At 71.7% G+C, this 115343-nt stretch carries 100 protein-coding genes (2 of these 100 only partly in view); 41 read left to right on the top strand and 59 right to left on the bottom strand.

What is annotated here, in order from left to right; genetic code table 11:
* Positions 1-35, top strand: the 3' portion of a protein-coding gene (locus AB0I81_RS03810) for an exo-alpha-sialidase (protein ID WP_360650185.1). Its footprint begins 1657 nt before the window's first position; the window shows 35 of its 1692 coding nt (coding positions 1658-1692); its start codon lies off the left edge, out of view; the stop codon is at positions 33-35.
* 173 nt (positions 36-208) lie between these two features.
* Here the strand turns inward: AB0I81_RS03810 and AB0I81_RS03815 are convergent, their stop codons facing one another.
* The 5 genes from AB0I81_RS03815 to AB0I81_RS03835 all read right to left on the bottom strand — a co-directional run bounded on the left by AB0I81_RS03815 (position 209) and on the right by AB0I81_RS03835 (position 4498).
* Positions 209-1036 carry a PRC and DUF2382 domain-containing protein gene (locus AB0I81_RS03815; RefSeq protein WP_360649345.1) on the bottom strand — a complete coding sequence of 276 codons (828 nt, stop codon included), beginning with the start codon at positions 1034-1036 and terminating at the stop codon, positions 209-211.
* A gap of 95 nt (positions 1037-1131) precedes the next feature.
* Entirely contained in the window at positions 1132-1983 is an 852-nt protein-coding gene (locus AB0I81_RS03820) for a hypothetical protein (protein ID WP_360649348.1), read from the bottom strand.
* A gap of 11 nt (positions 1984-1994) precedes the next feature.
* On the bottom strand, positions 1995-2537 hold the full coding sequence (locus AB0I81_RS03825; RefSeq protein ID WP_360649351.1) for a DUF4142 domain-containing protein: 543 nt from the start codon (positions 2535-2537) through the stop codon (positions 1995-1997).
* A 269-nt stretch (positions 2538-2806) separates the two neighbouring features.
* Positions 2807-4189 carry an alpha/beta fold hydrolase gene (locus AB0I81_RS03830; RefSeq protein WP_360649355.1) on the bottom strand — a complete coding sequence of 461 codons (1383 nt, stop codon included), beginning with the start codon at positions 4187-4189 and terminating at the stop codon, positions 2807-2809.
* 33 nt (positions 4190-4222) lie between these two features.
* A complete protein-coding gene (locus AB0I81_RS03835; protein WP_360649358.1) occupies positions 4223-4498 on the bottom strand; it encodes a hypothetical protein in 276 nt (91 codons plus the stop codon).
* Positions 4499-4611: 113 nt separating this feature from the next.
* Between AB0I81_RS03835 and AB0I81_RS03840 the strand changes: the two genes are divergently transcribed.
* On the top strand, positions 4612-5592 hold the full coding sequence (locus tag AB0I81_RS03840) for an acetylxylan esterase (protein ID WP_360649361.1): 981 nt from the start codon (positions 4612-4614) through the stop codon (positions 5590-5592).
* Between the two features lie 54 nt (positions 5593-5646).
* Here AB0I81_RS03840 and AB0I81_RS03845 read toward each other — a convergent pair whose 3' ends face one another.
* Entirely contained in the window at positions 5647-5934 is a 288-nt protein-coding gene (locus AB0I81_RS03845; RefSeq protein ID WP_360649364.1) for a Fe-S cluster assembly protein HesB, read from the bottom strand.
* A 138-nt stretch (positions 5935-6072) separates the two neighbouring features.
* Between AB0I81_RS03845 and AB0I81_RS03850 the strand changes: the two genes are divergently transcribed.
* Positions 6073-7281: a methyltransferase domain-containing protein gene (locus tag AB0I81_RS03850; protein ID WP_360649367.1), complete on the top strand. Its 1209-nt coding sequence runs from the start codon at positions 6073-6075 to the stop codon at positions 7279-7281.
* Here AB0I81_RS03850 and AB0I81_RS03855 read toward each other — a convergent pair.
* From AB0I81_RS03855 to AB0I81_RS03870, 4 genes are all read right to left on the bottom strand, one after another.
* Positions 7250-7711, bottom strand: coding sequence for a pyridoxamine 5'-phosphate oxidase family protein (locus AB0I81_RS03855; protein ID WP_360649370.1), 462 nt, complete (start codon positions 7709-7711; stop codon positions 7250-7252). The two genes, AB0I81_RS03850 and AB0I81_RS03855, sit on opposite strands and share 32 nt — an antisense overlap.
* A gap of 229 nt (positions 7712-7940) precedes the next feature.
* A complete protein-coding gene (locus AB0I81_RS03860; RefSeq protein ID WP_360649373.1) occupies positions 7941-12005 on the bottom strand; it encodes a hypothetical protein in 4065 nt (1354 codons plus the stop codon).
* 128 nt (positions 12006-12133) lie between these two features.
* Positions 12134-12640, bottom strand: a complete 507-nt coding sequence (locus tag AB0I81_RS03865) for an isoprenylcysteine carboxylmethyltransferase family protein (protein WP_360649376.1) — start codon at positions 12638-12640, stop codon at positions 12134-12136.
* Between the two features lie 53 nt (positions 12641-12693).
* Positions 12694-13551, bottom strand: a complete 858-nt coding sequence (locus tag AB0I81_RS03870) for a helix-turn-helix domain-containing protein (protein WP_360649379.1) — start codon at positions 13549-13551, stop codon at positions 12694-12696.
* 135 nt (positions 13552-13686) lie between these two features.
* Between AB0I81_RS03870 and AB0I81_RS03875 the strand changes: the two genes are divergently transcribed.
* Positions 13687-14592 carry an alpha/beta hydrolase gene (locus tag AB0I81_RS03875; protein ID WP_360649382.1) on the top strand — a complete coding sequence of 302 codons (906 nt, stop codon included), beginning with the start codon at positions 13687-13689 and terminating at the stop codon, positions 14590-14592.
* Positions 14593-14720: 128 nt separating this feature from the next.
* Complete coding sequence (locus tag AB0I81_RS03880) at positions 14721-14912, top strand: DUF1918 domain-containing protein (protein WP_360649385.1); 192 nt, start codon at positions 14721-14723, stop codon at positions 14910-14912.
* Here the strand turns inward: AB0I81_RS03880 and AB0I81_RS03885 are convergent, their stop codons facing one another.
* A complete protein-coding gene (locus tag AB0I81_RS03885; RefSeq protein ID WP_360649387.1) occupies positions 14913-15437 on the bottom strand; it encodes a type II toxin-antitoxin system prevent-host-death family antitoxin in 525 nt (174 codons plus the stop codon).
* 112 nt (positions 15438-15549) lie between these two features.
* Here AB0I81_RS03885 and AB0I81_RS03890 point away from each other — a divergent pair, with 112 nt between their 5' ends.
* Entirely contained in the window at positions 15550-16311 is a 762-nt protein-coding gene (locus AB0I81_RS03890; protein ID WP_360649390.1) for an SDR family NAD(P)-dependent oxidoreductase, read from the top strand.
* Between the two features lie 127 nt (positions 16312-16438).
* Here the strand turns inward: AB0I81_RS03890 and AB0I81_RS03895 are convergent, their stop codons facing one another.
* Positions 16439-18448, bottom strand: a complete 2010-nt coding sequence (locus AB0I81_RS03895; RefSeq protein WP_360649393.1) for a hypothetical protein — start codon at positions 18446-18448, stop codon at positions 16439-16441.
* 165 nt (positions 18449-18613) lie between these two features.
* On the opposite strand from AB0I81_RS03895, the gene AB0I81_RS03900 reads away from it, so the two are divergent.
* Complete coding sequence (locus AB0I81_RS03900) at positions 18614-19270, top strand: hypothetical protein (RefSeq protein ID WP_360649396.1); 657 nt, start codon at positions 18614-18616, stop codon at positions 19268-19270.
* Positions 19271-19370: 100 nt separating this feature from the next.
* On the opposite strand, the gene AB0I81_RS03905 is transcribed toward AB0I81_RS03900, so the two are convergent.
* From AB0I81_RS03905 to AB0I81_RS03940, 8 genes are all read right to left on the bottom strand, one after another.
* On the bottom strand, positions 19371-20786 hold the full coding sequence (locus tag AB0I81_RS03905) for an aldehyde dehydrogenase family protein (protein ID WP_360649399.1): 1416 nt from the start codon (positions 20784-20786) through the stop codon (positions 19371-19373).
* 100 nt (positions 20787-20886) lie between these two features.
* Positions 20887-21978 (bottom strand): P1 family peptidase, encoded by a 1092-nt coding sequence (locus AB0I81_RS03910; protein ID WP_360649402.1) that lies wholly within the window; start codon positions 21976-21978, stop codon positions 20887-20889.
* 28 nt (positions 21979-22006) lie between these two features.
* Positions 22007-23185, bottom strand: a complete 1179-nt coding sequence (locus AB0I81_RS03915; RefSeq protein WP_360649405.1) for a M20 family metallopeptidase — start codon at positions 23183-23185, stop codon at positions 22007-22009.
* Positions 23182-23982 carry an ATP-binding cassette domain-containing protein gene (locus tag AB0I81_RS03920; RefSeq protein ID WP_360649408.1) on the bottom strand — a complete coding sequence of 267 codons (801 nt, stop codon included), beginning with the start codon at positions 23980-23982 and terminating at the stop codon, positions 23182-23184. The genes AB0I81_RS03915 and AB0I81_RS03920 overlap by 4 nt, the downstream gene beginning before the upstream one ends.
* A complete protein-coding gene (locus AB0I81_RS03925; protein WP_360649411.1) occupies positions 23951-24865 on the bottom strand; it encodes an ABC transporter ATP-binding protein in 915 nt (304 codons plus the stop codon). The genes AB0I81_RS03920 and AB0I81_RS03925 overlap by 32 nt, the downstream gene beginning before the upstream one ends.
* Positions 24852-25685, bottom strand: a complete 834-nt coding sequence (locus AB0I81_RS03930) for an ABC transporter permease (protein WP_360649414.1) — start codon at positions 25683-25685, stop codon at positions 24852-24854. The genes AB0I81_RS03925 and AB0I81_RS03930 overlap by 14 nt, the downstream gene beginning before the upstream one ends.
* Positions 25682-26620: an ABC transporter permease gene (locus AB0I81_RS03935; protein ID WP_360649417.1), complete on the bottom strand. Its 939-nt coding sequence runs from the start codon at positions 26618-26620 to the stop codon at positions 25682-25684. Before AB0I81_RS03935 ends, AB0I81_RS03930 begins: the two co-directional genes overlap by 4 nt.
* Positions 26617-28113: an ABC transporter substrate-binding protein gene (locus AB0I81_RS03940; RefSeq protein ID WP_360649420.1), complete on the bottom strand. Its 1497-nt coding sequence runs from the start codon at positions 28111-28113 to the stop codon at positions 26617-26619. The genes AB0I81_RS03935 and AB0I81_RS03940 overlap by 4 nt, the downstream gene beginning before the upstream one ends.
* Positions 28114-28200: 87 nt before the next feature.
* Between AB0I81_RS03940 and AB0I81_RS03945 the strand changes: the two genes are divergently transcribed.
* The 6 genes from AB0I81_RS03945 (at position 28201) to AB0I81_RS03970 (ending at position 33346) form a co-directional block, all read left to right on the top strand.
* Positions 28201-28956 (top strand): FCD domain-containing protein, encoded by a 756-nt coding sequence (locus AB0I81_RS03945; protein ID WP_360649423.1) that lies wholly within the window; start codon positions 28201-28203, stop codon positions 28954-28956.
* A 29-nt stretch (positions 28957-28985) separates the two neighbouring features.
* Complete coding sequence (locus tag AB0I81_RS03950) at positions 28986-29957, top strand: adenylate/guanylate cyclase domain-containing protein (protein WP_360649426.1); 972 nt, start codon at positions 28986-28988, stop codon at positions 29955-29957.
* A 74-nt stretch (positions 29958-30031) separates the two neighbouring features.
* The gene (locus tag AB0I81_RS03955) at positions 30032-30511 is read left to right on the top strand and encodes a SigE family RNA polymerase sigma factor (RefSeq protein WP_360649429.1); all 480 of its coding nucleotides are present in this window, start codon (positions 30032-30034) and stop codon (positions 30509-30511) included.
* Positions 30508-31542 (top strand): hypothetical protein, encoded by a 1035-nt coding sequence (locus AB0I81_RS03960; RefSeq protein ID WP_360649432.1) that lies wholly within the window; start codon positions 30508-30510, stop codon positions 31540-31542. Before AB0I81_RS03955 ends, AB0I81_RS03960 begins: the two co-directional genes overlap by 4 nt.
* A 35-nt stretch (positions 31543-31577) precedes the next feature.
* Entirely contained in the window at positions 31578-32339 is a 762-nt protein-coding gene (locus AB0I81_RS03965) for an aminotransferase class IV (RefSeq protein WP_360649435.1), read from the top strand.
* A 14-nt stretch (positions 32340-32353) separates the two neighbouring features.
* Entirely contained in the window at positions 32354-33346 is a 993-nt protein-coding gene (locus AB0I81_RS03970) for an LLM class flavin-dependent oxidoreductase (protein WP_360649438.1), read from the top strand.
* A 41-nt stretch (positions 33347-33387) separates the two neighbouring features.
* On the opposite strand, the gene AB0I81_RS03975 is transcribed toward AB0I81_RS03970, so the two are convergent.
* On the bottom strand, positions 33388-34389 hold the full coding sequence (locus AB0I81_RS03975; protein ID WP_360649442.1) for an RNA-guided endonuclease TnpB family protein: 1002 nt from the start codon (positions 34387-34389) through the stop codon (positions 33388-33390).
* 57 nt (positions 34390-34446) lie between these two features.
* Between AB0I81_RS03975 and AB0I81_RS03980 the strand changes: the two genes are divergently transcribed.
* Entirely contained in the window at positions 34447-34749 is a 303-nt protein-coding gene (locus tag AB0I81_RS03980; protein WP_360649445.1) for a hypothetical protein, read from the top strand.
* A gap of 176 nt (positions 34750-34925) precedes the next feature.
* On the top strand, positions 34926-35495 hold the full coding sequence (locus tag AB0I81_RS03985) for a class I SAM-dependent methyltransferase (protein WP_360649448.1): 570 nt from the start codon (positions 34926-34928) through the stop codon (positions 35493-35495).
* A 7-nt stretch (positions 35496-35502) separates the two neighbouring features.
* On the opposite strand, the gene AB0I81_RS03990 is transcribed toward AB0I81_RS03985, so the two are convergent.
* The 5 genes from AB0I81_RS03990 to AB0I81_RS04010 form a co-directional block, all read right to left on the bottom strand.
* On the bottom strand, positions 35503-37134 hold the full coding sequence (locus AB0I81_RS03990) for a benzoate-CoA ligase family protein (protein WP_360649451.1): 1632 nt from the start codon (positions 37132-37134) through the stop codon (positions 35503-35505).
* 76 nt (positions 37135-37210) lie between these two features.
* Entirely contained in the window at positions 37211-38614 is a 1404-nt protein-coding gene (gene boxB / locus AB0I81_RS03995) for a benzoyl-CoA 2,3-epoxidase subunit BoxB (protein WP_360649454.1), read from the bottom strand.
* Between the two features lie 3 nt (positions 38615-38617).
* Positions 38618-40201, bottom strand: a complete 1584-nt coding sequence (boxC, locus tag AB0I81_RS04000; protein ID WP_360649457.1) for a 2,3-epoxybenzoyl-CoA dihydrolase — start codon at positions 40199-40201, stop codon at positions 38618-38620.
* Positions 40202-40232: 31 nt separating this feature from the next.
* Positions 40233-40583 carry a hypothetical protein gene (locus tag AB0I81_RS04005; protein WP_360649460.1) on the bottom strand — a complete coding sequence of 117 codons (351 nt, stop codon included), beginning with the start codon at positions 40581-40583 and terminating at the stop codon, positions 40233-40235.
* 173 nt (positions 40584-40756) lie between these two features.
* Entirely contained in the window at positions 40757-41707 is a 951-nt protein-coding gene (locus tag AB0I81_RS04010; protein ID WP_360650188.1) for a LysR family transcriptional regulator, read from the bottom strand.
* A 66-nt stretch (positions 41708-41773) separates the two neighbouring features.
* Here AB0I81_RS04010 and AB0I81_RS04015 point away from each other — a divergent pair, with 66 nt between their 5' ends.
* Positions 41774-42979 (top strand): MFS transporter, encoded by a 1206-nt coding sequence (locus tag AB0I81_RS04015; protein WP_360649463.1) that lies wholly within the window; start codon positions 41774-41776, stop codon positions 42977-42979.
* A 9-nt stretch (positions 42980-42988) separates the two neighbouring features.
* On the opposite strand, the gene AB0I81_RS04020 is transcribed toward AB0I81_RS04015, so the two are convergent.
* Both AB0I81_RS04020 and AB0I81_RS04025 read right to left on the bottom strand, forming a co-directional pair.
* Positions 42989-43903, bottom strand: a complete 915-nt coding sequence (locus AB0I81_RS04020) for a MerR family transcriptional regulator (RefSeq protein ID WP_360649466.1) — start codon at positions 43901-43903, stop codon at positions 42989-42991.
* Between the two features lie 347 nt (positions 43904-44250).
* On the bottom strand, positions 44251-44400 hold the full coding sequence (locus AB0I81_RS04025; protein WP_360649469.1) for a hypothetical protein: 150 nt from the start codon (positions 44398-44400) through the stop codon (positions 44251-44253).
* Between the two features lie 115 nt (positions 44401-44515).
* Here AB0I81_RS04025 and AB0I81_RS04030 point away from each other — a divergent pair, with 115 nt between their 5' ends.
* A complete protein-coding gene (locus AB0I81_RS04030) occupies positions 44516-45265 on the top strand; it encodes a maleylpyruvate isomerase family mycothiol-dependent enzyme (RefSeq protein WP_360649472.1) in 750 nt (249 codons plus the stop codon).
* A 68-nt stretch (positions 45266-45333) separates the two neighbouring features.
* On the opposite strand, the gene AB0I81_RS04035 is transcribed toward AB0I81_RS04030, so the two are convergent.
* Together AB0I81_RS04035 and AB0I81_RS04040 are read right to left on the bottom strand one after the other, a co-directional pair.
* The gene (locus AB0I81_RS04035; protein ID WP_360649475.1) at positions 45334-46515 is read right to left on the bottom strand and encodes an acyl-CoA dehydrogenase family protein; all 1182 of its coding nucleotides are present in this window, start codon (positions 46513-46515) and stop codon (positions 45334-45336) included.
* A gap of 114 nt (positions 46516-46629) precedes the next feature.
* Positions 46630-47451 (bottom strand): aldo/keto reductase, encoded by an 822-nt coding sequence (locus AB0I81_RS04040; protein WP_360649478.1) that lies wholly within the window; start codon positions 47449-47451, stop codon positions 46630-46632.
* A gap of 136 nt (positions 47452-47587) precedes the next feature.
* Between AB0I81_RS04040 and AB0I81_RS04045 the strand changes: the two genes are divergently transcribed.
* A complete protein-coding gene (locus AB0I81_RS04045) occupies positions 47588-48298 on the top strand; it encodes a sulfotransferase family protein (protein WP_360649481.1) in 711 nt (236 codons plus the stop codon).
* On the opposite strand, the gene AB0I81_RS04050 is transcribed toward AB0I81_RS04045, so the two are convergent.
* The 5 genes from AB0I81_RS04050 to AB0I81_RS04070 form a co-directional block, all read right to left on the bottom strand.
* Complete coding sequence (locus AB0I81_RS04050; RefSeq protein ID WP_360649484.1) at positions 48295-48939, bottom strand: response regulator transcription factor; 645 nt, start codon at positions 48937-48939, stop codon at positions 48295-48297. The two genes, AB0I81_RS04045 and AB0I81_RS04050, sit on opposite strands and share 4 nt — an antisense overlap.
* Positions 48930-50072, bottom strand: a complete 1143-nt coding sequence (locus AB0I81_RS04055; protein WP_360649487.1) for a histidine kinase — start codon at positions 50070-50072, stop codon at positions 48930-48932. Before AB0I81_RS04055 ends, AB0I81_RS04050 begins: the two co-directional genes overlap by 10 nt.
* An 89-nt stretch (positions 50073-50161) precedes the next feature.
* Positions 50162-50953, bottom strand: coding sequence for an ABC transporter permease (locus AB0I81_RS04060; RefSeq protein ID WP_360649490.1), 792 nt, complete (start codon positions 50951-50953; stop codon positions 50162-50164).
* On the bottom strand, positions 50950-51873 hold the full coding sequence (locus AB0I81_RS04065; protein ID WP_360649493.1) for an ATP-binding cassette domain-containing protein: 924 nt from the start codon (positions 51871-51873) through the stop codon (positions 50950-50952). The genes AB0I81_RS04060 and AB0I81_RS04065 overlap by 4 nt, the downstream gene beginning before the upstream one ends.
* A 56-nt stretch (positions 51874-51929) precedes the next feature.
* The gene (locus AB0I81_RS04070) at positions 51930-54794 is read right to left on the bottom strand and encodes a response regulator (protein WP_360650191.1); all 2865 of its coding nucleotides are present in this window, start codon (positions 54792-54794) and stop codon (positions 51930-51932) included.
* Between the two features lie 163 nt (positions 54795-54957).
* Here AB0I81_RS04070 and AB0I81_RS04075 point away from each other — a divergent pair, with 163 nt between their 5' ends.
* Together AB0I81_RS04075 and AB0I81_RS04080 are read left to right on the top strand one after the other, a co-directional pair.
* The gene (locus tag AB0I81_RS04075) at positions 54958-55644 is read left to right on the top strand and encodes a response regulator (protein ID WP_360649496.1); all 687 of its coding nucleotides are present in this window, start codon (positions 54958-54960) and stop codon (positions 55642-55644) included.
* Between the two features lie 26 nt (positions 55645-55670).
* Positions 55671-56489: a glutamate ABC transporter substrate-binding protein gene (locus AB0I81_RS04080; RefSeq protein ID WP_360649499.1), complete on the top strand. Its 819-nt coding sequence runs from the start codon at positions 55671-55673 to the stop codon at positions 56487-56489.
* On the opposite strand, the gene AB0I81_RS04085 is transcribed toward AB0I81_RS04080, so the two are convergent.
* A complete protein-coding gene (locus tag AB0I81_RS04085) occupies positions 56428-57720 on the bottom strand; it encodes a hypothetical protein (protein WP_360649502.1) in 1293 nt (430 codons plus the stop codon). The two genes, AB0I81_RS04080 and AB0I81_RS04085, sit on opposite strands and share 62 nt — an antisense overlap.
* A gap of 34 nt (positions 57721-57754) precedes the next feature.
* Entirely contained in the window at positions 57755-59800 is a 2046-nt protein-coding gene (locus tag AB0I81_RS04090; protein ID WP_360649505.1) for an ATPase, read from the bottom strand.
* Between the two features lie 281 nt (positions 59801-60081).
* Here AB0I81_RS04090 and AB0I81_RS04095 point away from each other — a divergent pair, with 281 nt between their 5' ends.
* The 5 genes from AB0I81_RS04095 (at position 60082) to AB0I81_RS04115 (ending at position 65934) form a co-directional block, all read left to right on the top strand.
* The gene (locus AB0I81_RS04095) at positions 60082-61161 is read left to right on the top strand and encodes a dihydrodipicolinate reductase (protein WP_360649508.1); all 1080 of its coding nucleotides are present in this window, start codon (positions 60082-60084) and stop codon (positions 61159-61161) included.
* Positions 61158-61829 (top strand): carboxymuconolactone decarboxylase family protein, encoded by a 672-nt coding sequence (locus AB0I81_RS04100; RefSeq protein WP_360649511.1) that lies wholly within the window; start codon positions 61158-61160, stop codon positions 61827-61829. The genes AB0I81_RS04095 and AB0I81_RS04100 overlap by 4 nt, the downstream gene beginning before the upstream one ends.
* On the top strand, positions 61826-63433 hold the full coding sequence (locus AB0I81_RS04105; RefSeq protein WP_360649514.1) for a GMC oxidoreductase: 1608 nt from the start codon (positions 61826-61828) through the stop codon (positions 63431-63433). The genes AB0I81_RS04100 and AB0I81_RS04105 overlap by 4 nt, the downstream gene beginning before the upstream one ends.
* A 316-nt stretch (positions 63434-63749) precedes the next feature.
* Positions 63750-64769, top strand: a complete 1020-nt coding sequence (locus AB0I81_RS04110; protein ID WP_360649517.1) for a methyltransferase — start codon at positions 63750-63752, stop codon at positions 64767-64769.
* Between the two features lie 73 nt (positions 64770-64842).
* Positions 64843-65934, top strand: a complete 1092-nt coding sequence (locus AB0I81_RS04115; RefSeq protein ID WP_360649520.1) for a glycerophosphodiester phosphodiesterase — start codon at positions 64843-64845, stop codon at positions 65932-65934.
* A 112-nt stretch (positions 65935-66046) separates the two neighbouring features.
* On the opposite strand, the gene AB0I81_RS04120 is transcribed toward AB0I81_RS04115, so the two are convergent.
* Positions 66047-66865, bottom strand: a complete 819-nt coding sequence (locus AB0I81_RS04120) for a DUF1206 domain-containing protein (protein ID WP_360649523.1) — start codon at positions 66863-66865, stop codon at positions 66047-66049.
* Between the two features lie 93 nt (positions 66866-66958).
* Between AB0I81_RS04120 and AB0I81_RS04125 the strand changes: the two genes are divergently transcribed.
* Both AB0I81_RS04125 and AB0I81_RS04130 read left to right on the top strand, forming a co-directional pair.
* A complete protein-coding gene (locus AB0I81_RS04125; protein ID WP_360649526.1) occupies positions 66959-68368 on the top strand; it encodes a tetratricopeptide repeat protein in 1410 nt (469 codons plus the stop codon).
* 11 nt (positions 68369-68379) lie between these two features.
* Positions 68380-69207 (top strand): PIG-L family deacetylase, encoded by an 828-nt coding sequence (locus tag AB0I81_RS04130; RefSeq protein WP_360649529.1) that lies wholly within the window; start codon positions 68380-68382, stop codon positions 69205-69207.
* 276 nt (positions 69208-69483) lie between these two features.
* On the opposite strand, the gene AB0I81_RS04135 is transcribed toward AB0I81_RS04130, so the two are convergent.
* Positions 69484-69753, bottom strand: coding sequence for a hypothetical protein (locus AB0I81_RS04135; RefSeq protein ID WP_360649532.1), 270 nt, complete (start codon positions 69751-69753; stop codon positions 69484-69486).
* Positions 69754-69838: 85 nt separating this feature from the next.
* Here AB0I81_RS04135 and AB0I81_RS04140 point away from each other — a divergent pair, with 85 nt between their 5' ends.
* Positions 69839-72415: a hypothetical protein gene (locus AB0I81_RS04140; protein WP_360649535.1), complete on the top strand. Its 2577-nt coding sequence runs from the start codon at positions 69839-69841 to the stop codon at positions 72413-72415.
* 98 nt (positions 72416-72513) lie between these two features.
* On the opposite strand, the gene AB0I81_RS04145 is transcribed toward AB0I81_RS04140, so the two are convergent.
* Positions 72514-73278 carry an SMI1/KNR4 family protein gene (locus tag AB0I81_RS04145; protein WP_360649538.1) on the bottom strand — a complete coding sequence of 255 codons (765 nt, stop codon included), beginning with the start codon at positions 73276-73278 and terminating at the stop codon, positions 72514-72516.
* A 204-nt stretch (positions 73279-73482) separates the two neighbouring features.
* Here AB0I81_RS04145 and AB0I81_RS04150 point away from each other — a divergent pair, with 204 nt between their 5' ends.
* Positions 73483-75165: a PQQ-dependent sugar dehydrogenase gene (locus AB0I81_RS04150; protein WP_360649541.1), complete on the top strand. Its 1683-nt coding sequence runs from the start codon at positions 73483-73485 to the stop codon at positions 75163-75165.
* Positions 75166-75317: 152 nt separating this feature from the next.
* On the opposite strand, the gene AB0I81_RS04155 is transcribed toward AB0I81_RS04150, so the two are convergent.
* From AB0I81_RS04155 to AB0I81_RS04170, 4 genes are read right to left on the bottom strand one after another with little or no spacing between them, the layout of a single operon-like run.
* Positions 75318-76325, bottom strand: coding sequence for a LacI family DNA-binding transcriptional regulator (locus AB0I81_RS04155; RefSeq protein WP_360649544.1), 1008 nt, complete (start codon positions 76323-76325; stop codon positions 75318-75320).
* 34 nt (positions 76326-76359) lie between these two features.
* The gene (locus AB0I81_RS04160; RefSeq protein ID WP_360649547.1) at positions 76360-77190 is read right to left on the bottom strand and encodes an ATP-binding cassette domain-containing protein; all 831 of its coding nucleotides are present in this window, start codon (positions 77188-77190) and stop codon (positions 76360-76362) included.
* The gene (locus AB0I81_RS04165; protein ID WP_360649550.1) at positions 77187-78149 is read right to left on the bottom strand and encodes an ABC transporter permease; all 963 of its coding nucleotides are present in this window, start codon (positions 78147-78149) and stop codon (positions 77187-77189) included. Before AB0I81_RS04165 ends, AB0I81_RS04160 begins: the two co-directional genes overlap by 4 nt.
* 11 nt (positions 78150-78160) lie before the next feature.
* Entirely contained in the window at positions 78161-79147 is a 987-nt protein-coding gene (locus tag AB0I81_RS04170) for a sugar ABC transporter substrate-binding protein (protein ID WP_360649553.1), read from the bottom strand.
* A gap of 151 nt (positions 79148-79298) precedes the next feature.
* Between AB0I81_RS04170 and AB0I81_RS04175 the strand changes: the two genes are divergently transcribed.
* Entirely contained in the window at positions 79299-80219 is a 921-nt protein-coding gene (locus AB0I81_RS04175; protein WP_360649556.1) for a carbohydrate kinase, read from the top strand.
* A gap of 72 nt (positions 80220-80291) precedes the next feature.
* Here the strand turns inward: AB0I81_RS04175 and rhaS are convergent, their stop codons facing one another.
* From rhaS to AB0I81_RS04215, 8 genes are all read right to left on the bottom strand, one after another.
* A complete protein-coding gene (rhaS, locus tag AB0I81_RS04180) occupies positions 80292-81356 on the bottom strand; it encodes a rhamnose ABC transporter substrate-binding protein (RefSeq protein ID WP_360649559.1) in 1065 nt (354 codons plus the stop codon).
* A 9-nt stretch (positions 81357-81365) separates the two neighbouring features.
* Entirely contained in the window at positions 81366-82397 is a 1032-nt protein-coding gene (locus AB0I81_RS04185; protein WP_360649562.1) for an ABC transporter permease, read from the bottom strand.
* A 128-nt stretch (positions 82398-82525) separates the two neighbouring features.
* The gene (locus AB0I81_RS04190; RefSeq protein ID WP_360649565.1) at positions 82526-83551 is read right to left on the bottom strand and encodes an ABC transporter permease; all 1026 of its coding nucleotides are present in this window, start codon (positions 83549-83551) and stop codon (positions 82526-82528) included.
* A gap of 40 nt (positions 83552-83591) precedes the next feature.
* Complete coding sequence (locus tag AB0I81_RS04195) at positions 83592-85097, bottom strand: sugar ABC transporter ATP-binding protein (protein WP_360649568.1); 1506 nt, start codon at positions 85095-85097, stop codon at positions 83592-83594.
* Between the two features lie 188 nt (positions 85098-85285).
* Complete coding sequence (locus tag AB0I81_RS04200) at positions 85286-86728, bottom strand: TIGR02679 family protein (protein WP_360649571.1); 1443 nt, start codon at positions 86726-86728, stop codon at positions 85286-85288.
* Positions 86725-90798, bottom strand: coding sequence for a TIGR02680 family protein (locus AB0I81_RS04205; protein WP_360649574.1), 4074 nt, complete (start codon positions 90796-90798; stop codon positions 86725-86727). The genes AB0I81_RS04200 and AB0I81_RS04205 overlap by 4 nt, the downstream gene beginning before the upstream one ends.
* Positions 90795-92114, bottom strand: coding sequence for a TIGR02678 family protein (locus AB0I81_RS04210; RefSeq protein ID WP_360649577.1), 1320 nt, complete (start codon positions 92112-92114; stop codon positions 90795-90797). The genes AB0I81_RS04205 and AB0I81_RS04210 overlap by 4 nt, the downstream gene beginning before the upstream one ends.
* Positions 92111-93814 (bottom strand): TIGR02677 family protein, encoded by a 1704-nt coding sequence (locus tag AB0I81_RS04215; RefSeq protein WP_360649580.1) that lies wholly within the window; start codon positions 93812-93814, stop codon positions 92111-92113. The genes AB0I81_RS04210 and AB0I81_RS04215 overlap by 4 nt, the downstream gene beginning before the upstream one ends.
* A gap of 135 nt (positions 93815-93949) precedes the next feature.
* Here AB0I81_RS04215 and AB0I81_RS04220 point away from each other — a divergent pair, with 135 nt between their 5' ends.
* Positions 93950-94360, top strand: coding sequence for an SRPBCC family protein (locus AB0I81_RS04220; RefSeq protein ID WP_360649583.1), 411 nt, complete (start codon positions 93950-93952; stop codon positions 94358-94360).
* Positions 94361-94557: 197 nt separating this feature from the next.
* Here AB0I81_RS04220 and katG read toward each other — a convergent pair whose 3' ends face one another.
* Together katG and AB0I81_RS04230 are read right to left on the bottom strand one after the other, a co-directional pair.
* A complete protein-coding gene (gene katG / locus AB0I81_RS04225) occupies positions 94558-96783 on the bottom strand; it encodes a catalase/peroxidase HPI (RefSeq protein ID WP_360649586.1) in 2226 nt (741 codons plus the stop codon).
* 31 nt (positions 96784-96814) lie between these two features.
* Positions 96815-97246, bottom strand: coding sequence for a Fur family transcriptional regulator (locus AB0I81_RS04230; RefSeq protein ID WP_360649589.1), 432 nt, complete (start codon positions 97244-97246; stop codon positions 96815-96817).
* A 411-nt stretch (positions 97247-97657) separates the two neighbouring features.
* Between AB0I81_RS04230 and AB0I81_RS04235 the strand changes: the two genes are divergently transcribed.
* From AB0I81_RS04235 to mnhG, 7 genes are read left to right on the top strand one after another with little or no spacing between them, the layout of a single operon-like run.
* On the top strand, positions 97658-98857 hold the full coding sequence (locus AB0I81_RS04235) for an alpha/beta hydrolase (protein ID WP_360649592.1): 1200 nt from the start codon (positions 97658-97660) through the stop codon (positions 98855-98857).
* A gap of 31 nt (positions 98858-98888) precedes the next feature.
* Entirely contained in the window at positions 98889-101756 is a 2868-nt protein-coding gene (locus AB0I81_RS04240) for a Na+/H+ antiporter subunit A (RefSeq protein WP_360649595.1), read from the top strand.
* On the top strand, positions 101753-102568 hold the full coding sequence (locus AB0I81_RS04245; RefSeq protein ID WP_360649598.1) for a Na(+)/H(+) antiporter subunit C: 816 nt from the start codon (positions 101753-101755) through the stop codon (positions 102566-102568). Before AB0I81_RS04240 ends, AB0I81_RS04245 begins: the two co-directional genes overlap by 4 nt.
* Positions 102565-104142 (top strand): Na+/H+ antiporter subunit D, encoded by a 1578-nt coding sequence (locus AB0I81_RS04250; RefSeq protein ID WP_360649601.1) that lies wholly within the window; start codon positions 102565-102567, stop codon positions 104140-104142. Before AB0I81_RS04245 ends, AB0I81_RS04250 begins: the two co-directional genes overlap by 4 nt.
* On the top strand, positions 104142-104672 hold the full coding sequence (locus AB0I81_RS04255) for a Na+/H+ antiporter subunit E (RefSeq protein ID WP_360649604.1): 531 nt from the start codon (positions 104142-104144) through the stop codon (positions 104670-104672). Before AB0I81_RS04250 ends, AB0I81_RS04255 begins: the two co-directional genes overlap by 1 nt.
* Complete coding sequence (locus AB0I81_RS04260; protein WP_360649607.1) at positions 104669-104929, top strand: monovalent cation/H+ antiporter complex subunit F; 261 nt, start codon at positions 104669-104671, stop codon at positions 104927-104929. The genes AB0I81_RS04255 and AB0I81_RS04260 overlap by 4 nt, the downstream gene beginning before the upstream one ends.
* On the top strand, positions 104926-105276 hold the full coding sequence (mnhG, locus tag AB0I81_RS04265; RefSeq protein ID WP_360649609.1) for a monovalent cation/H(+) antiporter subunit G: 351 nt from the start codon (positions 104926-104928) through the stop codon (positions 105274-105276). The genes AB0I81_RS04260 and mnhG overlap by 4 nt, the downstream gene beginning before the upstream one ends.
* Here mnhG and AB0I81_RS04270 read toward each other — a convergent pair.
* Genes AB0I81_RS04270 through AB0I81_RS04285 form a run of 4 tightly spaced genes read right to left on the bottom strand, consistent with a single transcriptional unit; the run spans position 105192 to position 109287 of the window.
* Positions 105192-105752: a DUF6328 family protein gene (locus AB0I81_RS04270; protein WP_360649612.1), complete on the bottom strand. Its 561-nt coding sequence runs from the start codon at positions 105750-105752 to the stop codon at positions 105192-105194. The genes mnhG and AB0I81_RS04270 overlap by 85 nt on opposite strands.
* Positions 105753-105803: 51 nt before the next feature.
* Positions 105804-107834: a xanthine dehydrogenase family protein molybdopterin-binding subunit gene (locus tag AB0I81_RS04275; protein WP_360649615.1), complete on the bottom strand. Its 2031-nt coding sequence runs from the start codon at positions 107832-107834 to the stop codon at positions 105804-105806.
* Positions 107831-108802 (bottom strand): xanthine dehydrogenase family protein subunit M, encoded by a 972-nt coding sequence (locus AB0I81_RS04280; RefSeq protein ID WP_360649618.1) that lies wholly within the window; start codon positions 108800-108802, stop codon positions 107831-107833. Before AB0I81_RS04280 ends, AB0I81_RS04275 begins: the two co-directional genes overlap by 4 nt.
* Positions 108799-109287: a 2Fe-2S iron-sulfur cluster-binding protein gene (locus AB0I81_RS04285; protein ID WP_360649620.1), complete on the bottom strand. Its 489-nt coding sequence runs from the start codon at positions 109285-109287 to the stop codon at positions 108799-108801. The genes AB0I81_RS04280 and AB0I81_RS04285 overlap by 4 nt, the downstream gene beginning before the upstream one ends.
* Before the next feature lie 86 nt (positions 109288-109373).
* Between AB0I81_RS04285 and AB0I81_RS04290 the strand changes: the two genes are divergently transcribed.
* The 3 genes from AB0I81_RS04290 to AB0I81_RS04300 all read left to right on the top strand — a co-directional run bounded on the left by AB0I81_RS04290 (position 109374) and on the right by AB0I81_RS04300 (position 114387).
* Positions 109374-110507, top strand: coding sequence for an acetate/propionate family kinase (locus AB0I81_RS04290; protein ID WP_360649623.1), 1134 nt, complete (start codon positions 109374-109376; stop codon positions 110505-110507).
* 62 nt (positions 110508-110569) lie between these two features.
* On the top strand, positions 110570-112705 hold the full coding sequence (locus AB0I81_RS04295) for an ATP-dependent RecD-like DNA helicase (RefSeq protein ID WP_360649626.1): 2136 nt from the start codon (positions 110570-110572) through the stop codon (positions 112703-112705).
* A 149-nt stretch (positions 112706-112854) separates the two neighbouring features.
* Positions 112855-114387 (top strand): AAA family ATPase, encoded by a 1533-nt coding sequence (locus AB0I81_RS04300; RefSeq protein ID WP_360649629.1) that lies wholly within the window; start codon positions 112855-112857, stop codon positions 114385-114387.
* 20 nt (positions 114388-114407) lie between these two features.
* Here the strand turns inward: AB0I81_RS04300 and AB0I81_RS04305 are convergent, their stop codons facing one another.
* A protein-coding gene (locus tag AB0I81_RS04305; RefSeq protein WP_360649632.1) for a beta-L-arabinofuranosidase domain-containing protein crosses the window boundary here: on the bottom strand, positions 114408-115343 show its 3' portion. 1230 nt of this gene lie beyond the right edge of the window; the window shows 936 of its 2166 coding nt (coding positions 1231-2166); its start codon lies off the right edge, out of view — the gene reads right to left on this strand; the stop codon is at positions 114408-114410.

Here is a 115343-nt window from a genome sequence, read left to right on the forward strand (position 1 = left end):
GCAGCATGCTGAACGAGGTCGAGCTCTACTCCTGAGCGTCGAGCCCTACTCCTGAGCGTCGAGCCCTACTCCTGAGCGTCAAGCTCTACTCCTGAGCGTCGAGTTCGACTCCTGAGCAGAGGACACGCGCCCGCGGGGGCCCTTCCCGGCCCCCGCGCGACGCTGTCGCCCTACGCGCCGCGGCTGTGCGCCGCTCCGCAGGTGGCCGTCACCGCTCCGGCGGGAGGTCCTCACCACGGTCGAAGCGCGCGTTCTCGTCCCTGGTCATCCCCTCCTCGTCGATCTCCAGCCGTTCCCTGCGGACCTGGCCCTCGACCGTCTCCTCGTGCTGGACGTCCTGCTTGTGGATGTGGATGCGCTCGACCGGCTTGGTCTCCTTGCCGACCACCGCGCGCTCCTCGTGCAGGATCATCTGCCGCTCGTCCTCGCCGATCTCCACCCCGGCCATCTCGCCGTCGCGGATGGGCTCGCGCTCGATCACGACCTCCTCGTGCGAGAGCGGGACCTTCTGGGTGACGTTCTCGGTCTCGACGTACTTGTGCAGGCGTACGCGCCCGGTCTCCCTGCTCTCCTTTCCGATGTGGAGTTGCTCCTCCGACCTGGTGATGTCGATGTCGCGGTCGTCGGCGAGGTCCCCGCGCATGTCGCCGGCCAGGCCGGCCCGCTGCCCCTCCCCGGTGATCGGCCCCCGCGTACGGGTCTCGCCGCCGCGCTGGCGCGGGATGTCGGCGGGCTGCATCCCGTAGTAGCGGTAGAGGTCGGCCTCCTCGTTCAGCGAGAGCCGGCCGTCCACGTCGATGTTGGGCGCGCCCCTGATCATCTCCTTGTCGAAGGGGACCCTGATCTCCTCGCCCGAACGGCGGGCGTTCATCAGCGGCACGAAGGTCTGCTTCATCCCGAAGAATCCCGTGCGTACGGTGACCCATTCCGGTTCACCCGTACCGTCGTTGAGGTAGACCTGCCCCACCTTTCCGATGGATTGCCCGTCCGCCCCCACCACATGGCAGTCGAGTAGGTTACGGATCTCTGTTTGCATAGCCACGACGATCCCCCTATGCGTTCGTCCTGGTTCAAAAAGGACAAATACCCCATATCGCCATAAAGCCACACAAGGGGAGGGCACGTTTGCCCCTAGTTCGTGGAACGACTCTCGGGATCCGCGCCCTTTTCCCGGATGTCCGCGGACGGTTTCCGGCACTCCTCCCCGCAGGCGGACTGCCACAGCCACCACAGGCGGGCGGAGGCGGGATGCAGCGCGGGATCGCTGTTGCGGAAGGGGTCGAAGGACAGCTCACGGCCGGGCAGCGGGGTGTGGGCACGCAGCCTGGCCAGGTAGCGGGCGCCCGCCCACAGGTGGAACAGCAGCGGGCCGCGCCCGAGGGTGGCCGGCAGCAGGGCCGGGTCGGCGGGCACCCGTTCACCCTCGGGCCTGGCCACGAGGCGGTGCCGGCGCGGGCCGCACTGGTAGGAGGCCAGGGTGGAGTACGGGCCCGCGGTGAAGGCCCGCCTTGGCACGGGCAGGGCGGCGTACCCCGTGAACATCACCAGGTCCACACCGGTGGGCAGGCGCACGGCCAGCGTGAGCACGCCGGGCAGGATCGGCCCCCTGGACAGGCGCAGGAGCACCTCATGCGTGCCACGCTCGCCGAGCAGCGCCGACTCCACGGTGATCGTGCCCTGGATGAGCAGTCCGCGCGAGCCCGCCACCCCGGCGCGCACCAGCGGCGCCACGATCCGCCCCAGAGACGGCACGGCCCACTTCTTGGACGGCACGGCGCGCTTTCCGGACGACATGGCGCGCTTTCCGGACGACATGGCGCGCCCGTCGGGCGGCATGGCGTGCTCCCCGGACGGGACGGCGCTCTCCCCGGGCGGCACGGCGCTCTCCCCGGGCGGCACGGCGCTCTCCCCGGGCGGGACGGCGTGCCCGTCGGGCGGCATGGCGTGCTCTCCGGGCGGGACGGCGTGCTCTCCGGACGGCAACGGCTCCGGCCTCAGTCGCCCTGGGCCTTGCGGATGGCCGACAGGTGCCCCTCCAGGGCCGGCAGCGCGGTCTTGGCCAGCTCCTTCGTGGCCGGTGCCGAGCCGCCGGAGATCTCCGCCTTGGTGGCCGCCACCGCCTCCGTGTGCGCCTTGACCATGCCCGACAGGAAGTCCTGGTCGAATTCCTTGCCCGAGGACTCCCGCAGCCGCCGCACCACGGCCCGCTGGTCAGCGTTCGGTGAGGTGGGCAACTGGATGCCGAGTTGCTCGGCGGTCCGGGTGACCTTGTGGCCGAGCTTGGTGTGGTCGTTGAGCAGCATCTCGCCGAGGGACTTGATCTGGTCGGTGGTGCCCTTGCGCATCGCCATCCGGCCCGCCTGGATCTCGGCCAGGTTGCCGCCGTGGCTGTCTCGCAGCCAGCTCCGGTCCTGCTCGGACGGCTGCGCGTCGGTCTGCACGGCCACCGCCGCGTCGTTCGGCGCCGTACCACCGGCGCAACCCGGGAGGGCCGCCAGGGCCACGGCGGCCAGGGACAGGGTGAGACGAGTGCGCATGAGACTTCCTATGACATGGTGACACTTTTCAGTTACAGAGAGTAACTTTTCTGAGGATGGCGGCCCAGCATTCGGGATATCCGGGCGCGTCCCGGCCGACGACCGGCTCAGGAATCCGGAAACAACCATCCGGTTGTCCTGAAAGGGCGTCCGTCACGCCGCACGCTGCGGCCCAGGCACCGGCAAAGGCCCCACACGTCGCGGCCCAGGTGCCCGGCAGGGCCGCCGTCACCCCCCACGTTGCGGCTCGGGTGCCCGGCGAGGGCGGTTCAGCTGTTCTGGACGGGGCCGCGATAGCCGGGCGGCGGGGTGTCGTTCGCCTGGGTATCCACCTGAGCGCCCGTGAGGAACGCGCGCAGCACCTCCAGGTGCGCGTTGTCGCGGCCGAGGGCGGTGGTGGCGCCGCCGACATAGGCGAGCCCGGCGTCCGGCAGCGCCCGCCGGTAGCCGACGGCCTCCGACCAGCTCTGCGTGTCGCAGGCGCCCTTGACGACCAGCACGGGCACGGCCACCCGGGTCAGCTCGGCCCGCAACGACGCGGAGACGACCCGCTCGGTCAGGGCGGCATACCCGCCATAGCCGCCCGCCTCAGCGTCCGCGCCCGCTCCGCCGGAACCGTCCGGCCCGGTGCCCGGCCCATGAGTGCCGGAACCGTCCGGCCCGGCACCCGGCCCAAGAGTGCCGGAAGCGCCCGGCCCGTTGTCCGCCCTTGCGCCGCCCGAACCACCGAGGGGGGCCCGGCAGGGGGCCGGTGGGCGGCGGAGTGCGCGGGTCAGGTGGGCGTCCAGTTCGCGATCGCCCGCGAAGGCGTGCGCGATCACCGGGTCCACCTCCAGCAGCGTGGAGACGGCGAGCGTACGGGGGGCGGGCAGCCCGTCGGGGCCCACCAGGACCGCGGAGGCGACGGGCCGGTTCGCCGCGCGGCCCGGAGAGAGCCCGGCCGGGGAGAGCAGGACCGCCCTGGCGACCCGGTCCGGGTGCTCCGCCAGGTACGCCGCCGCGAGTTGCGCCCCGTGCCCCCTGGCGACGAGGTTCAGCCGCTCGGCCCGTACCGCCAGCCGGATCGCCTCCAGGTCGGCCACGTCCCGGTCCAGGCCGTACCCCCGTGGATCGGCCAGCCGCGCCGACCGGCCCGCCCCGAGCTGGTCGTAGACGTAGACAGGGAAACCGGCGGACGCCAGCCGCCCGTAGAACGCCGAGTCCCCCTCCAGGTCGGCCACGCCGGGACCGCCGTGCAGGAACACCACCGGATCCGGCCGCGTGACCCGCTTCGGCGCGACCCGTACGTACGCCAGCCGCGACCCCGTGGACAGCCGCCACTCCCGCTGCCCGGCCACCTTCGCGGGCCCGTCCGGCGGCGGCGCGGGATCCAGCGTGGCCGCCGAGACGTGCCAGACGACCGCGGCCTCCACCCCCAGCACGACCGCCGCCCGTAACCAGCGCCCCCACGCCACCCCCGGCCTGGGCACGCACAGCAGCAGCCCGAGGAAGAACACCGACGCGAACACCGACAGGCCCGCCACCGCGAACGCCGTCGGCTCGGGCACCACCGTCGCCGTCCCGGCCAGCGCGGCCAGTCCCGCGACCGGCGACAGGGCCAGCACCCCGGCGCCCGTCACCACCCGCCCGGCCAGCCCGGCCAAAGAAGCCACGAAAGGGACGTTAGTGCACACCCACCGCCGGGCTCAGGGAATCGAGCGACCCAGCCGCATGCGAATGCGGTCGCCACGCCTGACGGACTCGCGTACCGTCCACACGCGCTCGTCGATGACCGTGCCCCGGGCCGTCATGTAGCCGCCCATCCTGAGCACCGGCCGACCCGCGGAGTCGCTGAGCAACTGCGCGCGTGACTCGGAGTCGTCGCCGAACAACACGAGGAAGTCGTGGGCGTCCGCGGGGGCGTCGAGGATCAGACCGGGATAGAGGTGGGAGTAGGGGACCTCGATTACATGCTCAGTCACGCGTCACCGTCTACCCAGATCTCACGCTTTCAGCTGAAGCCGACCCCGGGATAGCGCTTTCCACCGGTATGAGGTGAAATGACAGCATCATTTCTACAGGCTGGAGTAGCACTGTGCCACTGTTCGACCTGCCGCTGGAGCAACTGCGCGCCTACCTGCCCGACCGCGACGAGCCGGCGGACTTCGACGCGTTCTGGTCCGCCACCCTGGCCGAGGCCCGCACGTTCGACCTTGCGGCCGAGTACGTCCCGTACGACCTGCCCCTCGCCGGCGTGGACGTGTACGACGTGTCGTTCGCCGGTTGGGGCGGGCACCGCATCAACGGCTGGTTCCTGCTGCCGCGCGGCGCGGACGGCCCGGTGCCCTGCGTGGTGCACTACATCGGCTACAGCGGCGGTCGCGGGTTCCCCAAGGACCACCTGCTGTGGCCGGCGGCGGGCTACGCCGTGTTCGTCATGGAGACGCGCGGCCACGGCGGCGCGAACGTGAACAGCCCCGGCGTCACCGGCGACCCGCACGGCAGCGCGGGGGCGCAGGCGCCCGGCATGATGACGCGCGGCATCCTCGACCCGGCCGACTACTACTACCGGCGCGTGTTCACCGACGCCGTCAGGGCGGTGGACGCGGCGGCCACGCACCCGGCGGTGGACGCGGGGCGCGTCGTGGTCTCGGGCGGCAGCCAGGGCGGCGCCATCGCGCAGGCCGCGGCGGCTCTGCACCAGGGGGTCAAGGCGGCGCTGATCGACGTGCCGTTCCTGTCGCACTTCCGGCGGGCCGTCGAGATCACCGGGCGGGATCCGTACCAGGAGCTGGTCCGTTTCCTCGCCACCCGGCGCGACGCCGCCGAGCAGGTGTTCCGCACGCTGTCCTACTTCGACGGGATGAACTTCGCGGCCCGTGCCACCGTGCCCGCGCTGTACTCGGTGGCGCTGATGGACGACGTCTGCCCGCCGTCCACGGTCTTCGCCGCCCACAACCACTGGCAGGGTCCCAAGGAGATCACCGTGTGGCCCTGGAACAACCACGAGGGCGGTGGCGGCTACCAGTCAGAAGAGCAGGTGCGCTACCTGCACAAACTTCTCTCGCAAGGGTGACCGGCCCGCCGTGCCGCCGCCACGGAAGGGCGGCGGTGGCACGGCGGGGCCGACTCAAGCGGTCTGCTCGGTCACCAGGAAGGACACGCTTCCCTGGTCATCGGCTCCGGCGTCCAGGGACTTGTCCTCCAGCACGGTCGCGGCCACAGGATCCAGGTAGACCCGGGCCCCTTCGGCCTCGACCACCGCGTCCGCCGGTTCGGGGGCGGTGGCCAAGGTCAGGGTCAGCGAGCTGGCGCCCTCTCCCTGGGACGAGATGCGAATCCCGCTCTGGGAAGGCTCGGGCGCGCCGGCGGTCAGGTCACGGATCGCCTGGGCAGCGTTGGCTGTCAGGGTGAGCACTACGGCTCCTCCTCACGGTCGACGTTCAGGAGTTGCCTGCCCTTCCCTCGACTGAGGGCCTCAACCCTTCTTGACTCTTTCTTTACCAACAATTCCCGAAGATCCCGTACGGGATCCGCGCCCGTGGACAATGGCCCCATGGACCTCGCGGCGCGGAGACAGACCATGGTGGCGCAGCTCAGAGCCGCCCAGCACGTCAGCGACCGGGTGGCTGAGGCGATGCTCGCGGTCCCCCGCCACCTCTTCGTGCCCGGCGTCAAACCGGAGGACGCCTATCGCGACGAGCCCATCGTCACCAAGCTCGACGCCGGCGGCCGGCCGATCAGCTCCTCCTCACAGCCGGCCATCATGGCGACCATGCTCGACCAGCTGGACGTGCGGCCGGGGCACCGGGTGCTGGAGATCGGCGCGGGAACCGGCTACAACGCGGCGCTGCTGGCGCATCTGACCGGCCCTGACGGCCGGGTGGTGAGCCTGGACATCGACGAGGACACGGTGGCGCAGGCCAGGGATCACCTGTCGGCGGCCGGGCGGCCGGAGGTCGTGGTGGCCTGCGCGGACGGCGCCGGCGGCTTTCCCGGCCTGGCCCCGTACGACCGGGTGATCGCCACGGTCGGCGTGTGGGACCTGGCGCCCGCCTGGCTGGCCCAGCTGCGGCGGGGCGGACGGCTGGTGGTGCCGCTCGATCTGCGCGGCGTACAGGTCTCCGTGGCCATGGAACGCGCCGAGGAGTCGTCTGAGGAGCTTCTGGAGCCCGGCGGGCGGCTCGGGGGCGGCGGACGCTGGGTCAGCCGGTCCGTGGCCCCGTGCGGCTTCATGCGGATGCGAGGACCGTTCGCGGGAACGGAGACCTCCGTCCTGGTACGGCGGGAGCCCGAGGTGCTGCTGGCGCTGCCCGAGCCGCGCGACATCGGCGACCTCGCCACGGCGCTGGACACGACGCCCGTCGAGATCACGGTCAGGGCGGCGGAGCAGGCGCCGCCGTTCGTGGTCGGCATGGGTGTGGCGTTGTGGCTGGCGCTGCACGAACCCCGCTGGTGCGCCGTGAGCGGCGGCGTCGGCGGCGGGTTCGCCGCCGGCCTGGTCGAGTACGGCGCCATCGCCCTGCTCGCGGTGGACGGCTCCGTGGTGGCGCGCGGCCACGGGGACGGCGGGGCGCGGCTGGCGGCGGAGCTGGCCGCGCACGTCAACGCGTGGTACGAGGCGGGCCGCCCGCAGACGGCCGACCTGCGCATCGAGGCGTCGGCCCCACCCCGCACCGGCCACGGCGGGCCGGTCGTCATCGAGAAGCGTCACACCACCCTCGCGCTGAGCTTCAGTCCACCGTCCACGCGCCGTCACGGATGAGGACCCGCCCGGCCAGCTCGTTCGACTCCCGCCACGCCTGCAGGCGATCCGGCGCGCACCGGAAGTAGTGGTAAGGCGCACTCTCCTCGCGAGGATCGAAGCCGGTCTTCCTGGCGAACGCGTCACCCACCTCGGCCGGAATCTCATCGGCGGGCGTGCCCCGCACGCTGCCCTCGATGAGCACCACGTCGCGCACCAGCCCGACCGCCACCCGCGCCCTGCCGTTGGCCAGCAGGTTGCGCGCCGTCGGGCTGGCGCTGGCCGTGCCGAAGAGCAGGGTGGCGCCGTCCCACAGGAACGACAGCGGCACCATGTAGGGCTCCCCACCGGCGCCGGCCGTGGCCACCCAGGCGTCCACGTCGTGCTCCAGCCGGTGCAGCGTGTCCCGCTTGCGCTGCCCGGGAGTGCGGGGGGTCGGTTGCGGCGTCATGTCTCAGCCCTCTCCGTCACACGTCGGCCCGTCACAAGTGACCGATCACTTTCGTCATTATCGTTGACGGCCCGAAGGCAAGGCGGCGCCTGAGGGCTGGGAGAGACGCCCGGGCGGCTCCACACGGTCAAGATTCGGCCGTGTGGAGAGGCGATCCGCCCGGGCGTGACCGGGGGCGTTCGGCCCGGACGGCTCCAGGTAGCCGTCCGGGCCCGTCCGCGTGGCGCGTTCAGCGGTCATCGGGGCGCGGCGAGCCGCCGTCGCCCGCGCAGGCTCCCGCCTCGGCGCTCGCCACCTTCCACTCCGCTCCCTGGAAGGGGCTCATGAAGTGGGTCAGCAGGTCCACCGCGTAGTCGGGCACCTGACCGCCCGGGTCGAGCAGGGACACCATCTGCGGCCCGTCGGCCCCGCGCAGCGTGATGGAGTTGCGCGCGCCACGGGCGGCGAAGCCGGGTTTGGCGTCCACGGTCACGCAGGCCAGGCTGATCCCGGCCGCCTTGACCTCCTGCTTGGCCCCGATCCGCCGCATCCGCTGGTCGTAGCGGCGCAGCGCGAGGGACGTGGTGGGGCCGATCTTGACCGCTTCGTGGAAGACGTCGTTGCCGATCTCCCGGCTCAGCCTGACGTCCAGCTTGACGTCGGGCCGCAGGTTGATGCCCTTGGCGCCGATCTTGACGGTGCCGTAGTTCCCCTCGAAGGCGGGGGCGACGTACCCGAGTCCCGGCGGCGCCTTCATCCCGAACGGGACCTTGCCCGGCCTGATCCGCAACCACGACATGCGCGCGATGCTCAGCGAGACGGTCTCGATCTCGCTCTTCTGCAACCCGAACTGGCCGCCGATGTTGTAGGTGAGGAATCCGGTGGTGTACGGGACCTCCTTGCTCACCGCGATCTTCTGCCCGGCCACCGCGTCCACCTTCAGCCCGGCGCTCAGCGAGATGCGGCCCGTGGGCACCGGTTTGGAGACCAGGTCGAGCGACTGGTCGCGGTTGAGGCGGACCGTGGTGTCGGAGGCCAGGTCCTTGACCGCGAACGACACGTCCCCGAGCCGTTTCAGCGGGTCCACCAGGCCGCCTTCGACGCCGAGGTAGCCGTCGAGCGTGTTGACACCGCCGTTCGCCTTGTAGGTGACGGCCGGCACGCTCAGCCCGGCGGCCGAGGCGTCGGCGTCCACCCCGAAGACGGCGGGCACGTCGGAGAAGCGCAGCTCGCCGGTGCCCTTCCCGGGCATGGTGACCTTGGCGGACAGCCGCTTGACGGCCGCGGAGTTGTTCACCCTGATGCGGGTCTTGGCGCCGTAGGTGCCCTGGACGGCCACCGCCGCGGGCACCGGGTCGATCGCCACCTGGCCGCGCAGCCCCTCCGCCTCCGCCCGCACGTCGAGCTTGCCCAGCGTGGCAGGAGGATCGATCTTGTACGCGGCCTGCACCACGTTGCCCTTGCCCACCCCGAACGGCCCCAGCGACATGCTGGTGATCTTGGCGGGCAGCCCGGTCAGCGTGGCCCTGGCCTTGATCGGCACCGGCGACAGGACGCTGCTGGACAGGTACACGCCGAGGCTGCGCCGCTTGGGCTGGAACCCGGAGAACGCGAACGTCTTCCCGGTCAGGTCCACCGTCACCTGGTCGGGCAGGCCGGTCACGTCGATGTAGCCCTGCAGCCCGAAGCAGCCGCGCTGCGGCGTGCAGAAGTCGCCCTGCGCGCAGCCCGCCGACCCGGCGGCGCAGGAGCCGTCCACCAGCGACACCCCGCCCGCCACCGCGGGCGCGGCCCGCATGCGGTCGAGCGCGGCGCTCTTGCCGAGCCAGGCGCGGGCGCGCACGTCCAGGCGGGAGCCCGCGTAGGTGACCTTGCCGCCGGCCGCGGAGACCGCCAGCTTGCCGGGCACGGGACCGACCGTGCCGATCAGGCCGAAACGCAGGTCGCCCTGCCTGACGTCGGTGTCCACCGCGAGGGTCTGGGTGGCCGAGCGGAAGTCGGCGTTGAAACCCTGCGCGGCCGGGACGAACTCGACGTGCGAGAGCTTGTTGACCAGCACGCTGGCGTCCAGGTCGCCGGTGGCCTGGTCGTAGTGGGCCGCCAGGTGCGGCCCCGTGGGCGACTTGGCGCCGTCGTGGTTGGTGAAGGCGAGCGCGGCCGTGCCCACCGGCCCCGACAGGCCGCGGAAGCGGTAGGAGGCGGCGTCCCACGAGGCGTCGAACTTGGCCGGTACGCCGGTGACCTCGGCCGCCGCCCTGGCGTACCGGTCGCCGAGCTTGACCCTGGCCAGCGCCGACACCTTGGCGACCGGCCCGTCCGAGGTCCAGGTCAGAGTCCTGGCCTTGGCGTCGGCGACGAGTTCCGCCCGCTTGCGCACGCCCTCGACGGTGGCGCGCACGTCCTCGCCGGTCGGCTTGGTGACGTGCGCTTTATTGGCATAAATCCGCACTTCCTGGAGCTTCGAGGTCGTCGCGACCTCGACCGTCGAGCGCTCGCCCAGCTCCCACGACGCCTTCACGTTCTTGTGCACGCCGCGCACGGTGCCGTCCACCGTGGGGCCCGACTTGAGGTTCGTGTACGCGGCCCGCACCTCGTCGATCACCGCGCTGGCCTGGTAGGCGGCCTCCCTGGCGGCGGGGTCGAGCGAGACGTCCACGCTGGCGGGGGTGTTGGACAGCTCCACCCGGGTCACGTGGGTGCGGTCGATGCTGGCCGCGGCCACGAACGACCGGCCGCTGGCGTCCACCTTGAGCTGGGCGTGCGGCTTGGCCCCGTACGTGACGTCGAATCCGGACAGTCCCGACAGCAGCCCCGACACCCCCACCGCGGCGCCGTCCTTGATCATGGTGACGTGACCACCGCGCGGGGTGGCGATGGCTCCCCCGTTGCGCTGCAGGATCACGGCGAACCTGCCGATGGGCGAGCTGGTCGTGTGCGTGACGCGGTGCGCGTCCGGGTCGTTGACCAGGCGCACCCGGGAGGGCAGCTCGCTGAGGTCGGCCCGGACCACGGTCTTGCCCGCGCCCGCGTCGTACAGGCGCAGGCTCGCGGCGCCGCCGCGCGTGCGGCCCGAGCCCGCGGCCACCGACAGGGTCTGCTTGCCCTTCGCCGAGCCGAACTTGGCGGTGAAGGTGGTGGGCACCCGCTCCAGCTCGGCCTCGATCACCCTGGACAGCCGGCCGCCACGGTAGGCCAGGTCGTGCAGGGTGGCGCGGGAGATGGTGGACGGGCTGGCGAAGTGGATCTGCCCGCCGGACAGCCGCACCTCGGCGCGGGCCGGCATGCGGTCGAGCACGGCCTGGGTGAAACGGTTGCCCGTCACGGCGACCGCCTCCAGCCTGGCGGGGGCCGACGCGGCGATGTCCATGCTGGGCGTGCCGAGCGTGGCGTTCACGGTGAGCTCTTCGGTGGCCGGCGTCTGGCGCAGGCTCACGGCGCTGCGCCCGGTCAGCCCCGCCACCACGGCCGCGCTCTGGCCCGGCTCCTTGCGGTTGACGACGGCCTTGACCCGCTTGCCCGCCAGGTCCACGGTGAACGTGCCCTTGTCGGAGGCCGACAACGACGTGCCGCGGCGCAGCCCGTCGAAGCCGACCGAGACCTTGCCGTCGTACTCGGCCCAGACCTGGGCCTTGAGGTTCTCACTGGACAGCCGCTTGACGGAGAACGTGACCCCGACCGCGCTCTGTCCCGGCTGGGCGGTGGGCATCAGGTGGGCCGCCAGGTCAGGCTTCTTGTCTCCGTCCACGTCGGCCGCCGCCGGCACGCCGACGGGCCGGCTCGTCGAGCAGGAGACCGGCGTCTCGGCGCTCTCCACGCACAGCCGGTACGTCAGCCCGGGCACGGCCTGGCCGAGCCCCTCGAACGTCTTGCCTATCGCGGCCAGCGGCTTGACCAGCGCCAGCGTCTCGGCCTGCGTGGTGTCCGGCAGCACGTCGCCCACCTTGGGCGCCTGCCTGCCGAAGCCCTGCTCGTCCTGCACGGCCGTGGCGCTCGCGGTGATCCCGTTGGCCAGCCCCGGGCCCGCCTGCGTGGTCACCTCCGGCGCGGCCGGGCCGACCCGCTCGTTCCCCGTCTCGTCCCCCGCGCGCTGGAGCGCGAGCGAGGCGCGTTGCGGGACGGTCACGGTGGCGGGCGGCGGCTCCTGGACGGCCGGGACGGGCCGCGCCTTCGCGGGCATCTGGGCAGGCACGGCCTGCGCCTGGGAGGGCCGGGCTTGTGCCGGCAGGGGCTGCGCTCCGGCAGCGGACGGCAGGGCCACGAGGACCATGACGGCGATGGACGTCGAAGCGAGCACGCGCAGAAGGGCGTGCGGCATGTAGCGTTCTCCCCCGGACCTGTCTATTTCATCCCATCAGAAACATAGGTCACGAGACGACCATATTTCCTCACTGGGAGTCAAACAGGATCCGACATGGGACTCCAATTTTCTGTCGGAAGCAGCTGTCATGGCCGGTACGGGCGAACGCGCGGCCACCAGCCGGGAACGTGCTCGCGGTAGGTCTCGTACTCGGCGCCGAACGTCGCCCGCAGATGCGGCTCCTCGTACAGGCGGACGAAGGCGACGACCGGGATCGCCATGACGGCCACGTAGACCAGCAGCCAGGGGTCGCCGAAGATCAGGGCTTGGCCGATGACCGCGGCGAAGACGGCGACGTACATGGGATTGCGGACGTATCGGTAGAACCCCCCGACCACCAGCCGGTCCGGGGGCGCGATCGGGACCGGCGTACCGAATCCCTCCACGACGAATCTGACAAACGCGTTGACGATCACCGCCAGCCCCGCCAGCGCGAGGAGCGCGCCGAGCAGCCTGAGCGGGAGCATGACCGGGGCCGGGAGCGGGTCGCGGACCCGCCAGCCGCTGATCCAGTACGGGACGAGCACCGCGACGACGCCGGGACCGGCGGCGAAGAAGGCGGTGCTGACGACGGCTGCGGGCGTTCTGCGCATGGCTTCGCTCCTAATTCATTATGTGATGAGTTTAGGAAGCGCGCCCAATAGGGTCAATACGGCCGGCGGTCCGGGCCGGGGTCGGTCACCCAGGAGGCGAGGATGCGCAGGCCGTCGTGGGACGGCGAGCCGGGCTCGGCGGTCAGGGTGACCAGTTGCTGATCGGGGTCGGTGGCGCAGGTGAGGGCGGACCAGTCGAGCGTGAGGTCGCCGGCGATCGGGTGGTGCAGCACCTTGGTGCCCACGTCCCGTACGGCGACGTGGTGGCCGCCCCACCACCGCCGGAAGTCCTCATCGCGTACCGACAACTCGCCCACCAGGTCGGCCAGCCGCGGGTCCGCCGGGTCCCGCGCGGCCTCCATGCGCAGTTGCGCCACGCACGACCGGGCCACGTACTCCCATTGCGGATACAGCGTCCTGAAGGCCGGGTCGCCGAATACCAGCCACACGAAATTGCGTTTCCTCTCCGGGGTCCGCGCGAAATCGGTGAACAGCGCGGCGGCCATGGGATTCCAGCCGAGAATGTCCGTGCGCCGGCCCAGGACCACGGCCGGGGTGGCGGTGAGGTCGTCCAGCAGCCGCCGCAGTTGTGGCTGCACCTTCTGCCTGACCCGGCGGCGCGGCCGGGCGGCCTCCTTTCCCGACAACTCGAATATGTAGGCGCGTTCGTCGTCGCTGAGCAGCAGGACGCGGGCGATGGTGTCCAGCACGGGTTCGGAGGCTTGGCGTCGTCCCTGCTCCAGGCGGATGTAGTGGTCGGTGCTGATCGACGCCAGCATGGCCACCTCCTCCCGCCGCAGTCCCTTGACCCGCCGCCGGCCGCCGGGCTCGGGCAGCCCGACCATGGCGGGGCTCAACTCCATTCGCCGGGCCTTGAGAAAGTCGCCCAGCTCGTTCGCATTGCCGCTCATACGACCCAGTCTCACATCGCGCGGAACTCCGTAAGAGGGCCGCGCCTGTCCTGGGACAGGGTTGTCCCAGGACACAAGCCGCCCCTTTTCCGGCGCGCCGGGGCGTGCGAGTGTCGGCCGCATATGAAGACGAACGTGACTTTCCCCAGTAACAACCTCGCCCTCGCCGGGATCCTGTTCACTCCCGACACTCATACCGGCGGCCCGCTGCCCGCCGTCGTCGTCTCGCATCCGGGGGGCGGTGTGAAGGAGCAGACCGCGAGCCTGTACGCCGGGCGCCTGGCCCGCGCCGGTTTCGCCGCGCTCGTCTTCGACGCCGCCCATCAGGGTGAGAGCGAGGGCGAGCCGCGCGGGCTGGAGAACCCCTTCCAGCGCGCGGAGGACATCAGGTCCGCCGTGACGTACCTGACCACCCGCGACGACATCCACCCCGCCCGCATCGGCGCCCTGGGCATCTGCGCCTCCGGCGGCTACGTCCCCTACGCCGCGCAGACCGACCACCGGATCAGGGCCGTGGCCACCGTCAGCGCCGCGGACCTGGGCGCGGTGTTCCGCGAGGGGCTCGGCCGCACGCAGGGCCCGGAGGTGCTCCAGGCCCTGCTCGACCGGGCCGGCGCGCTGCGCACCGCGGAGGCACGCGGCCGGGTCGCGCAGCTGGAGCCCTGGATTCCCGCCAACGCGGAAGAGCTGCTGGAGACCGCTTCCACCCAGTTCAGGGAGACGTGGGAGTACTACTGCACGCCGCGTGGCCGGCATCCCCGGGCGAACCAGGGGTGGGTGCTGCGCGGCATCGACCAGATCGCGCAGTACGACTCGTACGCGATGATCCGGCTCATCTCGCCCCGCCCGCTCCTGATGATTATCGGCTCCGAGGCGGAGACCGCCTACTTCAGCCGCGAGGCGATCTCACGGGCCGCGGAGCCGAAGGAGCTGTTCGTCATCGACGGCGCCACCCATGTGGACCTGTACGACAGGGACGCGTACGTCACCCCGGCCGTCGCCAGGCTCGCCGGCTTCTTCGGCACGCATCTGACCGGCTGACCCGGCTGACCCGGCTGACCCGGCGGGCCTTGCGAGGCCGTGCGGCCTACGGGTGGATGCGGCCGCCGGTCTGGTGCAAGGTGGGAGGGCACCTCAAAGTTGCCAGAGCCCAGCTGAGAGGAACCCCCATGCAGGCGAACGTCGGTGACACGCTGATCTTCCACTCCAACGTCGTCGGCCACGGCGACAGAAAAGCCGAGATCATCGAGGTGCGGGGCGAGGCCGGGTCGCCGCCCTTTGTCGTGCGCTTCGACGACGGTCACGTGCAACTCGTCTTCCCCGGGCCCGACGCCAATGTCATTCCGGCCGAGCTGGAGTAGTCACTCGCTCAGCGACCGCAGGGCGGCCTCAAGGCTGCCGCCGGATCCGGCCGCGATCTCGTTGCCGTCCCGGTCGCGGGCGATGGCGGTGATCCGGTCCACCGGGCCGCGTACCAGCGTGATCGTGTGCCCCCGGGACAGCAGGTCCTCGGCGGACGGGCGGCGGCGGGGGGCGGGCCGTTCGAGCAGGCGCCCGGCCGCGATCAGGGCGGCGACCGGGGTGCGGTGGCGGGTCAGCAGCACGGGACCCTCGTCGTACGGGCCGGCGGTCTGGCGTACGAGGTCGCCCAGCTTGGCGCGGGCCGTGGACAACGACACCACCGGCAGCCCGCTGAGCAGGCCGGGCACCTCCGAGCGCGGGATCAGCGCGGCCCATTCCCACCGCTCGCGGGTGATCAGCGTGGTGGTGCCGTTCCGCGCCGCCCGTACGAGGGAGCCCCACTGGGCGCGCGCCTCCTCCACACCGAGCGGCGCGCCGAAACGGTCCCGCAGCCCTTCAAAGACGGATGGATCCAAGTTGACCATGAACAAATCGTAAGCCGCCTTACAAAATCATGGCAACTCGTGCGGCGGCGCGAAGCCCGGCCGGGGCACGGCACCTGGTGCACTGGTCGGACCAGTGGTTAGGGTGCCTGGTATGGGATATGACGCGCTGTTCCGCCTGGACGGGCGGCGGGCCGTGGTGATCGGGGCGGGCAGCGGGATCGGCAGGGAGTCGGCGCTGGCGCTGGCCGCCCACGGGGCCTCGGTGGTGTGCGCCGACCGCGACCTGGACGCCGTGAAGGAGACCGCCGGCGAGTGCGGCGGCGACGCCCGGCTGCTCGACGTGCTGGACGCCGGAGCGGTGCGCGAACTGGCCGCGCGGGAACCCGCCGACGTGCTGGTCTTCACCCCGGCCACCAACGTGCGCAAGCGGCTGCTCGACTACTCGGGCGAGGAGTTCGACCGCGTGGTGGGGCTGAACCTGCGGGCCTCGTTCGACGTCGTACGCGCGTTCGGGGCGGGCATGATCGAGCGGGGCCGCGGCTCGATCATCGGGTTCGCCTCGATCAGGGCCCAGGTCACCGAGCCGGGGCAGAGCGTCTACTCCGCCACGAAGGCCGGTCTGGTGCAGTTGCTGCGCACGGCCGCCGCCGAGTTCGGGCCGCACGGGGTGCGGGTGAACGCCATCGCGCCTGGCGTGGTCGAGACGCCGCTGACCAGGCAGATCAAGGACGACCGCGCCTGGTACGACGCGTACGCCGCCAAGAGCGCGCTCGGCCGCTGGGCGTCGGCCGGGGAGATGGCCGGGGCGGTGGTCTACCTGGCCGGGGACGCGGCGAGCTTCGTGACGGGCTCGGTGTTGTACGTGGACGGCGGCTGGACCGCCGTGGACGGCCGCTTCGACCCACCGAACTAACCGGCGACCCGCCAATCTGACCCGCCGAACCGACCGGCCGAACCGATCAAGGACCCGCCGAACCGACCGGCCGAACCGATCAAGGACCGGCTGAGCTGACCGGCTGAGCTGACCGGCCGAAGCCCTGTCAGGGGCTGTTGAGCGCGCCGCGCACCCGTGCGAGCGCCGCCACGGCGTCGTGGCCGGGGGCCTCCTCCAAGATCTCCATGGCCCTGACGCGGTCGACCCTGGGCACGGTGTCGTCGCACGCGAGGCTCACGAGGGCCGCGACGAGCCTGGGGTGGGCCTCCCCGGCGTCCCCGAACACCGCTTCCACCGTGTCGAGGGCCCTATCGCGTACCAGGTCGTGTGTCGCGCTTTCCACGACTTCGGCCAGCAGCGAAGGCTCCTCCCGCGCCACGATGTCCAGCGCCGACAGGGCGGAGAGGTGGCTGGCGTCGGGCCCGTACTCGCGGCTGAGCTCCGGCGGTGACGGCGACTGCCGCAACACCTCCCGGATACGATCGAGGACGAGCGCCCTGGCGGGTTCCCGCGCCCGCTCGCCGCCCCGGGCCACCGCGCCGTCCGGGCTCCACCAGTGGTCCAGGGCGATGCCCACGGCGGCCTGGTCACCGCTTTCGAGCAGGGTGCGGAGCGCGTCGTGGTACGACTCGTCCACGGCGGGCTCCCTCAGCCTCCTGTGGGCGCGGTACAGGCCCGGGTCCGCCAGCCGGTGACCGTCCCAGTGCACGCTGTGCGGCTTGCCGAAGATCAGCTCGATGGGGTCCTGGCCCCAGGGGCGCTGCGGCGGCCTGTCGCCCCAGCTCTCGGCCACCTCCACCATGACGGGCCGGTGCCTTTCCAGGCCACCCGTCCTGACCAGGTAGTAGGCCGTGTGCGCCTGCACCTTCGGCTCGCCCTCGCGCAACGCGCGCAGGAGAACCTCATCCGCCTCCCGGCCGAGGCTGTCGGCCAGGACCCGGATCGCCGACTCTTTCGTGAGGTAGAAGCCGACGGCCGGGTCGAAGATCAGGTCGCTCAGCGCCTCGACGAGCCTGCCGTCTTTCACCTCGGCATCGTCGAGGATCCCGTACGCCATCCAGATCGCCTTCTGGCGTACCGTGTCGGAGTCCGTCCGCCGGAGAACCTCCAGCACCAGGTCGGCGTCATCGGGCTCGGCGTGCAGGTTCCCGATCAGGTTCAGCGCGCTCGGCTCGGCGGGGGACATCGGACGCCGGAGCACCTCCCGGGCGCGCGCCAGCACCTCGGGCAGGTACGCCTCGGCCGACTCCTCGTCCTGAAGGACGTACCGCAACCCCTTCCAGGATTCGTAGTGGTCGAGCGCGATGCCGACGGCGACCGGATCGTCGCTGCGAAGCAGCGTGACGAACCCCCGCAGGCACGCCTCGTCGCTGACCGGGAACCTCAGCTCGTCATGGGCGTCGCGGAGTGCCGGATCGTCCAGCCGGGCGTCCTCCCAGTACGTGCTGTGGAAGCCCGAGAGCGCGTCGCGTATCCAGGTCGTCGTCCCGTTCATGTCCTGCGGCCAGGACTCCACGAGCCGCCGGACCCGTTCGCGGTGCACCCGGAGCCGCAGCGGCGTCGCCAGGCACGACGCGGCGAACACCTGGAGCTCAAGGTCGCCCGACTCGCTGAGGCGGACGATGAGGGCCTCCACGTCGGGCGAATCGAGGTCGTCCAGGGCGTTCAGTGCGTCCTTGCGGTCCTCCGTCTCCAGGGTCTCGTCGAGGACCATGGCACTGATCAGCGCCAGCAGCCGCGGGTTCGGTTCCTCGCCGTCGGAGAGGGCGCAGCCGGCCGCGAGCAGCGCCGCCTCCCGTACCTCCGCGTCCGGGGCGCCTTCCAGCGCGTCGGCGATCAGGTCCGCGTCCACGTCCTCGGCGAGATGCATCATCACGAGGAGAGCGCTCGCGTGGGCGCCGCCCCCGGCCCCGGGCGTCTGGGGCCTGCCCAGCAGGTCGCGGGCCGCGAAGAGCACCTCGTTGGCGAGCGGCCAGTACGGATTGTCCCCGCCGAACCTGGTGTGCGCCTGCGCGTCCCGATAGTCGTCCAGGGCCGCGCGTACGACGTCGATGTCGTCACTCCGCAGCCGGGCGCTGAACGTGCCGAGTCGGGACCCGCCGTCGTCGTCCGTCACGAGACCTCCTTCATGATCGCCTCCGTAGACTGGCAGAACCGTCCATGCCGTGTCTCCGCGTTTTGCGACGAGGCCGTCAGGGTGATCAGCGACGACATAGGCTCGCCAGTGACAATCGGTACGACTGGTGTGAAGGATTTCCTAAGCCGTGACGACGTTGCAGGCATGGTAAAACGCAAGCGGTCCGCGCAGCGGATCGACGTGACCCGCCTCCCCGAGGACATCGTGACGCTCCTCGACGCTCTCGAACCCGGCGAGAACCTCGTCCTCACGCGTGACGGCGAGGCGATCGCGACGATCTCCAGCACCATCGAGGTGCTCCAGGGCTCCATCGTCGATCGCGCCGCACCGGAGGAGGCCGACGAGCCTGACGAGGCGGGGGACGAAGGGCCGATCGACTACGACGGGGTGACGGTCGTGGCGACGGCGATGGAGCTGTCGGCGGCGGCCCGGGTGGCGCTGTCCGACCAGCTCGGCGAGGACTACGTGGTGCTCGACCTGCACGCGGCCCCCACCACGGCCGACGTGCTGCTGGTGCCGCCGGGCAGCCCGCAGCTGATCGGCGGGCTCAAATCGATGTACCCGGAGGCCCGCGTCATCATCACCGAGATCGAGGACCCGGAGCTCGGCGTCAACTACCACGGCCCGGTCCGGCGCCTGCTCGAAGCCGGCGCCGACGCGTACCTGCCTCCGGCGACCCTCCCGCGCCTGGCCAGGCAGCTCGACTACACCCTCACGCACGCCGACCAGCTCACCGCGGGCAACACCGCACCACTACAGATCGCACCGGCAGACCCCGACGACGGCCGGCAGGTCAGCTAGGCGTGACCTCCTCGGCGAGGTGATCGTCGAGGGGCGTCTCTCTCCCCCCGGCCGATAGCCGTGTCCGGCGCTCGCGTACGCGGCCGGCGGTGCGTCGTGGTCATGGCCGGATGATGGCCATCCTCGGTACGGTCAGCTCCTCGATGGCGAAGCGTGGGCCCTCGCGGCCGGTGCCCGAGTCCTTGACGCCCCCGTACGGCATGTTGTCGGCCCTGAAGCCCGGCACGTCGTTGACCACCACGCCGCCGGCCTCGATGCGTTCGATCGCCGTGAAGGCCGTGGCCAGCGAGCGGGTGAACACCGCCGCGTGCAGGCCGTACCGTGAGTTGTTGACGGCGGTGAAGGCGGCGTCGAGGCCGGGCACCCGGCGCACGCACACGACGGGGCCGAAGATCTCCTCGTCCCAGGCGGCGGCCCCGTCCGGCACGCCGGCCAGGACCGTCGGAGCGACGGCGCGGCCGTCGCGGTGGCCGCCCGTGACCACCTCGGCCCCCGACGCGGCGATCCACGACAGGACGCGGTCCACGGCGGCCTGATCGATGAGCGGGGCCACCCGGGTGCCGGGCAGGCGGGGGTCACCGACGGCGACGCGCTTGACGCGGTCGGCCAGCAGGGACAGGAACTCCTCCGCCACCGGCTCCTCCACCAGCACCCGCTGCACGGAGATGCAGGCCTGGCCCGAGGCGTAGTAGCCGCCGCGCACGACCGCGTCGGCGGCGGCCGGCAGGTCGGCGTCGGCGGCGACCACGAGGGCCGCGTTCGAGCCGAGCTCCAGCAGCACCTTGGTGGGGGCGGCGGAGCGGGCGACGGCGTGTCCGGCCGCGGCCGAGCCGGTGAAGGAGACCGCGCCGATCCGGCGGTCCTCCACCAGCGTGCGGCCGACCTCGATGTCCCCGGTGACGAGTTGTACGGCGGCGGGCGGCAGAGCGTCGGCGGCGCGCAGGAGCCGTACCAGGGCGAGCGTGGCCAGCGGGGTCGCAGGGGCGGGCTTGACGATCACCGGGCAGCCGGCCGCCAGCGCGGGCGCGATCTTGTGGGCGGCGAGGAGGAGGGGGTAGTTGAAGCCGGTGATGCCGACGACCACGCCGATGGGGCGCCGCGTCCAGAACCCGATCAGGCCCTCGCCGGAGGGCAGCAGGTCGAGCGGCACGGTCTCGCCGTGCAGCCTGGCCACCTCCTCGGCCGCCGTGGTGAGGGTCAGGAGTGTCCTGTCCACCTCGACCCGGCAGTCCACCAGCGGCTTGCCGGTCTCCAGGACCAGGAGCCGCTCGAATTCTTCCCGTTCGTCCCTGAGTGCGTCGTGGGCCGAGGTGAGCGCGGCGCGGCGGGCGTGCGACGGCAGCGCGGCCATGGCGGGCGCCACGGCCAGGGCCTCTTCCACGGCTGTGGCGGCGTGCGCGGGCGTGCCCAGCGGGGCGGCGGCCACCCGGGACCCGTCGTAAGGGAAGATCACGTCGGTGGTGTCCGCCGTCCGCACCCACCCGCCGCCGATGGGCAGACCGAAATCGAGGTTCATGACCGCCTCCGCAAGGCGCTGTTCATGGCCGCCTCCGCAAGGCGCTGTTCACGGTCGCCTCCGCAAGGCGCTGTTCATGGTCGCCTCCGCAGGGCGCTGTTCATGGTCGTCCCCGCAGGGCGCTGGGGAACACGTCGAGGTACGCGGGCGCGCCCTCGCGGCCGGTGGCGGCCAGTACGGCGTGGGCGACGGCTCGGCTGAAGGCGTCGGCGGTGGCCGCCAGCACGTCCTGGAAGGTGTCGTGGGCGGGGACGGGGCGGGCACAGGTGGCCAGGCCGAAGATGGTGTCGCCGTCGGTCATGGTGTGGGCCGGTCTGATCGCCCTGGCCAGGCCGTCGTGGGCGACGGCGGCGAGCTTGCCGCACTGGGCCTTGGTGAGGGTGAGGTCGGTGGCCACGACGCCGATCGTGGTGTTGAAGGCGGGGGTCAGGTCGGGCCGCCAGGCGCGGGCCTGCTCGGGGTCCGGGGGCTGGAGGTGGCCGAACTCGCCGGGGAGGCCGTATCTGGCGCCCGACAGGGTGGCGTCGTGGGGGTCGAGCACCGAGCCGGCGGCGTTGACGATGGCGAGGGCGGCGACGGTGGTGCCGTCGGGCAGGACGGCGCTCGCGCTCCCGGCCCCTCCGGCGAGCCCACCGGCCACGGCCCCGGTCCCCGCCCCGACGGACCCGTTGATCGCTCTCCCGCCGTCCGGAGCTGAGGTCCCGTGGGTGGTGGCGGCGTCGTAGGCGGTGGCGGCGTCGTAGGCGGTGGCGGCGTCGTAGGCGGTGGCGGCGGTGGCGGCGTCGTAGGCGGCGGCACCCAGAGCGGCGTCGGGGGTTGCGCGGAAGGTGCCGCCGCGGCCCAGGTCGAAGATGACCGCCGCCGGCACGATCGGCACCACCCCGCCCGCCACCGGGTAGCCGAGCCCCGCGTCCGCGAGCCGTTCCAGCACCCCGCAGGCCGTCCCCAGCCCGTACGCGCTCCCGCCCGACAACACCACGGCGTTCACCCGCTCCACCAGGTTCCGTGGATCCAGTAACTCGGTCTCGCGCGTCCCGGGGGCGGCCCCGCGCACGTCCACGCCGGCCACGGCCCCTTCCTCCGGCGCGAGCACGACGGTCGTCCCGGTGCGGAACCCGCCCCCGACCCGCTGCGCGTGCCCCACCCGCAGCCCGGCCACGTCCATCAGGGAGTTCGTCGCCCCGGCCCGCATCAAAAACCTCCGCGCCCAGCAACCCGCATCAGAAGTCCCCGTTCAGGAACCGTCTGGCGGCCTCGGCGAACACGCGCGTGCACCGCACGATCTCCGCGACCTCCACGAACTCGTCCGCCTGGTGCGCGATCCACTTGCCGCCCGGCCCGTACACCACCGACGGAATCCCGCCCCAGTGCGTCAGCACGGTTCCGTCCGTAGTCCCCGGCACCCCGCCGTACACCGGCTCCTGCCCGGTCACCGAGCGGTGCGCGGCGGCCAGCGCCGCCACCACCGGGTCGCTGATGGGCACGTCCACCGGCGGCCGGTCCACCAGCGAGGACACCTCCACGGAGATCCCGTCGTGGCGGGCCAGCGCGGCCACCCGGTCGGCGAGTTCCTTGTGGTCGACGCCGGGGATCGTGCGCACGTCCACGAAAACGGAGGCGACCGCGGGGATGACGTTGACCTGCTCCTGCGAGCCGGCCCGCAACACGGTCGGCGTCACGTACACCTCGCCGAGGTGCTCGTGCGCCGGATGCCGCGCCTGCAGTTCCTCCTGCAGCGCGCGCAGGCCCACCAGCAGCGACGCCGCGGCCTGGATGGGGTTGCGGCCGTGTTGCGGCATCGCGCCGTGCGCCATCTTGCCGGTGAGATCGACGCGCAGCCGCAGCGCGCCCTTGGCCACCGCGCAGATCTCGCCCGCCTCGGGCTCGGCGACGATCGCGCCGTCCACGCCGGCGGTCAGGCCGGAGGAGACGAAGTGGTGCGCGCCGAGCATGAGGCCCTCCTCGTCGGCCAGCGCGCACACCTTGATCCGGCCGGGGAACGGGCCCGCGAGCTGCAGGGCGCGGGTGGCGTAGAGGGTGGCGGCCAGGCCGGACTTCATGTCGGCGCTGCCCCTGCCCCACAGCCGGCCGTCGCGGATCTCGCCGCCGAACGGGTCCACGGTCCAGGTGGACAAGTCGCCTTCGGTGACGACGTCCGTGTGGCCCTCGAACATGAGCGTCGGCCCGTCCCCGCCGCCGCCCTCGACGACGGCGACCACGTTCGGCCGGCCGGGCGCGGCCTCGTACACGACCGGTTCCCAGCCCCACTCCCGCATCCTGGCCTCGACGAGTTCGGCGGCGGGCCGCTCGGAGCGGCCCCGCGCCGGGTCGTTGGTGCTGGGGATGCGCACCAGCGCCCGCGTGAACTCCACCACTCCGTCGGCATCGACCTCGATCACAACAACCCCTCCAGAGTCGGTACGGCCCGCAGCAGCTCCCGCGTGTACGGATGCGCTGGCGCGGCCCAGACGTCGTCCACGGGCCCGGTCTCCACGATCCGGCCCCCGCTCATCACCGCCACCGTCTCGCACACGTGCCGTACCACGGACAGGTCGTGCGAGACGAACACGAGCGTGAGCCCGAGCTCGTCCACGAGGTCGGCCAGCAGATTGAGTATCTGCCCCCGTACGGAGACGTCCAGCGCGCTCACCGGCTCGTCGGCGACGAGCACCTTCGGCCGGGGCGCGAGCGCGCGGGCGATGGCGATGCGCTGCCGCTGCCCGCCGGAGAACTGGTGCGGGTAGCGGTCCGCGGCGCCGGCGGGCAGCCCGACCGCCTCCAGCAGCTCCGCCACCCGGTCACCGGCGGGCAGGCCGAGGGCGGTGAGCGGCTCGGCGACGAGGTCGCGCACGCGCATGCGCGGGTCGAGCGAGCTCATCGGGTCCTGGAAGACGATCTGCAGGTTCTCGCGCAGGAAGCGCAGCGCGCGTTCCGGCCTGCCGGTGATCTCCTGTCCGTCGAACCGGATGGAGCCGCTGGTGGGCTGGTCGAGGGCGCAGATCAGGCGCAGGAGGGTGGACTTGCCGGAGCCGGACTCGCCGACGATGCCGTGCCGTTCGCCGCGCCGTACGGTCAGGGAGACGTCGCGCAGGGCGTGGACGGGGGCGCCGGGCCTGGTGAGTGAGGCGCGGGGGCGGCGGTAGACCCGGTTGAGGCCCGCCACCTCAATCAGCGGGGTGCCAGCATGCGAAGGCATGTCCGTCTCCTGTCAGCGCCGGAGTCGTCTCGCAGGTGGGGGTGGCGTGCGGGCAGCGGTTCCTGAACACGCAGCCGCCGGGGAACTGCCCGGCGGCGGGGACGCCGCCCTCGATGACGGGCAGGCGGGTGCCGCGCGGGGTGAGCCGGGAGGCGGCCAGCAGGCCCTGCGTGTAGCGGTGGCGGGGCCGGGTGAAGACCTCGCGCAGAGGTCCCGACTCGACGACGCGGCCGCCGTACATGACCAGGACGCGTTCGCACACCGAGGCCACCACCGCCAGGTCGTGGGTGATGAACAGCAGGGCAGGCGCGACCTCGGCGATCAGCTCCAGCATCTGCTTCTGCACGGTGACGTCGAGCGCGGTGGTGGGTTCGTCGCAGATGAGCAGGTCGGGGCCGTTGGCCAGGGCGATGGCGAGCATGACGCGCTGGCGCTGGCCGCCGGAGAGCTGGTGCGGGTAGGCGCGGGCGATCTGTGCGGGGTCGGGCAGCCGCACCCGTTCCAGCAGTTCGAGGGAGCGGGTACGGGCCTCGTGACCGGGGCGGCCGTGCAGGGTCAGGACCTCGGCGACCTGGCCGCCGATCCGCATGAGCGGGTTGAGCGCGGTCATGGGCTCCTGGAAGACCATGGACATCCGGCCGCCCCGCAGGTCCTTCATGCGGCCCTCCGGCACCCCGACCAGGTCCCTGTCGCCGAGCACGGCCCGGCCGGACGCGGTCACGCCCTCGGGCAGCAGGCCCATGAGTGACAGCGCGGTCAGCGACTTGCCGGAGCCGGACTCGCCGATCAGCCCGACGCGTTCGCCGGGCGCGATGCCGAAGGAGACCTCGTGCACGAGGTCCACGGTGTCCGCGCGTACGGTCAGGTCCTCAACCTTCAGCACGGATCCTCCTGAGCTTGGGGTCAAGGTAGTCGCGCAGGCCGTCGCCGAGCAGGTTGAAGCCCAGCACGGCCAGGGCGATCGCCAGCCCCGGCCACAGGGCCAGGCGCGGGGTGGAGAAGAGCAGTTCCTGCGACTCCTGCAACATCCGGCCCCAGGACGGGATCGGCGGGCGGGTGCCGAAGCCGAGGAACGACAGCGCCGCCTCGGCCAGGATGGCGATGGCGAACGACACCGACGCCTGCACGATCAGCACGGAGGAGATGTTGGGCAGCACGTGCCGTACGGCAATGGCGGGGCGGCGCCGCCCGGCGGCCCTGGCGGCCAGGATGTAGTCGGTGACCATGACCTGGAGCGTGGCGGCGCGGGCCACGCGGGCGAAGGCGGGCACGGTGGCCACCCCGATCGCGATCATCGCGGTGAGCGTGCCGGGGCCGTAGACCGCGCCGAGCATGACGGCCAGCAGCAGCGCGGGGAAGGCGAACACCAGGTCGTTGACCCGCATGAGCAGCTCCGACAACCAGCCGCGCGGCGTCATCCCGGCGACCACGCCGAGCGGGGTGCCGATCACCGCGGCGATGCCGACGGCGACGATGCCGACGTAGAGGGTGGTGCGGGCGCCGACCATGAGCTGGCTGAAGGTGTCGCGGCCGAACTTGTCGGCGCCGAGCAGGTTGCCGCCGCCGGGCTCGCGCAGCCTGCGGGCGGCGTCCACGAGCGTGGGGTCGTGCGGGGTCCAGACGAACGAGGCCAGCGCGGCGAGCACGACGAGCCCGACGAGCGTGCCGCCGATGACGAGCTGGGCGTTCAGCCGGCCGTTCATCGCAACCTCGGGTCGAGCAGGTGGTAGGTCACGTCCACCACGAAGTTGATCAGCAGCACGGCCGCCACCAGCACCATCACCACGCCTTGGACGAGCAGCAGGTCACGCGCCGCGACACCGCCCAGCAGCAGGTCGCCGAGGCCGGGCAGGACGAAGACGCGCTCGATCACGACCGCGCCGATGAGCAGCGTGGCCAGTTGCAGGCCGAGCACGGTGACGACGGGGATGGAGGCGTTGCGCAGCCCGTGCCGCCACAGCGCGCCGGTGCGGCCGCGGCCCTTGGCGCGGGCGGTGCGCAGGTAGTCCTCGCGCATGACGTCGAGCACGGCGCTGCGCACGTAGCGGGTCAGCACCGCGCCCTGCACCAGGCCGAGCGACAACCACGGCAGCAGCAGGCTCCGCAGCCACTCCCCCGGGTCCTCGGCGATCGGCACGTACCCGCCGGACGGCAGCGCTTGGGCCCGCACGGCGAACACGAACACCAGCAGGATCCCGGCCAGGAACGCCGGCACCGCGATGCCGAGCTGGCTGAACGCGCTGATCGTCACGCCGAGCGGGTTGCGGTGGTGCACGGCGGCGAACGTGCCCAGCGGCACCGCCAGCGCCACCGCCACGACCATGCCGCCGCCCACCAGCACGGCCGTGACGCCGAGCCGGTCGCCGATCTGCGGGCCGATGGGCGAGCTGGTCACGTACGAGGTGCCGAAGTCGCCCTGGAGCAGGCCGCCGGACCAGTCGAGGAAGCGCGCCAGGGCCGGCCGGTCGGTGCCGAACTGGCGGCGCAGCTCGGCCACCGCCTCGGGGGTGGCGTTGACGCCCAGCGCGATCTCGGCCGGGTCGCCGGGCAGCAGCGCCATGAACGCGAAGACCGCCACGGCGGCCACGGCGGTGCTCGCGAGCAGCACGGCCAGGCGTTTGAGCAGGTACAGGATCACTGCTTGGTCAGCGCGGTGAAGTCGAAGGACTCCGCGATGGCGTTCTTCGGCAGCCCGGTGACGCCCTTCTTCGCCACGATCAGGTTGGGGAACAGGAACAGCCAGTCGGCCGCGGCGTCGTCGGACAGCAGCTTGGCGGCCTGCTTGAGGTCGTCGGCCTGCTGATCCTCGGTGCCCTGGTCGGCCGACTCGAGCAGCCTGCCGAACTCGGGATTGTCGTAACCGAAGTAGTAGGATTTATCGGCAAATATGCCCATATCCCGGGGTTCGACGTGGTTGATGATGGACAGGTGGTAGTCGCCCTTGGTGAACACCTGGTCCAGCCAGCGGGCGGGGAACTCCAGCGGCTCGATCTCGGCCGTGATGCCGATCTGGGCGAGCTGCGACTTGACGACCTGGGCGCTGTTGACCGCGTAGGGCAGGTTGGGGATGCGCATCTTGACGGAGTAGGTCTTGCCGCCGAGCAACTGCCTGGCCTTGGCCGCGTTGTAGGGGTAGTCGCCCGTGCGGTCCTCGTACCAGGGGTCAGTGGGCGGCACCATCGAGCCGATCAGCTCGCCGCGCCCGGCCCAGGCGGTGTCGAGCAGCACCTTGTGGTCGATGGCGTGCCGGACGGCCTGCCTGACCTGCTTGTCGTCGAAGGGCGGGCGCTTGTTGTTCATCGACAGCACCACCTCGCCGTTCGTGGTGCCCTCGACCGTCTGGAAGCGGCTGGTGTCGGCGAACTGCTGCAGCGACTCGGGCGCCTGCACGCTGGAGATGACGTCGATGCCGCCCGTGAGCAGCGCGTTGTTCATCGCCGTGGCGTCCTTGAAGTATTTCAGGGTGATCGCCGACAGCGGCGGCTTCGTACCCCAGTATGCGGGGTTCGCGCCGAGCTGGATGGAGTCGCCGCGCCGCCAGGAGCCCAGCGTGTACGGCCCGGTGCCGACGGGCTTGTTGGCCAGGTCGGCCACCCCGGTGCGGCTGAACATGGCGCCGAGCCTGGTGGCCATCGAGTACAGGAAGCCGTTGCTGGGCCGCTTGAGCGTGACGACGGCGGTGGCGTCGTCCTTCTTCTCGACCCGGTCGATGACGTCGAACTGGGACTTGATCTTGAGCTTCCAGTCCGTCTTCACCCGGTCGAGCGAGAACACCACGTCGTCGGCCGTGAACGGCGCGCCGCTGCTGAACTTCACGTTCTCGCGCAGCGTGAAGGTGTAGGTCAAGCGGTCGTCCGAGACGTCCCACTTCTCGGCCAGCAGCGGCACGATCTGGCCGTCCTGGTCGAGCTTGACCAGGCCCTCGTAGACGTTGACGAGCAGCGCCTGCGGGATCGCGGCGCCCTCGGTGGAGGTGAAGTCGAGGTTCGCCGGCTCGGCCACGAAGCCGACCGACAGCGCCTGGGCCTTGCCGGTGCCGTCGGAGCCCCTGTCGTCGCCACCGCTGCCGCCACACGCGGCGGTGGCGAGCAGGAGACCGCCCGCGGCGAGCCAGATCCCGATCCGCCCCATGTCTACAGCCTCCTGGCTAGTGTACTGGTCTGACCAGTAGGCTACGCACATTGCCAGGCGGCGACGGCTCGGGTCAAGGGGGCTTGCATGGGTGGTGGTCCACGCTTCGAGCCGGTGCGTGCCGTACGCGCTTACGAGCGGGTCGTGGAGCAGGTCGAGGAGGCCATCGAGGGCGGCGACCTGACCCCGGGCCAGCACCTGCCGAGCGAGCGCGAGCTGATGGTGCAGTTCTCCGTCAGCCGCTCGACCATCCGGGAGGCGCTGCGCGTGTTGCAGGCGCGCGGCCTGGTGCGCTCGCGGCCCGGCGACCCCAACGGCGCGGAGGTGCTGCCCTTCTCCCCCGCCACCCTGCACAAGTCGATGACCACGCTGGCCAGGGTGGCGGAGTTGTCGCTGGCGGAGCTGGTGCAGTTCAGGATGGTGCTGGACTCGGCGGCCATCCTGCTGGCCGCGCGGCTGCGTACCGAGGAGCAGTTGCGGGAGATCTGCGAGGCGGTCGAGGCCCTGCGGGCCGCGGCCGAGGAGGATCCGCGGGGGTTCGGGGCGGCCGACGTGGCCGTGCACGACGCGGTGGCGCGGGCCAGCGGCAACAAGCTCATCCAGATCTGCACCGACGTGGTGCGCTCGATCGTGGTCAAGCTGGTCGCGGAGCGGATCGCCGACGACCCCGACCGACGGGCGCTGATGCGGCGCAGCATCCGCCACCACGAGGAGGTCCTGGCCGCGCTGCGCGCCGGGGACGGCCCGCTGGCGGCCCGGCTGCTGCGCAAGGCGATGTATGACTATTACGCGGATTATGTCGATGAAAGCGAGAGAAGTGCCTTGCGGGCACTGCTGGAGTGATCTGGCCCACAGGGTGTTATGTTGCCGAGGTGGCGCGCTTGGACGGGGACGGGGACGGGCTGAGAGACGCCTTTCTGCGGGAGCCGCGCCGATACACCAGTCACCAGGTCGCCGAGATGGCGGGCGTGCCGGTCTATCGTGCGCGGCGGTTCTGGCGTGCCCTGGGCTTCCCCAACGTGCCGGACGACGCGGTGGAGTTCACCGACCTGGACGTCGAGGCGCTGCGGACCCTGCTCGGCATGGTCACCTCGGGCGTCTACGACGAGGAGCACGTGCTGCTCATCGCCCGCTCGCTGGGCCGGGCCACCACAAGCCTGGCCGAGTCGCAGGCCGAGCTGGGCGCCGAGGCGCTGGACCAGGCGGGCGTGCCGCTGGCCGAGCGGTCGCGGGCCTGGCGCAGGCGGGCCGAGCGGGTGGTGCCGGACCTGGCGCGGCTGCTGGTCTACGCCTGGCAGCGCCAGCTCGCCGCCGCGGCGGGGCGCCTGGCCGACCAGGACATGAGCGCGGTACGGCTGTCGGTCGGGTTCGCCGACCTGGTCGCCTTCACCCGGCTGAGCAGGCAGATCACCGGCAGTGAGCTGGCCAGGCTGATCGACAGGTTCGAGGGGCGCTCGGCCGACGTGGTGACCTCCTCCGGCGGCCGGGTGGTCAAGATGCTGGGCGACTCGGTGTTGTTCGTGAGCGACAAGGCGCACGTGGCGGCGGAGATCGCGCTGCGGCTGGTGGAGACGCACACGCGCGGCAAGGACATGCCGGAGCTGCGGGTGGGGCTGGCCTCCGGGCCGGTGGTCTGGCGCATGGGCGACGTGTTCGGCACGACCGTCAACCTGGCCAGCCGGTTGACCGCGCTGTCGCTGCCCGGCACTATCCTGGCCGATCCGCAGCTCGCCGAGGAGTTGGAGGGCGACCGGGCCTTCCTGCTGCGCGAGGTGAACCGGCTGTCGGTACGGGGGCTGGGCGAGCTGGCGCCGTTCACCGTCAAGCGCGCGGAAACTCCCTGACGTCTTCCGGGCAACCCGGGTCGCGGGCCGATGCGTCACTACCGTCAGCCGACATTCACAGGAGGCACGTCAAGTTGGCTGACAGAGCGATATTTCAAGATTTCGTGGTGTCGAGGTCGGATCGGCTGCTGCGGACCGCGTACCTGCTGACCAGGGACTGGGGCACGGCGGAGGACCTGCTGCAGGAGTCGCTGGCCAAGGCCTGGTTCGCGTGGCCGGGCATTGACTCGCCCGAGGCGTACGTGCGCCGGGTGCTGGTGACCACGTACACGTCGTGGTGGCGGCGGCGCTGGCGCAAGGAGGTGCCCAGCGACGACCTGCCGGAGGGTGTGGTGCACGACACCGTCGGCGATGAGGAGGAGTTGTGGCGGGCGGTGGGCCGGCTGCCGGCCAAGATGCGCGCGGTGATCGTGCTGCGCTTCTACGAGGACCTGCCGGTCGCGGAGGTGGCCCAGGTGATGGGCTGCCAGGAGGGCACGGTCAAGAGCCAGACCGCCAAGGCGCTGGCCAAGCTGCGAGTGGACGAGTCGATCGTGAAGGAGTTGCAGCGATGACCATGGGAGACCTGCGTGAGGTGCTGCGTGAGCGCGCCGACGGTCCTTCGCCCGCGAACCCGCGCCGCCATGACGAGGTCCGGTCCCGCATCCGCGGACGGCGGCGGCGCAGGCGGGCGGCGGCGGGGGCGCTGACCGGCGTCGCGGCGGCGGCGGCCGTCGTGGTCACCGTCTCCCTGCTGCCCGGCGCGTCCCCGGACGACACGACGGCGCTGACCCGGCCGGGGCCCTCGGCGACGAACCCGGCGGAGAAGGGTCTGCCGGAGCGGTTCACCGCGCCCGACGGCACCGAGTATCGGCGCGTGGCCACGGCCGCGATCACCGGCGAGAAGAAGGCGTCGGTCAAGGTCCCGGTCTCCGGGCTGCCCCTGGAGGTGGCCGCGTTGTGCGTCGGCGACCGCGACGCGAATTCGCCGCGGGTCTGGGTCGACGGCAGGTTCGGCCGCGTCGGCGACGGGTTCGGGCCGTGCCGGCCGGACAGGGAGTTGCAGCCGCTGACCGTGCCGGAGGGCGCGGAGCAGGTCACGGTCACGTTCGACACGACCACCTCAGGCAGGGGCTGCGTCAGGAAGGTCAAGGGCGGGCCGTGCCTGGAGGTGCAGAAGAAGGAGGGCGGCTGGCGCCTGGCCGTCTACGAGTGGACGCCGCCCTCGCGGCCGGTCACGCCGGAGCCGGTCAGGGCCTTCCCCGAGCGGCTGGCCGGCAAGAAGCTGGCCGCCACGGCGACGGGCGTCTACCCGCAGGACGACACGATCGAGCTGAAGGTCACGAGCACGACCGGCAGGATCGGTTTCGACCAGCTCTGCTCGGGCGACCTGGCCGACCGCATGCGCTTCACCCTCACCATCGACGGCGAGAAGTCGCCGGCGACGTCGGGGTGCGGCGTGTGGAAGCAGGGAGAGTTCCCGATGGCGATGAGCGAGCATCGGATCCCCAAGGGCAGGGAGGTCACCGTCACCGGGCGGATCGAGATCCAGGGCGAGCACACGAACCGGCCGATCGCGTGGGGCGTCGGGGCCTACCGGGACTGAGGTCGTAAGCTGTGGCGGGCGGAACGAGGAGAGGGGTGGCCGTGGTCGAGCGGGCCGCGATCGGGGACAGGCTGCTGGACGCCGACGCGCGTTCCCTGCTGGGATCCCGTTACGGGCACTTCACCGCCATGCAGGTCAGGGACCGCCGGGTACGCGGTCTCGGCCTGCACCTGGAGCGGCTGGAGACCGCGAGCCGCGAGTTGTTCGGCGCCGGCTTGGACCGGGCGGCGGTGCTCGCCTCGATCCGCACCGTGCTGGGCGGGGACGTGCGTGACGCGAGCGTACGGGTCTACGTCCTGGACGCCGATCCCCCGGCCGTCTTCGCCACGGCGGGCCCGCCGCACGACCCGCTGCCCGGCCCGCTGAGCGTCAGAACGGTCGTCTACCAGCGCTATCTCGCCCACATCAAGCAGGCGACGGGCTTCCAGCAGGCCCACATCCTGCGTACGGCGGGCCGCGACGGTTTCGGCGAGGCGCTGCTGACCACCGAGGACGGCCTGATCAGCGAGGGCTCGATCACGAACCTGGGCGGCTTCGCGGGCGACCGGCTGGTCTGGCCGGACGCGCCGATGTTGCACGGGGTCACGATGCGCCTGCTGGAGCGCATGGACGTGCCGCAGGAGCGCCGCCCGTTGACGGTGGCCGGCCTGGGCGGGCTCGACCTGGTCTTCCTGTGCAACTCCTGGGGGGTGACGGCGGTCGGCAGCGTGGACGGCGTGCCGCTGCGCCAGGACGGGGAACTGCTCAAGCGGCTGCTGGCTTACTACGAGGGCGTCCCGGGCGACCCGCTGGATTGATCTGGGGGCCGGGTGTGTTGCACCCGGATATGACCGCCTACTCGATTCTCGACCGCTCGCTCGTCCGGCGGGGCTCGGACCCCGGTGCCGCGCTGCGCGAGACCGTACGGTTCGCGCGGCAGGCCGAGGAGCTCGGATACCACCGCTTCTGGGTGTCGGAGCACCACAGCGTGCCCGGCGTGGCGGGTTCCGCCCCGACCGTGCTGGCGGCGGCCGTGGCCGCGGCGACCTCGCGGATCCGGGTGGGCACCGGCGGGGTGATGTTGCCCAACCATCGCCCGCTGGTGGTGGCCGAGCAGTTCGGCGTGCTGGAGTCGCTGCACCCGGGTCGCGTGGACATGGGGCTGGGGCGTTCCGTGGGTTTCACGGGCGGCATCCGCAGGGCGCTCGGGCACGGCAAGGACGCGGCGGACGGGTTCGGCGACCAGCTCGCCGAGCTGCTCGGCTATTTCTCCGGCGGGCAGCAGGTGCATCCGGGGGTGCACGCGCTGCCCGCCGAAGGGCTGCGGCCGCAGGTGTTCGTGCTGGCCATGGGGGCGGGGGCGGACATCGCGGCGGCGCACGGGCTGCCGATGGTGATCGGTGGCGGGGCGCGGATGGTGGACGCGGTGGCCCGGTATCGGGCCGGGTTCCGGCCCTCGGTGTGGGCGGCGCGGCCGTACGTCATGGTCGCGGTGGACGTCGCGGTCGGCGCGAGCGCGCGAGAGGCGGCGCTGCTGCAACTGCCCGAGGCGTGGGCCACGGTGCGCTCGCGCACCGGCGGGGACTTCCCGCCGCTCGTGCCCGCCGGGGAGGTGGCCGGGATGGAGATGGGCGCGCGGGAGCGGGCCTATCTGGATGAGTCGCTCAAGGGCAAGATCCACGGTACGGAGGACGAGGTCGCGGTGGCGCTCGGCGCGCTGGTCGAGGCCGGCGGGGCCGACGAGGTGCTGATCACGATGAACACCTACGACCTGGATCGACGACTCGACTCTTATCGGCGGCTTTCGACCGTATTCGCGGGTTAGGATCGCCCGAATATCGTACTGCGTCGATGAAGGGGCACCGTTCACTGGATTTCAGCGGTTCTCAGTGATGCGCCCATTGCTGGGTGAAGGTCCCCGTCTTGCCCGGTTGCCCGGTGCGGGGTTGACGTTTCACAGCCACCGGCCCCGCGTGGCGGGGTCTTCTGGTCGGCTCCGTGTCCGTTTACCGTCTCCGGGCCACTCCCGGCGACGTGTTGCACGAGGGATGCGAGGTTGCGTGCGGCGTTGCGGTCCCGGTCGATCGCGAGTCCGCAGGCCGGGCAGGTGAAGGTGCGCGCGGACAGGGGCAGTTTGGCTTTCACTGTCCCGCAGGCCGAGCACGTTTTGGAGGAGGGGTACCAGCGGTCGGCCACGATCAGCCGGCCGCCGTTCCAGACGGTCTTGTAGGTGAGCTGGCGGCGGATCTCGCCGAAGCCGGCATCGGAGATGGCCTTGGCCAGGCGGCGGTTGCGGATCATGCCGGCCACGTTCAGGTCTTCCACCACGATGGCGCCGTACTCGCGGGCCAGGCCGGTGGTGAGCTGGTGCAGGGCGTCGCGGCGCAGTGCGGCCACCCGGTGGTGTGCCCGGTTGCGTGCGGCGTTGGCGCGTTGCCAGCGGCGGGAGGGTTGCTGGCCGGTTTGCCGGTCCGGGCCTGCCTTCCGTGATACTGCTCGTGCCGCCCGGCGCAGCCTCTTGGACGCGCCGGCCAGGTGCTTGGGGTTGGCGGCGGGTGGCCGGTCGTCGGAGAACGCCGCGAGCGTCCGCACGCCCAGATCGACGCCGACGACCGCGTCCGGGCGGCGCGGCGTGCGGGCGGCGCGGCGTGCGGGCGGCGCGTTCGATGTGCACGCTGAACGCCACCTGCCAGCGGCCCGCCTCCCAGCGCACGGCAGCCGAGGAGATCCGCGCTGACCAAGGTTGGCCTTGATCAACGCCAGAGCCCAGTTGAACACGAAACGCGCCGCCCCGCAGTGCACGGCCAGGGCGCGGGCTTGAGCGGGGGTGGGATCGAGTGCGTACCGGTATGCCTGGACGACCTGCATAACCCTCCCTTTAGCTCACGCTCAGTACTGATGATGTTACCAAGTGATTGCCTGTTCGTGGTGAACCTTGACGGGTTCGTGAACGCCGACCCACGCCACGAGGTGGAGGAGGCCATCTATCAGCATCCGGCCGTCGCCGTGGCGGCGGTGTTCGGGGGGCCGGACGAGAAGTGGATCGAGGCGGTGACTGCGGCGGTCGTCCTGCGCGAAGGGGCGGAACTGACCGCCGAGGAACTGATCGGGTACCTGCGGGAGCGGCTGGCGGCGTTCAAGACGCCCAAACGGGTGGTGTTCGTGCCGGCTCTGCCGAAGAACGCCTCGGGAAAGGTGCTCAAGCGGGAGCTTCGCGAGGCAGTCTAGGGATCAGCCCCGGGGGCGGCGGGCACGATCGTGTATGGCCCGCACGCTGACCGGGCATCCCTTGACGACGACTTCACCTCACGTCCTGAGAGAGGCCGCCAGTGCAAAGCCTGCCCGAGCTCGCCCACCGTACGCTCTTCCGTACGTTGTCCCTGTTGTCTCCCAAGGGGCAAGGGATGGTTCTGCGCCGCTACTTCGACTGGTGGCACCGCACGCCCGACCCGTGGAAGCTCTCGACCGACGGCTACGAGCAGGACAAGTACCGCGCCACGCTGGAGCAGGTGCCCGAGCGGCCGTACCGGCGCATCGTGGAGGTCGGGTGCGCGGAGGGGGTGTTCACGCGGACGCTCGCGGCGACCTATCCCGAGGCCGAGATCATCGGGATGGACGTCTCGGACCGGGCGCTGGAGCGGGCGCGGGAACGGGTGCCGCAGGACGGCGGGCGGGTGCGCTTCGTCCAGGCCGACCTGCTCACCCACGAGCCGGAGCAGCACTACGACCTGGCGTTCATCTCCGAGACGCTCTACTACCTGGGGCGTCACGAGCGGCTGCAGCGGGCCTCGGCGCAACTCGGGGACCTGCTGGTGCCCGACGGGGTGCTGGTGGCGGTGCATCCCTGGCCGGAGGCGACCCGGCTGCACGGCTACCTTGATGAGAACGGGTCGCTGGTGCGGCTGGACGAGCGGGTGCACAAGGATTCGCCCCGCCCGTTCGCGGTCACGGTCTACCAGGCGAAACCCGCCTGAGACCGGTTCAGTTCTTGCCCAGGCGGTCGGCGGCCAGGCGGCGGATCACGCCGCGCTGGATCTTGCCGGTCGCCGTCTTGGGCAGCCCGTCGAGGACCAGCACCTCGCGCGGGCGCTTGAACGAGGCCAGCCCGTCGCGGCAGAAGCCGATCAGCTCCGTGGCGTCCACCTCGCGGCCCGGCGCCGGCACCACGCAGGCCACCGGCTTCTCCAGCCCCTCCCCGTCGATGTAGGCGACGACCGCGCACTCGCCGACCGACTCGTGCTGGAGCAGCCGGGCCTCGACCTCCATCGGCGACACCCAGATCCCGCCCGCCTTGATCATGTCGTTGGAGCGGCCGAGGCAGCGGTAGAAGCCGTCGGTCTCGCGTACGTAGGTGTCGCCCGTGCGCAGCCACTCGCCCTGGAACACCTGGCGGGTGGCGGCCGTGCGGCACCAGTAGCCGGTGGCGATGGAGTCGCCGCGGACGTACAGGTGGCCGGGCTCGCCGTCCGCGACGGGCTCGCCGCGGTCGTCGAGCAGCCTGGCCGCGTAGCCGGGCACGACCGTGCCCGAACTGCCCGGGCGTACCCTGCCGGGGCGGTTGGAGATGAAGATGTGCAGCGCCTCGGTGGAGCCGAGGCCGTCGATGATGTCCACGCCGAACCGGGCGACGAAGCGCCGGTAGATCTCGGCGGGCAGCGCCTCACCGGCCGAGACCGCCAGCCGTACGGAGGCGAAGGCGTCGCCCGGGACGTCCCCCGTGGCGTGCGCGGCCAGGAGCGCGGCGAAGAAGGTGGGGCCCGCGAAGAAGAGCGTGGGCCGTTCCTCCTGCACCCGGGCGATCACGCCCGCCGGGGTGGGCCTGGCCGGGTCGAGCACGGCGGTGGCGCCCGCGGCCAGGGGGAAGAACAGGGAGTTGCCGATGCCGTAGGCGAAGAACAGCCGGGCCACCGACAGGCAGCGGTCCTGCGAGCGGACGCCGAGCACGCGGCGGCCGTAGGTCTCGTAGACGTCCCTGATCGCGCCGTGCCGGTGCATGGCGGCCTTGGGCGCGCCGGTGGTGCCGGAGGTGTAGAGCCACAGGGCCGGTGAGTCGCGCAGCGTCGTGTACGGCGCCGCGGCCGGCCTGCCCGAGCCCAGCACCTCGGCCCAGGAACGCACCTCCTCACCCGGGCTCGTCGGGTCCGCCGGGTCCGCCGGGTCCGCCGGGTCCGCCGGGTCCGCCGGGTCCGCCGGGTCCGCCGGGTCCGCGGTCATGATGAGCAGTGTCGCGTCGGGGGCGGTGGTCATGGCCTCGCGGACCGCCGGGCCGAACTCCGGGGTGGCCACGACCACCCGCGCCCGGCAGTCCCGCAGGAGATCGCCCAGTTCTGCCCCGTTGTACATGGTGGAGACCGGCACGGCGACCGCGCCCATCCGCATGACCGCCAGGATGGTGATCGCGGTCTCCGGCCGGTCGGACATGACGAGCAGGACCCGCTCCTCCGGCCGCACGCCCAAGGTCCGCAAACCGGCGGCCAGCTCCGCGACGTGCGCGGCGAGCTGGGCGTACGTGAGCGTCCCTGCCGGGCCGGTGATCGCGATGTGCTCTCCCCTGCCCGCCTCCACCTGGCGGTCGGTGAGAAAGACGCTGGCGTTGAACGACTCGTCCGTCATGACCGTCCCCATCCGCAGGCGGGCAATGGTAGCCAAATCCTCCACACAGAACCGATGCCTCGTCAATGACTTGTAGTCAGAGGTGGACGTACTCGTAGTCGAAGGGACGGCCGTTGATCCCGCTGCGCGGCGGCGCCACCCAGGCGGCGATCCTGCCCGGCTCGTACACGGGCCGCATCAGCGACCGTACGTGCTCCTTGTCCTCGGGAGTCGGCAACCAGCGGTCGGCCTGCCAGGCGGACTCGGCGAGCACCCGCCCGTCCGGCGAGACGTGGTGGCCGGCGAACGCGCCGACCTTGCGGTTGAAGCCGACGTGCGGCAGGTAGAGCACGGGGTCGAGGCCGTGGCCTGTCAGAATGCGGTTCCAGCGGTTCACCCCGGTCTGGCAGTCGGCGACGTACTCGCCGCGCAGGTCGGCGTTGAGCGCCGTCAGCGCGGGCAGCCGGGACTCGACCACCCGCCCCCGCTCGATCCGCGGCACCACGGCGACCGCCTCGGTGAGCAGGTGGTCGTCCTGGCGGCGCTCCTCCTGCCAGCGTCCCTTGAGCCCGGCCGTGTAGTAGTTGGCCACGTTCGTGGAGGTCTCTCCGCCGAACAGGTCGAGGCTCACGCTGTAGTGGAAGTTGATGTACTTCTGGATGACGTCCAGGGGGATCCCGCCATATTTGCCGATGTCGTCGCTGTCGTGCTCGCGCATGAGCTGCGCCGCCCGCTCCACCACCCGGTCCACGCCCGTGGTGCCCACGAACATGTGGTGGGCCTCCTCCTTCAGCATGAACTCGCACGTACGGCTGAGCGGGTCGAACGCCGACTCCTTCAACGTGCCGAGCTGGTACTTGCCGTCACGGTCGGTGAAGTAGGTGAACATGAAGAACGACAACCAGTCCGGCGTCTCCTCGTTGAAGGCGCCCAGGATGCGCGGCGAGTCCTCGCTGCCCGAGTTGCGCAGCAGCAGCGCCTCGGCCTCGTCCCTGCCGGAGCGGCCGAAGTAGGCGTGCAGCAGGTAGACCATGGCCCACAGGTGGCGGCCCTCCTCCACGTTGACCTGGAAGAGGTTGCGCAGGTCGTACAGGGAAGGGGCGCTCAGCCCGAGCCGCCGCTGCTGCTCGACGCTGGCCGGTTCGGTGTCGCCCTGGATGACGATGAGGCGCTGCAACTCGGCGCGGTACTCGCCGGGGACCTGCTGCCACACCGGCCGCCCCTTGTTCTGGCCGAAGGCGATGCGCCGGTCGGTGTCGCGTTCGGCCAGGAAGATGCCCCACCGGTAGTCGGGCAGCGCCACGTGGTCGAAGTGCGCCCAGCCCTCGCGGCCGACCGCGACCGCCGTACGCAGGTAGACGTCCTGGGTGGGCAGCGCGGGGCCCATCTCCGACCACCACTGCAGGAAGCGCGGCTGCCAGGACTCCAGTGCCCGGCGCAGGCGGCGGTCCTCGGCCAGGTCGACGTTGTTCGGGATGCGCTCGGTGTAGTCGATGCCCATGTCTCAGGTTCGCCTCCTGTCATAGACGGGACGCCGGCCGGTGCCGTAGCTGCGCAGCGCGCCCTCGGGGCCGGAGGCCGACGGGCGGGTGAAGATCCAGTTCTGCCAGGCGGCCAGGCGGCCGAAGATCTTGGTCTCCATGGTCTCGGGGCCGGCGAAGCGGTGGCTGGCCTCCATGCCGGTGAGCGCGTCGGGGCTGAGGGCGGCGCGTTCCTCCAGCGCCAGGCGTACCTCGTCGTCCCAGTCGAGGTCGTCGGGGGCGAAGGTGACCAGCCCCAGCTCCAGCGCCTCGGCCGGGCCGAGCCGCCGCCCCGCCTCCTGCTCCAGTTTGGCCGCCCGGCCCGGCTCGGCGTGGAAGCGGGCGGCCAGCCGGGACAGGCCGTTGCCCATGGGGTAGTCGCCGAAGTTCGCGCCGGAGAGCATGATCGCGCAGGGGTCTTCCGGGTCGTCGAGCATGTACTGGCGGTCGCAGGCCAGGGCCAGCTCCAGCAGCGGGCCCGCGAAGCAGCTGCCAGGTTCGATGAGGGCGATGAGGCTGCGGGCGGTGACGTCCAGGCGTTTCAGCGTGCGCTTGTAGTAGTGCCTGATCTCCTGGCCCGGCCAGCCGGTGGCGTCCGGCTCGGCCGCCGGGACCGCGTCGAGGTCGCCGCGCGTCCTGATCACCCAGGTGCCGCGTTCCTGTTCGTTGGTACGCAGGCGCAGGATCAGGTCGTCAAGCTCCCTGGTCATCCGCAGGAACCAGTCCGCGTCGCCCGCCTCCGGCCCTTGCACGGTGATCGTGACCTGGTGCTCTTCCAGCTCGGCCCGGACCGTCTCGTAGACGTGGCCGTCCGGGCGCAGCGGCGGCAGCGGGACCGGCTCGGCGCCCCTCGGCCGGGGTGAGCGGGCGGCGGCCTCGCGGGCGCGGCGGCGTACCGTCTCCTCGAATTTGCTCGGCGGCACCGCCTCGTCCACCAGGCCCCAGGCCACGGCGGCCTGGCCCCGCACGCCCTCGCTGCGGGTGGCGAACACGTCGGCCAGGTCCCTGCGCACCCCGCGCTTGTCGGTCAGGCGGGTCAGGCCGCCCGTGCCGGGCAGCACGCCCAGCAGCGGCACCTCCGGCAGGGACACCGCCGTGGAGCCGTCGTCGACCAGGATGATCCGCTCGCAGGCCAGGGCCAGCTCGTAGCCGCCGCCGGCCGCCGTGCCGTTGACGGCGGCGAGGTAGGTCTGGCCCGAGCAGGCGGTGGCGTCCTCGATGGCGTTGCGGGTCTCGTTGGTGAACTTGCAGAAGTTCACCTTCCAGGGGTGGGAGGACTGGGCGAGCATGCGGATGTTGGCGCCCGCGCAGAACACCTTGTCCAGGCCGCCGGTGATGACCACCGCGCGGACCTCGGGATGCTCGAAACGCAGGCGCTGTACGGCGTCGTGCAGCTCGATGTCCACGCCGAGGTCGTAGGAGTTGAGCTTGAGGTCGTACCCGGGGGCCAGGCCGGCGCCCTCGTCCACCTTCAGCACGATCCAGGCGATCTCGCCGTCGGTCTCCAGTCTGAGGTGGCGGTATCTGCCTGGATCGGTGTCGAAGGACGCCTCTGGCTGTCCGGTCATGCATTAAGTTCAACAATTCAGAGGTGGCACGTCAAGCTTCTGTAGAGCTTTCTGTCGGACGGCGGTCCAGCGCCTGCGCCCACTTCACGGCCACGGCGGCCACCTGGACGAGCTCTTCGCGCAGGCGTCGCGGGTCCGACTCGGCGAACGCCTCCATCACCTCCTCCTCCAGGATGTGCCGCCAGGTCAGCGCCCCGGCCTCGGCCGCCTTCCCGGTCAGCCGCCTGGTCAGGTCCGACTCGAACGCCGCGGCGTCGCCGCCGGTGCCGTCGGGCAGCACCTGCATCCCGAACCGGCGATCCTGCGCCGCCCGCTCGGCCGCCACCTCGGCCAGCACCCGGGCCAGCGAGCCCGGCACCCCCGCATCCCCGTCATGTGTCATGACCCTCAGTCTCGCGCACCCCCGCCTGCTGGTGGGCGGGCTCACTGGTGGGGCGGGCTTATCGGTGGGACGGGCTTATCGGTGGAGCGGGCTTCGGTGGAGCGGGCTTATCGGTGGGACGGGCTTATCGGTGGAGCGGGCTTCGGTGGAGCGGGCTTATCGGTGGAGCGGGCTTATCGGTGAGGTGGGCGGAATACGGGGCCCAGGTTGGTGTGGCCGGAGCAGACGTGGTCGCGGAACGAGCGGGCGGCCGGGGTCAGGCGCTCCCCCACGGGCCAGCTCACCCCGATCGTCCTGAACAGCGGGGGCGACAGCGGGATCTCCACCACGCCCCCGCTGTTCGGCACGGCCGGGGCCTGGTCCTGGCGGGGCAGGATGGCGACGCCCAGCCCGGCCGCCACCAGCCCCCGCACGGTCTCCGACTCCTGGCCCTCGAACGCGATCCGCGGCTCGAACCCGGCCGCCGCGCACAGGTCGTCGGCGATCTGGCGCAGGCCGTACCCGTGTTCGAGGGTCACCAACTCCTCCCCCGCCAGCTCCCGCGCCCGTACCCGCTTCCTGGCCGCGAAGCGGTGCGACGGCGGGACGGACAGCACCAGCTCCTGGTCGGCGAGCGGGCGGCTGACCAGCTCCGGGTCGTCCAGCGGCATGGGGGCGACGAACACCAGGTCGATCTCGCCCTCGCGCAGGGCGTCCAGCATGCCCTGCCGCGAGCCCTGCGCGAGGCTGAAGCGGATGCCGGGGTTGCGCTCGCGGAAGCCGCCGATGAGGGACGGGACCAGGGTGCGGCCCAGCAGGTGCAGGAAGCCCAGGACGATCCGGCCGCTGCCGGGGTCGATCTCCTCGCGCACCTCGCGGGCGGCGGCGGTCACGGCGCCGAGCGCGCGGGCGGAGGCGGCGGCCAGGGTGCGGCCCGCCCTGGTCAGGCGGATGCCGCGGCCGGAGGGGAGCACCAGCGGCGCGCCGACCAGGTCGGCCAGGGCGGCGAGGCGGCGGCTGGCGGTGGGCTGGGGGATGCCGAGAAGTTCGGCCGCGCGGGTCACGTGGCCGGTCTCACCGACGGCGGCGAGCAGCGCGAGTGCCGGGGCCAGGCGGGCGGCCAGCCGGTCATCGGATTCATCCATCACAGTATGAATTATCGCCCATCGCCGTATTAGACGTATTTATTAGCCTTGCTTAGCGTCTGAGGGGTGGCGGTTCTCGAAGCTTCTTCTCCGCCCGTCGCCGACACGCGGCGGGTCAGTGCGGCCGTGGCGGCGGCCGGGTTGTCATCGTTCGCCCTGCTGTACGCGCCGCAGCCGGTGCTTCCCCAGCTCGCGGCGGCCTACCGGCTGGATCCCGGCAGCGCCTCGCTGGCCATCGGGGTGGCGACGGCCTCGCTGGCCGTGGCGGTGCTGCCGCTGGCCTGGCTGGCCGGGATCGTGGGGCGGCGGCGGGTGATCCTCTGGTCGGTGCTGGTGTCGGCGGTGATCGGGCTGCTGCTGCCGCTGGCGCCGTCCTTTCCCGCGCTGCTGGTGATGCGGGGCGTGCAGGGGGTGGCGATCGCCGGGTTCGCCGGGGTGGCGGCGGCCTACCTGGCCGACCAGGTCGGCACGGCGCGGCTGGCCGGGGCGGTGGGGGCGATGATCGCGGGCAACTCGGTCGGCGGGATGCTGGGCCGGCTCGGCGCCGGCTTCGCGGCCGAACCACTGGGCTGGCACGGGGCGCTGGTGGCGGTGGCCGGAGTATCCCTGGTGTGCGCGATCTTCACAGCCGTCACGCTCCCGGGAACACAGAAGGCGAGCTCGCCCGGTCCGGCCGCCGGGGACGGTTTGCCTGATGGGCGGGTGCGGTTGGGGTTTGGGCTGGTGGCGCCGGTGGCCGTGGGGGCGCTGGGGATGGGGGCGTTCGTCGCCCTGTACAACGCCGCCGGGTTCCGGCTGGCCGCGCCGCCGATCGAGCTCGCCCCGGCCGCCGCCTCCCTGGTCTTCCTGTCCTACGCCCTGGGCACCGTCACCTCCGCCGCCGCAGGACGGCTGGCGGACCGCCTGGGCAGGACGCCTGCGCTGGTCACGGCCCTGGTCGTGACCGTGGCGGGATCCGCGTTGACCGCCGCTCCCTCACTGCCCGTGATCGCGCTCGGCTTCGCCGTGCTGACCGGCGGGTTCTTCGCCGCGCACGCCATCGCCAACGCCTGGGCCACCGCGGACGCGCCGCCGCCCGCCCGGGGCAGGGCCGCCGGCATCTACACGCTCTGCTACTACCTGGGCAGCGGCGTGGGCGGCACGCTGGGCGGCATCGTGTACGGCCACGCGGGCTGGACCTGGCTGATCGTCATGACCTCGGCCTGGCTCCTGCTGGCCGCCCTCACCGTCCTGCTGGTCCGCCGCGTCCGCCGCCGTCCCGTCCCCGCCTGATCGCTCTTCTCAGGACCTCACGGAGCACTCCAGCGAGTCGGTCAGCCAGCCCACCGTCGCGCCGATCGTGGCCTTCTCACCGCTCACCTCTCCCACCAGCCGCCAGTAACGGCGTACGCGCGGATCGCGGTCGGACTCCACGAAGCTCAGCAGCTCGCTCCGGAAGGCGGGGGTGTCGCCGATGCGCCGTACCGCGGCGTGGGCGGCCACGAACCGGTCCAGCTCCGGCCCCTCCCGAGGCGGCTCGCCGGCGATCACGTACGGCTCGGCCAGCACGACCGCCTCGCCGACGCCGTTCATCAGCTCGCTCTCGTCCCCGATCAGCCGGGCGTTGGCCAGGGCCCTGGCGCGCAGGCCACGCGTCAGCGACCGGTCCCCGACCAGGGCGACGAGCTCCGCGTACGCGACCACCTGCGGCGGCGTCGGGTCGAAGGGCGGCTGGGGCACCGCCATGGACAGGAACGAGGCGAAGATCCCGTCGGTGACGGGCGAGACCATCTGCTGCCGCCAGAACTCCACCAGCACCTCACGGGCGGCGACGGCGTCCTCCACCACGGCCAGCAATTCCAGCCTGGCGGCCCGTTCGGCGGGCAGGGCCTCCTCGACGGCCCGCAACGACGCCCGCCGCCAGGCCAGCTCGGCCAGCCGCACATCGAGCTCGGCCCGCTCGGCGGCCACGGCGTCGGCCATGGAGCGTTCGCCGCCGATCACCTGGGCGATCGCGGCCAGGCCGAGCCCGAGCCCGCGCAACCGCCTGACCAGGCCGAGCCGCTCCACCGCGCCCTGGTCGAACCTGCGGTGACCCCCGGTGCTGCGTACGGAGGCGATGATGCCCTCGTCGCAGTAGAAGCGGATGGTGCGCACCGAGACGCCCGTGAGCCGGGACAACTCCCCGATCCCGAGCGTTTCGTCGCGTAAAAGCACTTGAACCCCCAGCGGAACTGGATGCCACCCTTGTTGGCCGGAGAGGCACCTCCATGTACATGCTCCCCGATCTCGGCCGTACCTGGCCGGCGGGGGCACCGGCCACCACCGACGGCGAGGCATCGTGAGCGGCAAGACGGCACTGGGTGATCGGATGAAGGCGTACGAGGCGGTCACCCGAACGCGACTGCCGCGTCGTACGTACACGGTGCTGAGGGTGGACGGCCGGGCATTCCGCAGCCCGCGTTCGACGCCCGCGTCTTCACCGTCCCCGATGTGGTGGAGGTGGTGAAGGGGCCAGGGGCGGCCGGGTGTGCGTGCGCGTCACCGAGGAACGTGCCGCCGCCTCAGTGCCGCCGGGTACGTAGCCGGTCCAGGAAGCGGCGGGCCTTCTGCTGGTTGCGGGGGTCGCGGGCCATGCGCTTGGCCTTCTCGAGGTTCTGTCTGCCTTTGGGGCTGCGGAAGTACGCGCGTATCCGGTCTATGAGTGTGGCCATGCGTCCCCCCTACCCCGGCCGCCATACGTGAAGCGTCGACATGTCATCGGGCTTGACCTCCAGTCGGACTGGAGTTTCTACGGTGTCGGCGTACCCGAGGAAGAGGAGTGAGGTCATGTCGGCATTGCACGCCGCGCGGCTCGTGGAAGCGCTGCGGGAGCAGACGGCGGGATTCAGCCGGGCGGTCGCCGGTGGTGATCCGGAGGCCAAGGTGCCCACCTGCCCGGAGTGGCGGCTGAGCGAGCTGGTCGGGCACATCGGGCAGGCGCACCGGTGGGCGGCCGGGCTGGTACGGCTCAAGGGGGCGCCGTTGCCCGTTCCCGACCCGCGCGAGGCCGTGCCCGGTGAGCCCGGCGCGTGGGAGGAGTGGTTGCGGGCCGGGGCCGAGGAGTTGATCGCGGCCGTCGGGGAGGCGGAGGAGGGGTCTCAGGTGTGGTCGGTGGTGGGGCCGATGCCGCCGGTCTTCTGGTTGCGCAGGATGTTCTGCGACACCGCCGTTCATCACTATGACGCGGCGGCGACGACCGGGGCCGCGTACGAGATCTCCGGCGATCTGGCGGCCGAGGTGCTCACCGAGGGCATGCAGATTGTCGCGACGCCGGAGGCGGCGGCGTTCCTGCCGCGGCTGGCCGAGTTGCGCGGCGGCGGGGAGCGGCTCGGGGTCCGGCCGGACGGGATGGCGGGCTGGCTGGTCACCAGGACGCCCGAGGGGCCCCGGTGGGAGCGCGGGCGCAGCGACGGCGACGTGGTGGTGTCGGGGCCGGTGGACGAGTGCATGCTGGTGTTCGCGCGGCGGATCCCGCCCCGTGACGTCAGCGGGGATCGGGCGCTGCTTGATCACTGGCTGGCCCACACCGCGTTCTGAGCGGCTCCCGTCAGCAGAAGGCGGGGACGGTGGCTCCCGTCAGCGGAAGGCGGGAACGGTGGCTTCCGTCAGCGGAAGGCGGGGACGGTGGGTGGCCGGCCCATGAGGACGGCGCCCGCCGCGTCGTACATCGCCGGGCTGAGGAAGGCGTGTTCCTGCGGCACCAGCGCGTCCCCCAGCAGAGCCTGCAGGGGGTGGTCGCGGAAGATCACGGCGGTGCCGGACAGGGAGACGACCTTGCCCACCACCTCCGCCGCTACCCGCGAGAGGTGGGCGGCCGACAGCCGCAGGTGGGCGTTCTGCTCGTCGCTGACCAGCCCGCCGCCGGCGAGCGCGCCCCACGCCTCCTCGGCGGCCTCGTAGAAGTAGGCGCGGGCGGAGCGGAGCGCGGCCTCGGCCTCGGCGATGCCGGCGCGGTAGTAGGCGCGGTCGGCGAGTTGGGGGGCGCCGGTGATGGAGGCCCGGCCGCTGCCGGTCTGCTCGGCGAAGTCGAGCGCGGCCCTGGCGACGCCGGCGGAGACGATGGACAGGGACTGCGCGGCGTAGGTGATCGCGGGATAGCGGTAGAGCGGCTCGTCGATCACCGCCGCCCCGCCGCGGATGAAGGACCACTCCCGGTCCACCTCGACGTCCGAGGCGATCAGGTCGAACGAGCCGGTGCCCTGCATGCCGACGACGTCCCAGTCGCGTACGATCTCCAGCTGGTCGGGACGCACCAGCACGCCGCGCGGCTTGCCCGAGGTGGAGTCGTCGCCCGGGATGCCCACGATCAGGACGTCGGCGGCCATGCAGCCGCTGGCGAACTTCCACCGGCCGTTGAGCAGGAAGCCGCGCTTGGTCGGGGCGGCCGGCTGGACCGGGAACAGGCCGCCGGCGAGAACGACGTCGGGGCCGTCGGCGTACAGTCTGGCCTGGCTCTCCAGCGGCAGTGAGCCCAGGTAGACGAGCTGGGAGCCGAAGCTCGCGACCCAGCCGGTGGAGCCGTCCACGGCGGAGATGCGCTCGATCAGCCGCAGGAAGTCGGCCGGCGGCATCGTCTCGCCGCCGAACCGCTCCGGCGTGGCGCAACGGTAGAGGCCGAGCCGTTTGAGGCGGTCGATGAAGTCCTTGGGGACGTAACGCAGCTCGCGGAACTCCTCGCGGCGGTGGGCCAGCTCGGCGAGCATCTCCTCGAAGGCGGACATCTCCTCGAACCCGGACATCTCCGTGACGGCGGGCGTCTCCTTGAAGGTGCCTTCATCGCCTGTCATCGCCGCCCCCTCGTCGCTCCGCCGCCGGGGAAGGGGCTTCCCTTCCCGCTCACGTCATCCGACAAGGCCCGATGGTCCGGGCCGCCGACTCCAGGTTACGCGCCCTCGATCCGCTCAGAGTTCCACATGGGTGTCGGGATCGCCGCCGATGCGTCCGCCCGTGTCGAGGGTTTCGAGGCGGGCCATGTCCTCCGGCGACAGGCTGAAGTCGAAGACCTCGAAGTTCTGCCGCATGCGCTCGGTGTTGGCCGACTTGGGGATGGGCACGGCGCCGAGCTGCAGGTGCCAGCGGAGCACCACCTGGGCGGCGGTACGGCCGTGCGTGGCGGCCAGATCGGTGACGGCGGGTTCGTCGAGCAGCTTGGACCCGGCGCCGAGCGGGCTCCACGACTCGGTCACGATGTCGTGCTCGGCGTGCCAGGCGCGCAGCTCACGCTGGGGAAAGCCGGGGTGCATCTCGACCTGGTTGACGGCCGGCCAGACGCCGGTCTCCCCGGCCACCCGCTCGATCTGCTCGGGCGTGAAGTTGGACACCCCGATCGACCGGGCCAGGCCCTGTTCGCGCAGGTGGACGAAGGCGCGCCAGGTGTCGGTGTAGAGCCCGCGCTCCGGCAGCGGCCAGTGGATGAGGAAGAGATCGACGTAGTCGAGCCCGAGCCGGGCCCGGCTCTCCTCGAAGCCGCGCATGGCCGCGTCGTAGCCGTGGTGGGAGCCGCGCAGCTTCGTGGTGACGAACAGGTCCTCGCGGGCCACGGACGCCTGCGCCACGGCGGCTCCGACACCGGCCTCGTTGCCGTACGCGGCGGCGGTGTCGATCAGCCGGTAGCCGAGCGAGACGGCGTGCGTCACGGCCTGGCGGGCCTCTTCGTCGTTCATGGGCCAGGTGCCCAGGCCAAGGCGTGGCATCGGGCGGCCGTCGGCGAGCATGACGGTCATAGCGTGATCCTTCCCCCATGGTGGAACTTGACTCTGCCCCTTACCCAAAGGACAGACCGACCAATCGGGGGCGTAGTGTCACACTCGCGCTCTTGTTACCGACTAGTTCGGTAGACAATTTTCTGGAGGTGCGATTGTGCTGACTGTCATCGGCGCGGGACTCCCGCGCACCGGAACCAGCTCGATGAAGGCCGCGCTGGAGCGGCTCGGACTCGGCCCGTGTCACCACATGTTCGACATCATGACCAACCCCGGCCGCGTCGAACGGTGGCTTCCGCTCGCCGAGGACACGACGCAGGCCGACTGGGAGCACGTGTTCGACGGGTACCGCTCCTGCGTGGACTGGCCCGCGTCCTTCTTCTGGCGGGAGCTGGCGCAGGCTTACCCTGAGGCGAAGATCGTCCTCACCGTGCGCGACCCGCGCGCCTGGCACGTGAGCTTCAAGGCGCTCATCGAGAACGGTCCCCGGCGCGGGGCGCCCCAGGACCTGCCCCCTCAGGCTGCGGCCTTCTTCGAGAGCATCGGCCGGATGCAGCCGCTGCTCGACCGCATGACCGGCGAGCTGTTCGGCTCCGGCCACACCTTCACCGACGGCCCGGTGGACGAGGACAGTGCCGTGGCGGCGTTCGAGCGGCATGTGGCGACGGTGAAGGAGAGCCTGCCGGCGGACCGTCTGCTGGTCTTCGACGTGCGGGAGGGCTGGGAGCCGCTGTGCCGGTTCCTGGAGGTGGAGGTGCCCGAGGGAGAGCCGTTCCCGCATCTGAACGACTCCAAGTTCCTGCAGCAGGCGATGGCGAGCATGGTCAGCGGAGGCTCCTTCACCTCACCCTTCGCCAAGCACGACTAGCTCTCCAGGTAACGCAGGATCGCCAGCACCCGCCGGCTGTAGCCGGGGTCGCGGGGCAGGTCGAGCTTGTCCATGATGGCGTTGACGTGCTTCTCGACGGTGCTGAGGCTGACGTGCAGGCGTTCGGCGATGGCCGCGTTGACGAACCCCTGGGCGAGGTGGCGCAACACCTCGCCCTCGCGGGGGCTGAGCCTGCTCAGCGGGTCGGCGCGGGTGGTGCGGGCCATGAGCCGGCGCACCACCTCGGGGTCGAACACCGTGCCGCCCGCGCGTACCCGCTCCAGTGAGTCGAGGAACTCGCCCACCTCGGAGACCCGGTCCTTGAGCAGGTAGCCGAGCCCTTCCGCGGGGCCGGACAGGAGGCGGGCGGCGTAGTCCGTCTCGACGTACTGCGACAGGACGAGCACGCCGACGCCGGGCAGGCGCCCGCGGATCTCCAGCGCCGCCCGCAGCCCGTCGTCCTTGTGGGCGGGCGGCATGCGCACGTCGACCACGGCCACGTCGGGACGGTGCCGTTCGACGGCGTCGAGCAGCGCGGGCGCGTCGCCGACGGCGGCGACGACCTCGTGACCGGCGTCGTCGAGCAGCCGGGTCAGGCCCTCGCGCAGCAGCACCGAGTCGTCGGCCAGGATCACTCGCACGGCGGCGCCTTCGGCAGCGTGGCGGCGATCCTGGTGGGGCCGCCGGGCGCGCTGTCCACGGTGAACGTGCCGTCCAGCGCCAGCACCCGCCGGGCCAGCCCGGACAGGCCGCCGCCCGCGGGGTCGGCCCCGCCCTTGCCGTCGTCCGAGATGGCCACGCTCACCGTCCGCTCGTCCTCGCTCAGGACCACCAGGATGTCATGCGCGCCCGCGTGCTTGACCGCGTTGGTGATGGCCTCGCGGGCCACGAAGTACAGGGCAGTCTCGATCTCGGAGGCGGGCCGGGCGGCCAGCCCGTAGTGCACGGTGACGGGCAAGCCGGCCCGCTCGGCGACGCCGGCGAGCGCGGCGCGCAGCCCCAGCTCGTCGAGCGCGGTCGGGTAGACGCGCCAGGCCACGCTGCGCAACTCGTCGAGGAGCCGCCGCGACTCGGTGTAGGCCTGCGCGACCAGTTCGGCGGCCTGGCCGGGGCTGTGCCTGGCGCGGCCGAGCAGCATGGCCAGGGCCACGCCGCGCTGTTGTACGCCGTCGTGCAGGTCGCGTTCGATCCTGCGCCGCTCGTCGTCCACGGCCCTGACGATGCCGGAACGGGTCGCGGTCAGCTCGGCGATGCGCCTGCGCATCAGCTCCTGGTGGTTCGGGCCGAGGAAGCGGGCGGCCAGGCGGCGTTCGAGCGCGGCGACGGCAAGGATCATGAGGGTGAGCACGACCAGCAACAGCGTGCCGCTGGTGAGACCGAGTATGCCGCCGTTGGTGACGACCCGGACGCCGGGCAGGTTCAGGGAGATCGGCTCCGGTACGTTCCACAGCAGCTCCCACGTGCCGCCGAGCAGCAGCAGGCAGGTCAGGAACAGCAGCGTCGCGCAGGTGTACCCGCCCGCGACGCCCAGCACGGCGCGGGCGGCGAGAAAGGCGTAACCGCCCGCGCCGGGTGTGGTGTCGGTGTCGAGCCAGCGCGCCAGGCGGGCCCGCTCCAGCGCCGTGAACCGGGCCAGCCCGCGCGCGGCGGCGGGCCGCAGCGCGGGGACCAGCCGCGCGGGCCCCGCCACGCACAGGAAGAGCAGCTCGGCGAGGCCGAGGGCCATCCCGAGCAGGACTCCTGCCAGCATGCGGGCGATGCGGGTGCCTGACACGAGCGTGAAGTCTAGGCGTCGCGACGCACGGCCGGACGCGTGCTCCCCCACGGCGGCCGGGCGTCGCGGCGAGTGTGCCCGCACGGCGGCTAGGCGTCGCGGCGGCGCAGGAGGGTGTGGCCCACCGCCACGGCCAGCGCCGTCCAGGCCAGCAGCCACACCAGCCCCTCCCCCGCCGAGTACGGCATGGGCCCGCCCGTGAGGTTCTGCGTGCTGTCCATGAACGCCAGCCCGGCGAACATCGGCATGCGCAGCGACAGGTCCACCAGCGTCTCGTTCCCGGTCGTGAGAGCCACCAGCGGCAAGCCCATGAGCAGCATGAACACCACGGTCAACGTGCCCGCCGCGCTGCGCAGCGCCGCGCCGACGCCGATGGTCATCACCGACACCAGCGCGTAGAACACCCCCATGCCCAGCAGGTCGAGCACGACCTCACCGGCCGGCAGCACGACGATCCCGCCGAACACGTCGATCGACAGCACCACGTACACGACCGCCGTCGCCACCGCCCCCGCGAGCACGCCGGCCGCGAACATCACCACCCCCGTCACCAGCGACTTGGCCGCCAGCACCACCCCGCGCGCGGGCGTGGCCTGCAACGTGACCCGGATGCCGCCGGCGAGGTACTCCGAGGTGATCACCATCATGGCCAGCGCCACCAGCGCGAACTGCGCGAACGACGTGGCCGAGATCACGGGCTCGCTGGCGACGACGCGCACGCCGGCCCTGCCCTCCCGCAGGGCGTCGGTGACGGTCGCGCCGCCCAGGGTGACGGAGGTCAGCACGGTGAGCACGACCGCGCAGGCCAGGCACCACCAGGTGGACCTGACCGACCAGAACTTCGCCCACTCCGACCCGAGCGCCTGCCTGAGGGTGATCATGCGTTCACCCCTGACTCCACGCCGCTCGAATACTCCACGCTGCCCGAGGTCAGCTCCTGGTAGGCCTGTTCCAGGGAAGCCTCCCTGGTGCGCAGCTCGTGCAGCCGGATGCCGGCCTCGTGCGCCAGGTCGCCGATGCGCTCGATGGGCGCGCCGGTGGTCTCCAGCTCGTGCTCGCCGAGCCGCTGCGCCCTGATCCCGGCGGCGCGCAGCCGTTCGACCAGCTCGCCCGCGTACGGGGTGCGGGCCAGCACGGCCGTCAGCGAGCTGCCCGCCAGGACCTCCGCGAGCGGCGCGTCCATGAGGAGCCGGCCCTTGCCGATCACCACGAGGTGGTCGGCGGTGAGCTGCATCTCGCTCATCAGGTGGCTGGAGACGAACACGGTGCGGCCCTCGGCGGCCAGCGAGCGCATGAGCCCGCGCACCCACCGCACGCCGTCCGGGTCGAGCCCGTTGACGGGCTCGTCGAACATCAGCACCTCGGGGTCGCCCAGCAGCGCCCCGGCGATCCCGAGGCGCTGGCTCATCCCCAGGGACAGGGTGCCGGCCCGCTTGCGCGCCGCCCCCGCCATGCCGACCGTCTCCAGCACCTCACCGACCCGCCGGCGCGCGATCCCGTTGCTGCGGGCCAGCGCCACCAGGTGGGCGTGGCCGCTGCGGCCCGGGTGCGCGGCCCGCGCGTCGAGCAGCGCGCCGACGGTGCGCAGCGGGTTCCTGATGCGGCGGTACGGCACGCCGCCGACCAGCGCGGTGCCGGAGGTGGCGTGGTCGAGGCCGAGTATGAGGCGCATCGTGGTCGATTTGCCCGCCCCGTTCGGCCCGAGGAAGCCGGTCACCGTACCCGGCCTCAGCTGCAGCGTGAGGTCGTCGACCGCGAGCCGGTCGCCGTACCTCTTGCTCAGGTTCTCAAGACTGATCACGACGCTTCACGCTAGAAGCCCGTGAGGCCCGCCGCCATGGAGGCAACCCGCCTGCCTCAATGGCGGAAAACCGTAACCGGGTCGCTCTGGATCCAGCCGGGCACCTCGCCGAGCAGGCCGCCGAGCTCGTCGAGCAGTTCCTCCGGCACGGTGTTCCCGGCCTTGGCCAGGTCCTCGGCTTGGCCGCACAGCTCGGCCTCGCGGGCCGCGCCGACCGTCGCGCAGGCCCCCTTGAGCCGGTGCGCGAGCGCCGCCGCCGCGTCCCGGTCGCCATCCCGTACGACCTGCCTGAGCTCCTCGAACGTGCGCGTCGCCGTCGCCAGGTAGGCCCGCGCGACGTCCGCCAGCGCCTCCTGCGACAACCCCGCCAGCTCGGGCGGCAACCCGGCGGAAGCCGTCCAGTCCGGGATCCTGGCCAGCACGCGCGGCCAGTCAACGGGCTTGGCCAGGTGATCGTCCATCCCCGCCGCCAGGCACCGGACGCGGTCGTCCGGCATGGCCGCGGCTGTCATCGCGATGATCGGGGTGTGCGCCTGTTCGCGTTCCCTGATCTCCTCGGTCGCGGCCAGGCCGTCGAGCACGGGCAGCTGGCAGTCCATGAACACCAGGTCGTACTCGCCGGCCAGGACGGCCCGCACCGCCTGCGCGCCGTCCTCGACCACCTCGACCTCGTGCCCGGCCTGGCTGAGCACCAGCATCGCGACCTGGCGGCTGACCTCGTCGTCCTCGGCCACCAGGATGCGCGCGCCCTGGGTGCCGCCCGCGGCCTGGGCCCCTTCGCGCGGCTCGCCGGGGCTCTCCTCCGCGACCAGGGCGTTCTGCGCGGCGGCGAGCAGGCGGCGGCGGCTGAGCGGCCTGGTGATCGACTGCACGGCGGCCCGCTCCCCTGCGGGGCCGGGCCAGGCGAACCCGGCGCGGCCGGGGGTGACGACGACGATGACGCTGGTGGCCCCCAGCAGCGGGTCGGTGAGGATGGCGTGGGCGAGCGAGCCGGGCATGCCGGGCCCGTCGTCCGGGCCCGCGCCCAGGTCGAGTGCGACGACCGCCAGCTCGTACGGCGTCCCGCCCGCGGCGGCCTCGCGCAGCAGCGTCAGGGCGGACTGCTCGTCCCTGCTCTCCTCCACCTCGGCGCCGGCCTGCTCCAGGCAGCGCGCGGCCAGCGTGCGGTCCTCGGGCCGCGGGTCGGCGACGAGCGCGCGCCGCCCCTCCAGCGCCCTGGCTCCCGGCTCGGCCCAGGCCAGCACGTTCACCGGCAGCGTGGCCCAGAACCGGCTGCCCACGCCCTCCACGCTGTCCAGCCCGATCCGCCCGCCCATGAGCTCGACGAGTTGCCTGCTGATGGCCAGGCCCAGGCCGCTGCCGCCGGTCCTGCGCGTGATCGGCGAGTCGACCTGGCGGAAGATGCCGAACACCTGGTCCCGGTCCTTGGGTCCGACCCCGATGCCGGTGTCGGCCACCGCGAAGCGCAGCACCACCCGCTCCTGCCCCGGTTCGCCCTCGTCGAGGGTGACGTGCAGGTCCACGCCGCCCTGGACGGTGAACTTCAGCGCGTTGCCGACCAGGTTCGTCAGCACCTGGCGCAGCCGCGCGGGATCGCCGGACACCTGGCTCGGCACGCTCTCGTCCAGCCGCAGCGTCAGCCACAGTCCCTGCTCGTAGGCGTGCGGCGCGAACGGCGCCACCACCTCGTCACACAGGCGCGGCAGGTCGAACGGCACGGCCTCGACCTGCAGGTGGCCGGCGTCGATCCTGGACAGGTCGAGGAAGTCGTCGAGCAGGCGCAACACGTTGTGCGCCGACTCCTGGGCGGTGCTGGCGTAGTAGCGCTGCTCCTCGTCCAGGCGGGTGCCCATGAGCAGGGAGTTCATGCCGAGCACGCCGTTGATCGGGGTGCGGATCTCATGGCTGATCTTGGCCACGAACACGGATCTCGCGGTGGAGGCGCTGACCGCCTCGTCCCTGGCGTCGGCCAGTTCGGCGGCGTACCTGGCCAGCGTCGCCTGCGCCCGGCGGCGCACCTTCGTGGAGTGGATCTGCAGGCCCAGGCCGATGAGGATGAGCACGGCGAGCAGGCCCGCGACGACCATCACGTTCTCGCGCAGCCGCGCGGCCGAGGCCAGCGCCTCGGCGGCGGAGACCTCGGCGGTGACCGTCCAGCCGATGCTCTCGATGGGTTTGGAGGCCGACAGCACGATGCCGTCGATGCCCTGAAACTCGCCCTCCCAGGCCCGCCCGGCCAGCGCGGCGTCCACCCGCAGGTCCTCGCGCAGGGAGGTCAGGGCGTACAACTTCCTGCCGGGGTCGGCGATGAGCACGCCGGCCTTGTCGGTGATGAGCAGGCTGATGTCCTGCGCGTCGGCGGCCTCCTCGGCGAACTCCTGGATGGCGTCGAGGCTGTAGACGACCGTGAGCATGCCGAGCATGCGGGTGTGGTCGGCGCTGGGGATGGGCGCGGCCACCGCGACCGCCCTGGACACGCCGACCATCGTGGGCGTGTACGCCTGCGAGATGTGGGTCTGGCGCTCGTCGCGCACGGCGCGGTACCAGTCGGTGCTGCTGACGTCCTGCGGCAGCACGCTCTGCGGCTCGGCGCCCAGCATGTCGCCCTCGGGGGTGATCATGATCAGGCCGCTGACGCCGTCGCGCATCCGCTTCAGCTCATCCAGCCAGTCGCGCATGGTGGCGGTGGTGACCTCATCGAGGGAGTCGCGCACCTGGGGCCGCTGCGCGAAGGCGGTGACCAGCTGGTTGAGCGAGCTCATCTGCTGGTCCACCACGACCCGGCTGACCGACGCGGTGGTCCTGACCCGGTCGGTGACCTCGTCCCTGACCGCGCCTTCCGACATCGTGATGCTGGACGAGGTCAGCAGCGCCAGAGGCAGCAGGCCGAGTAACGTCCACAGGGCCGTAACCGCGAGCACCCATCGCAAGAGCGTCCGTCCCTTCCCACCCGGATCGGGTACAGACTAGGAGGGAACAAGCACAAGCGCTGGTTCCCAGTGAGCAGAACGAGCAAAAGACGATCTTTTGTGATAAAACCCGCTTAAGCTGCGGAGACCGGCTACTTTGACGAGGAGCGTGGCGATGCCTGGATCCAAGGACATCACCGTTCTCATCGTGGACGACGACCCCGTCGTCACGGCGGCCCTGCACGCTCAGGTGAACCGGGTGCTCGGCTTCCGTGTCGTGGGGATAGCCCACACCGGCCAGGCGGCGCTGGCCGCCGCCGGCCGTTTCGCGCCCCGCCTGGTCCTGCTCGACCTCCACCTTCCGGATATGCCCGGTCTGGAGGTGGCGCACCGGCTGCGCCGCCCCGGGCAGCCGCCCGCCGACATCATCGTGGTCTCCAGCCACAAGGAGTCGGCCACGGTGCACGCGGCCATCCAGCGCGGCGCCCTGCACTACCTGGTCAAGCCGACCAGGGCGGGCAAGCTCGAACAGACGCTGCTGCACTTCGCGGAGACCGCCAAGCAGTTCGACTCGGACTCCCACTACACCGAGCAGCAGGAGATCGACTGGATCTTCCGCATGATCCGGATGGACTCCGCCATCCGTCCGAAGAGCATCTCCGCCGCCACCGAGCAGGCGGTGCTGGACGCGCTGGCCAGGGTGGAGGAGGACGCCTCGGCCCAGGAGCTGGCCAAGATGATCGGCGTCAGCCGGGCCACCGCCCGCCGCTACCTGGAGCATCTGGCAGAACGCGGGCTCATCGAGGGCAAGCCGAAATACGGTCCGACGGGCCGACCGCAGAACCGGTACCGCGTCCGGTGAGAGGCTTCCGGGCGTTACTCGTGGCGGTGGCGTTCTGCCTTCTGCCCGCGGGTTGCGGCCAGGAGCAGACGTTCCCCGAAGGCTCCACGATGGCCCGGATCAAGGAGCGCGGCGTCCTCACCGTGGGCATCAAGTTCGACCAGCCGATGTTCGGCTACAAGGACCCGTCCAGCGGGCGGATCACCGGGTTCGACGCGGAGATGGCCCGGCTGCTGGCCAAGGAGCTGACCGGCAGCGAGCGCAACATCCGCTTCGTGGAGACCGTCTCGCGCGAGCGGGAGAACTTCATCGAGCAGGGTGTGGTGGACCTCGTCATCGCCACGTACTCGATCACCGACACGCGCGCCCGGCGGGTCTCCTTCACCGACCCCTACTACATCGCCGGGCAGGACCTGCTGGTGCGGGTGGGCGACGCCACCATCAACGGGGTGTCCGACCTGGACCGCAAGACGGTCTGCACCGCCACGGGCTCCACCTCCATCGAGCGGCTGCGCCAGACGGTGCCCAGCGCCGACCTGGAGATCGTGGACGCCTACAGCAACTGCGTGCCCGCGCTGGTGGCCGGCCGGGTGGACGCGCTCACCACCGACGACACCATCCTGCTCGGGCTGCTGGCCGAGCATCGCGACACGCTGCGGCTGGTCGGCAAGCCGTTCGGGCGTGAGCCGTACGGGATGGGCGTCCCCAAGCAGGACACGGCCTTCCGCGACTACCTCAACGGGCTGATCGGGCGGTGGCTGCGCGGCGGGGAGTGGGACCGCGCCTACATGGCCACCATCGGCATCAGCGGCGCCACCTCAGAGTCCGCCAAGCCGGCCACCCGCGCCGGGACAGGCGGCGCCTGATCGCGGGGGTCCAGGGCACGATCCCGACGAGGGCCAGCAGGATCAGCAGGGGAACGCGCCACCACCACGGCACGCTCGCCGGGGGCGTGGCGGACGGGCCGGCGCCCACCCAGGGGCGGGCGGTCTTGGACCAGGCCAGGAACGCGTCGCCGATGGGCATCAGGCCGAAGGCGTACCGTTTGGTCCACGGGGTGCCCACCGGCAGCCCGGCCAGCTCGCCGTAGTTGGCCAGCGCGCCGGCGAGCGCGGCGTCGCCGTGGACCTGGGCGGCCCCCAGGGTGACCGCGGTGGCCGACAGGCTCACCCCCAGCGGGAGCGGCCCGGAGTCGACGTCGCCCGGACCGTTCATGCCGATCGGGTACTCCCGCACGGCCGGGCCAAGCCCGAGCGGGGCCACCACGTAGCGGTCGCGGAAGCGGGTGTACTGCTCGGCGGCGAAGGCCGGGTCGATCTCGACGAGGAAGCGCTGGATCATGCTCTGCGAGGTGCCCCTGGCCACCTCGTCCGGCTCGCCCGGCCCGCCGGCCTTGTGCGGGATCAGGCCGGTGCGCGGGTCGAGGCGGGCGCGCGTGCGCTGCACCCAGCGGGCGGCGGTGGCGGCGTGGCCGGGCGTGCCCGCCACCGCGTCGTGCAGCCGCAGCGAGGCCATCGCCACGGTCGAGTCGACCGGCCAGGACTGGCCGGGGTATGCCTCCAGGTACGGCGAGCGCGAGGCGTCGAACGCCCGCCCCAGCGCCGCCGAGTCCTCGGTGAAGCGGCGCAGCTCGGCGGGGTCGCGCCGGTCTGCCGGTTGCAGGCTCAGCACCCCGCCGCGCAGCCAGTTGCACCAGCCCCGGTAGAAGACGCCGTAGGCGGGTTCGAGGTCCGGGCTGAACGGCTCGCGGCCCTGCGGCGAGTCCAGCCGGGACAGGGCCCAGCGGGCCTCCCGGAGCGCGTCCTGGCCTGCCGCCTTGTCCCGGTGGCCGAGCTCGACCCAGCTCAGGCCGTACAGGACGTGCAGGAAGAAGTAGCCCTCGGGGAACAGCGCCTGCGCCTGCCCGCCCGCGCCGGCGTCCAGGGCCGAGCGCAGGAAGGCGAGCTGGCGGCGCACGCCGGGCGGCTCGCCGCCGGGGCCGGCGGCGGTGGCGGGCACGACCAGGCGTACGGCCCCGGCGAGCGCGCACAGGCTGATCACGACGGCGGCGAACCGGCGCGACCAGCGCAGGACGCGGCGGATGCGGGACTGCGGCATCCCGCCGATCGTAGTGCCAGGGCGCGGGTGCGGCTCATGTCCCAGGGTCGAGGGCGAGCGCGATCCCGGCCTCCAGCTCGGTGTCGTACCCGGTGCGGAAGGCCGCCCGGTAGGCCCGGTCACCGATTGCCGCCCGCGCCTCCAGCTCACACGTCCTGCGGGCGCTGACCCACTCATGGATGCCGAGCTGAGCCCGCCCGATCGTGTCCCACACCTGCTGGGCCAGGCCCAGCCGGCGGGCGGCCGGCTCGCCCTGTCCCGAGGCGGACGCGGCGCAGGCCAGCACGTCGAGTGCCATGGCGATGCCGATGTTGTCGTGCAGCCGGTGCTTCATCTCCAGCGCGGAGCGGGCGAAGGTCTGCGCCGCGTCGCACCGGCCGAGCGACAGCTCCGCCTGGGCGCGGAAGAGGTCGGCGTAGGCGCGCATCCAGCGTTCGCCGTGCTTGTCGCACTCGGCGCACATCTCCTCCAGCGCCTTGACGGCGTCCTCGACGCGCCCGTGGGCGGTGTGCACGTGGCTCTGGCAGAGCCGGGCCAGCAGCGTGGGCAGGGTCAGGCCGTGCTCGGGCCGGTGCACGGCCAGCAGGCTGTCGGCCAGCGCCAGCGCCAGCGCCAGGTCGCCCCTGATGGTGGCCGCGGCCATGACCATGGCCTGGGCGGCGAGCGCGGCGGCGGTGTCGCCGAGTTGCTCGGCCGTGCCCGCGCACTCGGCGGCGTAGACCATGCCGGCGGTGGGGTCGCCCTGCACCATGAGGGTCAGGCTGCACACCCACAGGGCGCGGTTGCGTACGATGCTGGGCCCGGTGTCACGGTCCAGGGCGCGTTCCAGGTAGTGCTGGCCCTCCCGCAGGAACCCGCACGGATACCAGAAGAACCACAGCGCCGCGGCCAGCTCCAGCGCGGTGTGGTCGGCCGGGTTGGTCAGGCAGTGGTCGAGCGCGGTACGCAGGTTGTCGTGCTCGACGTTGGTGCGGTCGTTCAGGGCGACCTGGCCGGGACCCAGCCAGGCTGCGTCGCCGCGGCGGGCCATGATCAGGAAGTGGTCGCGGTGCCGGCGGCGCAGTTCCTCCTGCTCACCCAGGGCGCCCAGCCAGATGGCGCCGTACTCGCGGATGGTGTCCAGCATCCGGTAACGCTCGCCGCCGCCGGTCGGTGACCAGATGAGGATGGACTTGTCCACCAGCCCGGCCAGCAGGGCGGGGAGGATCTCGGCGGGCAGCAGCGCGTCGGCGCAGACCTCGATGGCGGCCACGTCGTCGAAACTGCCCGCGAACACCGAGGCCCGCGCCCACAGCAGCCGCTCCTCGGGCGTGCAGAGCTGGTGGCTCCACCCGATCGCGGTGCGCAGCGCCTGGTGCCAGGGCGGGTCGGCGTCGGCCACCTCGGCCTCGCTGTCGCCCAGCATCGCGAAGCGGTCGTCGAGCCGCTCGCACAACTCGGCGGCGGGCAGCTCGCGCAGCCGGGCCGCGGCCAGCTCGATCGCCAGCGGCAGCCCTTCCAGCCGGCGGCACAGGCGGGCCAGGTCGGCCCGGTTGCCGTCGGTGACGGCGAAGCCGGGCACGGAGCGGGCGGTGCGCTCGGCGAGCAGCACCACCGCCTCCTGCGGGCCCTTGCCGCGGGAGTCGGGCACCGGCAGCGGGTCGATGATCAGCACCTGCTCGTCCGGCACGCCGAGCGGGCGGCGGCTGGTGGCCAGGATCGACAGCCCGGGGGCGGCGACCAGCAGGTCGCGGGCCGTGCCCGAGAGGTCGTCGATCAGGTGCTCGCAGGTGTCGAGCACCAGCAGGACGTGCCGGTCCACGAGGTACTCGGTGAGCACGTCCATCATGGGCCGGGTCGTGCGGTCGGCCAGCGGCAGCGTCTCGGCGATGGTGTGCGGCACCAGCGCCCCCTGGTCCAGCGCCGACAGCGCCACGAGCCAGGCGCCGTCGCCGTAGCCCTTCTGCATGACGGCCGCGGCCCGCAGGGCGAGCCGGGATTTGCCGACGCCGCCCACTCCGGTCAGCGTCACCATCCGGAATTCCCCGCACAACCGGCGGATCCGGGCCAGCTCTCCACGGCGGCCTACGAGGCTGGTCATTTCCGGCGGCAGATTCCCGGTTTGCCGCCCACTCATATTCATGATTCTCACCCTGTCCGGCTCGACGGGCCGCCCTTGGTCAGCAGCTTGCCGGACGCGGCCTGTATCCGCCACGAAAAGTGAGAAAGTGACTACACAACAGACCGGGTTGCGGTCATTTCATAATGTCTCTCCGCAATCACCGGCTAATTCCGTTTTATTTCCGAGCCCGGCTCCGACCACGGAAAACGCGGCGAAAAAGGGCCCTGTACACCAAACCAAGCGCTTGCTACGCTCCGCCCATGGTGTCCACGATCGTCTGGGGTACCGGCAACATCGGCCGCGCCGCCATCCGCGCCGTCGCGGCCCATCCCGCGCTCAAGCTGACCGCCGTGCTCGTCAACGATCCGGCCAAGGCGGGCCGCGACGCGGGCGAGCTCGCGGGGCTCGGCCGCCGCCTCGGCGTCGCGGCGAGCACCGACGTCGAGGCGGCGCTGGCCGCCGCTCCCCGGGCCGTCGTCTACGCCGCCTCCGGCGACCTGCGCCCCGCCGAGGCCCTGGCCGACGTGGTACGCGCCATCCGCGCGGGCGCCGTGGTCGTCACCCCGTCCCTGTACGCGCTCTACGACCGGCGCGGCGCCCCGCCCGAGGCCAGCGAGCCGGTGCTGGCCGCCATCGAGGCCGGCGGCGGCTCCCTGTTCGCCTCCGGCGTCGATCCCGGCTGGGCCAACGACGTCCTGCCGCTGCTGGTCAGCGGGCTGGCGACGACCATGGACGCCGTACGCTGCCAGGAGATCTTCGACTACACCACCTACGACCAGCCCGACGTGGTGCGCTACCTGGTCGGCATGGGGCAGCCGATGGACTACCGGCCGCCGATGCTCGCCCCGACGGTGCCCTCCATGGTGTGGGGCGGCCAGATCCGGCTGATGGCCAGGGCGCTCGGGGTGGAGCTGGACGAACTGCGCGAGAGCGTGGCGCGCCGCCCGCTCGACGACACGGTCACCACCGCGGCGATGGGCGTGTTCGAGTCGGGCACCCAGGGCGCGGTCCGCTTCGAGGTGCTGGGCATCGTGGGCGGGCTGCCCCGCATCGTGATCGAGCACGTCACCCGCATCCACCCGTCCTGCGCCCCCGACTGGCCGCAACCGCACTCCGGCGCGGGGTCACACCGGGTGATCGTCGAGGGGCGGCCCCGCATCGAGGTCACGGTCGAGGCCACCGACGAGGACGGCAACCGGGCCGCGGGCGGCAACGCCACGGCCGTGGGCCGCCTGGTGGGGGCCATCGACTGGCTCGTGGAGGCCCGGCCGGGACTCTACGACGCGCTGGACGTGCCATTGCGCCCGGCCATCGGCAGGTTAGGAAGGAGAGGCGTATGAGGGTCGACGTCCCGGAGGGCAAGGACGCCATCGAGTATGTCTGGGGCGAGATGATCCCCGGCATCGGCGTCGCCGCCTCGCGCTTCTCGCTGGCGGTCTACTCGCACACGACGCTCGGGCTGCGCGAGTTCGAGGCGGCCAGGCTGCGGATCGCGCAGATCAACGGCTGCGCGTTCTGCCTGGACTGGCGGACGGAGCGGGACGGGGTCAAGGTCGAGGACGACTTCGCCGAGTCCGTCACGCGGTGGCGCACGAGCGACGCCCTCGACGAGCGCACCCGGCTGGCCGCCGAGTACGCCGAACGTTATGCCCTGGACCACCACGGCCTCGACGAGGAGTTCTGGACCCGGATGAGCGCTCACTACCAGCAGCGGGAGATCGTGGAGCTGAGCATGTGCCTCGGCTCGTGGCTGTCGTTCGGCCGACTCAACCGCGTTCTGGGCCTGGACACCGCCTGCCATCTGCCCAGCTCGGGCGGCAGGTCGCCCGCCGGCCGCCCCGACGGCCCGTCCGCCGACCCCGGCCGCCCCGACGGCCCGTCCGCCGACTCCGCCCGCCCTGACGGCCTGACCGCCGACCCCGGCCGCCCTGACGGCCTGACCGCCGACCCCGGCCGTCCCGTGGGCACTTCGCCGCGGTCGGAACCGGAATCGAGGCCGCTGAGATGAGCGATGACGTCACCCGCCGCGGCTTCCTGACCGCGACCGGCACCCTGCTCGGCACCGCCGCCCTCGGCGGCACCGCCACCGCCACCGCCCGCGCCGGCGGCCCGATCGTATCGGGCGCGCGGGTGCCCGCCCTGGTGATCGGCACCGGGTACGGCGGCGCGGTGGCCGCCCTGCGCCTGGCCCAGGCGGGCGTGCAGACCCACCTGATCGAGATGGGCATGGCCTGGGACACCCCGGGCACCGACGGCAAGATCTTCTGCAACACGCGAGAGCCGGACTACCGCTCCTACTGGCTGCGCACGCGCACCAAGGCGCCGCTCAACTACTTCCTCGGCTTCCCCATCGACCGCGACATCCCCCGCCACACCGGCATCCTGGACGCCGAGGAGTTCGGCGGCATCACGGTCTACCAGGGCCGCGGCGTCGGCGGCGGCTCGCTGGTCAACGGCGGCATGGCGGTCACGCCCAGACGCGAGAACTTCGCCACCGTCCTGCCCACGGTCAACGCCGACGAGATGTACGGCACCTACTACCCGCGCGCCAACGCCACCCTCGGGGTCGGCACGGTGGACCCGGCCTGGTTCGACACCACCGACTGCTACCAGTACGCCCGTGTGGGCCGCAAGCACGCCCAGCGCTCGGGGTTCCCGTTCGTGTTCGTGCCCGACGTCTACGACTGGAACTACATGAAGCAGGAGGCGGCCGGCACCGTTCCCAGGTCGGCGCTGGCCGGCGAGATCCTCTACGGCAACAACCACGGCAAGAAGTCGCTGCAGCGCACCTACCTCGCCCGGGCCGCGGCCACCGGCCGGGTCACGGTCTCGCCGCTGCACCGGGTCACCTCGGTCGCCCCGGCCGCGTCGGGCGGCGGCTACACGGTCGTCATCGACCAGCTCGGCACCGACGGCGCCACGCTCACCACCAAGACGGTGACCGCCGACCGGGTGTTCTTCGCCGCGGGCAGCGTCGGCACCAGCAAGCTCCTGGTCAAACTGAAGGCCACCGGCGTGCTGCCCCGCCTCAACGGCGAGATCGGCAAGGGCTGGGGCGACAACGGCAACGTCATGTGCGGCCGGGCCAACCACCTGTGGGACCCGACCGGCAAACTCCAGTCCGCCATCCCCTGCTGCGGCATCGACAACTGGGCGGCGGGCGGCGCGTTCGCCGAGGTCGCCCCGCTGCCCACCGGCATCGAGACCTTCGCCTCCTTCTACCTGTCCATCACCGCCAACCCGCACCGCGCGCAGTTCACCTGGAACGCGGCGGCGGGCAGGGTGGAGCTGAACTGGCAGACGGCCTGGAAACAGCCGTCGATCGACATGGCCAAGACGATCTTCGACCGGATCAACGCCAGGGAGGGGACGATCTACCGGACCGACCTGTTCGGCATCTACAAGATCTGGGGCGACCACCTGACCTACCACCCGCTGGGCGGCGCCGTCCTGGGCAGGGCCACCGACGGCTACGGCCGCCTGACGGCCTATCCGGGCCTGTACGTCATCGACGGCGCGCTGATCCCCGGCAACACGACGGTCAATCCGTTCGTCACCATCACGGCGCTCGCCGAGCGCAACATCGAGCACATCATCGCCACCGACCTTTGACCGGGATTTAATCCCCATATAGGCACCGGACCGTATTACGCGAATATTTTCAAATCCCGGTAATGACAAATTGCAAACCCCGCCGCTAATCTTGCCTGGGCCGGCAATCATGGACGACGGAGGAGCCGCGAGGGGCACGACAGGCGTGCCCTTACCGCCACCCTCACATCGGCCCTGGTCCCTGCGGCGGGGCTCCGGTGATAACACCCGCCGACCCCAAGAGCAAGACCATAAGGCGTAACGCGATCGGCATTATCGGCGGCTGCACACTCGTGCCCGCCGTGCCAATCCATGGCCTGTCGTGAAGGGAGTTCCCATGTCGCATCCGAACGGGCCGGATCCCACTGGACCGGTCTGGGAGCTCATCAGGGGCGTGTGGCGGTTCGCCGCGCTGTACGCCCTCGTCCGCCTGGAGGTCCCCCAGGCGCTCAAGGAAGGCCCCCGCTCGGCGGAGGAACTGGCGCGGCACTGCGGGGCGGAGCCCGCCATGCTGGCCAGGGTGCTGCGCTCGGCGGCCGGGCTCGGGCTGCTGCGGTCGGCCTCGCCCGGGGCGTACGAGCTGACCGAGACCGGCGCCGTCCTGCTGCCCGACCATCCGCGCTCGCTGCATCCCGGCGTGCTGACCACGGCGGACCCCGCCATGATGTACGCGCTGATGACGCTGACCGAGACCGTGCGCACGGGCGAGCAGGCGTTCGTCGGCAAGTACGGCCCGCTCTACCGGCACCTGGCGCAGGACAGGGAGCTGGCGGCGCAGTTCGACGCGTTCATGGACGCGCGCTCCAGGCCGTTCGCGCGGGCGCTGGCCGAGCGCTACGACTTCTCCGGGGCCAGGACGATCGCGGACGTGGGCGGCGGCAAGGGCCACATCCTGGCCACGATCCTGCGCGCCCATCCGCACCTGCGGGGCGTGGTGGTGGAGCTGGAGCACACGGCGCCGGCGGCGCGGGCGTACCTGGCCGGGCGCGGGGTGGGCGACCGGGCCGGGGTGATCACGGGTGACTTCTTCGCGAGCGTGCCGATCGAGGCCGACCTGTACCTGCTGTCGAACGTCATCCACAACTGGGACGACCCGGAAGCCATCAAGATCATCGAGAATCTGCTGGCGGTGATGCCGGACAGCGCGCGGATCCTGTTCGTGGACATGGTGCTGCCCGACGACGACAGCCCGCACATGGGCAAGGAACTGGACATGCGCATGCTGGGGGTGTTCGGGAGCGGGCGGGAGCGCTCGTTGTCGGAGTACACGGCGCTGCTGCGGCAGGCCGGGCTGGAGGTCACGGACGTCGCCGAGCTGGCCCTTTCCACCAGCGTGATCGAGACGGTCCGCGCCTGATCGTCCGTAGCCGCCCACCTCTGTGTGCTCGTTCGTAACTCGCGGTCCATCCAGGAGGTCTACGGTGCGCCCCATGACGATGCGCAGGTTACTCGCGAGTGTGTTATCCGCGGTGCTCGCCGGCGGTACGGTCGCCGTCGTGCTGACCCAGACCCCTCCCGCCACGGCCGAGCGCCGCGGCGAGGACCCCATCGTGATCGCCCACCGGGGCGCCAGCGCCCACCGGCCCGAGCACACGCTCCTGTCGTACGAGGCCGCCATCGCGATGGGCGCCGACTACATCGAGCCTGACCTGGTCGCCACCAAGGACCACGTGCTGGTGGCCAGGCACGAGAACGAGATCTCCGGCACCACCGACGTGGCCGCGCGCACCGAGTTCGCCGACCGGCGCACCACCAAGACCGTGGACGGCCGGCCGATCACCGGCTGGTTCACCGAGGACTTCACGCTGGCCGAGCTCAAGACGCTGCGCGCCAAGGAACGCGTGCCCGACCTGCGCCCCGACAACACCGCCTTCGACGGGCTCGCCGAGATCCCGACGTTCGAGGAGGTCGTACGGCTGGCACTGCAACACGGCGTGGGCGTCTACCCCGAGACCAAGCACCCCACGTACTTCGACTCCATCGGCCTGTCGCTGGAGGAGCCGCTGCTCGACGTGCTGAACAGGAACCGGGTGCGCAAGGCCTACATCCAGTCGTTCGAGACGGCGAACCTGCGCGACCTGCGCGGCCGGACGCGGCTGCCGCTGATCCAGCTCATCACCTTCGGCGGCGCGCCCTACGACTGGGTGGCCTCCGGCAGCACCCGCACCTACGACGACATGGTCAAGCCGGAGGGCCTGCGCGAGGTCGCGCGTTACGCGAACGGGATCGGCGTGGACACCCGGCGCGTAGTGCCGGTGGACGCCTCCGGCGCGACCACGCGGCCCACCACGCTCGTCGCCGACGCCCACCGCAGGCGGCTGGACGTGCACGTCTGGACGGTACGCAACGAGAACTCCCAGCTTCCCGCCGACTACCGGCAGGGCAACCCGGCGAGTCCCGTCTACCCGAGGGCGACCGGGAACGTGATGGGCTGGTTGTCGCGGCTGCTGGAGCTGGGCATCGACGGCGCCTTCTGCGACGACCCCGCCATGGGCAGGGCCGTGGTGTCGGGCCGCTCCTGAGGCGCGCGGGCGGGACCGTCCACCGACGATCCCGCCACCATCAGGGGGTGGGAAGGCGGGACCGTCCATCAAGAGACGCGGAGGCGGGACCGTCCCGCCTCCCTCACCACGATCAGGTACGGCGCCAGCGGGCCTCCCCGAAGCAGTACCCCGCGAACAGCAGCACCCCCAGCGCCACCACCGCGAGCAGCCAGGGACCGGCCGGGGTGTCGGCGAACTGCCTGAGCGTCGCGTCGATGCCGCCCGCCTTGTCCGGGTCGTAGGTGATCGCCGCCTGCCCGATGAAGACCCCGGCCAGCGCGGCGATCGCACCCCTGGCCACGTACCCGCCGAGCCCGAGCCGTTCCATGGCGGTACGCGCCTTCGGGGACATGCGCCCGAGGTCGAGCTCCTCCTTGAAGCCCTTCGTCAGGCCCCTGTGCACCCAGTACACGCCGAGCACGACGAGGCCGAGCCCGAGCGCGCCCACGATGACGGGGCCGGCGGGCAGGTCCAGCAGCTTGGCCGTGATGTCCTGCGACTTCTGGTCGTCGGACGGCGCCTTGTGCGTGGTCAGCATGCTGATCAGGGTCGTGACGACCAGTCCGTACACCACCACCCGCGCCACCGACTCGGCACGTTCGAGGGCTTTGCCGTGGCCGAACAGCGCCTCCGACGCCTGCCAGAGCGCCAGCGCGACGAATCCGGCCACCATGATCCACAACAGCACGGCCCCGAAGGGCAGCCCGGCGAGCGTGGAGATGGCTCCGGCCTTGTCGGCCTCCTGGGAGCCGTCGCCCATGGCGATCTGCAGCGCCACCACGCCGATCAGCGCGTACAGCACTCCACGGCAGGCCAGGCCCACCCGGGTCAGCATGGCCATCGGCCGGCTCGCGGCCGCCTGCCGCGTCGCCTGCCTGGCCTGTCGTCCAGCCTGTTCCGCAGTGTTCACCGTTCCTCCCAAGGTTTTCGGGAAGGTTTTCGAGTGCCCCGGAAAAGCGCTTCTACGCGTGTGAGCCGCCGACCGGCCGGTTACATTCATGCGGTGAGGCAGGATCAGCACGGCCTGGAGGTGTCGGGCGCGAGTGCCGCAGGGGTGCGGCACTACGACCGGGCGATCGAGGAGTTGCTGCACTTCCGCGCCGAGGTGGAGGCCGAGTCGGGCGCCGCGCTGGCCGAGTCGCCGGACTTCGCGATGGGTCACGTCCTGGCGGCCTATCTGGGGCTGCTGACCACGGAGGCCGAGGACGCGTGGGCGGCTCGGGAGCGGTTCGGCGCGTACGTGCGCGGGATCGACCAGGGCGCGCTGCTGCCCCGCGAGCGGGCGCACGTGGCGGCCGTACGGGCGCTGCTCGGCGGCGACTTCCTGACCTGCGGGGCGCTGCTCGCCGAGATCACGGCCGGGCATCCGCGCGACGCCCTGGCGCTGGCCGCCGGGCACCAGGTCGACTTCTTCACCGGCGACGCGCGGATGTTGCGCGACAGGATCGGCGGCGCGCTGAGCGCCTGGCGGGAGGAGGACCCGCACTTCGGTCACGTGCTCGGCATGTACGCCTTCGGCCTGGAGGAGGCCGGGCACTACGACCGCTCGGAGGAGGTCGGGCTGCGCGCGGTCGAGCTGAACCCGCGCGACGTGTGGGGCGTGCACGCGGTGGCGCACACCTACGAGATGCAGGGCCGCTTCGGCGACGGCCTGCGCTACCTCGACGCCCGGGTGGCCGACTGGTCCACGGGCACGTTCTTCAACGTGCACACCTGGTGGCACTACTGCCTGTACGCGCTGGAGACCGGCGACCTGCCGCGGGTGCTGGCGATCTACGACTCGGTGCTGGCGGGCGGGCGGTCCAGCATGGAGCTGCTGGACGCCGCGGCGCTGTTGTGGCGGCTCCACCTGGAGGGCTCCGACCAGCACGAACGCTGGCAGGCGCTGGCCGAGGCGTGGCCGGCCCGGGTGGCGGAGCCGTTCTACGCCTTCAACGACATGCACGCGGTGATGTCGTACGTGGGCGCCGGGCGGATCGCGGAGGCGGAGAGGCTGATCGCGGGACGGGAGGCGTACGTGGCGCGGCCGCATCCGGGGGTCACCAACCACGACATGACGCTGCGGGTGGGGCTGCCGGTGTGCCGGGCGCTGGTGGCCTACGGCCGCGAGGACTACGGGACGGTGGTGGACCTGCTGCATCCGATCAGGCACCGGGTGGCCGAGTTCGGCGGCAGCCACGCGCAGCGCGACGCCGTGCAGCGCACGCTGCTGGAGTCGGCCCTGCGGGCGGGGCGGCGGGAGGTGGCCAGGGTGCTGGTGAGCGAGCGGATCTGGGTGCGGCCGTGCAGCCCGTACAACTGGCTCAAGAAGGCGGCCCTGGCCGACGTCGTCGGTGACGGCGCGGCGGCGGCACTCGACCGCGATCGCGCCGGCGAACTGGCCCGGTCCGGAATTGTCGGCGCGGCCCGGTAGTTTCTCCACACATGAACCGGCAACTCACCCTGATGGTCGTGCACGCCCATCCCGACGACGAATGTCTCAGCACGGGCGGCATTCTGGCCCGCTACACCGAAGAGGGCATCCGCACGGTCCTGGTCACCTGCACCAACGGCGAGCAGGGCGACGACCAGGGCGGCCTCAAGCCGGGCGAGCCCGGTCACGACGACGAGGCGGTGGCCCGGCGTCGGCTCGGCGAACTGCAGGAGTCGATCGCCCATCTGGGCATCGACCACCTGGAGCTGCTCGGCTACCGCGACTCGGGCATGGTCGGCTGGGAGACCAACAACCATCCCGAGGCGTTCGCCAACATCCCGGTCGAGACGGCCGCCGCCAAGCTGGCCGCGCTGATGGAGCACTACCGGCCGCAGGTCGTCATCACCTACGACGAGACGGGCGGCAGCGGTTACGGCCACCCCGACCACGTGCAGGCCCACCGCATCACGGCGGCCGCCGTCGAGCGGACGGGCATCCCCGACAAGTTCTACTACACGGCCATCCCCCGGTCGGCGATCAAGCGCATGTTCGAGATGATGCGCGACAGCGGCGCCGATCTCGGCGGCTTCGAGCCCTCCGACGACTTCGGCACCCCCGACGAGCGCGTGACCAGCGTCATCGACGTCTCCCCCTACGTCGAGCGCAAGCTCAAGGCGCTGCAGGCGCACGAGAGCCAGGGGGAGAACATCTTCCTGCTGCGCATGCCGGAGGAGGCGCAGCAGCAGGTGTTCTCGCACGAGGCGTTCGAGCGGGTGCTGAACAAGGTGGACGCGCCGAAGCACGAGGAGGACCTCTTCGCGGGGCTGCGCGACACCTGACGCGCGAAACACACGAAACGCAGATATTTGCCGAATAAATCGGAAATGGCCATCCGATTTATTCGGCATGCTTTCATGAATACCCTGATAGCATCGCCGGAGCAGCCTTTGAGAAAATCGTCGGCAAGCCGTATCCGGACCAGAATGCGAAATACTTTCAGAGCGCGCTGAGATCCGCGCCGGACTGGGCAGCGACGCCGACAGTCCCCGTACGGAGCGCTCAGTGACCGAGGCAACCGAGTTCCCCCGCACAGACGGCGGCGAAACACGTCATCATTACGCGGCCGAGGGAATCCAGAGCTTCATCCGCACGTTTGAAAACATGCGCACCCGGCCGAGCGCCAGAAAAGGCGACGTGCCGCTCCCGATTCTCTCCCTTTTCGGCCCGTACGACGTCACCGCCAAATTCGCGCAGATCCTGCACGGCCGGTGCAAGGGCACGCCCAGCGCCTGGGCCGAGTCGCGCAACGGCGGGAAGGCGGACGGCGGCCCACCGGAGAGTGAGCCCTGCTCCGCGCTGAGCGAGACCTTGCTCAAGGCGGCCATGGACTTCGCCTCCGCGGGCCCCAGCAAGGAGCCGCAGCTTCGATTTCCCCTGTTCACCCAGGTGCACTGGATCCTGGACATGGAGTTGCCCGGCGATCCGCACCAGGGCATGCGCAAACACATCGCGCAGGAGATCCGGCGCCGGCAACTGCAACTGCGGCCCAGCTCCAAGATGGAGCATCGGGGCCTGCTGAAGAATCTGCGCGCCTACTTCGAAGGGCCGCTGAGCGCGTACGCGGCGGCGGCTGCTCTCATCAGCAAGCCCCTCGCGGACAGGCTCGGGCCGACCTTCGGTCTGGGTGCCATCGCCTCGGCCTTCGTCCTGGGCGTCATTCACGTCCTGCTGCTCTCACGGAGCTGGGCGGGATGGCGGCGCTATCGGTGGTTCATCCGGCAGCCCTACTTCATGTCACACAACACCAAGCACCGCCCGCAGAACTTCCGCGAGTTCGTGGAGCGCGTCATGCAGGCGCGCCTCAAGGTCGAGGCGGAATCCGGCCGCGCGGAGATCAGCGACCGGTTGCGCGCGGAGATCCGGCAGGAGTCGGAAGAGATCCAGCTCCTCCTCGTCAACGCCTTCCTCGAGGATCTGCGCCAGGGGTTCGAGCGGCGCCGGCTCCGGTTCCCGCGGCGGGCCGCATGGGTCAGGACGGTGTACCCGGTCCTCTTCGTCGATTCGGCCGCGGATCCGCAGGCCAGTGTGCGGCTGTTGCGGCGGATCGAGCAGGTGCGCGCCAGGATCCCGAAGTCCGACCCGCTCTTCGTGATCCACCTCGCCCCGTCGCAGGACATGGACGCGATCGCGTGGGAGACGGGTCCGGCGACGCCGACGTCCGCCAGGGTCGCCGAAGCCGAGCGGCTGTGGAGCCAGTGGCAGCGGAGCCTGCGGACCAACCGCGCTCTGGGCAAGGTCCGGCACCTCGGCCTGCACTTCCGGGACGAGGACGCCCGGGCGGCGGACGCGGTGGCCAGGCCCGTCTCCGTCGAACGGCCGCGCCGTCCACCGGTGCTCGCCAACCGCTGGCTGCCGAGAGCGGCCATCGTCGGCCTCTTCCTGCTGCCCGCGTCCGTCCTGGGGTCACAGTTGCCGGCCTATTGCAGCCAGGGAGTCTGGCGCTCCAGCAACGGTGACTGCATCGGCATCACCGACGGCGCCCACATCTTCCATGATCGGCTCCAAGACGTGACGAAGGAGATCCAGCAGGCCAATCACGAGATCGACGGTCTGCGACAACCGCATGTCACGATCGTCTATGTCGGCGCGATGACCACCGCCAAGAAATCCGCCGTCGAAGACCTGACGGACGAGCACGGCGAACTCGTGGGCCTGGCGATCCGGCAGCGGAAGCTCATCAACGAGGGCGGCGACGACAGCACCGTCCAGATGCGGATCCTGATCGCCAACGCGGGGAGCGGGTTCGAGTCCGGCGGGATCATCGCGGACGCGATCCTGGAGCGGATGCGCACCGACAGGACCATCGTGGGCGCGATCGGCTTCGGCGAGAGCAGGAGCGGGACCAACGACGCCATCAACCGCCTCACCTCGGTCTTCCTCCCGATGCTGGGCACCGCGGCGACCTACGACGATCTCGGCAGGAAAAAGGGCCGCCCTTCGCCCTCCTACCTGCCGACGATCCCGCTCAGCAGCGAAATCGCCGACATCTCCGTTCTGTGGGCGCGCTCGGGAAAGCTCGGGCGTCCCGCCAAGTCCGCGAAAGTCTTCGTGGACAGGTCCATCACCGACCTTTACAGCCGCGACATCGGGGAGCGCTTCGCCGCCAGGTTCAGAGAACTTGGCGGCACTGCGGACACGGAATATTACGGCGACGCCAACGAAGTGCGCGCGTGGCTGAACAATTATTGCCGGGAGGGCGTCCAGTACCCCGATCTGTTCTACTACGCGGGGCGCGCGACCCAATTCATCAGCTTTTTCGAGGCACTGTCCGGTTCGGTGTGCGATGACGTCATGATTCTGGCCGGGGATGCCGTCGCCGAGTATGTGGACGACAACAGGGCCAAAATCGCTGCGACGAAAGACGTCAAGCTCTATTACACGCCGCTGGCCTCGAAGGAGGCTTGGGAGCAGGAGCGTCCCCTGACTCCGGCCCCCTTCTACGGCCTGTTCGAAAGCTACGTCGCAGCCCTGCCGAAGAGCCAGGGCGCCGCCAAGCTGCACCCGTCGCCGACCTTCGCCGTGCTGGCCTACGATGCCGCGGAGGCGATGATGCGGGCCGCCCAGAACGCCTATCTCTTCCAGGACGACGACACCGATGACCCGCGTGAGCACATCATCGACCGCGGCGGCCTGCTCACCGCTTTCGGGCAACTCGGGGACCTCGATGGTGCCAGCGGTCTGCTCACCTTCGGGCAGGAACCCACGTCCAAGCAGGACACCACGTCAGGCAGGCGGGCCATCGATCGACCGGTGTTCCTCGCGACCGTCACCCCCACGGGGGCCATCTCGGTGATCGGACGGTGCGGGCGCCTCAATGCGAAGGTGCCGACCTGCGACATCTCCGACGAGATCGACAAGTATCGGAACCAGATGGCGAGCCAGGCCAATATCGACCCACAGGCCAACTCACAGGCGAACTCACAGGCGAACTCGCAGGCGAAGGAGACGGAGAAGGAGGCGAAGACGCGAGACAAGCCCACCGGATAGCCGACCGGCGCCTCCCCGTTATCACCCACGTCTCGGCCTGGTCACCCGCCTCCCGCCCCTGCCGCCGCCTCCCGGCCCTGCCCAGCCGTCCTTCGGCCCTATCCAGCCGCTCCTTGACCGCATCGCTGCCGTACTGCCGCAGCCCTTCGAGCGTGGACCACCGGGCGCAGTGGTGGGTCCGCCGGTGCTCGGCGAACAGGGCGGGCAGGAATGCCGTAGTCTCTGGCCTCCTCCAGCACCGCCATCGGCCCGTCCACCCCGCCCGCCAGAACGGCCAGGCGGGCCTGCTCGACCTTCGCGTCCCACTCGCGCTGGGTCTGGCACTGGGGCCGTTCCAGAGCGTGAAAGCCGGCGTACAGGTGACGGATCAGCTCGTGGAAGGAGCCCTGCCGTTCCAGGCCCGCTGCCGTCCAGGAGTATGTCTCGTAGGCGGCCCATTCCCCCGCCTCATCGACGTCGCCGGGGTCGAGGAACAGCACGCCCGCGTCGGCCCCGTGCGAGAGCATCAGCCCGCGCCGCAGGATGGCCGCCTCGTCAGCGAATTCGTCGAATTCGTCGTAGGCCTCCGCATACATCCGGTCCAGGTCGCGCAGCCAGCCGAGCTCGCCGGTGCCGCGCAATTCGCCGCCGAAGCAGCCAAACATCTGCCAGCCATCGCTGACCAGGAGAAACTCCCGCAACGACGGCGGCAGCACGCACCCCAGCCGCTCCTCCAGGGCCGCCACCTGCTCCTGCGAGGCGGGCGGGTGGCCGAGCCAGCCGTCGGTGAGCGGCTTGCCCAGCTCCGTGTGCGGCTGCGCCCCGGCGATGAACAGCTCCTCGTTCCAGCGCTCCAGGAACGCCTTCCAGCCGGTACGGTCCACGCTGCTCCGCCCTTCCTCTCATTGATCGCGGCGAGGACATCTCAGCAGAGGCGACCGACATTCCGCGTTCCCACCGGGTCGTTGAAAGTTTCACCGGCGGGGCGGTCGTCACCGCAGATCGTCGCGAAACCTCACCCGACACGGTTGAGATCCCACTACGGCGATGCTTACGGTGCTGACATCCGTCCGGTCAAGGAGCCCGCCATGCGCGCCCGTGTCATCCAGGCCCTGATTCTGACCCTGCTCGCCCTGGGTCTCGGCGTTCCGCAGGCCCACGCCCAGGTGGTGGGCGGGTTCGACTTCGCCAGGGCGGAGGTGTCGGTCACCGGGCTGCAGGTGCCGTGGGCGATGGCGTTCCTGCCGGACGGCAGCGCGCTGGTCTCCGAGCGGAACACCGGCCGCGTCATGCGGGTGCGCCCGGGGCAGACGCCGGCCGCGGTCGCCACGATCAGCGGGGTCAGCGCCTCGGGTGAGAGCGGGCTGCTCGGCATCGCCGTCTCGCCGTCGTACGCGCAGGACGGCTGGGTGTACGCCTACTTCACCAGCACCAGCGGCGACAACCGCCTGGTCAGGTTCCAGCTCACCGCCCCGCAGACACAGCCGGTGATCTTCTCCGGGGTGCCGAGCGCGACGATCCACGACGGCGGCCGCATCGCGTTCGGCCCCGACGGCATGTTGTACGTGGCCACCGGCGACGCGGCCAACACCGCCAACGCGCAGAACCTGAACACCCCGGCGGGCAAGATCCTGCGCATGACGCCCACCGGCGGCGTCCCGTCGGGCAACCCGTTCGCGAACTCCCGCGTCTGGAGCTACGGCCACCGCAACGTGCAGGGCCTGGCCTGGGACGGGCAGGGCAGAATGTACGCCACCGAGTTCGGCCAGAACACCACCGACGAGATCAACCAGATCGTCGCGGGCGGCAACTACGGCTGGCCCACCTGCGAGGGCACCTGCTCCAACCCCTCCTTCCGCAACCCGATCGTCACCTGGACGACGGCGCAGGCTTCGCCGAGCGGCCTGGCGTACGCCAACAACACGTTGTTCGCGGCGGCGCTGCGCGGCCAGCGGCTCTGGGCGGTCCCCCTGACGAGCAGCGGCGGGGCCGGCACGCCGGTGGCCGAGTTCCAGTCCGCCTACGGGCGGCTGCGCGCGGTGGCGGTCGGGCCGGACGGCTGGCTCTGGGTGGCGACCAGCAACCGCGACGGCCGTGGCACCCCCGTGGCGCAGGACGACCGGATCGTCCGCGTCCCACCGGCGACGACCGGCACCGACACGTCCCCGCCGACCGCGCCTGGAAGCCTGACCTCCCCGGGCACGACCGCCACCACGGCCTCGCTATCCTGGACCGCCTCGACCGACAACGTGGGCGTGACCGGTTACGACGTCCTGCGCGCCCCCGGCACGTCGGGCGGCACGTTCACGCAGGTGAGCACGTCGGCGACCACCTCGTACACCGACACGGGCCTGACCGCGAACACCTCCTACCGCTACCAGGTCCGCGCCCGCGACGCCGCCGGCAACCTGTCCCCGGTCTCGAACACGGCCACGGTCACCACCTCCGGCTCCCAGAGCGGCGGCTGCACGGTCGCGCCGACGACCCAGACCGACTGGGGCAGCGGCTACGTGATCCAGCCGGTCACGGTCACCAACACGGGCACGACCACGCTGAACGGCTGGACGGTGAGGTTCACGCTGCCCGCCGGCCACACCCTCACCGGCTCCTGGAACACCACGCTGACCACCGCCGGCCAGACCATCACGGCAAGAAGCACCGGCAACAACGGCACCCTCGCCCCCGGCCAGAGCACCTCCTTCGGCTTCCAGGTACGCCGCCCCACCCCCGACAACCAGGTCCCCTCCGGCTACACCTGTACCAGTCCCTGACGCGCGGCCTCCGAGAGGTGACCACGGAGCCGGGCAACTTGGGCTCGCGTAGCGGCGGGCCACCGGTGACGGGTTCAGCGGCCGTTTCCTGGAGGGCCATCAGCCGAAGTGCGGCGAGTGGCGGACCACGGCACCGCGTAAAGGATGAGGGATCATTGAGGGAGGAGCTCGCCGGAGCCGCGGATGATCAGGCGCGTCGGGACGGTCATCCTGCGGGCCTTGGAACGATCGCCGTCCAGGCGGGAGAGCACGAGAGCCGCCGCCGCCGCCCCCACCGCCGCCGCGTCCTGGGCGACCGCCGTCAGCGGCGGGTCGAGCGCCTCAGCCAGCGGAAGGTCGTCGAACCCGACCAGCGCCACGTCCTTGCGCCCCGCCCGCGACAGCGCCACCACCGCCCCCGTGGAGGCCAGGTTGTTGCCCGCGAACAGCGCCGTAGGCGGCTCGGCCAGCGCCAGCAGCCGCGCCGTGGCCCGCGCCGCCGCCTCCTGGTCGTGCCCGTTCTCCACCAGCGAACGGTCGAACGGCAGCCCGGCGGCGTCGAGCGCGTCGCGGTAACCCTGGAAACGTTCGCGGCGGGTGTAGAGGGTGGCCGGCAGGTCGCCGACGAAGCCGATCCTGCGGTGCCCGTGCGCGATCAGGTGCGCCACGCCGGCCCGCGAGCCCTCCCGGTTGGCGCTGACCACGCAGTCCGCGGTCAGGCCCACGGCCGGCCGGTCGAGGAAGACGATCGGCAGCCCCGCCATCCGCTCGGCCCGCAGGTGGCGGTGCTCGCCGGCGGCGGCGGGCACGATGATGAGGGCGCTGACCCGGCGGGCCAGGAAGGTGGCGATGAGCGACTGCTCCAGCGCGGCCGACTCCTCGGACGAGCCGACGATGAGCGTGAGCCCGCGGGCGCGTACGACGCTCTCGACGCCGCCGGCGACCGTACCGAAGAACGGGTTGCCCAGTTCGGGGATGACCAGGCCGAGCGTGGCGTCCCGGGCGCCCACCCGCATGTTGCGGGCCATGAGGTTGGGCTGGTAGCCCAGCTTCCTGACCGCGGCCATGACCCGCTCGCGTGTCTCCATGGCGACCGGGCCCTCGTCGTTGAGCACCCGGGAGACGGTCTTGGCGGTCACTCCGACCTCACGGGCCACATCTGTCATCGTCGGACGCCGCATTCGGCCCATGCTAGCCACCTCTGATCAGGACGGCTCAGGACAGGCCGATCGCCTTCGCCGCGTCCGCGTCCGCCACCACGGCCTTGCCCTCCGACACCCGCAGCGCGCCGGTCATGATGGCCACCACCTCGGCCATGCTGTGCTCGCGTGGGCTGAGCTCGGCGACCCTGCGGCCCAGGCGCTGGACGTGTACGCGGTCGGCGATCTCGAACACGTGCGGCATGTTGTGGCTGATCAGCACGACCGGCGTGCCCCGGTCGCGGACCTGCCTGATGAGGTCGAGCACCTGGCCGGACTCCTTGACGCCGAGCGCGGCCGTGGGCTCGTCCATGACCACGACGTGCGTGGCCCACGCCACCGCCCTGGCCACGGCGACCCCCTGCCGCTGCCCGCCGGACAACGTCTCGACCGGCTGGGTGAGCGAGCGCAGCCCTATCTTGAGCTCGGCCATGTGCCTGGCCGACTCCGCGCGCATCCGTTTCTTGTCCAGCATCCGGAAGATCTTGCCGAGCGGGCCGGGTTTGCGCAGTTCGCGGCCGAGGAACATGTTCGTGGCGATGTCGAGCGAGGCCGCGATCGCCAGGTCCTGGTAGACGGTCTCGATGCCGAGGCGGCGGGCGTCGAGGGGGTCGCGGAAGCGCACGGGCCGCCCGTCGAGCCGGATCTCGCCCGCGTCGGGCTGCACCGCGCCGGTCAGCGCCTTGATCAGGCTCGTCTTGCCCGCGCCGTTGTCGCCGATCACCGCGAGCACCTCGCCGGGCATGAGGTCGAAGTCGGCGCCGTCGAGCGCGGTCACGTGCCCGTACCGCTTGACCAGGCCGCGCGCCTGAAGCACCGGGGTGGTCTTCGCGTCCTCCTGCGTCATCGCATCCTCCTGCGGGAGAGCTGGTCGACGGCGACGGCGAGGATCACCAGGACGCCGGTGATGAGCGTCTGATAGATCGACGGTACGCCCATGAGCTGCAGGCCGTTGCGGAACACCCCCACGATGAGCGCGCCGACGAGCGTGCCCAGGACCAGGCCCCGGCCGCCGAACAGGCTGGTGCCGCCGAGCACGACCGCGGTGATGCTGTCCAGGTTGTCGGTCTGGCCGGCCTGCGGGTCGCCCACTCCGGTACGGGAGACCAGGAGCAGGGCGGCGATGCCGTACACCAGGCCGGCGAGGGTGTAGACGCCGACGGTCAGGCGGTTGGTCCTGATACCGGTCAGGCGGGCCACCTCGGGGCTGTTGCCTAGCGCGTACACGTGACGGCCCCACGCGGTGGAGCCCAGCAGGTACGCGAACAGCAGGAACAGCAGGATCGTCAGCAACGAGCCGTAGGTGACGTTCGTCTGACCGAGCTGGAAGGTCTGGCCGAGGAAGGTCAGCAGCGCGGGCAACTCGGTCACCGTCTGCTCATTGGAGTAGATGTGGGTCAGGGCGAAGACCACGTTCAGCATGCCGAGCGTCACGATGAACGGCGGCAACGAGATCCGCGTCACCAGCAGCCCGTTGACCAGCCCGAACCCGGCGCAGACGGCGAGCCCGGCGGTCAGGGCGAGCAGCGGCGGCAGGCCGGAGTCGACGGCCAGCTTGGTCATCACGATCCCGCCGAACGCCATGATCGCGCCGCAGGCCAGGTCGATGCCCGCGGTCAGGATGATCAGGGTCTGCCCGATGGCCAGCGTGCCGACCACCATGACCTGCTGGATGATGAGGGAGAAGTTGGACCCGGTGAAGAACTGGGCGCTGTTGAGGCCGAAGAACACGCAGGCCAGCAGGAGCGCGGCGAGCGGCCCGGCGACGGGGGTGCTGATCAGACGGCGCGGCAGCGGCGCCTCCATCACGGCCATCCTCAGCCCCAGCAGTTGGCCAGGCCGAAGGCGGTGTCCTTGGCCTCGACCCCGGTGACGGACTTGTCGGTGATGAGCGTGACGCCGGTGTCGGTGTAGCCGGTGGCCTTCTGGCCGCCCTTGGCGAACGTGGCCACCGCCTTGACGCCGTCCTCGGCCATCTTCAGCGGGTACTGCTGGCTGGTGGCGGCGATCTGGCCGGACTCCACGGCCTTGGTGCCGGTGCAGCCGCCGTCCACGGAGACGACCAGCACGTCCTTGTCGCGGCCCTTGGCCTTGAGCGCGGTGTGCGCGCCCAGCGCGGCGGGTTCGTTGATGGTGTAGACGAGGTTGATGTCGGGGGCCTTCTGCAGGCAGTTCTCCATCGCGGTCTGGCCCCTGGCCTGGTCGCCGCGGGTGTCCTGGGAGCAGACGATGGACGGGTCGCCCTCCTGGACGCCGAATCCCTTGAGGAACCCGTCGTGCCTGAGCTGACCGACCGTGATGCCGGGGGCCAGGTCCAGCGTGGCGATCTTGGCGGGCTTGCCGGCCATGGCGGCCTTGGCGTACTGGCCGATCAGCTCGCCGGCCTTGAAGTTGTCGGTGGCGAACAGGGCGTCGGTGGCGTCCTGCGGCTCGGTGGGGGTGTCGAGGGCGATGACGAGCACGCCGGCGTCCCTGGCCTTCTTGATCGCGGGGACGATGGCCTTGGTGTCGCTCGGGGTGATGAGGATGCCTTTCACGCCCGCGGCGACCATGTTCTCGATGGCGGTGATCTGGGCGGCGTTGTCGCCGTCGAACTTGCCCGCGGCGCTCATCAGCTCCAGCCCGTTGGCCTGGGCGGACTTCTGCGCGCCCTCCTTCATCTTGACGAAGAAGGGGTTCGTCTCGGTCTTGGTGATCAGGCCGACCTTGGCGGTGGCGGAGGCGCTCTGGCCGCCGCCGCTTGCGCCGCAGCCGGTGATCAGGAGTGCGGTGACGAGGAGTCCGGCCGGAAACTTCGCATTCATGGCGGTTCCTATCAGGGGGGATTCAATGTCAACGATGACATATGTCAACGTTGACATCGGCTGTGCTGCGATGATGAACTCCGATTCGGGAAACGTCAATGCCCCTGAGCCGTAACAAGTCGGCAACGCGTCCTCACGAAAGGCAGGCCCGATGATCGCTGTGCTGGGCGAGTGCGTCGCCGACGCCATCACCGACGAGCAGCACGCCGGTGATGGAGGGCTGGCGTTGCGGGTGTGGGCCGGGGGCGGGCCCGCCAACACGGCGGTGGCGCTGTCGCGGCTCGGCACGCCTGCCCGCTTCCTCGGGCGCGTCTCGCACGACGTGTTCGGCACGCTGTTCCGCGACCGCCTGACCGCCTCCGGCGTGGACCTGTCGGCCTGCGTGACGGCCGAGGAGCCCAGCACGCTCGCCGTCGCCGCGCTCGACGAGCGCGGGCGGGCCGACTACACCTTCTACGCCACCGGCACGGCGGACTGGCAGTGGACGCCGCAGGAACTGGACCTGGCCAGGCTCGGCGGCTCCTCCTGCCTGCACACCGGCTCGATCGCGCTGGTCAAGGGGCCGGGCGGGGAGGCGGTCGAGGAGTTCGCCAGGGCGGCCGCCGCGCGGGCCACGGTCTCGATCGACCCCAACGTCCGGCCCAGCCTGGCCGCGAAGGACGACTACCGGGTCGAGCGCTGGTGCTCCTTCGCCGACATCCTCCGGCTCAGCGACGACGACCTGGACTTCCTGCTGCCCGGCGTGCCGCCGGAGCACGCCTGCGACACCTGGCACGCCGCCGGCGCCCGGCTCGTCGTCGTCACCAGAGGAGCGGCCGGGGCGCTGGTGTCGGTGGACGGCGAGCGCGCCACGGTCGCCGCGCCCTCCGTGCGGGTCGTGGACACGGTCGGCGCGGGCGACTCGTTCACGGCCGGGCTGCTGCACACCTTGGACGCCAAGGGACTGCTCGGCGGCCGGCTGGACGGGCTCGACCTGGAGACCGCGGTGGCGGCGGCGGAGTTCGCGGCGCGGGTGTCGGCGCTGACGTGCGCGGTGGCGGGCGCGAACCCGCCCTGGGCCGACCAGCTCTGAGCGGCCCGGGGCGGGATTCACGCGGTCTTGCGCGCCTTTACGGAGCGGCGGGTGTACGGAGCGGCGGGCGTTTCAGAAGTCGAACTCGTCGACGTTGTCCTTGGTGAACACGAACGGGTCGCCGAGCAGCACGGTGCCGTCCTTGCCGACGGTGTAGTCGCCCAGCTTGCCCGCCTTGAACTTGTCGCCCTCCTTGCCGGAGATCATCCCGGAGGCCAGCGCGCCACCGGTGTAGGCGGCCAGGTAGCCCAGGTCGGACGGGTTCCACAGGGCGAAGGACTTGACCGTGCCGTCCTTGACGTACGCGCGCATCTGGTTCGGCGTGCCCAGGCCGGTGAGCTGGACCTTGCCCTTGTACTCCGAGCCCGACAGGTAACGGGCCGCCGCCGCGACGCCGACCGTCGTGGGCGAGATGATGCCCTTCAGGTTCGGGTACTTGGCCAGCAGGCCCTGCGCCTCCTGGAAGGACTTCTGGTCGTCGTCGTCGCCGTAGACCGTGGAGACCAGCTTGAGCTTGCTGTTCTCCGGCTTGGCCAGTTCGGTCTTCATCATCTCGATCCAGGCGTTCTGGTTGGTCGCGTTCGCGGTGGCCGACAGGATCGCGATCTCGCCGCCGTCCGCGCCGACCGCCTCGGAGATCAGTTTGACCTGGGAGGCGGCGATGCCCTCCGCGCTGGCCTGGTTGATGAACACGTCGCGGCAGGACGGGTTGGTGTCGGAGTCGTAGGTGACGACCTTGGCGCCGGCGGCGCGGGCCTCCTGCAGGGCTCCGCAGATGGCGTCCTTGTCGTTGGCCGAGACCACGATCACGTCGGTGCCCTGCTGCGACAGCGTGTTGATGTAGCTGACCTGCGCCGACGGGCTGGCCTCCGAGGGGCCCGTCTGACTGTAGACGCCCTTGAACTCCGCCACCGCGACCTTGCCGCCCTTGTTGTCGGAGGCGTCGAAGTAGGGGTTGTTCACCTGTTTCGGCAGGAAGGCGATCTTCAGGCCCTCCTTCATCACGGCCGCCCCGCCGCTCGCGGCCGGCTGGCTCGCGGTGGTGGCGGGTTCGTCGGCGGCGCAACCGGTGACGGCCAGGCTGAGCGCGGTGAGCATCGCCAGGGCGACGGCCCGGCCTCCTCGAATTCTTGACATGGTCTGTCCTCACTCCTGGGGCAGGGGGGCGGCGGGTCGTCGCCGGCGCAGCCGTTCGCGCAGCATGGCGGCGACGTTGGGTCCCACGACGGAGACGATGAGCAGGGATCCGGTGATGATGGTGAGGGTGTTGGCGGGCACGTAGGCCAGTTGCAGGGCGTTGCGCAGGGTGCCGAGCAGGATGACCGCGGCGATCACGCCGATCAGGCCGCCCCGCCCGCCGAAGATGGACACGCCGCCGAGCAGCACGGCGGCCACGACGGCCAGTTCGAGTCCCATGCCGTTGTCGGCGCGGGCGCTGGCGTAACGCAGCGTCCAGAACACCCCGGCCAGCGCCGACATGGCGCCGGTCGCGACGAACAACCAGAATTTGGTACGGGCCACCGAGATGCCGGTGAAGCGGGCGGCCTCGGCGTTGTTGCCCATCGCGTACAGGCCGCGGCCGATCGGGGTGGCGTGCAGGACGAGGCCGAAGAGGAGCGCCAGCACGGCCACCACGATGATCATCCAGGGGATGGTCAGGCCGGGGATCGCGGTGATCGCGCCCATCGTCCACTCGGGCGGGTAGTCGGCCACGGCGCGGTCGCCGAGCACGACGTAGGCCAGGCCGCGGTAGAGGGCGAGCGTGCCGATCGTCACGGCCAGCGACGGCAGCCCGAACGCGGTCACGAACACCCCGTTCACCGCGCCGAGCAGCGCGCCCACCAGCAGGCTCACGATGATCAGGACGGGTAGCGAGGAGATGCCCCACAACCACATCTGGCCCATGATGGTGCAGGTCAGGCCGAGGATGCTGGCCACGGACAGGTCGATCTCGCCGGTGATGATCACCAGGGTCATGGGCAGCGCGATCAACGCGATCGGGATGACCTCCAGCGTGACGAACCGCCAGAACCGCGGGCTCGCCACTCCTTCGATCATGACCGCGCCCAGCACGGCGACCAGGACCAGGGCCACGATCAGGGCGGCGTCCCACGACCCGGCGACCGCCCGCACCCGCGCCACCCACCCGGCCCCGCCCTCCACCGCCCGCTCAGCCACGACCGCACCTGCCTTCCTTCCGGTACGGCTCCGCCACGGCCGTCCTCTCCACGCGGCAGGGCCCGGCCACGGCCGTCCTCTCCAAGCGGCAGGGCTCAGCCATGGCCGTCCTCTCCAACGGGCGGGGCTCAGCCATGGCCGTTCCTTCCTCTCAGCGATTGGGCGAGCCGGACGGCCAGCGCGCGGTCCAGGCCGATGGCGGCCAGGATCAGCGCGCCCACCGCGGCCCGCTGCCAGAACGGGCTCACCCCGAGCACCGGCAGCGCGCTGCTGATCGTGGTGAGCAGGACCGCGCCGAGCGCGGCGCCGTACACCGAGCCGCTGCCGCCGAAGATGGCCACGCCGCCGACCACGACGGCCGCGACCACGTTCAACTCAAAACCGTTGCCGGCGTTGGCGTCGAGGGTGCCGAAGCGGGCCGCGTACAGGACTCCGGCCAGGCCCGCCAGCGCGCCGCTGGCGACGAACGCCGCGAAGACCCGCCTGCCGACGGGGATGCCGGCCAGGCGGGCGGCGGCCGGGCTGGAGCCGATCGCGTACAACTCCCGGCCGCTGCGGTACGTACGCAGGTAGCAGCCCGCGGCCACCAGCACGACCACGGCGAACAACGCGAGCACCGGCACACCCAGGATCGTGTTGCTGCCCATCCGCAGGAAGCCCGGCGGCATGTCGGCGGCGTTGATCTGGCGGCCGGTGGCCCAGGTGTAGTCGATGCCGCGGAAGACGTACAGGGTGCCCAGGGTGACCACGAGCGCCGGGACGCGGGCCGCGGCGATGAGCCCGCCGTTCACGACCCCGCAGGCCGCGCCGAGCAGCACGCCGAGGACGAGCGCCACCGGGATGGGCAGGCCCGGGTCGGCCACGAACAGGCTGCCCGTCGCGAACGCCGACAGGCCCAGCACCGAACCCACCGACAGGTCCACGTTGCGGGTGATGACCACGATGCTCTGGCCGACCGCCAGGATGGCCAGGATGGTCGAGCCGAGCAGCAGGTCCTTGATGCCCTGCGCGGTCAGGAAACGCGGGTTGACCAGCACGGTCACCCCGACGAGCAGGATCAGGGCGAGGACGATGCCCATCTCCCTGATCACGAAGACGCGCTGGACGAGACGGGCCCGCCCCTTGGCCCCGTCGATCACCCCAACCGCCGTCACTCCGCACCTCCCGATCCGGCCGGGTGGCTCCTGATCACCCTCATGCGGCACCGCCCTGGCCGGTGGCGGCCAGCATCACCGGTTCCTCGCCCGCCTCGGCGCGCGGGATGTCGGCGACGAGGCGGCCCTCGTGCATCACCAGCACGCGGTCGGCCATGCCCAGCACCTCCGGCAACTCACTGGAGATCATCAGCACCGCCACGCCCTGCCCGGCCAGCTCCGACAGCAGCCGGTGCACCTCGGCCTTGGTGCCGACGTCGATGCCGCGCGTGGGCTCGTCCACGATGAGCACGCGCGGCTCGGTCGAGAGCCACTTGGCCAGCACCACCTTCTGCTGGTTACCGCCCGACAGGGTGGAGACGGGGTCGGTCAGCCGGGCGGTCTTGACCTGCAGACGTTCGCTCCACTCGCGGGCCGCCGCGCGCTCGCCGCCGCCGAACAGCAGGCCCAGCCTGCTCAGTGACCAGCGCCGGGTGAGGGTGGCGTTGCGTTCCACCGACAGCTCCATCACCAGGCCCTGCTGGCGCCGGTCCTCCGGCACCAGGGCCAGCCCGGCGGCGATGGCCCTGCCGGTGTCGCCGGGTGGCAGCCGTACGCCGTCAAGGAGCACCTCGCCCGCGTCGTAGCGGTCGATGCCGAACACCGCGCGGGCGACCTCGCTGCGCCCCGCGCCGACCAGGCCCGCCAGGGCGACGATCTCGCCGCCGCGCACCGTGAACCCCACGTCGGCGAAGACGCCGTGCCTGGTCAGGCCCCTGACCTCCAGCCGGGTCTCTCCCGTGGCCGCCTCCTTCTTGGGGTACATCGAGGACACCTCGCGGCCGACCATCCTGCGTACGAGCTCGTCCACGGTGAGCTCGTCGGCCGGGCCGGTGGAGACCCAGCGGCCGTCCCGCATGACGGTGACGCGCCGGCACAGCGCGAAGATCTCGTCGAAGCGGTGGGAGATGAACAACACCGCCGCGCCCGACTCACGCAGCGAGGCCACCACCGAGAACAACCGGTCGACCTCCACGCCCGACAGCGCGGCGGTGGGCTCGTCCATGATCAGGATGCGGGCGTCGAACGCCAGGGCCTTGGCGATCTCCACGAGCTGCTGGTCCGCGATCGACAGCCCGCGTGCGGGACGGTCGGGGTCGAGGTGGATGCCAAGTCTTGCGAATAGTTCGGACGTGGCCAGCCGCATGGCCTTGGCGTCTATGCGGCGCAACGATCGCAGGGGCTGGCGGCTCATGAAGATGTTCTCGGCCACGGACAAGTCGGGGAACAGCGTCGGCTCCTGGTAGATCACCGCGATGCCGGCGGCCTGGGCGTCGGCGGGACCGGCCGGGGCCAGTTCTTTCCCGTCCACCGTCAGAGTGCCCGCGTCCGCCGGATGGGCGCCGGCCAGGATCTTCACCAAGGTCGATTTGCCTGCGCCGTTCTCGCCCACCAAACCGTGCGCCTCGCCGACCCACAGGTCCAGCTGCACGTCGCGGAGCGCTTGAACGGCGCCAAAAGACTTGCTCACGTTGCGTAGCGAAAGGATGGGAGGTGATTCACTCATGTGCCCTCCGGCAACGTTTTCGGCAAAACGTTTTAAGTGTCCAGACGGTAGAACGGCGGGCCGTGACGTGTCAATAGGTCGTTAAGCTGGCCTTACACAGGCGTAACAGAATTGAGAAATGGCCGGGGGCCGGGGCGTCTTGACGCTGCTGAGAAGCAGCGCATAAGTTAGCGAGATTAGAGGATCGTTTAAAACGATTCAGCATTCTGGGGCCGGATATCGTCCAGCAGCCGTCCCGCGACCAGCTCCTCCGGCACCGCCACCCCGCGCTCGCGCATGACCCCGGCCAGCTCCGCGTCCCACGGCGCGTCGGTCACCTTCCCGGGGGCCAGGCCGGTGGGCGGGCAGTCCGCCAGGGCGCGCAGGTAGTCGGCGGTGGACATGCGCCACGGCACGGCGCCGGTCTTGGCCATGGTGTAGGCGGCGATCCGCAGGCCCGCCCCGTCGAAGTCGCCGTGGTAGTGCAGGCGTGTGCCGGTTAACGCGCGCAGCAGGCGGATGGCCGCGCTGTTGGGCCAGCCCGAGGTGCAGATCATCGGCGGGCAGGCGGCGCCGTACCGCTGAGCGGCCAGCGCCAGCACGGTCGGGTTCTCCACCACGTACGCGTCCCGCTCCTCCAGCGGCAGCTCCCGTACGTCGTGCAACTGCGCGAGCGTGATCACGCTGGGCTGCCCGTCCCACAGGCGCAGCACCCGGGCCAGTACGGTGTCGCCACGCGGGCGTAACCCGGCGACCAGCACCGTGGTGGACAGCGCGTCGCAGGCCACACCCGCCCGCTCCCACAGTGCCCGCCGCGCCTGCGCTCCTTCGGGGGCGTCCACGTCGTACAGGATGGCCAGCCCCTTCAGCACCAGCGCCGCCAGCCGGGTGCCCTCATCCAGGGCATGCGGATCGCCGGTCACCTCAGCGGCCACCGCCGCCAGCGGCCGCCCTGAGGCGGGCAACGCGGCCAGCACATCGAGCGCCTGCCCAACCAGCCCCCGCCCAGCCCGCACAACGAGCCCACCAGCGCCACCCCTGGCGCCGGCCTCAGAGGAACCAGCAGCCCCATCGGCTCCAGAAGGCCCAGCAGCTTCAGCGGTCCCGGCAGCCCCAGGCGCCCCGCCGCCCGCCCCGGTCGGGCCGCCGGACAGGGCCAGCAGGGCGGGCTGGGCGACGACCACCGGGTGAGTGGCGAACCAGTCCAGCAGGGCCTGGCGTTCCTGGCGTCGTTCGGCCTGCCTGCGGCGACGGTCGTCGATGGGGCCGATCACCGCCTCCGCCACGGTACGCGCGTCGAGGCCCAGCAGCCCTTCGAGCCTGGCCACGTCGATGGTGACGGCCGGGCCCGGATAGCGGTCGAGCCCGAGCAGGTCGGCCACGGCGGCCTGCTGCCCGTCGTCCAGCCCCGTCACCCTGAACCGGCTGACCCGCTGCCCGGAGCACAACCGCGCGTGCAGGGCCGCCCACACCGGCCGCAACCCAGCCACCCGCAACCGCTCCGGCACCGCCACGTCCTCAGCCAGCACTCGCTCCGGCACCGCGTCCTCGGCTCCCGACCGCTCCCGCGCTCCCAGGTCCCGAGCCCGCAGCTGCTCGTCCGCGTCCTGGCCCCGCAGCCGTTCCTGCGCCTTCGCGTCCTGGTTGGTCATTCGGCGGGTACCGTCCGGTAGCCGTTCCACACGAAGCGCGCCGTCGTCACCGCGTCGTCCCCGTCACCCGTGATGAGCTGGTGGATCGCGATCCCGTCCAGCTCGCGGTACTCGCACCACTCATGGTCGGAGGTGAGCACCAGGTCCAGCCCCAGGTCCACCAGCAGGTCGAACACCTGCCCCCGGTTCGTCTTGTCCACCCCCACGAACACCTCATCCAGCAGGATGAAACGCGGGCACCCGGAATCGGTCTGGTAGTGGGCGGCCACGGCGGCGAACAGCGGCAGGTGCAGCGCGATAGCCTTCTCCCCGCCCGACAGCGCCCCGTGCAGCTTCCTGGTCAGGTCCTGCCAGCCCTGCCCGTCGCCCCGGTCGAGCTTGACCACGAACCGGTGCCAGGCCGTGTAGTCCAGCACCTTCATGAGCTGGTCCTCCCAGCTCGCCGAGGAATTGTCGGCCCGCGCCTCCTCCACCCGATCCCTGAAAAAGACGTACAGGGCCTCCTTGTCGGCCTCGCTCAGCCCGGCCGGGTCGCGCAGCAGCAGGTCGCGGGCGGCGCGCGTACCGGCCGACTGGGCGGGATCGACCTGCCACACCAGCCGCACCGCCACCCGGGAGGCGGTGCGCACGCGTTCGAGGCGCTGGTTCATGCCCTCAACCAGCGCCGTCGCCTGCCTGATGCGGTCGGCCAGGTGGCGCCGCGTGTCGCCGGCCAGCGTCCGGTCGAACAGATCCCGCTCGGCCTCGGTGATGTCGGAGCGCCGTTCGTCGCGCTCCTTGCGCAGCGCCTCGCTGAGCGCCGCGGCCCCCGCCCGGACGCCGCCCACGGTGGCGGTGAGCACCTGTACGTCCTCATCCGGCGCAAGCTCCAGGTCCGCCCGGTCGGCCAGGACCTCCCTGGCGTGGTGGAAGGCGTCCTGCAGCCGCGCCTCCGCCTCCCTGACGTTCTTGTGCTCGTACGGCACCGACCCGAACTGCTCGGCCACGGCCCTGGCCGACTCCAGCACGGCCCGTACCCCGGCCTCCGGCGCCAGCTCGACCTTCGCCCGCGCGTCCGCCGGCAGGTGCCCGGCCGCCAGGCGGCGGAAACGGTCGGACACCTCGTCGCGCGCCCGCCCCGCCTCGGCGTGCCTGTCCTCGGCGGTGCCGAGCTCGCCGCGGAGGCGGCCGAGCCTGGCGTTCAGCTGTGCCAGGCCGTCGTGGACGGACTTGATGAGGCGGCGGCAGGTCTGGTACGCGTTCTGGACCTGGTGGAGCTGTTCGAGGACGCGTACGTGCTCGACGCCGACCGTGGACTCGATCGCGCCCAGCCGCTCCGCCAGCACGACGGCGCCGGCCGCCGCCTCCTCCGCGCGTTCGACCGCCTCGACGGCGAGTTGCTCGTACTCCCCCGCCGTCTCCGCGGCCAGCTCGGCGCGTTCCCCGGCGGCGCGGGCGTCGGCGCGCCGGTCGTGCCAGACGGTGCCGGTCGTCTCGGCGGTGCGCAGCGCCTCTTCCAGCTTGTCGAGCGCGGGCAGCGCGGTGGGCAGGGCATGGCGGTCGGCCAGCTCGGTGAGGTGCCGCAACGACCTGCCGACCTCCTTCTCCCGCTCGTGCAGCCGCCCCTCCTGCGCCCGTAGCTGGTCCTCCAGCAGCGCGACCTTCGCCACCGCCCCGTCGTGGGCCTGCACCGCGTCGGCGTACGGCTTCCTGTCGGGCCTGCGCCGCAGCTCGGCGGCCAGCGTGCCGCGGTCGCCGTCCACCACGGCGAGCAGGTGGTCGCACTCGGCGATCCGCCCGGCCAGCTCGCCCAGCCGGTCGTCCAGCTCGGCGATGCGGCGTCGCCTGGCGCGCTCGCGGGCGGTGGCGCCGATGTAGGAGGGCTCCGGCTTGACCCAGCGGCCCGCCGCCGGGCCGAGCCGCCAGGTGCCGTCCGCGCCGATGACGGCCGGGTGGTCGACGCCGATCGCGGTGGGCGCGAACGCGATGCCGCTCAGCACGCTGTCGGCGGGCACCGGCGAGTCGGCCTCGGTGAACAGCACGTGGCCCAGGCTGTAGCCGGGCGCGTGCTTGGACAGGGCGGCCACGGCGAACGCGTCGTGCTCGCCGGGGTCGAACCCGCCGTCGGGCCGCAGCCACAGGTCCAGCAGGCCCGAAGCCTCCAGCGCGGCCTCCACCCCGGCCTGGGCGACGGGGTCGAGGCCCGACCTGAACGCGACCGCCCGCCACAGCGGGGTCCCCGGGCGGTTCGCCCTGGCTGCGGCGGCGCGGGTGTGCGGGGCGGGGGGTTCGAGCACGGCCGCCTCGCCCAGGCGTTCGCGCTCCTGGGCCAGTTCGGTCCGCTCGGCCACCAGGCTCTTGCGCGAGCCGGTCACGTGCTGTTCGCGGGCGGCCAGTTCGACGGCGGCCATCGTACGGGCCGTGCCCACCAGGTCGTCGGCCCGCTCGAAGTCGTCGGCCAGCCCGGCCAGGGTGCCCGGGTCGAGCTGGAGCTGGGCGCAGCCGCCCGCCCAGTCGGCCAGGGCGGCGGACAGGTCGCGGACGCGCTCGTCACGCAGCCGCTCGGCTTTCCCCGCGGCCTCCTGCGCGGCCGCCAGGTCGTCCCTGGCCTGGTCGCGGTCGTGCTCGGCGGTGGTGCGGCGCTTGATCGCCTCGTCGTGCCGGATCGCGCCCGCCCGTACCTCCCTGATCTGGGCGGCCCTGCTGGTGACGGCGGCCCGCAACAACTCCCGTGCCCTCCGCACCGCGGCATCACTGTCCCGTACGGCCTCCGCCTGCGCTGCCTCCGCCTGCGTGGCCTCGTCCTGGGTGGCGGAGGATGCTCGTTCGGTTTCCTCGTGGACGGTCAGGAGGCCGGCGCGTTCGGCGGCGTGGCGGGCCTCCGTACGGGCGCGGCCGGCCAGGGCCGTGGCGTTGCGGGCCGTGGCCGCGGCGTGCAGCGACAGCTCCTGCTTGGCGGTCACCGCGCGGGCCGCCTCCCCGGCCTGGTCGCGCAGGCGGGCCGCCACCTCGTGCGCCGCCTGGGCCTCGGTGCGCAGGCGGTGCAGGTCGCCGCCGGCCTTGTACGCCTCGCTCTCCTTGAGCCCTTCGATCTGCGCCGCCAGGGCCAGCTCCTGCGCCTCCTCCTCCCCCAGCCGCACGGTCGTCACGTCGAGCTCCCGCTCGGCCTCCCGGAGCGCCTCCCGCTTGGCCTTGACCTCGGCGGCCAGCGACTCCAGGGAGTAGCCGGCGGAGGTGACGGCCGCGGCGGCGGCCCGCAGCACGCGCTGGGCGTAACCCCGCTGCCGCCCGGCGAGCCGGTCGGCCTCCTCCACGTCGCGATCGAGCAGGCGCAGCTCCTCGCGCTGCCGGTCGAGCCGCTCGAAGCCCTCCGCGATCTCGTGGATCTCCCCTTCGCCGAGCGGCGGCAGGGCGCTGGACAGCAGCTCCGACAGCAGCCCGGGGTCCAGCCGCTCGGACAGCTTGGGCGTGCGGAGCTGGCGCAGCGCGGTCAGCAGCGAGTCGTAGCGCTGCTCGTTGAGCGCCCGGTAGAGCGTCTGGCGTACGACGGTTCGGTAGGACTCGGCCGTCTCGTGCACCTTGCCGGACGCGCCGAGCTCGTCGATGAGCTGCGCCTTGGTCAGCGGCTGCCCCGCCTCGCCGGTGAGCCGGATGCCGTCGGGGGCATCGACGCGGGCGTCGCTGGTGAAGTAGGCGGCGGTGACGTTCTTGGTGTGGATGGTGGCCTGCAGCCGGGCCCCGCAGGTGAACCAGCGGCCGTCGGCGTGCCGGAACTCCAGCCACACGTAGCCGACCCGGGTGGTGCCGGAGACGCCGTCGCCCATGAGGTTCCAGTGCATGGTGCGCTCGGTGCCGCCGAACGTGGACAGCCTGCTCGGCTTGAGGCTGGCGTCCAGCACGTACGGCAGCAGCAGCTCCAGCACCTTGGACTTGCCGCTGCCGTTGGGCCCCCGCAGCAGCAGCCGCCCCCGGTGGAACTCGAACACCTCGTCGTAGTAGCGCCACACGTTGAGGATCCCGGCGCGTACCGGAGTCCAGCGGGCGTCCACGCCGTGCGCGGCGCGCGGCGGCGCGAGCTCGGTGACGGTCAAGAGTCCTCCTGTACGGCGCGTTCGACCCGGTAGCGGGCCGCGGCTGGCAGGGCGGCGACCTGGTCACCGCCACGGCGGGCCAGCCCGAACAGCGTGAGCACCTCCAACGCGTCGGCGGCCAGCCTGGGCCCGCCGCCGTCGGACTGGTAGGCCTTGGCCCACTGCGGGAAGCGGCGCAGCAGGCCGGTGGCCTCGTCGTCGAGCCTGGCGGCGGTGACGGGGCCCGAGTTGACGAGCAGGTCGAGCATGAGCAGGGCGGCGACCTTGGCGTGGCTGCCGTCGTCGGGGAACTTGGTGTCGGTGGCGACGGCGTCGGTGTCGATGAGCAGGAAGCCCTCGGCGCGTTCTTCGAGCACGAACCCGGCCTCTTCGGCGGCGCGGCGCAGGATCTGGCGGCCGGTGAGCGAGGCGGCGTAGGCGGACTGGGCCGGGGTCAGCTCGTCGCGGTAGACCACGGGCTCGTCGAGCAGGCGGCGGATGAGCGAGTGACGGGCCCACAGGTTGCGCTGGGTCTCGGTGGGCTCCTCGCCCCCGTAACGGGCCTCTTCGGTGAGCGCACCCAGAACGCCCTCCGCGGCGGGGTGAGGCCGGTCAGCGGCAGCGGCGGGGTGGGGCCGGGCAGGGCCGGTGGCGGGATAAGGCCGGTCAGTGCCCGTGGCGGGGTAAGGCATGTCAGGGCCGGCGGTGGCGCGGGCCCCGTCCAGGGTGGCGGCTGCTCTCGAAGGCGGTACCGGGGCGGCCAGCAGCCGGATCACGCGGGTGGTGTCCACGCGGTAGAGCACCTTGGCGTCCTCGTCGTCGAGGTAGGAGTCGGTCGCCCCGTCCATCGCGGTGACGGCGCCGTAGTGTTCCAGCAGCTTGAGCGCGTCCACGAAGGCGGCCCGCTCGTCATTCCTGACCGGGTCGAACGCGGGCACGTCCGGCTCCACCGCGGCGGCCTGCACCACCCGCTGGGCCAGCATGCCGATCGTGGTGACCGGCGAGGTGAGCAGCTCGGCCGCGCACAGGCACAGCAGCGTGTAGCGGCGGCGGTCGAACGGCGCCCTGGTCGTACGGCGGCGGCGCGCGGGCCGGGTGGCGCCGGGCTCCGACCTGACCTTGGCCAGGCGGGCGTACCCCTGACGCGGCTCCACGACCAGCCGCCAGCCGCAGAAGTAGTCGAACCACTGGATCAGCGGCTGGCGCCGTTTCCTGATCAGGTCGAAGGCGGCCGGGTCGTCGTGCTGCGACACCAGCGGGCGGCCGAGCAGTGTCCTGATGGCGCGGGCGATCTCTTCCTTCTCGGCCCTGACGAGCTGATTGGCCAGGCTGCTCATGCGCCCGCCGCCCGCCCACGCGACTCCACCCCGTCACGCCCCACGTACCCGTCACGCCCCACGTACCCGTCACGCCCCACGTTTCCGTCGCGCGACCCCGGCCCGCCGCGTTGCTCTTCCCCGGGATCCCCCAGGGACCGCACGTCGATGAGGAAGTCGGGGCCCCTGAACCACCCCTCGGACGTACGCAGCACCGCCACCGACCCATCGTCAGGCGCCCGCAGCACGATCTCCACCCTCCCGTCCGAGGTGACGGCCCGCCGGAACCCGGTCGAGTCGCGCCGCTCGGCCAGCGCCCGCCCGAGCAGGTCGAGCAGCCTGCCGAACGTGTCGTGGTCGAGCTCGCCGAGTTGTGACAGCCGCATCGCGCCCGTCGTGGCCAGCGCCGACCAGGCGGCCTCCAGCTCGGCCCGTTCCTTCTCCGCCCGCGCCCTGCGCTCGGACCGCAGCACCGCCACGTCGCGCACCCTCCCGGTACGGCCCATCCGCTCCGTACGCCCGCGCGAACGCAGCAGCGCCGACACATGGACCGGCTCGGCCTCCGCCCACGGCACCCCGGACGGGATCAGCTCGGCGTCGGCGTGCCCGAGGTGGGCGTGCCGTGCCGGGCCGAGCCCGAACGCCGCGTCCCACAACCGGTGCGCGTCGTCCTCACCGGGCGCGGTGGCGAACCAGCGGGCCAGCGTACGGAAGTCGGCGGCGGCGCTGGAGGAACGTCGGCGCGAGTCGGTGATCCGGTCGAGCACCTGCAGCAACGACACGATCGCCCGCCGCGCCACATCATGAAGCTGCCGCACCCGCGGCACACCCGAATGACCGGGCCTGTCGGCCGAATCGTTGCCCCCCGCGTCGCCAGCTCGCTCACCCGCCACCTGATCCGGCGCGAACCACAGGCACAGCCCTTCCCACCGGGCCGCGCGGGCCGTCAGCCACGGGGTGGCGTGGTCGGTGCCGGGCACCTTCGGCAGGTCGGCGCCGGCCAGCGCGCGGGCGTGCAGCACACTGACGCCGTGCCCGGCCACGGCCCGCAGCGCGGCGGCGATCGTGTCGCCCCGCTGCTCCAGGTTGGTCACGAACTCCTGCAAATAGGCCACGGTCGCGGACTTGACCTCGTGGAAGGTGGCCAGGTCGGTGCCCTCGACGCGCAGCAGCCGCTGCAACTCGCCGTTGAACTGCTTGGTGTTGTTGCGCAGCCCGTCGAGGTGCCCTTCCAGCTCCTGAAGGCTGGTGAAGATGCGCCGGTCACGCCCGGGATCGGGGTCGCGCAGCAGGCTCTCCAGCTCGCCGAGCCGGTCGGCGATGGCGTCGAGCACGGCGGTCTGCAACGCGCCCGCCGAGGCCAGCATGGCCATGGCGTGCTGCACCCCGGCGAAGGCGGCCTCGCCCCGCTTGGTGAGCGAATACTGCAGGTTCTTGCGCTCGTACTCCTCGGCGGTGGCGAAGCTGCCCGCGTGGTTGAAGATCACGTCGAGCAGGCCCCAGCCGGCGAGCTGCTTGAGGGTGCCGGCCAGGTCCTGCTCGCCGACCGGCGCGTACCACCCCACCGCGCGCAGCCGCTCGCGCACCTCCTCGACCGTCAGGGCCGTCTCAAGGCGCTCGTTGGCCTCACCGAAGGCGTAGAGGACCGCGGTGTGCAGGTCCGCCCGCTCGGTGGTGGTGAACCGGAACATCTCCGGCGGCACCCGTGGCGGCTCCGCCATCGTCCCGCTCCCCTCGCCCGAGATTCCCACTCACCGCAACCGTAGCGGCAGACACCGACAGGACGACCGCTGTTTGCGTGCAGATCACAGGGGTACTGCGCTGGCATTGGAACGCCGGCCGGTCTGGGGGTCGATATGGCGGAGTTCGAGGCGAGTCGCGGGATGCCCGCGGAGAGCATGGTGGTCTTCGGGGTCGCCTCCGACGTGGAGGTCATGGACCGCTGGCTGCCGCGCGGGCTGTCCGTGCACGGCACCGGACCCGGCCGGGTCGAGGCGGACGGAGAGCTGGTGCCGGGCAGCGGCAAGCATGAGGGCCTGTTCCGCGCCTCGGAGGAGCAGCTCAGGGTGGAGTGGGGCGGCCGGGACCATCCGGACTATTCAGGATGGTTGCAGGTGGCCGATGGGGCCGCCGGGGAAAGTGAGGTCACCGTGCACATCAGCCTCCTGGACGAGCCGGAGTCGGGCGCGCGGGCGGACGAGGTGCGTGAGCTGCTGGACCGCTCGCTGGACGCACTGGCCGACGAGGTACGGCAGCGCGCGAACTGACAGACCGGCACAGGCGAAAGGCAGCCGTACAGGCGAAAGGCAGCCGTACGGGCGAACAGGCGGTCGGCGCAGGCGACCTGCGCGGGTCGAGGGGCGCGGGTCGAGGGGCGCCGGGGGTCGGGGTCGGGGGCCGAGGACGGGAAACGCCCAGGCCGGACCCGAACGGGCCGACCTGGGCGTTCCCTACCGGATGGGGATCAGGCGTCGAACCGGTCGAGGTTCATGACCTTGTCCCAAGCGGCGACGAAGTCCTTGACGAACTTCTCCTTGGCGTCGTCGCTGGCGTAGACCTCGGCGAGCGCGCGCAGCTCGGAGTTCGCACCGAACACCAGGTCGACGCGGGTGCCGGTCCACTTGACCTCGCCCTTGGCGTCGCGGCCCTCGAACGTGTTCTCGTCCTGCGCGGTCGCCTTCCACGTCGTGCCCAGGTCGAGCAGGTTGACGAAGAAGTCGTTGGTCAGCGTGCCGGGCGTCTCGGTGAACACGCCGAGCTGCGTCTGCTGGGTGTTGGCGCCCAGCACGCGCAGGCCACCGACCAGGACGGTCATCTCGGGGGCGCTCAGGTTGAGCAGGTTGGCCTTGTCGACGAGCAGGAACTCGCCCGGCAGGCGGTTGCCCTTGCCGAGGTGGTTGCGGAAGCCGTCGGCGGTCGGCTCCAGCGCGGCGAACGACTCCACGTCCGTCTGCTCCTGCAGCGCGTCCACGCGGCCCGCCTTGAAGGGGACCTCGACGACGAAGCCGGCGTCCTTGGCCGCCTTCTCCACGCCCGCGTTGCCGGCCAGCACGATCAGGTCGGCGAGCGAGACCTGCTTGCCGCCGGCCTGGGCGCCGTTGAACGCCTTCTGGATGCCCTCCAGGGTGCCCAGCACGGTGGCGAGGCGGTCGGGGTCGTTGACCTCCCAGTGGGACTGCGGCTCCAGGCGGACGCGGGCGCCGTTGGCGCCGCCCCGCTTGTCGCTGCCGCGGAAGGAGGAGGCCGAGGCCCACGCGGTGGACACGAGCTGCGACACCGTCAGGCCGGAGGCCAGGATCTGGCCCTTGAGCGCGGCGGCGTCGGCGGCGTCGATGAGCTCGCCGGTCCGCTCGGGCAGCGGGTCCTGCCACAGCAGCACCTCACTGGGCACCTCGGGGCCGAGGTAGCGCACGATCGGGCCCATGTCGCGGTGGGTGAGCTTGTACCAGGCGCGGGCGAAGGCGTCGGCGAACTCGTCGGGGTTGTCGCGGAAGCGGCGGGAGATCTGGTCGTAGACCGGGTCCACGCGCAGCGACAGGTCGGTCGTGAGCATCGTCGGGGCGTGGCTCTTGGCGGCGTCGTGGGCGTCGGGCACGGTGCCGGCCCCGCCGCCGTCCTTCGGCCGCCACTGGTTGGCGCCAGCGGGGCTCTTGAACAGCTCCCACTCGTAGCCGTACAGGATCTCGAAGAAGCTGTTGTCCCAGGTGATCGGCGTGTTGGTCCAGATGCCCTCAAGGCCGCTGGTGATGGCGTCGCCGCCCTTGCCGGTGCCGTGGGTGCTCTTCCAGCCCAGGCCCTGCTCCTCGATCGAGGCGGCCTCGGGGTCGTTGCCGACCGCGTCGGACGGGCCGGCGCCGTGGGTCTTGCCGAAGGTGTGACCGCCCGCGATCAGGGCGACCGTCTCCTCGTCGTTCATGGCCATGCGGCGGAACGTCTCACGGATGTCGCGGGCGGCGGCCAGCGGGTCCGGGTTGCCGTTGGGGCCCTCGGGGTTGACGTAGATGAGGCCCATCTGGACCGCGCCGAGCGGGTTCTCCAGCTCGCGGTCGCCGGTGTAGCGCTCGTCGCCGAGCCAGGTGGTCTCGGGGCCCCAGTAGACGTCCTCCTCGGCCTCCCAGACGTCCGCGCGGCCGCCGGCGAAGCCGAAGGTCTTGAAGCCCATCGACTCCAGGGCGACGTTGCCGGACAGGACGAGCAGGTCGGCCCAGGACAGGTTCTTGCCGTACTTCTTCTTGACCGGCCACAGCAGGCGGCGGGCCTTGTCGAGGTTGGCGTTGTCGGGCCAGCTGTTGAGCGGGGCGAAGCGCTGCTGACCGGCGCCCGCGCCGCCGCGGCCGTCGCTGATGCGGTAGGTGCCGGCGCTGTGCCAGGCCATCCGGATGATGAGCGGGCCGTAGTGGCCGAAGTCGGCGGGCCACCAGTCCTGCGAGGTGGTCAGCGCCTCGGCGATGTCGCGCTTGACGGCCGGCAGGTCGAGGGAGTTGAACGCCTCGGCATAGTCGAACTCGCCGCCGAAGGGGTCGGTGACGACGGGGTTCTTGGCGAGGATTCTCAGGTTGAGCCGCTCCGGCCACCACTGGCGGTTGCCGCCACCCTGGGTCGGGTGCGCGGCCCGCGTGTGCGCCACCGGGCATTCGCTCGCGCCGTCGGTCTTCGCGTCTGTGACGATCGCGTCCGGGTTCTCAGACATGGGGATCCTTATGGACTAGATGATCTTGGTGCTAGCTGCTGGCGGAACAGGCGGGACACAGGCCCCAGTAGACGACCTCGGCCTCGTCGATCGTGAAGCCGTGGTCGTCCGAGGCGGTCAGGCATGGCGCGTGCCCGACCGCGCAGTCCACGTCGGCGACGGCGCCGCACGACCGGCACACGACGTGGTGGTGGTTGTCGCCGACGCGTCCCTCGAACCGGGCGGGGTGTCCCGCGGGCTCGATGCGGCGGACGAGCCCGGCCGCGGTGAGCACGTGCAGGGCCTCGTAAACGGCTTGGAGTGAGACGTGTCCCACACGCTCGCGCACCCCGCCGGCGATGGATTCGACGTCGAGGTGGTCACCGTCCCTGACGGTTTCGAGCATGGCGACGCGGGCGGCCGTCACCCGCAGGCCGGCGCCGCGCAGTTCGTCGGCGGCGGTCGGGGTCTGGGGTGTGGTCATGGCGCCCACTATAGCCACAAACACGAACAGTTCAAGTCAACGAATGATGCAAGTTTGTGGAGGATCGCCCGGGGCGCGCACCGCCCGCGCGGGGGCCCGCGAACCCGCAGCTCAGCCCCATCTTGACCTTTTTGCATCGGATCTAGGTCAGCGCATATAAAGGGCGGTGCAAGCTCTCTCCAGAACCCTCTCAACATGCGACGTCTGAGCAAACTCATCACGCCAGTCCTGGCGTTCCTGATGGCCGTGCCGGTCTTTACCGGTACGGCCGAGGCCGCTGCCCCAGATCGGCTCGCCGGTTTTTACGGCCAGCGTCTTACCTGGTCAAGCTGCGGCAGCGGATACGAGTGCGCGAAATTGTCGGTGCCACTGAACTATTCGAAGCCGGACGGCAAGCGGATTAAGATCAGTTTGGTCCGGCTGCCCGCCACCGGAAAGAAGATCGGCTCGCTGGTGCTCAATTTCGGCGGGCCGGGAGGTTCCGGCGTGAATTCGCTCAGGGCCTCCAAGGAAACCGTCTCCGCGGCCGTCCGCGAGCGTTTCGACGTCGTCAGCTTCGACCCGCGCGGCGTCGGCGGCTCCTCGCCGATCCGCTGCATGGGCACGCTCGACCTGGACGCCTACTTCGCGCTCGACCCGACCCCGGACACCCGCGCCGAGGTCAAGAAGGCGCAAACCTGGGACAAACTGTTCGCCAAGTTCTGCGCCAAGAACTCCGGCAAGCAGCTCCTGGCCCACGTGGGCACGGTGGACGCGGCGCGGGACATGGACGTGATGAGGGCCGCGCTGGGTGACGCGCGCCTGTCGTACCTGGGCTTCTCCTACGGCACCTACCTGGGCTCCATCTACGCCGACCTGTTCCCCAAGCGGATCCGCACGATGGTGCTGGACGGCGCCGAGGACCCCTCGCAGCACGCCGAGGACTTCATCGTGGACCAGGACCGCGGGTTCCAGGTGGCCACGGCCTCGTTCATGAAGGACTGTTTCAAGGCCAAGGGCTGCCCGTTCCCCAAGCACACGGTCAAGGCCGCGCTGAAGCGGCTGGACGCGCTCTACGACCGGGTGGACGAGTCGCCGCTGCGCAACGAGTACGACGGCCGGCAGGTCACCGAGGCCGTGGCGCGCGCCGCCGTGGAGTACTCCATGTACGAGACCGCCAACTGGCCGCGGCTGCGCCAGGCGCTGACGGACGCCTACAAGGGCGACGGCACCAGGCTGCTGATGCTGGCCGACGAGAGCAACGGGCGGCGGACCGACGGCAGGTACGACAACAGCTTCGAGGCCCTCATGGCCATCAACTGCGTCGACCACCCGGAGAACGCCTGCCCGAACTGGCCGGTCAAGGGCACCCGTTACCCGAAGAAGGTGCACGCCAAGGGCTCGCCGCCGATCGTGGTCGTGGGCACGACGCGTGACCCGGCGACGCCGTACCGGCTGGCCGAGGCGCTGGCGGCGCAGCTCTCCCAGGGCGTGCTGCTGACCAACGACGCCGACGGCCACACCGGCTACGGCAGGGGCTCGGCCTGCCTGGACCACAAGGTCGACCGGTACCTGATCACGGCGAAGGCACCACGGCCCGGCAGGTGCGACGACACCCGCCACAAGGCGTAGAACAGGCAGTCCCACACGCGGGTGTGGGACTGTGCAGGTTCGGGTCAACCCCGGCCGCGCCTGCGCGGCGGTGGTGGCGCGGCGGGAGAGATTGGGCGGACGTAGCCGGAAATTCCCGCCCGAGGAGCCCATGGAGTCGCTGCTGGTCCTGCACGCGCTCGCGGCCGTCTGCGCTCCCTGGCTGACCGCCCGCATCGGGCGTGCGTCCCTCTTCGTGCTGGCGCTCGCCCCGGCCGCCGCGTTCGGCTACACCGTGTGGCTGGCGCTGCGGGGCCTGCCGGCCCGCGAGAGCACCCCGTGGGCGCCGGTGATGGGCCTGGAGTTGTCCTTCCGCGCCGACCCGCTCGCCATCCTGATGATGGCGCTGGTCACCGGCGTCGGCGTGCTCGTGCTGTGCTACAGCGCCCGCTACTTCCCCGCAGGCGACGACGGGCTCGGCCGCTACGGCGGCGTCATGGTGGCCTTCGCCGGGTCGATGCTGGGCCTGGTCACCGCCGACGACCTGCTGCTCCTGTACGTGTTCTGGGAGCTGACCACGGTCTTCTCCTACCTGCTCATCGGCTACGACCCGCAGAGCCGCATGAGCAGGCAGGCCGCGATGAAGGCGCTGACGGTCACCACGTCCGGCGGCCTGGCCATGCTCGCCGGGTTCGTCCTGCTCGGCCAGGCGGCCGGCACCTACCAGATCTCCGAGATCATCGCCCGGCCGCCCGAGCTCGCCCCGGTCGCGGTCGTGCTGGTGCTGGCGGGCGCGCTGTCGAAGTCGGCGATCTTCCCGTTCAGCATGTGGCTGCCCGCCGCGATGGCCGCGCCCACGCCCGTGTCGGCGTACCTGCACGCGGCGGCCATGGTCAAGGCCGGGGTCTACCTGCTGGCCAGGCTGGGCCCGGCGTTCGGCGACCTGACGTTGTGGCGGGCGGTGGCGGTGCCGCTCGGCCTGGTGACGATGGTGCTGGGCGGGTGGCGGGCGCTGCGGGAGACCGATCTGAAGCGGCTGCTGGCCTACGGCACGGTCAGCCAGCTCGGTTTCCTCGTGGTGCTGTTCGGCACGGGCACCGAGGGCGCTGCGCTGGCGGGCATCGGCATGTTGCTGGCGCACGCGCTGTTCAAGGCGGCGTTGTTCCTGGTGGTGGGCATCGTCGACCACGCGGCGGGCACGCGGGACCTGCGTGAGCTGAGCGGGGTGGGCCGGGCGATGCCGTGGGTGTGCGCGGCGGCGGTGCTGGCGGGCGCGTCGATGGCGGGGCTGCCGCCGCTGGCGGGGTTCGCGGGCAAGGAGGCGGCGCTGGAGGCGCTGCTGGACTCGCCGCTCGTGCTGGCGGTCGTGGTGGCCGGGTCGGCGCTGACGGCGGCGTACACGCTGCGTTTCCTGTGGGGCGCCTTCGTCTCCAAGCCGGGGCTGCGGGCGCGGGAGGTGCACCGGGTGCCGGCGGCCATGTTCGGGCCGGCCGCGCTGCTGGCCGCGCTGGGACTGGCCGCGGCGCCCCTGTCCTCCTGGTACGAGGGCGCGGTGTCCGGCTACACCGGCACGTTCCATGACCCGGGACACCATTCCCATCTGGCGGCCTGGCCGTCGAGTCTGTCGCCGCCCCTGCTGCTGTCGGCGGTGGCGCTGGCGGGCGGCGTGGCGCTGTTCCTGGTCAGGGAGCCGGTGGCGAAGGCGGGCATCGCCCTGCACGTGGTGGACTCCGGCCAGGTGTTCTGGATGATCATCCGGCGGCTGGACCGTTTCGCGATTCAGCTCACCGGTTTCATCCAGCGGGGCTCCGTGCCCGATTACTTGATGCTGACACTCCTGGCGACGGTCGGAGTGGGGCTGTTCTCCGTCGCGTACGGCGGGCCGCCCCGCCTGGACGTGCCGATCGTCGCCTGGCAGCGGCCCGAGCAGCCGTTTCTGACCGTGCTGCTCGCGGCCGCGGCAATCCTGGCGCTGTTCGCGCGCGCGTACGTGCTCGTCGCCCTGGTCATCGGCCTGACCGGGTACGGCACCGCGCTGATGTTCCTCGTGCACGGCTCCCCCGACCTGGCGCTGACCCAGTTCCTGGCCGAGACGCTGAGCCTGGTGCTGTTCGCGCTGGTGCTGCGGCGGTTGCCGATCGCGCCCGTGAAGGGGCGGCTGGTGTTCCCGTTCCGGCTGGCGATCGGGCTGGCGGTGGGCGTGGTGGCCGCGGGGGCGGGCATGCTGGCGATGGCGGCGCGCGGCACCGAGCCGATCGGCGCGCTGATGAGCGCGGCGGCGCGGGAGGCGCACGCCCGCAACATCGTCAGCGCCATCATCCTGGACATCCGCGCCTGGGACACGCTGGGCGAGAGCGCCGTGCTCATCGTCCTGACGCTGGGCGTGACGAGCCTGGTGTTCCTGCGGCGCAGGTCGTACAGCATCGAGCGGAGTGACAGCGGGCACCGGCCGGCGGAGCGCACGCACTGGCTGGCGGCCACGCTGCCGCGCGGGCAGCGGGCGCTGGCGCTGGAGGTGGCGGCGCGGCTGACGTTCCACACGGTGCTCACGTTGTCGGTGTTCCTGCTGTTCATCGGGCACAGCGGGGTCGGCGGCGGGTTCGCGGGCGGCATCGTGGCCGGACTGGCGATCACCGTGCGTTACCTGGCGGGCGGCAGGAACGAGCTCGCCGCGGCCGTGCCGGTGCACGCCGGGGTGCTGATGGGGATCGGGCTGACGCTGTCGTCCTGCACGGCGCTGATCGGGCTGCTGTTCGGGCGGGCGGCGCTGAACATGTTGTCGGCGGACGTGAGCCTGCCGCTGGTGGGACACGTGCACCTGTCCACGGGGCTGCTGTTCGACCTGGGCGTGTACGTGTCCGTGATCGGCATGGTGCAGGACGTGCTGCGTTCCCTGGGCGCCGAGCTGGACCGGCAGATCGACGGCGAGGAGGCCACGTGAGCAGCGTCTCCCTGGTCACGTTCGCGGCCTGCGGCCTGATGATCGCCTGCGGGGTGACGCTGCTGCTGGAGCGCAGCCTGGTACGGGTGATGGCCGGGGTCATCCTGCTCGGCAACGGGGTGAACCTGCTGATCGTCACCACCGGCGGCGACACCGGCGGGCCGCCCTTCACCGACAGCCCCGGGATGGCCGACCCGCTGCCGCAGGCGCTGGTGCTCACGGCCATCGTGATCACGCTGGGCGTGACGGCGTTCCTGCTGGGCCTGGTGCACCGCTCGTGGCAGCTGACCGGCAGCGACGAGGTGCAGGACGACACCGAGGACCGGCGGGTGCGGCTGCGGTCGCGGCGCGGCGAGCTGGGCGACGCCGTACGCGCGCGGCAGGACGCCTACCGCCGCCTGGTCGTCGAGCAGCGGGCCGAGCTGGCCAAGCTGGAGGCCGAGCAGGCCGAGCGGGAGCGGCTGCAGGAGGCCGACCTGGAGCGGCGTATCTCCCGCGTGCACACCGAGCTGGGGCAGTGGATGCGCGAGCTGCGGCACGAGGGCCTGTCGGAGGAGGAGCTGCAGAGCCGCCTGGAGGAGGTCGGGCTGCGGGAGGACCCCGCCGCGCTGTCCAACGCCGAGCGCATCGAGGAGTTGCGCGAGGAGCACGTGCGCGGCCGGCAGCGGCAGGCGAGCCGGGAGAAGGACCTGCGCAAGAAGCTCAAGGGCCGCCAGCGGGAGGCGCGCAGGCAGCTGCGGCAGGCCATCAGGGAGGAGCGCGAGCGGCAGGCGCTCGCGCAGGATCCCGAGTTGGAGGGCGACGACGCATGACCTCGCCGGGGAGCCCGACGCTGCTCGAAGGGCTGGTGTGCGTGCCCGTGCTGCTGCCGCTGCTGGCCGCCGGGATCAAGCTGGCCATCGGCGGCCGGCTGCGCCGGCTGCAGTCGCTGATCAGCCTGGTCACGCTCGGCATCTCGCTGGCCGTGTCGGTGGTGCTGCTGATCGCGGCCGACACGCAGGGCCCGCAGGTGACCCAGCTCGGCGGCTGGCACTCGCCGGTCGGCATCTCCCTGGTGGCCGACCGGCTCTCCACGCTGGTGCTGGTGGTGTCGTCGGCGGTGACGCTGTGCGTGATGGTGTACTCCGTCGCCCACTCCTACGACGAGCAGGAGCACGACGCCCCGATGGCGATCTTCCATCCGGCGTTCCTGGTGATGGTGGCGGGGGTGGCGGACGCGTTCCTGTCGGGGGACCTGTTCAACCTGTTCGTGGCGTTCGAGCTGCTGTTGAGCGGCTCGTACGTGCTGCTCACGTTCGGCGGCACCGAGTCCAGGATCCGGGCCGGGGCGACGTACACGCTGATGGCGCTGGCCTCGTCGATGTTGTTCCTGATCGCGATCGCGATCACCTACGGGGCCACGGGGACGTTGTCGATGGCGCAGCTCGCCGAGCGCTTCGCCACGCTGCCCGACCAGGTCAAGCTGCTGGTGGAGCTGACCCTGCTGCTGGCCTTCGCGATCAAGGCGGCGATCTTCCCCATGTCGGCGTGGCTGCCCGACTCCTACCCCACCGCGCCCGCCCCGGCCACCGCCGTGTTCGCCGGCCTGCTCACCAAGGTCGGCGTGTACTCGATCATCCGCCTGGAGGCGCTGCTGTTCCCCGGCGGGCCGGTCGCGACGCTGCTGATGTGGGTGGCGCTGGCGACCATGCTGGCGGGGGTGCTGGGCGCGGTCGCGCAGACGGACATGAAGCGCATGCTCTCCTTCACGCTCGTCAGCCACATCGGGTACATGGTGTTCGGCGTGGCCCTGTCCACGCTGGCCGGGCTGGCGGGGGCGATCTTCTACGTGGTGCACCACATCACCGTGCAGACGAGCCTGTTCCTGGTGACGGGGCTGGTCGAGCGGCGCACCGGCACCACGTCGGTGACCCGGCTGGGCGGGCTGATGCGGGCCTCGCCGCTGATCGCCGTGTTGTTCTTCGTCCCGGCCATGAACCTGTCGGGCATCCCGCCGATGTCGGGCTTCCTGGGCAAGCTGATGCTGGTGCAGGCCGGGCTGGCGCACGGCGGCTGGCTGCCGGTCACGCTGGTCGCGGCCGGCCTGGTGACAAGCCTGCTCACGCTGTACGCCGTCGCCAAGACGTGGGGCAAGGCGTTCTGGCGCGGCCCGCGCTCGGACCGGCTGGGCCGGGTCCTGGAGAGCGAGGAGTACACCGGCGACGACCCGACCGTGACCACGACCGCGCTGCCGGTGGCGCTGCCGCTGGCCGTGACGGCGCTGGTCGCGCTGGGCCTGGCGTTCACCGTGCTGGCCGGGCCGCTGTCGGCGCTGACGGAGCGCACGGCCGCGGAGCTGATGGCCCGCGAGCCGTACATCACCGCGGTACTGGAGAGGCGGCCGTGATGCGTGAGGTGCTGGCGCCGCGATTGCTGGGCAGGCGGGTGCCGCTGCCGCTGGTGGGCTGGCTGGCGCTGGTGTGGGTGACGTTGTGGGGCGAGGTGTCGCCGGGCAACGTGCTGGGCGGGCTGGCGACCGGGCTGGTGGTGACGTGGCTGCTGCCGCTGCCCATCCTGGACCCGGGCATCAGGCTCCGGCCCGTGGCGCTGGTCCGGTTCCTGCTCCTGTTCGGCTGGGACCTGGTGACCTCGACGGTGCGGGTGGCGTACTGGGTGGCGCATCCGGGGCCGCCGCCGACGCAGATCGTCCGCGTGCCGCTGCACACGTCGTCGGAGTCCATGACCATGATGATCATGATCGCGCTGACCACGGTGCCGGGCACGGTGATCATGGAGGCGTACCCGAGGGAGCTGGTGGTGCACGTGCTGGGCCTGCCCGGCGACGTCGCCGAGGCCGTACGGGCGGACGTGGCGGGGCTGGAGCGGCGCGTCGTGGCCGCCTTCGGCACCCGGCGGGACCGGGAGGAACTGGCATGAGCGCGGTGTACCTGGCGACGATCGCCATGTTGTGGGCCGGCGCGGTGGCCTCGCTCTACCGCGTGGGGCGCGGGCCCACGATGCTGGACCGGGCCGTGGCCCTGGACGTGTTCACCTCGTTGTCGATGTGCGGCGTCGGGGCGTTCGCCGTGGCCAGGGACGACTATTCGGACCTGCCGATCCTGCTGGTGCTGTCGCTGCTGGGGTTCGTCGGGTCGGTGTCGCTGGCCAGGTTCTTCTCGGGAAGGTCGCGATGAGCCCGCTGGAGGCGGGGGTGGCGGCCTGCCTGCTGCTGGGCGCGCTGCTGGGGCTGTCGGCCGGGGTCGGCCTGGTACGTTTCCCCAGCACCCTGGACCGCATGCACGCCGGCACGAAACCGCAGGTGCTCGGCGTGCTGCTGGTGCTGCTGGCCATGTGGCTGCACCGGCCCACCTGGGCGTACGCGGGGCCGCTGCTGCTGGTGGGGATCTCCCAGGTGATCAGCGTGTCGGTGGCGGCCTACATGGTGGCGCGGGCGGCCTACTCGCGCGAGTCGTCCGACGACGACACCGAACTGCCGGCCGGGGACCTGGACGACGATGATCCGTCGTCGTCAGAGGAATGACCGTTGCGGTTGAGTGCCGGCTGGCCGAACCAGGTCCACATGGCCAGCGCGGCCAGCAGACCGGCGGTGACCCAGGCCAGGGTGGCCTGGAAGAGGTAGTCGATCACGAACATGGTGGACGTGGTCATCGACACCGCCAGGGCCAGCGCGCCAAGGATGCCGTAGAAGTTCGAGCGCCGTACCAGCGTCTCCTTGCGGCCCTGCCGGAACAGCACCCGGTGCTGCGCGGTCGGCGCGATGTAACAGATCGACGCGACCGCGGCGCTGATCAGCGCCGCGAAGTACAACCACCGGTCCGTCTGGTCAAGCCTGTTGAAACCGGAGGAGAAGGGCACCGTGAGCAGGAACGCGAAGAGCACCTGCACGCCGGTGACCGCCACACGCGCGCCCTGGAGTAACTCCACGAAGTTACGATCCGCGCGTTCCTGCTCCGACTCGGTGCGATTCCTGCGCTCACTCTGCGACTCGCTTTTCATGCCGCCTCCCCACCAATGAACTAAAGGCTTCCTCTTCTCTGTGACGCGCGCTCAAAACCTCGGCAGCAGAACCTTCGCCGGTGTGATGGGCAGCTCACGGAAGCGGTGGCCGGTGGCGTGGTGAACGGCATTGCCGATCGCGGCGGCCGTGCCCACGATGCCGATCTCGCCGATGCCCTTGCTGCCCATCGGGTTGAGCTCGCCGTCCTGCTCCTCCACCCAGTACGCCTCCAGGTTCGTCGCGTCGGCGCAGGCGGGGACGTGATACTGGGCCAGGTCGCGGTGCAGGAAGCCGCCGAACTCCTCGTCGGTGACCGTCTCCTCCATCAGCGCCATGCCCAGCCCCATCGTCATGCCGCCGAGGAACTGCGACCTGGCCAGCGTGGCGTCCACGATCCGCCCGGCGGCGAACACGCCCAGCAGGCGCGCGACGCGTACCTCGCCGGTCACGGAGCTGACCCGCACCTCGGCGAACTGGGCGCCGAAGGCATGCCTGGCCAGCTTGGCGTCGGCCTCGATCTCCCCGGCGGTGTCGGCGCGGCCCTCCTTGCCGTCGCGTTTCAGCTCCTCGCAGGCCCGCACGACCGCCGAGCCCCACGAGGCGGTGCCCATGGAGCCGCCCGCGACCGGCGCCTTCGGCAGGTCGCTGTCACCCAGCTCGACGTGCACCCGCTCGGGCGCCATGCCCAGCGTGCCCGCCGCGATCTGGGTCAGCGCCGTACGCGCGCCGGTGCCGATGTCGGCGGCGGCCACCCTGACCAGCACGTCGCCGTCGCGCATGGTGGCCACGGCCCGGCAGGCCATCCGCCTGGTCGGGTACGTCGAGGACGCCACGCCGGTGCCCACCAGCCACTCCCCCTCGCGCCTGATCCCCGGCACCGGGTCGCGCCGCTCCCAGCCGAACCGGCGGGCGCCCTCGCGCAGGCACGCCACCAGGTTGCGGGAGCTGAACGGCAGGCCGCCGTCCGGCTCGGCGTCGGCGTCGTTGAGCACGCGCAGCTCCACCGGGTCCAGGCCGGCGGCGTAGGCCAGCTCGTCCATCGCGGACTCCAGGGCGTACATGCCGGGCGCCTCCCCCGGGGCGCGCATCCACGACGGGGTGGCCACGTCCAGCCTGACCAGGCGGTGCCCGGTGCGCAGGTTCGGGGTGGCGTACATGACCCGGGTCGGGGTCGCGGTCTGCTCGGCGAACTCCACCAGCGTGGAGCTCTGCTCGCACGCCATGTGCTCCACCGCCACGAGCCGGCCCTCGCCGTCGGCGCCCAGCCGTACCCGCTGGATCGTGGGCGTGCGATAGCCGGTGAGGTCGAACATCTGCTGCCTGGTCAGCGCGATCTTGACCGGGCGGCCCACCTGCCTGGCGGCCAGCGCCGCCAGCACCGCCTGCGGCCTGGTGGTGCCCTTGGAGCCGAAGCCGCCGCCCACGTGCCGCGACACCACGCGCACCCGCTCCGGTGGCAGGCCCAGGGTCTTGGCGATGGTGGCGCGGCTGGGCGAGGTGCCCTGGGCGGTGTCGTACACCATCAGCCTGCCCTCGGCGTCCCAGTAGGCCAGCGCCGCGTGCGGCTCCATCGGGTTGTTGTGCAGGACGGGCGTCTCATAGACGACGTCCACGGTGGTCGCGGCGTCGGCCAGGGCCGCCTCGACGTCGCCCTTCTGGGTGTCGGACGGGAAGTTCGGGTTGACGACCTCCGGCCGGTACAGGCCGGGGTGGTCGGCGCTCAGGCTGACGTCGTGGTCGTCCGGGTCGTAGTCGACGCGGACGGCCGCGGCGGCGGCGCGGGCGTTCTCGTAGGTGTCGGCGACCACGGCGGCCACGATCTGGCCGCGGTAGGCGACCTCGCGGCGCTGGAACAGGGCCAGCTCCGGGTCGGCGTCCTCGGCCAGGTCCGGCGGGTGCTCGCAGGACAACACGGCCAGCACGCCGGGCGACTCCAGCGCTTGTCCGTCGTCCACGTGCTTGACGCGGCCCTTGGCGATCTGCGACTGCACGACGTAGGCGTAGGTGACGTTCTCGACCGGGTACTCGGCCGCGTACGTGGCCAGTCCCGTGACCTTGACGCGGCCCTCGATGCGTTTCACGGCGCGAGCCCCTCCAGTGTGGCGACGATCAGATTGCGGGCCAGCGGCGCCTTGAAGGCGTTGCGCGGCAGCGGGGCGGCCTGTTCGAGCTCGGCCTCGGCGGCCTGGAGGAACGCCTCGCCGGTCGCGGGCCCGCCGATGAGGGCCTGCTCGGCGCGTTCCGCCCGCCAGGGCACGTGCGCCACGCCGCCCAGCGCGATGCGGCAGCCGGCCACTTTCCCGTCCGCTCCCACGTCGAGCACGGCGGCGATGGACACCAGCGCGAACGCGAACGACGCCCGCTCGCGCACCTTGCGGTAGTGCGAGGCGCCGGGCGGCGGTGGCGGCAGCTCCACGGCCGTGATCAGGTCGCCGGGCTCCAGTACGGTGTCGCGCTCCGGCTCCTCGCCCGGCAGGCGGTGCAGCCCCGGCATGGGGATGATGCGGTCGCCGCCCGGCCCGGTGACGTGCACCTGGGCGTCCAGGGCGGCCAGCGCGACCGCCATGTCGGAGGGGTGGGTGGCCACGCAGGCGTCGGAGGCGCCGAGGATGGCCAGCCCGGCGTGGTCGCCCTCGATCGCGGGGCAGCCGGAGCCGGGGCGGCGCTTGTTGCACGGCCTGGTGATGTCCTGGAAGTAGGCGCAGCGGGTGCGTTGCAGCAGGTTGCCCGCGACCGTGGCGACGTTGCGGACCTGGCCGGACGCGCCGGTCAGCACCGCCCGCGCCAGCATGGGGTAGCGGGCCCTGATGAGGGGGTCGGCGGCCAGGTCGGTGTTGCGCACGGTCGCGCCGACGCGGACGCGGTCGCCCGTCTCCTCGATGGCGTCCAGCGGCAGGCGGCTGACGTCCACCAGCCGCTCGGGCTCGGCCACGCCCAGCCGCATGAGGTCCACGAGGTTGGTGCCGCCGCCCAGGTACATGGTGCCGGGCGCGAAGTCGCGCACCGCCTCGGCGGTACCGGCGGCTCTGGCGTACTCGAAGGGTTTCACGGGGCCACCTCGCCGATGGCGCTGACGATGTTGACGTACGCGCCGCAGCGGCACAGGTTGCCGCTCATCCGCTCGGCGATCTCCTCGGGCGTCAGGTCGGGATCGACGAGGATGTCCTCGGTGACGGCGCTCGGGCCCGGCTCCCCCAGCATCCCCGCCGCCGAGCAGAGCTGCCCCGGCGTGCAGTAGCCGCACTGGAAGGCGTCGTGCTCCATGAACGCGCTCTGCAGCGGATGCAGGTCCTCGCCCGTGGCGAGCCCTTCGACGGTGGTCACCTCCGAGCCGTCCACCGCCACCGCCAGCGCCAGGCAGGAGTTGGCCCGCCGGCCGTCGATCAGCACCGTGCAGGCGCCGCACTGGCCGTGATCGCATCCCTTCTTGGCGCCGATGAGCCCCAGCCGTTCGCGGAGAAGGTCGAGCAGCGACATGCGCGAGTCCACGTCCACCGTGCGCGGCACGCCGTTGACCTGCAGGGTGATTTCCATGGGGCCCGACTACCCGAGCTCCAGAAGGGACAACCTCGCGGGGCGGTAAACGTTCATGGGGGGTCTGTGCGGGTAGCCGGGCGGGCATGAGCCAGGTCACGGAGGAGCAGGCAGCGATACTCACCGTCAACGCCGGGTCGTCCAGCCTGCGCCTGGACCTCGTACAGGGGGGCAGCGTGCTGGACAGCGCGCACGCCGAGCGCGCGATCGACCCCGGGTCGGCCCGGCAGGAGCTGTCGGGCTTCCTCGGCGGCCACTTCGACCGCGACATCAGGGCGGTGGCGCACCGGCTGGTGCACGGCGGTGACGTGGTGCGCGCGCCCACGGTCGCCGACGACGAGACGGCCGCGGCGCTGCGGGACCTCACCAGCCTGGCGCCGCTGCACCTGCCGCCGGCGCTGGCCCTGCTGGAGGCGGCCCGCGAGGAACTGCCCGCCGTGCCGCACGTGCTCTGCCCCGACACCGCCTTCCACGCCGGCCTGCCGGACGAGGCCGCCGTGTACGCCCTGCCGGCGGACTGGCGCGACCGGTACGGCCTGCGCCGCTACGGCTTCCACGGCCTGTCCTACGCCTGGGCCTCCGACCGGGCCTCCGACCTGCTCGGCCGTCCGGTGGCCGAGCTGGACCTCGTGCTGACGCACCTGGGCGGCGGCTGCTCGGTGGCGGCGGTGTCGGGCGGGCGCAGCCTGGACACCTCGATGGGCTTCACGCCGCTGGACGGGCTGCCCATGAGCAAACGCTCGGGCAGCGTGGATCCCGGGATGCTGATGTGGCTGCTGTCGCAGGGGCATCTGTCGGTGGAGGAGCTGACCGAGGGGCTGGAGCGGCGTTCGGGGCTGCTGGGGCTGTCCGGCGGCAGGTCGGGTGACACGCGGGACCTGGTGGCGGCCGAGCGGGACGGCGACGCCGCCGCCGGGCTGGCGCTGGCGGTGTTCGCGCACCGGGTGAGCAGGGAGATCGCCGCCGCGGCCACCTCACTTGAGCGGATCGACGCGCTGGTGTTCACCGGGGAGATCGGCTGGGACCAGCCCGAGGTGCGTGAGGCCGTGTGCGGGCGGCTCGGGCTGCTCGGGGTGCTGCCGCCGGCCAGGGGTGAACTGCACGACGACGGGCCGGTCAGCGCGGACGGCGCGGCCGTGCCCGTGCTGGTGGTGCAGGTGCGCGAGGAACTGCAGCTCGCCCGCGAATGCCTGCGGCTCCTGGAGGAGGAGATCTCCTGACCGCCTCGGTGACCTGATTACCGGTGGCCTGATTGTCGGTGGCGGATGGTTGGATCTCTCCTGTGGAGGCGTCCGTCGAGCAGCTCGTCTACGTCCGGGAGGACGAATACACCGTCGCGCGCATGAGCGCCGACGGCGTGCCCGACTTCGTGGCCACCGGGCGGGCGCTGGCCGGGGTGCAGCCGGGCGAGACGCTGCGGCTGGTCGGCGAGTGGAGCAGGCACGCGCGTCACGGCCGGCGGTTCGCGGTCGGCGGGTGCGATCGGGTGACGCCGTCGTCGGTCCGGGCCATCCGCATCTACCTGGGGTCGGGCCTGATCAGGGGGATCGGGCCGCGGCTGGCATACGCGATCGTGGACCACTTCGGCGAGGCCACGCTCAAGGTCATCGACGGCGAGCCCGAGCGGCTCACCGAGGTCGTCAACATCGGCCCGCTGCGGCAGGCGCAGATCGTCACGGCGTGGCAGGAGCAGAAGGCCATCGCCGCGCTGATGGTGACGTTGCAGGGGCTCGGGGTGAGCCCGCTGCTGGCCGCCAAGATCTACCAGGTGTTCGGCCAGGACGCCGACGAGGTGCTGGCCACCGACCCCTACCGGCTGATCGGGCGGGTCAGGGGCATCGCGTTCCGCATCGCCGACCGGATCGCCCTGCAGTCGGGGGTGCCGGAGCGCAGCCCGCAGCGGGTCAAGGCGGCGCTGCTCGACCGGCTGGAGGCGGCGGGCAGCCGCGACGGGCACTGCTACCTGCCGGTGTCCACGCTGGTCAGGGAGGCGGCCGAGCTGATCGAGCAGGACCAGGACCTGGTGCGGCCGATGGTCGACGCGCTGGCGGCGGAGCGGCGGCTGGTCGTGGAGACGGCGCCCGACCAGGCGGGGCAGGTGGTGGCGTACCCGAAACACGTGCACAGCCGCGAGGTGGCGCTCACCGCCCAGCTCACGGCGCTCATGCGGGCCCGCTCGACGCTGCCGCTGCGCACCTACCAGGAGGACCCCGGCCTGCACGAGGATCAGCGCGCCGCCGTCACCATGGCCCTGACCAGCACCGTCTCGGTCATCACCGGCGGCCCGGGCTGCGGCAAGAGCCACACGGTCAAGGCCATCGCGACCACCGTACGCGCGGCGGGCGGCGCGGTGACACTCACGGCGCCCACGGGCAAGGCCGCCAAACGGCTGTCGGAGCTGACCGGGCTGCCCGCGATGACCGTGCACCGCATGCTCGCCCAGCAGCCCGACCCCGACCCGGAGACGCTGTTCGACGAGCGGCCCTCGCAGGCCGACCTGATCGTCGTGGACGAGGCGTCCATGCTCGACCTGCACCTGGCCACGAGGCTCACCTCGGTCGTGCGGCCCGGCAGCCACCTGCTCCTCATCGGCGACAGCGACCAGCTGCCCAGCATCGGCGCCGGCGACGTGCTGGCCGACCTGCTGCGGGTCGAGGCGCTGCCGCGCGTCCAGCTCACCCACGTCTTCCGGCAGGCGGGCGGCAGCGGCATCATCGACGCCGCCCACCGCATCCGCGCCGGGCGGCTGCCCGCGCGGCCGGGCGGCGGCGGGTTCTGGTTCGAGGAGCTCGACGATCCCGAGCAGGTGGCCCGGCGGGTGGCGCACCTGGCGATGGTGGCCATCCCGCGCAAGCAGAACGTCGAGCCGGGGCAGGTCCAGGTGCTGTGCCCGATGCGCAAGGGCGAGACGGGCGCCACCGCCCTCGGGCGGCTGATCCAGGACCAGCTCAACCCGGCCGCCGACGACAAGGCCGAGCACTGGTCGGGGGCCACGGTGTTCCGGGTGGGCGACCGGGTGATGCCGATCCGCAACAACTACGACAAAGGGGTCTTCAACGGGGAGACGGGGACGGTGACAGAGGTGGTCCGGGAGGAGCGGGTGGTGGAGATCCGCACCGACGACGGGGAGAGCGTGCGGTACGGGTTCGACGAGCTGGACGACCTGACCCACGCGTACGCGATCAGCGTGCACCGGTCGCAGGGCAGCGAGTACCCGTTCGTGGTGGCGCCGATCGTGGCCGAGTCTGGCGGGATCATGCTGCGCCGCAAGCTGCTGTACACGCTGGTGACGCGGGCCAAGGCGTGGGTGGTGCTGGTGGGGCAGCGGGAGGCCCTCGAACTGGCGGTGCATCGGCTGGGGCACCGCAGGAACACGGGCCTCGCGCGGCGGTTGTCCCTGAGCTTTGATGGACTTTAGCCTCAACGGGCGGCAAACCGTCCTCCCGGAGAAACTCGAACTCCATTTCGCAGGCACCCAGAGCAAGGTGGTGGCAGAATGTAATCATGCCGCCACCCCGAGCAAGGTATTTCAATACCACTGGACCCTGCGATCCGCGGCTCCACTACATGCTGCCCCCTACGCCACGACTTCCCGAGGCGCGGACCCTCATCGAGATGGACCGCTACTTCGTCCTGCACGCCCCGCGGCAGACCGGCAAGACGACCATGCTGCGTATCCTGGCATCCGAGCTGACCGCCGAGGGCGACACCGCCGCTCTGGCGTTCTCCTGCGAGCGCGCCAAGACAGCCGGCGACGACATCGGCGCCGCGGAGACGATCCTGCTAAGGTCCCTCCGCAGAGCCGCCGACCTGTCTGGATGGCCGGAGGAACTGCTGCCGCCGGGCTCCTGGCCGCAGAACCCGGTGGGCACCCAGTTCGGTGAGGCGCTAAGCGCGTGGTCCAGCCGCTGCCCACGCCGGGTGGTGCTGTTCCTCGACGAAATCGACGCCCTCCAGGGCAACAGCCTGGTCAGCATCCTCAGCCAGCTTCGCGACGGTCACAACATACGGCCGGATGGCTATTCGTTCCCCGCCTCAGTGGTGCTGTGCGGGCTGCGCGACCTGCGTGACTACAAGGTCGCCTCCGGCGGCGTACCCGACCGGCACAACGCGGTCAGCCCGTTCAACATCGTCGCTGCCTCGCTGCGCCTGGGCGACTTCACCACCGACGAGATCGCCGACCTCTACGACCAGCACACCCAGGCGACCGGCCAGGAGTTCACCAAGGACGCGGTGGACCAGGTCTTCGAGCTGACCCAGGGACAGCCCTGGCTGGTCAACGCCGTCGCCCATGAGATCACCGTCAAGATGGGGGTGACCGAGACGATCGGCGTCGGGCAGGTGGAAGAAGCCAAGGAGCGGCTGATCCGGGCACGAGCCATGCACCTGGACGCCCTCGCGGCCCGGCTGCACGAACCCCGGATCAAGCGGGTCATGGAACCGATCGTGGCCGGCGGCCTCTACACCGACCGCGGCAACTCCGACGACCTGTCCTACGCCCGCGACCTGGGCCTGATCAGCCAGAAACCCCCACCACAGGTGGCCAACCCGATCTACCGCGAAGTCATCCTGCGCGTGCTCGGCGACCTGACCGAACAGAACATCCACGCCGACCCGCACAGCTTCGTCCTCCCCGACGGCCGCTTCGACCTGCCCCGCCTGCTGCGGGAGTTCGTCGGCTTCTGGCGCGAACACGGCGAGGTCCTCATCCAGCAGGAGGGCTACCACGAAGCAGCCTGCCAGATCATCCTCATGGCCTACCTGCACCGCCTGGTCAACGGCGGCGGCTACCTCGACCGCGAATACGCCGCCGGCACCAAGCGCCTCGACGTGCTCGTCCGCTGGCCCTACAACGGCCCCGACGGCAAAAAGCTGATGCAACGCGACGCCATGGAACTCAAAGTGTGGCGAGCAAAAGAGAAGGACCCGACCCCCGAGGGCCTGACCCAGCTCGACCAATACCTCGACCGCCTCACCCTGCCCACCGGTGTCCTGGTCATCTTCGACCGCCGCCCCGAAGCCCCGGCCTGGCAGGACCGAGGCGCATTCGAGCAGGCCACCACACCCTCTGGCCGCCAGGTCACCGTCCTGCGAGTCTGATCGACGCGGCGTCCCGTCGCCTACCGGCTGGGAAGCCTGGCCCGGATGGCCGTGGAGACCACCGTGTCCCTCTGGGCGGAGGTCATGAGGCCGGCCGTCACCCACTCCCCCGCGACGCTGGTCACGGTGGACACGAACCGGTCCTGGTTCGCGAAGGGCGCGTTCCGCCAGACGGCGTCGAGGAACGTCACCGCGTCCGCCCGCGCGCGGTTGGGCACGCCGGAGTCGATCCTGCCGAAGACGATGGTCGGCTCGACGCGCCGGAAGTAGGCGTGGTAGCGGTCGGTGTTGTTGATGTAGAGGGGAACCAGCGGCAGGCCGCCCGCCGTGAAGCTCATCGGGCCGGTGGCGGTGACGGCGCGCGCGAGGTCGCCGGACAGGGTGAAGTCCCGGTAGAAGGAGAACTGGCGGAAGGTGGTCTGGTTGCTCTTGAAGACCATCGGCACCGGCCCGTACGCGATGCTCTGGGTGGTCGGGACGTCCAGCGCCCGTTCGATCCGCAGCGAGAAGGGCATCGTGATCCTGATGGTGTCGCCGCTGCGCCACTGCCGGTCGAGCGTGACGTACTCGCCGGGCCTGGCGTCGAGCTGCTGGTCTGTCCCGTTGACCAGCGCCTTGAAGCCCTTCTCCACCCAGTACGGCACCCGCAGCTTCACCACCAGCCGGCCGTCGCCCGTGATCGTCAGTGTCGTCACCCCCGCCGGGTCGGCGGGATAGTTCGTGGCCTGCTCGATCACGAAGCCCCGCTCCGCCCAGTTGAGCTGCGAGGCCAGGTAGAGGTTCACGTAGAGGGTCGAGTCGTCGGCGGAGCGGAAGTAGATCGTGTCCTGGAACTTGGTGTGGCTCTCCAGTCCGGTGCCGCCGCAGCAGGTGCCGAGGTTGCCGTAACTGCGCGACGCGCCCGGTCGCATCGGGATGAAGTAGGTCAGCAGCGGATTGGTGGTGCCGGCGGTGTT

Origin of the sequence: Nonomuraea sp. NPDC050404 (genome assembly GCF_040655495.1) — a bacterium.
Lineage (GTDB): Bacteria > Actinomycetota > Actinomycetes > Streptosporangiales > Streptosporangiaceae > Nonomuraea.

Coding starts and splice junctions, on each gene's coding strand:
- AB0I81_RS03815 (WP_360649345.1), bottom strand. CDS start 1,036: ATGCAAACAGAGATCCGTAACCTACTCGACTGCCATGTGGTGGGGGCG.
- AB0I81_RS03825 (WP_360649351.1), bottom strand. CDS start 2,537: ATGCGCACTCGTCTCACCCTGTCCCTGGCCGCCGTGGCCCTGGCGGCC.
- AB0I81_RS03850 (WP_360649367.1), top strand. CDS start 6,073: ATGGACCTCGCGGCGCGGAGACAGACCATGGTGGCGCAGCTCAGAGCC.
- AB0I81_RS03855 (WP_360649370.1), bottom strand. CDS start 7,711: ATGACGCCGCAACCGACCCCCCGCACTCCCGGGCAGCGCAAGCGGGAC.
- AB0I81_RS03860 (WP_360649373.1), bottom strand. CDS start 12,005: ATGCCGCACGCCCTTCTGCGCGTGCTCGCTTCGACGTCCATCGCCGTC.
- AB0I81_RS03865 (WP_360649376.1), bottom strand. CDS start 12,640: ATGCGCAGAACGCCCGCAGCCGTCGTCAGCACCGCCTTCTTCGCCGCC.
- AB0I81_RS03870 (WP_360649379.1), bottom strand. CDS start 13,551: ATGAGCGGCAATGCGAACGAGCTGGGCGACTTTCTCAAGGCCCGGCGA.
- AB0I81_RS03880 (WP_360649385.1), top strand. CDS start 14,721: ATGCAGGCGAACGTCGGTGACACGCTGATCTTCCACTCCAACGTCGTC.
- AB0I81_RS03885 (WP_360649387.1), bottom strand. CDS start 15,437: ATGGTCAACTTGGATCCATCCGTCTTTGAAGGGCTGCGGGACCGTTTC.
- AB0I81_RS03890 (WP_360649390.1), top strand. CDS start 15,550: ATGGGATATGACGCGCTGTTCCGCCTGGACGGGCGGCGGGCCGTGGTG.
- AB0I81_RS03900 (WP_360649396.1), top strand. CDS start 18,614: ATGGTAAAACGCAAGCGGTCCGCGCAGCGGATCGACGTGACCCGCCTC.
- AB0I81_RS03905 (WP_360649399.1), bottom strand. CDS start 20,786: ATGAACCTCGATTTCGGTCTGCCCATCGGCGGCGGGTGGGTGCGGACG.
- AB0I81_RS03910 (WP_360649402.1), bottom strand. CDS start 21,978: ATGCGGGCCGGGGCGACGAACTCCCTGATGGACGTGGCCGGGCTGCGG.
- AB0I81_RS03920 (WP_360649408.1), bottom strand. CDS start 23,982: ATGCCTTCGCATGCTGGCACCCCGCTGATTGAGGTGGCGGGCCTCAAC.
- AB0I81_RS03930 (WP_360649414.1), bottom strand. CDS start 25,685: ATGAACGGCCGGCTGAACGCCCAGCTCGTCATCGGCGGCACGCTCGTC.
- AB0I81_RS03940 (WP_360649420.1), bottom strand. CDS start 28,113: ATGGGGCGGATCGGGATCTGGCTCGCCGCGGGCGGTCTCCTGCTCGCC.
- AB0I81_RS03945 (WP_360649423.1), top strand. CDS start 28,201: ATGGGTGGTGGTCCACGCTTCGAGCCGGTGCGTGCCGTACGCGCTTAC.
- AB0I81_RS03960 (WP_360649432.1), top strand. CDS start 30,508: ATGACCATGGGAGACCTGCGTGAGGTGCTGCGTGAGCGCGCCGACGGT.
- AB0I81_RS03975 (WP_360649442.1), bottom strand. CDS start 34,389: ATGCAGGTCGTCCAGGCATACCGGTACGCACTCGATCCCACCCCCGCT.
- AB0I81_RS03985 (WP_360649448.1), top strand. CDS start 34,926: ATGGTTCTGCGCCGCTACTTCGACTGGTGGCACCGCACGCCCGACCCG.
- AB0I81_RS03990 (WP_360649451.1), bottom strand. CDS start 37,134: ATGACGGACGAGTCGTTCAACGCCAGCGTCTTTCTCACCGACCGCCAG.
- boxB (WP_360649454.1), bottom strand. CDS start 38,614: ATGGGCATCGACTACACCGAGCGCATCCCGAACAACGTCGACCTGGCC.
- boxC (WP_360649457.1), bottom strand. CDS start 40,201: ATGACCGGACAGCCAGAGGCGTCCTTCGACACCGATCCAGGCAGATAC.
- AB0I81_RS04005 (WP_360649460.1), bottom strand. CDS start 40,583: ATGACACATGACGGGGATGCGGGGGTGCCGGGCTCGCTGGCCCGGGTG.
- AB0I81_RS04010 (WP_360650188.1), bottom strand. CDS start 41,707: ATGGATGAATCCGATGACCGGCTGGCCGCCCGCCTGGCCCCGGCACTC.
- AB0I81_RS04025 (WP_360649469.1), bottom strand. CDS start 44,400: ATGGCCACACTCATAGACCGGATACGCGCGTACTTCCGCAGCCCCAAA.
- AB0I81_RS04030 (WP_360649472.1), top strand. CDS start 44,516: ATGTCGGCATTGCACGCCGCGCGGCTCGTGGAAGCGCTGCGGGAGCAG.
- AB0I81_RS04035 (WP_360649475.1), bottom strand. CDS start 46,515: ATGACAGGCGATGAAGGCACCTTCAAGGAGACGCCCGCCGTCACGGAG.
- AB0I81_RS04040 (WP_360649478.1), bottom strand. CDS start 47,451: ATGACCGTCATGCTCGCCGACGGCCGCCCGATGCCACGCCTTGGCCTG.
- AB0I81_RS04060 (WP_360649490.1), bottom strand. CDS start 50,953: ATGATCACCCTCAGGCAGGCGCTCGGGTCGGAGTGGGCGAAGTTCTGG.
- AB0I81_RS04075 (WP_360649496.1), top strand. CDS start 54,958: ATGCCTGGATCCAAGGACATCACCGTTCTCATCGTGGACGACGACCCC.
- AB0I81_RS04085 (WP_360649502.1), bottom strand. CDS start 57,720: ATGCCGCAGTCCCGCATCCGCCGCGTCCTGCGCTGGTCGCGCCGGTTC.
- AB0I81_RS04090 (WP_360649505.1), bottom strand. CDS start 59,800: ATGACCAGCCTCGTAGGCCGCCGTGGAGAGCTGGCCCGGATCCGCCGG.
- AB0I81_RS04095 (WP_360649508.1), top strand. CDS start 60,082: ATGGTGTCCACGATCGTCTGGGGTACCGGCAACATCGGCCGCGCCGCC.
- AB0I81_RS04100 (WP_360649511.1), top strand. CDS start 61,158: ATGAGGGTCGACGTCCCGGAGGGCAAGGACGCCATCGAGTATGTCTGG.
- AB0I81_RS04105 (WP_360649514.1), top strand. CDS start 61,826: ATGAGCGATGACGTCACCCGCCGCGGCTTCCTGACCGCGACCGGCACC.
- AB0I81_RS04110 (WP_360649517.1), top strand. CDS start 63,750: ATGTCGCATCCGAACGGGCCGGATCCCACTGGACCGGTCTGGGAGCTC.
- AB0I81_RS04115 (WP_360649520.1), top strand. CDS start 64,843: ATGACGATGCGCAGGTTACTCGCGAGTGTGTTATCCGCGGTGCTCGCC.
- AB0I81_RS04130 (WP_360649529.1), top strand. CDS start 68,380: ATGAACCGGCAACTCACCCTGATGGTCGTGCACGCCCATCCCGACGAC.
- AB0I81_RS04135 (WP_360649532.1), bottom strand. CDS start 69,753: ATGGCCGCCTTGAGCAAGGTCTCGCTCAGCGCGGAGCAGGGCTCACTC.
- AB0I81_RS04150 (WP_360649541.1), top strand. CDS start 73,483: ATGCGCGCCCGTGTCATCCAGGCCCTGATTCTGACCCTGCTCGCCCTG.
- AB0I81_RS04155 (WP_360649544.1), bottom strand. CDS start 76,325: ATGCGGCGTCCGACGATGACAGATGTGGCCCGTGAGGTCGGAGTGACC.
- AB0I81_RS04160 (WP_360649547.1), bottom strand. CDS start 77,190: ATGACGCAGGAGGACGCGAAGACCACCCCGGTGCTTCAGGCGCGCGGC.
- AB0I81_RS04165 (WP_360649550.1), bottom strand. CDS start 78,149: ATGGAGGCGCCGCTGCCGCGCCGTCTGATCAGCACCCCCGTCGCCGGG.
- AB0I81_RS04170 (WP_360649553.1), bottom strand. CDS start 79,147: ATGAATGCGAAGTTTCCGGCCGGACTCCTCGTCACCGCACTCCTGATC.
- AB0I81_RS04175 (WP_360649556.1), top strand. CDS start 79,299: ATGATCGCTGTGCTGGGCGAGTGCGTCGCCGACGCCATCACCGACGAG.
- rhaS (WP_360649559.1), bottom strand. CDS start 81,356: ATGTCAAGAATTCGAGGAGGCCGGGCCGTCGCCCTGGCGATGCTCACC.
- AB0I81_RS04195 (WP_360649568.1), bottom strand. CDS start 85,097: ATGAGTGAATCACCTCCCATCCTTTCGCTACGCAACGTGAGCAAGTCT.
- AB0I81_RS04200 (WP_360649571.1), bottom strand. CDS start 86,728: ATGACCAACCAGGACGCGAAGGCGCAGGAACGGCTGCGGGGCCAGGAC.
- AB0I81_RS04210 (WP_360649577.1), bottom strand. CDS start 92,114: ATGAGCAGCCTGGCCAATCAGCTCGTCAGGGCCGAGAAGGAAGAGATC.
- AB0I81_RS04215 (WP_360649580.1), bottom strand. CDS start 93,814: ATGGCGGAGCCGCCACGGGTGCCGCCGGAGATGTTCCGGTTCACCACC.
- AB0I81_RS04220 (WP_360649583.1), top strand. CDS start 93,950: ATGGCGGAGTTCGAGGCGAGTCGCGGGATGCCCGCGGAGAGCATGGTG.
- katG (WP_360649586.1), bottom strand. CDS start 96,783: ATGTCTGAGAACCCGGACGCGATCGTCACAGACGCGAAGACCGACGGC.
- AB0I81_RS04230 (WP_360649589.1), bottom strand. CDS start 97,246: ATGACCACACCCCAGACCCCGACCGCCGCCGACGAACTGCGCGGCGCC.
- AB0I81_RS04250 (WP_360649601.1), top strand. CDS start 102,565: ATGACCTCGCCGGGGAGCCCGACGCTGCTCGAAGGGCTGGTGTGCGTG.
- AB0I81_RS04255 (WP_360649604.1), top strand. CDS start 104,142: ATGCGTGAGGTGCTGGCGCCGCGATTGCTGGGCAGGCGGGTGCCGCTG.
- AB0I81_RS04260 (WP_360649607.1), top strand. CDS start 104,669: ATGAGCGCGGTGTACCTGGCGACGATCGCCATGTTGTGGGCCGGCGCG.
- mnhG (WP_360649609.1), top strand. CDS start 104,926: ATGAGCCCGCTGGAGGCGGGGGTGGCGGCCTGCCTGCTGCTGGGCGCG.
- AB0I81_RS04270 (WP_360649612.1), bottom strand. CDS start 105,752: ATGAAAAGCGAGTCGCAGAGTGAGCGCAGGAATCGCACCGAGTCGGAG.
- AB0I81_RS04285 (WP_360649620.1), bottom strand. CDS start 109,287: ATGGAAATCACCCTGCAGGTCAACGGCGTGCCGCGCACGGTGGACGTG.
- AB0I81_RS04290 (WP_360649623.1), top strand. CDS start 109,374: ATGAGCCAGGTCACGGAGGAGCAGGCAGCGATACTCACCGTCAACGCC.
- AB0I81_RS04300 (WP_360649629.1), top strand. CDS start 112,855: ATGCTGCCCCCTACGCCACGACTTCCCGAGGCGCGGACCCTCATCGAG.